The sequence below is a fragment of the Salegentibacter sp. 24 genome (genome assembly GCF_004362395.1).
In the GTDB taxonomy this organism is placed as follows: Bacteria; Bacteroidota; Bacteroidia; order Flavobacteriales; family Flavobacteriaceae; genus Salegentibacter.
This window is the reverse complement of sequence record NZ_SNWE01000007.1, coordinates 1-115,343: the sequence shown is the minus strand read 5'-3', so window position 1 is coordinate 115,343 and position 115,343 is coordinate 1. Positions and strand designations below refer to the sequence as shown.

The window sequence follows — 115,343 nt, the reverse complement described above, 5'->3', positions numbered from 1 at the left end:
ATAAGATCCATTTACACTCCCCAGGCACTCAATCAGCCTTCTTATATTGCAAGGAAGTTGTATCGATATTACAGATTTGAGGAACCTCCAATAGCATCATCAATTATAGAAAATTATCTCAAAGACCTAACTTTTAAGGAAATCATTCAAACAGCTAAAAGATATTTAAAACCAGAATACATGCACGAAGTAAAAATGGAATAATGTTTTTTAAAATTATCAATAATTAACCCATTGCAGCAGAACTACAATGGGTTAATATTACAAGTTTACTTTATAATCCTAAAGATTAATTACGGTAGGATCTTGACCTGGAGGGCTTAATTTTACTGTACTAAGATCCATTTCATCATACACATCATAGACAGGCCCCCCTGCACCAATCTGAACTTGACAGTTCTCTGCAGTTCCCTCGCATCCCTGCTCTGGTATTGGCTGCCAATTGTCATTCCCGAGATAAATAAAATCAGAAGTTTGTACTTCTGGCATCGGCTCTGAATTAACGTTTGCAAAAGTCAATCCTATAGCAAAAATAATTGCCATCATGGGTAAAATCATTTTTAATTGTTTCATGATATTAAAATTTAAAGATTAATAAAAAGTTCCCGTTTTTTAATTCAGGTGCCGGTGCACCCTACAATTGTTGCAACAAAATTTCATCTTCGTGATTAAATGCTTTAGTAAAAAAGCTTGATAAACCTTTATTGATTATCAATGGTGTAAAGATGTAGATTAAAACATAACAGAAGTGGAGGTATCCTTATCAAATCGGAAGAAGATGATTAAATAGCGTGATTTTCACCACGTTCCCGATAAGCCTTGGGTGTCATCTTCACCTCGCTTTTGAAATACCTTGAAAACTTGGGATAGGTTTTAAAGCCCATTTTTAAGGCTATAGCCTTTAAAGAAAGATCTGTATTATCGATTAAGATTTTGCAGTGTTTGATTCGCTGTTTCTTATGATACTGTGTGGGAGTGAGTCCATATACTTTTTTAAAGCCGGTCTTTATTTTATGCTCATTAGTACCATAAATAAGTGCCAGTTCATAATTTTTACGTGAGGGTTCATTGAGATGTTGCAAGATATCCGCTTCAATTTTTAGGAAAAGTTCCTGATCCCATATAGAGATCGTTTGAACTGAATCATTCATCCTCAGATTATAAAATTCATCTTTTTGGGTATCAAGCATGGAAGCGTAGATGGTAAACCTGGTATCAATGTTATGGGATATTTTGATAATTTCTGTGCTCAACTTAAGCACTAAACCATCATGAAATTCGAAGGCTAAGACAAGGCTTAAAAAACGTTCTTCATTGCTTATCAAATCCTGGATTTTATTTCTCCATTCGTCCTGAGAATCCATAGCTAGTAAGGATTCAAATAATTCGCCCTCTAGATGCTCCAGGTGTTTTATTGCTTGAAAAACATCACCTTGAAATTTATAATCCAAAATTTTTAGCTGTTCATCCAGGATAAACATAGCGGTACTAATGATCACTACCTCATTATGGCGGTTTATCCAAAGGAACTGATCCCTGTTCTGGTTTATTCTTTGAATATTTAAGTTAGCTATTGCTATTATACTTTCCAGCTCATCCCGAAACTCCGTTCTTTTAAATTGAACTTTAAAATTCCCCTTTGCTGTTTCATATAACATATTGAAAACACTTTGCAATAGTGCCCCTGTAATCTCCCGTCCCATAATTTTAAATTTTAAGAATTACTTCATTGGATGTAGGGTTTTAAAAATTGAAGAGCCTCGAATTTATGTTTAAATATCTTAGCTGAAATTTTTATTTTGTAAGTCTTTATGAAATATTCGGTAAGGTAGTAATCAAGAGGCTTTTTAGTGTAGAATGCAATCGCACTGACGAGCAATACCCCTTCTGTTGCGAATTTTTCCAATGCTTGGAGGTTTGTATCATTTACACCCGAGGTATCGCAAAAAACCGGATATTCCTTATTTTGTTGAAAAACCAGTCTGTTTTTTATAACTTCACTAGCTATGTCCTGGTTTAGGCCAAGGTTATCCCCGTATTCTACAAATAGAATACCATCCTCTATCCACATATTTACGTATTCGCCTTCCATCTTTCTCCACAAGATTATCAGAAACTAAATTTCAATGCATAAAAGTATAGTTAGTTGTAATTAGTTATTGAAAATCAGGATACTCATTTTGAAACCTAAATTCTCAAAAAATTGATGCCCATCGGATTTTTAAATTCCAAACCTTTAAAAATCTTCTCCTACAATTAATAATGATAAAGTAACAAAAAAATATTTAACTTTCAGATTAAACATTTGACTATGAGTGTCATATCGCAAAAAAAAAGACACCACAGGCAAATGTTGAACTTTAAAGGCAAATCATTTTCTATGTAAATAGTGTGATATTTTAGAAATTTTCTTCTCCCTCAGGAATCCCATTAGATTTTAAATGCTCCTTATTATCCCGCAGGAGTTTTTGCCCCAATAGATTAATTATATCATTTCGGAATTCTATGAAATTATTCATTCTTATGAGGTGCCTTTATGGGATATTCGAATTCTTTGGATAGGCAAACCTATTCCTAAAAAAGCTTTTACTTTCTCCAGAAAATATAAAGATATTATGGTAAGAAAACCGACTATTGAGGCAGCATAGTGGGGATCTCTTCAATAATTTCATCAACCCAGTAGCGATACATTAACCCGCTAGGATGAAGGCCGTCATCCGCAACAAGATCCGGATCTCTTTCGGCTTCCCGGGAAATTGGAGTGATATTATAAAAATCTACATTAAAATCCTTGGCAACCTCTCTAAAAACCGCATTAAATTCATCGATCTCCTCCCCTATAGTTTCTGCATTTCCCTCGCCAAACGGGGTTGCTCCATAATCGGGAATACTTAATGCAAAAACTCCTTTTTCCCGGAGTTTTGAATGATTAAGTGCCAGTTTAAATATCTCCCGTAATTCCTCTTCATATTCTTCGATGCTTTTCCCCTGGTATTGATTATTTACACCTATAAGGATTGACACCAGGTCAAATTCCCGGGTATAATTCAATTCTGATCGCATCGCGCTTAACAGGTTACCGGTTGTCCACCCGGTCTTTGCGATAATTTTAGGTGGCGCAACCTTATACCCTCTTTCATTAAGCTCCTCTACCAACTGCACTGGCCAGCGTTCACTAGCCGGAACACTTTCTCCAATGGTGTAAGAATCACCAAGGGCCAGATAACTATAATCCTTTCCTGATGGATTGTCTGTTTGAGTTACTTCATTTTGAGTTACGGAATTCGAAGTACTACACCCGATAATTAAAAACGCAAAAAGTACGAAGTAGAGATTTTTCATAGAAGTTTGTTTAGCCTCAAATTATATTTCTAGCAATTTAAAGTTTTTAAATAAGCCGAAATAAATTTTAAGCTATTCCTTAACAAAAAAAGCCACCAGGTGGCAGCTTTTATAATTATTATTGTCAACTTTTTAATCTAAAAAGCCTTGTTTTTTCATCCATTCATCATTAAAGATCTTACCCACATAACGACTTCCATGATCATGGAATAAAACAACAACTACATCATCCTTGGTAAAATGTTCTTTTAACTGGAGTAATCCTTTCGCTGCAGCTCCTGCTGAATTACCCAGGAAGAAACCTTCCTCTTCTGCCAACTTGCGGGTGTAAATGGCAGCATCTTTATCCGTTACCTTGGTAAATCCATCTATCACACTAAAATCAACATTTTTTGGAAGAATATCTTCCCCAATTCCTTCCGTAATGTACGGGTAGATCTCCTTCTCATCGAATTCTCCGGTTTCATGGTATTTTTTAAAAACTGAACCATAAGTATCAATTCCCCAAACCTTTATATTGGGGTTCTTCTCCTTCAAATATTTGCCAACCCCGGAAATTGTCCCACCGGTACCAACACCTACAACAAAATGCGTTACTTTTCCATCGGTTTGTTCCCAAATTTCAGGGCCTGTACTTTCGTAATGAGCTTTGGTATTTGCCAGGTTATCATACTGGTTCACATACCAGGAATTTGGCGTTTCCTCGGCCATTCGTTTAGAGGTTGAATAATAAGACTTCGGATCATCGGGAGCAACATCGGTTGGGCAAACGACCACCTGGCAGCCTACTGCCTTTAAAATATCTATCTTTTCCTTACTCTGCTTATCAGACAGCACGCAAACCATTTTGTAACCTTTTACAATTGCCGCAAGCGCCAGGCCCATCCCGGTATTCCCGGAAGTTCCTTCAATAATTGTTCCTCCTGGTTTTAATTTTCCGCTAGCTTCAGCCTCTTCCACCATCTTCACTGCCATACGGTCCTTTACCGAGTTTCCCGGATTAAAAGTCTCGTATTTAGCCAAGACTAATGCCTCAATTTCTTTAGTAATTTTATTCATTTTCACCATTGGCGTATTGCCAATAGTCCCCAATATATTTTCTACGTAATCCATAGTTTTATTTTTCAGGTTGCAAAGGTAGAAAATTGAATCTATTTCAACGGAAATACCAAATACTCCCTGGATTATATATTTTATTCAAACTTAATTGCCCGGGATGGAGAAATTTTTGAAATAATCACGGAAGGGATTATCAGCATCAACATACATAACAACAAGGTACCCAGGTTGACCGCTAAAATGTAGTCCCAACTTAAATAAACGGGTACTTCGGTCACATAATAGGTTTTCGGATTTAGCGGAATAAGTTTAAAATATTTTTGAGCAAGTAAAATTCCGAGTCCTATTAAGTTCCCCCAAAAGAGTCCTTTGATAATCAGGTACGCGGCATTATACAAAAAGATTTTCCTAATGGTCCAGTCATTGCTTCCCAAAGCTTTTAAAATCCCGATCATTTGGGTGCGTTCCAGGATTAAAACCAATAAAGCGGTAATCATATTTATCCCGGCCACCAAAATCATTATTCCAATGATAAGCGCGATATTAAAATCAAAAAGCGCCAGCCACTCAAATATGGAATAGTATTTTTTAGTTATGGTCTGGGTGTCTAAAAACGAACCGGTGTTTTCGTATACCTCCTGCCCTTTTTCATCTATTTCATCAAAATCATTAAGAAAAACTTCAAAATTACCGACTTCATTATCTTCCCAGCGGTTAAGCCGTTGGATATGCCTAATATCTGTTAACACATAGAGTTTATCAAACTCCATAAACCCGGAATCATAAATTCCTGTAATCTCAAAAGCACGGGTTAGGGGCCGCTCACTGCCCTCTCTTAGAAAATAAGTAGGCATCTTATCCCCTACCTTTAATTTTAGCCTTCTGGATAGATAATCCGAAATTAATACTTCATCGTTTAACTGCTGGTCAACATTGGGTAACCTGCCTTTAACTAAAAAATCTTTAAAATAACTCCAGTTATAATCGGTGCCAACACCTTTTACCACCACTCCTTCAAAATCGGTCTCGGTTCTGATTATTCCAAATTTCGTGGCCACGGCCTGCACATGGGAAATACCTTCAACCGAATTGAATTCTGGATAAAATTCCTGGTTCTTATCTACAGGTACCAGGCTAACCTGGGAGCTGTTATTATCGTAATTGGAAATATTAATATGCCCATTAAATGCAGCGAGTTTTTCCCTGATTTTTTCCTGCAAACCAAGGCCGGTGGCAAATGAAACCAGCATCATAATTACGCCAATAGCAATTGCTACGATCGCTATTTTTATAATAGGTGCAGAAATACTACTTTTATGGCTTTTACCACCAATAAGACGCTTAACAACAAAAAACTCGAAATTCAAATTATCACGATGCTTAAAAGGTTATTCAAAAGTACATTTTTATTCGCTTTTATAAGTATTCTTTCCTGCGGAAACCAAAATAAGAAAGAACAAACTTCCAAAGAAATGGCTCTAAATCAGGCCAAGGAGACAAGCCCTGAAGCAATTGTTTTAGCTGCAAATCGCACACAGTCCTACTTAGGTCTTCTCGAAAATAAAAAAATAGGCCTGGTAGGTAACCAGACCTCCATTATGAAAAATGGAAAAGGCGAATATACCCACGTTGTAGACTCTTTATTGGCCCTTGATGTAAATTTGGTAAAAGTATTTGCTCCGGAACACGGATTTCGTGGTACCACCGATGCAGGGGAAGTGGTGGAAGATGGCAAAGACCCACAAACAGGTTTACCGGTAATCTCGCTCTACGGTGATAATAAAAAACCCAATGCATCACAACTGGAAGATCTTGATATTTTGATTTTCGATTTACAGGATGTAGGTACCAGGTTCTACACCTATATTTCTTCGCTGCATTATGTTATGGAAGCCTGTGCCGAAAACGATGTCCAGCTAATTGTATTTGACCGTCCCAACCCCAATGGGCATTATATAGACGGACCAATCCTGGAAACCGAATATAAAAGTTTTGTAGGAATGCACCCGATCCCTACGGTGCACGGATTAACCATGGGAGAATATGCAAAAATGATCAATGGAGAAAAATGGTTGAAAAATGGAATTCAATGCGATTTAAAAGTTATTGAAATGGAAAACTATGAGCATTCCAGGCCTTATGAGCTTCCCGTAAAACCATCTCCAAATTTACCCAACGCCCAGGCTATTAATTTATACCCAAGCCTGTGCTTTTTTGAAGGCACCAATGTAAATGCCGGACGCGGAACCGATAAGCAATTTCAGGTTTTTGGTTCGCCGTTTTTAGATAAAAGCCATTTCAATTTCACGTACACTCCACAGTCAAAACCTGGAGCAAAATATCCAAAACATTTAGGAAAGCAGTGTTATGGACGAGATCTTAGCGAGTTTCCGCATCTAAGCCAGATAAATTTAGAATGGTTGATCGAAGCTTATAAAAATACCGAAAATCAGGATGAATTCTTCAACGACTTTTTCACAAAATTAGCCGGAACTAAAGCATTACAATCCCAGATAGAGAAAGGTTTATCAGCCCAGGAAATCAGAAAAACCTGGCAAGATGGACTTGCTGACTTTGATAAGAAAAGACAGCAATACCTGCTTTACTAAATTATAGACCGAAAAGTTCGTCTTTCCTTTTCATATAAACTTCTGCAGCTGAGGAAGCCAGAACCTGGGCTTCCCATTTTTCCGTCTCAGCTGGTTCCCCATGCTCAAAGGCAAGGCAGTATTTCAGGAAATTATAAACATCCTTGTTAAGTTCCTCTACTCCTTCCTTCTCTATATCCTTAAGGCCTCGCTCCAGTTTCCCATATCTTTCATCATACAGTGCCGAAGTCAATTCCAGTAATTCAATCTTTTGCGACATAAGCTTATAGTTGGATTGCTCCTTATCCAAAAGGTCTTCGGAGTAACCGATATAAGCATCAGCAACACGTATAAATTCAGGCCTGATTTCCTTTTTTAAAAACAAACTAAAATCAAGGTATTTTTGGGCGAGTCTCATCGCAGTTACGTAGTTCTGATTTTGAAAATACTGAAGGTTTTCTCTTTGTAAAAATTCAGTATTCAAATTATAAGTATCCAGTAGGTCTTTGACATTATTTTTATCGCGATAACCTTTCTGCTCATTGATTACATGTCCCTGGCTATCCACGATAAACACATAGGGAATTGCCCTAACCCCATATTTATTCCTTAAAGCAATTTCATTGTCAAAATTCAATCTTAATAGTATAAAATTATCTAAAACCTTTTTTATTTCAGGATCCGAAAAAGCTTCCATTTCCATCTTTTTACAAGGTCCGCACCAGGAAGCATAAAAATCAATAAAGATGAGTTAATTGGTGGCGATAGAAAGCTTTTGTGCATCCTCGAAAGAAGTAAGCCAGGTGCCATTTTGGGCAGCTGCTGAAGAAATACAAAAAACTAACAAAAGAATCGTAGTGATCTTTCTCATAAAACAAGTTATTGGAGAAGCAATTTAAAAAAAATAAAGAAAACAGTAATTTTTATTAGTTCTTCATCCTGCGTTTCATCTCCTCTACTATATTATATGCAGCAGGGCAGATAGCGGTGTTCTTTATGGTTAGGTTAGAGATTTTATGAAAATCCTTTCTGTCGGTGTGGGGAAATTCCCGACAGGCCTTTGGACGAACATCATAAATTAAACAATAATTGTCTGCAGCCAGAAAGGTACAGGGCACTTGTTGAAGCACATAATCGTTGTCTTCATCAATCCTCAAATATTGCTCGATGAACTGCTGTGGTTTTTGCTTCAAATGCTTACTTATTCGCTCTATATCCTTATTGGTGAAAAGCGGCCCAGTTGTTTTACAGCAATTTGCACAGTCCAAACAATTGGTTCGGGAAAATTCCTCCTGGTGCATTTCCTGCATCTGCCGGTCCAGGTCCTTAGGCGCCTTTTTTCTAAGCTTTGAAAAAAACTTTTTATTCTCCTTATGCTTATCTTTGGCCTTTTCAGGGAGATTTTTTAGAATTTCTTCCATTGGACAAAGATATAAAACCAACCTACACCGCATCGATGAATAAGCAAACTTCCGCAAAAGACATTTTTGGAAAAGCGATTTCAGCTTACTATCACCAGGATGACAGTACCGATATCCAGGTACATTCCCCCGATTTTGATGATGATATAATTCCGGTAACCTATTTATTCCGAGATTATGAAGAAATGCCTCCACTGGAGCAAAAAGCATTGCAACTGTGTTCCGGTCGTGTTTTAGATGTAGGATGCGGGGCGGGAAGCCATGCGCTCTATCTTCAGAAAGAGCGAAAGCTGGATGTGATGGCTATTGATTCTTCCCCAGGTGCTGTAGAAATTGCTGGTCTTCGTGGAATTAGCAAGGTTAAAAACATTGATTTTTTCAACTTAAAAGATGAAAAATTCGACACTATTTTAATGCTAATGAATGGGAGTGGCATTATCGGAAAGCTCAAAAACCTGGATCAATTCTTTAAAAAAACAAGGGAACTGCTAAATCCCGGGGGAAAGATTTTATTGGACTCTTCGGATTTAAGTTATTTATTTGATCGGGAAGAGGACGGGGGTATATGGATAGACTCTGAAGCGCCATATTACGGGGAATTGGAATTCAAGGTTAGTTATAAAGGTGAAAGTTCAGCTTATTTTGACTGGCTTTATATAGATTTCCAAACGCTTAAATTTGCCGCGGAAACCAATAATTTCAGCTGTGAGCGCTTAAAAGAAGGTACGCATTTCGATTATTTAGCTGAATTACAGCCTACAAACCAATAAATTTCTATTTTTACAAAAAATCATTTTTAAATGTTCAATTATAAATACGCGCTGCTCCTATTTTTTATTTCTGTTTTTAGTATTTCGTGTACTTCAGAAAATGATGAAAATGAAGATGGAGAACCAGGAATAGATAAAACTGCCAATTTACAGGGATTGGGAGATTCAGCTTCCCACCTTTTAAGTGATGCTGAATTTACTTCGATGCATATAGAGATCGTGTATGTAAACGGATATGCCCCTAGCCAGGCAGCCCTTACAAATTTCAAGGAGTTTTTAATGGAACGCACATTTAAACCCGATGGTATTAAAATTAGTTTAAGAGCCGTTCCATCTTCGGGTAAGGCGCCATTTTCCATAGATGAGATCGTAGACATTGAGGAAGAGACCCGGACCATTTATAATGCTGGAGACGAAATAGCTGTCTATATTTATGTAGCTGATGGAAAAAGCGAGAAGGATGAAGAGAATAAATTCACCCTGGGCTCAGCATTTAGAAATACTTCCATGGTAATTTTTGGGGAAACCATAGAGAACTTTGCGGCCAGAGCCAATGCCCCGGCTGAAAGTGATATTGAAGCGGCGGTTTATAACCATGAATTTGGGCATTTATTCGGTTTGGTTGATATCGGCACAGAGCCACAATCTGACCATAAAGATGAAGATAATGAAGGCCATTGTATCGTAGATAATTGCCTGATGCAATCTTCCATTGAATTTGGATCGGGAATTATAGATGAAATTGATGGAGGCCGCATCCCGCAATTAGGAGAACAGTGCATACGTGACCTGCAAGCCGCCGGAGGGCGCTAGTTTACAATTACTCCGTAGAAAAAATAAAACATCTGCCGTATTCATCGTTTTAGCCGGCCTGTTACGAGCTTCAAACAGTTCGAAAAATGACAGTTAAAATTTTTAAAGTCAGAAGCTTACTCCAGGTACTTTTTCACTTTAATTGGCAACATCGCTTATAAACTTAATTCTGTATAGGCGAAGCTCCTCATCGTCGTAATCCCCGTCAAACTCTTTGATAGCTTCGTCAATTTTATCGGTATCAGCTTCCAGGAAGTATTCGTGAATTTCTTCCTGCTGGTCCTCATCTAAAATATCATCAATCCAGTAATTTATATTCAATTTGGTACCACTGTAAACAATGGCCTCCATTTCTTTTATAAATTCCTTCATCTCCATTCCCTTAGCGGAAGCAATATCATCCAATGGCAGTTTTCGATCTACATTTTGGATGATATATAATTTTAAAGCAGAATTGGCTCCGGTGGACTTAACCACCAGGTCATCGGGACGAACAATTTCATTTTCATCAACATAGCGCTTAATTAAATCCACAAATTCTTTTCCGAACTTTTTGGCCTTGTTCTCACCAACGCCATAAATGTTGGTAAGCTCTTCTATGCTAACCGGGTATTTAATTGCCATATCTTCCAGTGAAGGATCCTGAAACACCACAAATGGGGGAACCTCATTTTTGACAGCAACTTTTTTCCGAAGATCTTTTAACATTTTCACAAGGGCTATATCCATGCCCCCTCCTGCTGATTTGCTGGGTGTAGGAACGGCCTCCGTAGTGCTATCAAAAATATGATCATCGGTCATCATAAATGGCTGGGGGTTTTTTAGAAAATCCTCCCCTTTGGCGGTAAGTTTTATAACGCCATAGGTTTCAATATCTTTCTTCAAATAGCCAGCGACCAATGCCTGCCGAATTAATGCCATCCAGTATTTACCGTCCTTATGCTTTCCTTTTCCAAAGAGTGGATGGGCATCCGTTTTATGAGATAAAATCACTGCGTTGGATTTACCTATAAGTGTTTTGACCACCTCTTTTGACTTATACAATTCCTTGGTTTCCTTAATGGTCTTTATGAGTAATTCTACATCTTTTCCGGCTTCATGCTGTTTTTTAGGATGCCTTACATTATCATCCATGGAAGCCCCTTCCCCGGTTTCCCCGTCAAATTCTTCCCCGAAGTAGTGAAGAATAAATTTCCGGCGTGAAATTGATGTCTCTGCATAAGCCACAACTTCCTGTAAAAGGGCATGGCCAATTTCCTGTTCGGCCACCGGCTTGCCGCTCATAAATTTTTCGAGCTTCTCTATATCTTTATAAGAATAAAAGGCAAGACAATGTCCTTCCCCTCCATCCCTTCCGGCACGGCCGGTTTCCTGGTAATAACTCTCTATACTTTTAGGTATATCATGGTGAATAACAAACCGAACATCAGGTTTGTCTATTCCCATACCAAAGGCAATGGTGGCCACCACTACATCAATTTCTTCCATAAGAAACTGATCCTGGTGCCTGCTTCTGGTCTTTGCATCAAGACCTGCATGATAAGGAACGGCATTAATACCGTTTACCTGAAGGGTTTGCGCGAGTTCCTCTACTTTTTTTCTGCTTAAACAATAAATGATTCCGGATTTACCATCATTCTGTTTTATAAAACGAATAATATCCGCATCTACATTTTTGGTTTTTGGACGTACCTCGTAATATAAATTGGGACGGTTAAAACTCGCTTTAAATGTATTTGCATCGGGAATTCCCAGGTTTTTCAATATATCTTCCTGCACCTTTGGAGTGGCCGTGGCCGTAAGGGCTATAATGGGAATATTATCCCCTATTCGCTGAATAATACTCCTTAAGTTCCTGTATTCCGGTCTAAAGTCATGACCCCATTCACTGATACAGTGGGCCTCGTCTATAGCCAGGAAAGATATCTTTTGCTGCTTTAAAAACTCTACGTGATCTTCCTTGGTAAGTGATTCAGGCGCTACATACAGCAACTTGGTGACCCCGTTGGCAATGTCTTCTTTTACCTGTCTTACTTCGGTTTTGTTCAATGAGGAATTGAGCACATGCGCCACGCCGTGCTGCTCTGAAATACTACGTATAGCATCTACCTGGTTTTTCATAAGGGCGATAAGGGGCGATACCACAATTGCCGTTCCTTCTTCGATCAACGCAGGGAGTTGGTAACATAGGGATTTCCCTCCTCCGGTAGGCATTACCACAAAGGAATTATTCTTATTCACAATGCTGGTAATCACCTCTTCCTGAAGCCCTTTGAACTGGCTGAACCCAAAGTACTTCTTTAGCTGTTGGTGTAAATCAATTTCCGTCAAACTCATTCAATTGTGTTACAATTTTACATACATTTGCATAACTAAAGATACATATTTCTTTAAACTCACAATCCTTAATTTTATCTAAATTTGAAACTGAAGGAAAAAATTCTTACGGCAGCAAAAGAAACCATTTCCATTGAAGCCAAAGCAATTGCAAACCTGGAAAATTATATCGATAGTGAGTTTGCTGAAGCCGTAGAGAATATATACCGGGCTAAAGGTAGGGTAATTGTAACCGGCATAGGGAAAAGCGCGGTGATTGCCACAAAAATAGTAGCTACCCTTAATTCTACCGGGACTCCCGCAATTTTTATGCACGCTGCAGATGCGATTCACGGCGACCTTGGCACCATTCAAAAAGACGATGTAGTAATTTGTATTTCCAAAAGTGGAAACAGTCCGGAAATTAAAGTCCTGGTTCCGTATATCAAGGATTTCAAAAACCTACTTATAGGAATTACCGCCGATAAGGAATCTTTTCTGGGAAGGGAATCTGATTATGTTTTAAACTCTTTTGTCGAAAAAGAGGCCTGCCCTAATAATCTTGCGCCTACCACAAGTACGACCGCACAGATGGTCATTGGCGATGCCCTGGCTATTTGCCTGTTAAAACTCAAAGGATTTTCCAGAAAAGATTTTGCTAAATACCACCCCGGTGGTTCCCTTGGCAAAAAGCTGTACCTGCGAGTTAGTGATATTACTGCTCAAAATATGAAACCCCAGGTAAGCCCGGAAACTTCCGTTACCGATGCGATCATCGAGATTTCAGAGAAAATGCTGGGAGTAACCGCAGTTATTGAAAACGATAAGATTGTAGGTATAATCACCGATGGCGATATTAGGCGCATGCTTAAAAACAATACTGAATTCAAGAATCTAACCGCACGGGATATTATGAGCCCAGCACCCAAAACCATAGACCAGGAATCCCTGGCCGTAGATGCTTTAGAAATGCTGGAAGAAAATAAAATATCCCAATTACTGGCCCTGGAAAACCAAACCTATGCAGGTGTCGTACATATCCATAACTTAATCCGAGAAGGAATTTTATAATGAAGCAAATTGGCACCCCAGAACCTGAGATGTCCTTTCTGGACCATTTAGAAGATTTAAGATGGCACCTAATCCGTTCCGTTGTAGCAATTATAGTTGCTGGCTCCATAGCCTTTTTCCTAAAGGGCTTTATTTTTGACGTTTTACTTTTTGGACCTAGTAGGGGTGATTTCTTTTCCTATGACATCTTGTGTAGAATTTCTACCTCCCTGGGTATGGATGCGGGATTTTGTTTTGAGGAGATGCCCTTTAGAATTCAGAGTAGAACGATGGGGGGACAATTCTCTGCCCATGTCTGGACCTCTATAACCGCTGGTTTTATTATCGCATTCCCTTATGTGATTTACCAGTTTTGGCTATTTGTGGCTCCTGCCATGCACGATAACGAAAGAAAACATGCTAAAGGATTTATCTTTGTAACCTCCCTGCTCTTTTTTATAGGAGTAGTTTTTGGATATTATGTAATAACACCATTATCTATTAATTTCCTGGGAAAATACCAGGTTAGTGAAGCTGTTTTTAACGATTTTGACCTTAGCAGTTATATCGGCCTGGTTAGAGCCTCGGTGATTGCCAGTGGACTTATTTTTGAATTGCCCATCGTCATCTATTTTCTTACCAGGGTTGGTGTAGTAACACCACAATTCCTTAGAAAATACAGAAAATATGCGCTAGTTATAGTGCTAATTATTTCAGCAGTAATTACGCCACCGGATATTGTTAGCCAGATAATAGTGGCTATACCAGTACTGATTCTCTATGAGGTAAGTATTCTTATCTCACGTGTGATCTACAAACAAGAACAGAAAAAATTAAATAAAAAATAGCTATGATTAATAAAGTTGACGAATTCAATGCTTACCGTCAGCAGATGAACGATAAGATCCTGGGTGAGAACAACAAAGTGCTCAAAAGGATATTTAATTTAGACACCAATGCTTTTTCTGAGGGTGCCGTAGATAAAAAAACAAAAGAATTGCTGGGCCTTGTAGCCTCGCTGGTTTTGCGTTGTGATGACTGTGTAAAATACCACCTGGAATCCAGTTATAAGGAAGGTTTAAGCCGGGAACAGGTGATGGAAACCCTTAGTATCGGCACCTTAATCGGCGGCACTATTGTTATCCCTCATCTTCGAAGAGCCCACGAATACTGGGAGGCTTTGGAAGATGCTAAGGAATAACAGGCTGGCATAAAAAATGTAACTTAGCTCCAAAATGCTTTTTGAATGAAATTACGCGCCGAGAATTTAGTTAAAGCCTACAAGAGGAAAGAAGTTGTAAAAGGAATCTCCTTGGAAGTTAACCAGGGAGAGATCGTTGGATTACTGGGGCCAAACGGCGCCGGGAAGACCACTTCTTTTTATATGATCGTGGGACTTATTAAGCCAAATTCCGGGAAGATTATTTTGGATAAGACCAATATTACCAAATACCCCATGTATAAACGGGCGCAGTACGGTATTGGCTATCTTGCTCAGGAAGCTTCTGTGTTCAGAAAGCTCAGTATTGAAGATAATATTATGAGCGTGCTGGAACTTACCGAACTTTCTAAAAAAGAACGATATGATAAAATGGAAACCCTTATTGAAGAGTTTGGTTTAAATCATATTCGCAAAAACCGCGGTGACCTTTTAAGTGGTGGGGAGCGGCGCCGTACGGAAATTGCCCGTGCCTTGGCCACCGATCCTAATTTTATACTTCTAGATGAACCCTTTGCAGGGGTGGACCCTGTTGCCGTAGAGGATATTCAGCGTATTGTAGCCCAGTTAAAGGACAAAAATATAGGTATACTTATTACCGACCACAATGTTCAGGAAACCCTGGCTATAACCGATAGAACCTACCTGATGTTTGAAGGAAGTATCCTAAAACACGGTCAACCCGAAGAACTTGCAGAAGACCAAATGGTAAGAAAGGTTTACCTGGGGCAGAACTTTGAGCTGAGAAAAAAGAAACTCTTTAAATAACAAGTAGGATCTGTATTAAATTCTAAACCTCATAAACTTTAAACTATGAGGTTTATTTTTATGATAAGCTCTCCTCTTTCTTGGGAAAAATTACCGATAAAATCACATAACTGATTATGATCAGAGGTACGGCAACGAACTGAAATACCAGTATCAGTACCAGACACAAAAGCAAAAACAAATACCTAAGCTTATTATCGGCAAAACCCCAGTTTGAAAATTTCAGGGCAAAAAGTTTGATTTCCGCATTCAACAGGTAACAGCTCAATAAGGTGATCGCGATTAAAAACCATTCATTTAAAATAAACCCGGTTAAAAAACTATCAGGTTGATAGGTCAGTATAAGTGGAAAACTCAGAATTAAAAGTGCATTGGCCGGAGTAGGTACTCCAATAAACGAATCGGTTTGACGATCGTCCACATTGAATTTAGCCAATCTATAAGCAGAGGCCAGACAAATGAGCAAGCCAGTTAAAGCCAGCGTATTGAAATTCCACTCCCACCATCCGGAGTTAACTACCCAGCCGGTATTCCCCACCCCTGAGCTTCCAGGCAGCGCATTATCCAGCAACTGGAACATCACAATGCCCGGGACAACGCCACTGGTCACAACATCAGCCAGGGAGTCAAGTTGCAAACCAATATCACTGGAAACATTTAGACTTCTGGCAGCAAGGCCATCAAAAAAATCAAAGAAAATTCCACCGGCAACAAAAATTGCAGCCATAATAAGATTGCCCTGTACCGCGAAAATCACTGCGATGATGCCACAGAGTAAATTTAAAAGCGTTATTAAATTCGGAATATGTCTTTGTATGCTCATAGGTTGGTTTTCTGAAATACTAAACTAATCAATTGCGGCCTGTTTCCACAAGTTTTTTTACTTTCCCGGTAGAGAATTACAAAAGCTTTAACTTCAAAGTAACGGCTAAAATCACATTAGAAAATAATAGTTTGCTATTTTTGAATAGAATTACCTGGTATGAAAAATCTACTTTACGCTATTTCAAGCGGACTTTTACTGGCATTGGCCTGGCCGACATATGGCTTCCCCTTACTTTTATTTTTTGCCTTTGTTCCCCTACTATATGTAGAATTCAAGGTCAGAAACTCAAAAAAGAAGTATATAAAATGGAAGATATTAGGCCTGGCTTATCTCAGTTTTTTTCTCTGGAATCTCACCACCACCTACTGGCTCTATTTTTCTACCCCTTTTGGTGGCGCCTTTGCGATCCTGGTGAACTCCTTACTTATGGCACTGGTTTTTTTACTCTATCATATAGTAGCAAAACGAACAGGTTTTAGTGCAGCTTCAGCTTTTCTGATAAGCATCTGGATGGTTTTTGAAAAAATGCATCTGGCCTGGGAATTTTCCTGGCCCTGGTTAAACCTTGGAAATGCTTTTTCAGAATTCCAGAACTGGGTACAGTGGTATGAATATACAGGCACCTTCGGGGGCACACTTTGGATCTGGCTTGCAAATATCGCCTGCTTTAAAGCGGTGCTACTTTATAAGGAATTCCAAGACAAAACTTTTATTTACCGCGGAATCTTCAAAATGGGATTACTGATCTTAATTCCGATAGGGGTTTCATACCTCATACTAAACCAAGTAAACGAAGAAGGAGAAACCCTGGAAGTAGTTATACTACAGCCAAATATTAATCCTTACACTGAAAAATACAACACCACCGATACCCGAATAGGGGAATTACTTCTGGAATTGAGTGAAGAAAAGGTCAGTAAGGACACTAAACTTATTGTAGCACCAGAAACGGTTTTTGCCGATGGCACCGTACTGCCAAATTTCGAACGCTCTGAAGCAGCATTTTTTGCCAGGCAGATCATAAACCGCTACCCCCAGGTCAATTTTCTCAGCGGAATTTCTTTTTTCGAAAGATTCGGTGATCCTGATAAAGTCAGGGCTCAAAGCAATCAGTTAGGTCCCAATGACTGGTATGATGATTATAATTCAGCCTTTTTAATGACTGCCGATAGTGAGCCGCAGCTTTATCATAAATCTAAACTCGTGGTAGGGGTAGAAAACTTCCCATACCAGGAAATCCTAAAACCCATCTTAGGCGATGTTATGATCGACCTTGGCGGGACTGTGGCCATGAAAACCACCCAGGAAGATCGTGAAGTCTTTTTATTAAACAACAGATGGGCCACCGCGCCAATAATTTGCTATGAGTCCGTTTATGGAGCCTATGTAACCGGGTATGTGAAAAACGGTGCTGATTTTCTGAGTATCATTACCAATGATGCCTGGTGGGGAAATACCCAGGGCCACAAACAGCACCTTAGCTATGCAAAGCTGCGTGCTATAGAAACCCGTCGTGATGTGGTGCGAAGTGCCAATACGGGTATTTCAGCCTTTATAAATCAAAAGGGGGAAGTTACTAAAAGCCTTGGATATGAGAAGCGGGGCAGTATAAAGTCGGATATTCATCTCAATACAGAGAAAACTTTTTACGTAAAATACGGGGATTACCTGGCAAGAATAGCCCAATTCCTGGCGTTGTTCATTTTTTTGTTTGCCATTGTTAAATATAAAAGAAACAGGCCTTCTTAGATAAAAAACCCTTACGTTACAATTACGGAAACACTGGAACTTACTGAATTATTGTCCCCGGAAGAAAATAACAGTACTTAAGGTTTTCAGGATAATATTTAAATCCAGGAAGATGCCACGATGTTTAATATAATAAAGATCGTACTGGAGTTTCACCAGGCTATCGGTGTGACAATTCCCATAATCCGCTTTTACCTGGGCCCATCCGGTTAACCCGGGTTTTATCACATGCCGCGTTTCATAAAAGGGAATTACTTCCGACAATTCCTTGACAAAGACAGGTCTTTCTGGCCTCGGTCCTATCAGGCTCATTTCCCCTTTTAATACATTATAAAATTGCGGAATTTCATCAAGACGGGATCTTCTTAAAAACTTTCCGAAACTGGTTGTCCGCAAATCATTTTTATCTGCATATTGAGGGCCATTTGGTTCGGCATCTTTCACCATCGTCCTCAACTTTGAAATCCTGAAGACTTTACCGAATTTCCCAATTCTTTCCTGGCGATAAAAAAGCGATCCCCGGTTTCCAATAAGATTAGCCAATAAAATTATAGGAAGGATGAAGACAAAAAAGGTGAGTCCGATCAGAGCTATAATGATATCAAAGATCCTGAAGAAAAACTGGTAGAATTTATTCTGATTGCTTCGGCTAAATGGAAAATACCTGTAAAAGTCCTTATCCACGTGCTGTACAGGGATTCTCTGGGTGACCTCCTCGTATACCTGGGTATAATCTTTAATGGGAAAACCTTCTTTAAGCAGATAACTCAGTTGATTATACAGCGATAACATTAAACCTTTTTTATATCCGCTGGCCACAACGATTTCGTTGATATGATGTTTCTTAATGGCTTCCCTTAGATCCTTAATTTCAAAGCGTATCAGTTTATCTTCATCAATTTCTGAAGGGATTCGGTCTTCGGTTTTTATATATCCCACCACTACATAATTGGGATCAGATTTTTGAAGGTCTGAACTTATGAGGTTGATATCAAAAGAATTTCCAACCACTAAAACACGTTTATAAAATCGCGGGGAAGAAATTAAAGTGATATACACCAGGCGCCATAACAGCAGCGGAATCAAAATAGCGAGAAAGAAGAATAGAATTTGCACCCGATTTTCAGGAAGGCTGGGGGTTAATAGCGGGGTAAGCATATAGAATAAAACCGTAGCTCCTGAACTTAATATCGAATTTTGTAAAATGCTATCAAAATTGGATGCTTTTTGAAGATCATAGAGTTCAAAAATACTGGCAAAAAGATTAAAATACAACAGTAAAACCAGCGTCCAGTACCAGTTTTGAGAATCGATCCTGAAATAATCAAATTCAAAGATAATACCTATCAGGCTAAGAGAGATTAATATACACACCGAGTCAAACAAGCGCAACAACACCTTGCGCTCAGAGATTTCAAAATGTACAAGTGGCCGTTGGGACATAGCTTACCTACTTATGGGCTAAAGATAGAATTTTTTTGATTTCTGCACCTTTTAATAGGGGAAAATGAAGATAAGCTTTAAGTAGAAAAGTATTAGGAGAGCAAAACTTCTTTCCAATCCTCCTTTACGACTTTCCAATCAAATTTTTCTGCCTGTAACCGGCCATTTTGACTAAGGTTTTTAGCGAAGTCAGGCTTCTCAAGCAAGTTTTCTATAGCGATTAGCATCGCGGATTTATCATCGGGTGGCACCAATAACCCAGTTTTTTCGTGCTCAATCAAATATGGAATACCGCCTACCCTTGTAGATACAATAGGTAAACCCAGTGCCATTGCTTCGATTAAACTTACAGGAGTGTTATCAATATTGGTCGTATTGAGAAAAATATCGTAATCTTTAGAAAGTTTGATCCATTCTGATTTGCTTAGTTTTCCGGTGAAATTAACCGGCAACTTATTTTGCTGAGTATACTTCAAACATTCTTCAAAAGATCTATCCTTTTCGGGACCAACCATACAAAGCTCCGCTTCTGGATATTTCTTTAACAAAGCTTCAAAGACCTTTAAAGCTAACATGGGATTATAAATTGCTGCAAAAGCGCGTACCCAAAGCAGCTTGGGTTTCAAAATCTTTCGGACTTTAAATGGGTAATCCTTTAGAAAAATAGCATTCGGAATATATTTAAGATTATTGTAGCCTGTTTTATGAAAAACCTCAAAAAGATATGCTGAGGGCGCAATATTCAATTTTGAATTCTTAAATATGGAAGCTGATAAATGAGGGCTCCTTTTTAATCGCTGGGGAAGATCTCCGCCGTGAAGCAGGAGCATATAATCTAAATCCAGTTTTTCACAAAGTTCTGCCGAAAGCAAAGCGTACCAGAAATTTCGGGTGCTGTAAGTATCAATAAGCACTAACTCTGTCCAGGACTTATTGTTAATTATACTTGTCAGCATTTCAAACAACCTCAACCATTGATTTCTCTTTGCAGAGGCTGTTTTGACCTGGAAACCTTCTTTTCTAAACAAGGGAGTTAATCGGTCTATAGTGGTGGGAGAACCTCCTCGTGATTCCAACTCATTGCCAATATAAAGCAGGTTTTTCATGAGTTAAGAACCCTGTTCCACTGAGATTTCACGTTCTCCCAGGAAAAAGCCGCTACTTTTTCCCGGGCATTCCCGGTAAGAGAAATGGCTTTTTCTGGATTCTTTATCAGATCATCAATTTCAGCGGCCATCGTTTTGGCATTATTAACCGGAACCAATACCCCATCGGAATTATTATTAATTAGCACCGGCATGCCCCCCACGTCTGTAGAAACAACGGCCAGTCCCAGGCTCATTGCTTCGATTACGCTAATAGGTGTATTATCAATATTAGTGGTATTGATAAAAAAATCATAGTTTTTGGAAAGTCTAGCCCAGTCTTTTTTCTTTAATTTTCCGGTAAATTTTAAATTCAGCTGATGCTTTTTAGCAAATTTTTTGCAGGTTTTCATAGTTCCATCCTTATCAGGACCCACCATACAAAGCTCGGCATCAGGATAATCTTTTTTCAGCATCAATAATACTTCCAGAGCCATTACCGGATTATAACGTTTCTGAAATCGTCTCACCCAAAGTAATTTAGGCTTAAAATTCTCCCGTTTTTTAAACGGATAATTCTCCATCTGAATCGCATTAGGAATAATCCGAGTATTATAAAATCCTTCGGCCTGGAAAATATCATATAAAAATTCAGAAGGCGCAATATTTATTTTTGCTTTTCCAAAAAGACTTTTACTATATTTTATGTTCGCACGTAGACGTTCGGGGAGATTTCCACCATGAAGAATGGGTATATAATCTACTTTATAGGCCTGGCAGGTTTTAGCTACGAGGTAGGCATAGTAAAAATTCATCGCACCATAAGTATCGATAAGAACAATATCCGTGGTTTTATGATATCGAACAATAAGGCCGAGCATTTCGATTAAGCGCAGCGCTTTATTGCTTCTGGTAGAAGCTGTCTTTACCTTATAACCTTCCTTGCGCAACATTTTACTAAAGAAAGAGATGTAGGTAGCCGTAAAGCTATTAATCTGTAAGTCGTTTCCTATGTACAGGATGCTTTTTGTCATCTACTATATATAATAAGGCCAGCCCATAAACAAAACCCGGCAGGGCAATTCGCATCGCCGAATGATTAATGGTTAAAAACCAAAATGCTAAGAACGCCAAAAAATAATAATTGTTCTTAAACTTTGTCCAGAAAATTATAGGAACTAAGATAAGAATTAGAATGGCAACCAATCCTAAAAGTCCATGTTCTGAGAGCAATCGGCTAATTTCATTGTGAGTGGCTATGGATACATCCAGGTTTTCTTCCCGATATTCATAACCTTTCCCTACACCGATTCCCGTAACCGGATTATTAATGAATGCATGCAATTCTGTCTCAACCAGCTCCACCCTGCCGGTTGTGATATCATCTTTCAATTGCCCTGCCGCATCCCTATTGGTGTATCGATTACTTAAAAGGCCTTTGGTTTGGGCCAAGGAAAATAACCAAAGCAATAAGGTTGCTACTGATAGGAGAAAAAGCTTAAAATTCAGTTGGACTTGTTCCCTGGCGCCTCTTTTATAATATAAAATAATAATAAATGCTACAATACAGAGAATAGCGGTAAAGACTCCCCCCCGGGAAAAGGTAATCAGGGCACGGTAGCCCATCATTCCCAGAAGAACCAGGTCGAGAATATTAATAAGTTTATGTTTAATTGTAAATAGCCTCATAGCCAGTAAAACCGCGCCCAAACCAAACACAGTTGATATTTGATTTGGCCCATAGCCACCGGTGGCGGCGTAATTCGCCTGTAGATTTATTCCAACATCCATCATGCTCGGGGTATACAGGTAGAGATAGAACATCTGTGCAAGAAGCGGCATCAACAACATTATGATCACCCTTTGGAAATCCTCTGTATTTATTTTTTTATAATAACAGTAAAGTGCAGAAACTCCCAAAGCAACCGGACCACTGAGATTAAACGCAACCGCCTCCCTGAAATCGGTTTTAAAACCTATATTCATGGCCCCTATAACAATACCCGGGATAAGTATAAGCAAGAATATCCAATACGGAATAGTACGGGAAGAGGTGCCTTTAAAAAACATGCCCATCAACAAGAAAACAATCACCATATATTTCCCGGTTTCATAAAAAATCATGCCGTCGGTTTGCCTAAAAAAAACTTCGGCTCCTGCTATATAAGCCGCGGCCATTAAGGCTTCATTATTCCGATTTTCTTTAATAATTATTAGAAAAGTAAAATAAGCTAAAACCCCTAACAAAATAAACTGTGAAGCTGGACGATAAAGGTAGATAGCCACAGCCATCCCCAAATGTATGAGGAGCAACTCAATATAATTGTATTTGTATCTACTTTTAACTGCCATTAAATCTCAATCAGTTTTCTATAAAAATTACATAGCACGGGCATTAAGGATTCTTTGGAATAAGCCTCTTTAATTTTTTCGTGTAATTTCTGGGCATCTTTTTTTCTCCTAATTGGGTTATAAAAATAATACTCAATTGCCTCGGCCAGCACTTCAGGACTTGAAGGTGGAATAAGTAGCGCTGCATCATCAAGCACCTCTCTACATTGCCCCACTTCGGTACAAATCACTGGAATTCCCACCATTCCATATTCCAATAGAGCCAGAGGTAGCCCTTCTGAGCGTGAACTCAGAACCCCAAGATCAACCTGTCCTAACAAACCAAAGACATTCGAGATACTTCCATAGTAAAAAATTTTCTTGTCTGAATTACTTATCTTTTCCCTGACTTCTTGAGCGTAGGCAGTACCAGGATCTATACCAATCAAATGTAAACTGATTTTCTCCATCTTTATCATTTCAAAAGCAGCAAGTAAGTTTAAATGATCCTTCTGTAGTCTTAGATTGGCAACACAAACAATTTTAAAATCAGTAAGCTCGCCTTTGAGTTGTACTCCAGAATCCATCACTTTTGATGGTTCTATAAAGTTATTCAGTTGTACTACAGTCGCGCAATTTAATTCTTTTTGTGCCCACGTCTTCAAACCATCATTCACCACAATTATTCCGTTAAAATTTTTAGAAAGCGGTCGTAGAAATTTAATATCGCGCTTATTGAGTAATTCTGATTCTCCATAGTGATCATGCCAAACCAGTTTTATTTCCAAACCTGACATTTTCAATAATACTCCCCAAAACCAGGATGTCCCATGAGCGTGTACTATATTTATTTGTTCCTTTTTAATAAATGTTCTTATCCTCCATAAAGCCTGCAGGTCGAAACTGTGTTTTTTGTTTAAAAAAAGGTAGCCAACCTGCTCATTCATTTCTTCCTTCAACATTCCTTCAAAGCGCGTACAACATAGATAGGAAGCGCTTATTTCGTCAATTAAAGCATTGGCAAGGTTCACTGCCATCCTTTCCGCACCACCTGGTCTTAAACTATCTATTAATTGGAGTATTTTCACTTTTTAATATTAGTGGTTTAACCGTTACTCTGATTTTTTTCAGGGTTTAAGTTTTCTTCGAAACCAACAGTTTCTTAATTTCTGCCTCAAATCTCTCTAAAGTATATTGCTGACTGATTTCCTGTCCCGCTCTTGACATTTCCCTTAAATTCTCGGAATGTTTCAGAATTTTGACTACTGCTGACAAATCAATTTCTTCACGGGATGTATCTTCAGGTGACTGAGAAAAACCTGTTCTCGCTCTATCTTCAGGTATTCCTCTCGCATCATTCTGAAACCATTTAAACTGCCCGTTATCCTGCAATTTATAGAGAAGTCTATTACTTAGCAAAATTCCTCTTTTTGCAGGAATAATTAGACTAGGTCCTTCTACCGGGATAGGGGGGGCGTTCAACATCCATGGCACACAGCTCACAGCCGAAGCTATGGGTATACAACCATACCACATTCCCTCTGCTATCGTTTTTGGCCATCCCTCGCTTTTTGAAAGCAAAATAACAAAATGCGCTTTTTTGTAGGCCTCTTTTAATTCTTCCAGGCTTTTCCGACCCTTTAATTCTATGACATTTTGAAAATTTTTCCTCTGAATATATTCATGGATTGAGTCTTTTAAAATTCCATCCCCATAGATTTCTAATTCAGATTTCAATCCTCTATTTTTAAGGGTTTCAATAAGTTTAATAGCCTTAAAAATTCCTTTTCCTTTCACAAGATTTCCCGTGAATATAAACTTATAAGGTGGTTTGAAATTCTTCACAGTGGATTCTCTTTCTTTTTCTGAAAAGCTCGCCGTAAAAAAAGGTAATATATTAGTTGATTGATTTGTCCAGTTACCATACACCAATACTTTAATATTTCTGCTTAAAAAAGTATTGCTTAATATTTTTCGTTGAAGTTTATAAGTCCAGGGCTGTTTAGCTTTTGGATCCCAGTTTCCTGCGTATTTTACGGTTTTAGGTTTTTTTGGAAAAAAAATCTGCGAAATTGCGGCTAGTAAACCAATATTTCCTGGGCACCTTAAGTGTAAATGATCAGCCCGTCGCATTGCCCCCACAATTTTAAAAAAAATAAAAGGAATTTTAATGACAGCATCCAAAACCGCAGGAAAATTCAGTAGATGGAAAGACGGAATCTTGATAAAAACAATATTAGAATGCTTGTAAGGTTCATCTGATGAATGTTTCTTCTTCGCCATCTGGAGGGCTGGTGCTATTATTTCCACCTCCTTTACATTTTTGAACCACAAATTCATCTCTCTCACATAAGGACTATAGGCATATAACCTATCTGCAAGTTGTTTGTGTATCACGTGGGTAAATACTGCGAATCGCATTACTGAGTTTTTTTTTGCATTAGAAGACTTAAATGCATACAATCAAACATGTGCTTATCTGATTTTAGAGAGTTCTCCCAATCACCCCTGTGCCAGGCTTTAGCCTTTTCCATTCTCTTAGCCTCTGAAATCGGTATAAAACCGATAAATGCGCTCCATTTTGCCTTTCCAAGCACTCCCCGGCGCTCCTTTATATCAAATGCTTCTTCAAACTTATAATAGGTTTTCTTTGAAAAAGGCCACTCCCAGGCTTTATCACTTTGAAAGGGGCGATAAATACCTCTAATGAATTTTATAGGCAAACTGGATTGCAATGGATCATGACTTACAATAATTCCGTCCTGGTTAAGTTTTTCATTAAGTTTAGCGATGATTTCATCGACATTCTTAAAATGATGCAGTACCCCATAGGCATAGATCACATCAAAATCTTTTTCCTTGAAGTCTTCTGAAAGAAAGTCCATTACCTCTGCCCTAGCCCCCGGCAGCTTTTCCAGTCGTCGACTCAAGTTGCTTATACCTTTTGGACTTAGATCTATCCCCAGGTATTCTTTGGAATTTTGGGCCAGGTAAAAACTCAGTGAATTTCCGGCATAACATCCCAGGTCGAGTACTTTTTTTTGTGAAAGGTCTCCGAACCAGCTTTTGTGTAAATCATAAATATCCCGCTCTACTCCTATGTCTTTTTTAATCCGGTTCAAAACACCATTTCTAAAAAAAGACCACAGCCGGGTAGCAGCATTTTTTTGCTTGGTATCATAAAATTCTTTCTGCCTATCGTTTAGGAGTTTACGTTCAGACTTCATGTTTAGGCTTATTTAGCAGCAGGCTCCACCATCCGGCTATCCTGCCAAGGCTTTCGTCGAATGCTTCTTTTCGATTTTGGGTTGTAATCACATTTCCCAGTCGCACTAAAGTTAATAAAAATGCCGTGCCATGCCACTTCAACCTGGCCTTTAAATAGGGAGTGGGATATTTAACACGCCACACATACCAGCCGTTCCTGATTACCATTTTCCCGTACTTAAATTTATCCGGCCTACCTGATTGTTCGTGATGATGCTTTACCCGGGCGGCGGTGTTAACATATAACTGTCCCAGTCGAGATGCCCTTAAACAAAAGTCCATATCCTCATATAGTCCGTAGCCCTGGAAGTATTCGGAAAAACCAAACTTATCAAAGATATTCTTTCGGTAAGAAGCCACCCCTCCCATAAAGTACTCCACCGGATAGGTCTCTCCTGAAGGAGGTAAGAAGCCGATTGATAAGCCATTGGAAAATTCCGGCATTATTCCCGGAGGACGGTCACTTAAGAAACCAAGTTTCTTTCGAAGAAGATTCCGGCTGCCCAGATTTCTAATATAGCCATCCATTTTAAATTCATCGAAGTAAGGTGCTGCATCATTTTTGTTCCAGTGGACTTCATTGCTTATATATCCACCCACCCCGATGGCATCGGGATAAACTACATAAGTATCAATAAGTTTTTCGAAATATTCTGATTCCAGGATGATATCATCATCAAGAAAACAAACAAAATTAGAATATGAATTCACTTTTTTTATGCCGAAATTGCGTTGTTTTGTTAGTCCCCTTTCGCTTTCTTTCACCTTAAAATACTCCAGGTTGGAAAAAGAAGAATCCCTAAGTATTTTTTGGGTATCTTCGTCTTTGGAACCGTCAATGATAAGAATTTGATTTGGATAAAGGCTTTGCTCAACCACTGAATCCAATAGCTGAATCAAAGGTCTAGGACGCTGATAAGTACAAACAATTAAGGTGAATTTCATGAAGTGGATTTCCTTTTATATTACGAACGGAATTTTAACTTCTTTCTTTGTTCCTGTTCAATATCCAGAACTTCCTTTTCTTTGAAATTAAGCGCCTCGTTTACCGCCCATAAATTTCGGTTAAGTTTCCGCAAACCTTCTGGCTCTAAAGAAGCAGCATGATCTGTTCCACGCCAGGTTCTGTCCAGGGTAAAATGCCTCTCGATTACAGAGGCACCTAAGGTATATGCCGCCACATCTACAGCTATCCCCAGGTGGTGTCCAGAAAAACCTACTTCTTTAATGCTCTCCTGGTACTTTTCTCTTAGTTTATTTATTTCTAATAGACATACATCCTGAAAGGGAACAGGATATCCGGAAGTACAATTATATAGTATTAAATCCCTATTTCTTTTCTTCTCTTTAAATAAATCAACAATCTTTCCTATTTCATCACTAGTAGTCATCCCAGTTGAAATATGAATTTCCCCAGGGTAATTATCACAAAGCCAGGATAACATTACCTGATTATTATTACAAGCCGAAGGAATTTTAATGAACTTTGGATTTAAACCGGAAATTTCCTTAGCCGAAGTAAGGTCCCACACCGAAGTTGAATAGGTGATTTTTAATTCTTCACAATATTCCTTAAGCTGCTGATGTTGTGCTACAGAAAATTCCAAAAACTCCCTGTGCTCTCCATAGGAAGATCCATAGGAATTGACAGGATTAGGATGTGGCTTCACATACTGTTCTTGGCTTAATAATTCCTTATTATTTCTTTTCTGAAATTTTACAGCATCTACATTGCAAAATATTTTTGCTGTTTTAATCATATCCCGGGCTATATTCATATCTCCTTTATGATTACAGCCAATCTCCGCTATTACGTAGGGTTCTTTATACTTATTCAAATCTTTTGTTATATTTAATAATAAAGTTGCAGGCTTCACGAATAGCCCCCGATCCAGAATCTGACGAAAGATTCAAGTCGGCTATTTCTTTTATCTCGGCCATAGCATTTTTAGGAGCAATGGCCCATCCAACGGCACTCATACAGGCCATATCATTTATATCATCTCCAATATATGCTATTTGTGAGAATGATATTTTTTTATCTAAAATAATTTTATGCAAAAAAGCATATTTATCCTTTACACCAAGATAAGTTTCACCAATTTTCAATTTCTCCATCCTTTTTGATACCAGGGCTGAATCCTCTGAAGTCATTACCGCTACCTCGACATCCTGCTGCCTTAATATTTCCAAACCCATACCATCCCGCATATCAAAAACTTTAGCCAATTCACCACTTTCTGAAAAAAGAACTCTCCCGTCAGTAAAAACCCCGTCTACGTCCAAAAATAAATGCGTTATTTTTGCAGCTGATCTTAAGCTTTGTAAATTTCGAAATATTAATTTTTCTGCAATGCTCCAATCGGTTTCCGAATCTATTTCAGTATATGAATATTCCGGCATTTCTATAAAACCAATCTTACCACTTATTCGAGTTTTACTACTTTTTAGCGCTTGTTTTTTACTCATATAGAGCGCCCCGTTTTCTACCAAATTACCTTTAAAATCCTGTCTGCGTGGTCTTTGTTCTGGTTTATAATTAATGGGACTCCCGTTTTCATCCCAATAAAATCTGTAGGCTCGCACGACGCTAAGCACGGTATCTCTCCCTTTATCAATTTGATTTAAAGCCTCGTTAATATGAATTCGAGATGTAAATGGGGATGTTGCCTGTAGTAAACAGAATATTTCGAAATTATAATCTATTTTCTCACAAAATTCAAAAATTGCTTGTTCTGTAGAAGCCTCATCAGTTGCACTTTCTATAGAGCGATTCATCACTTCTACTTTGGAAGACCAGGAAAATTGTATCTCAATAAAGTTGAAAATATCTTCATCATCGGTATAGACATAAATTCTATCAAGGTTCGAAAAAATGGCTTCAGTTAATACCCAACAAAACAAAGGTCTCCCTAATAACTTTTTTTTATTCTTTCCCCTTATTCCCTTTGAATTTTTTCTGAGTGGAATAAATCCTATTTTTTTCATTTTCTATAGTTTAGGAGTTCTAATTTAAGAGGTTCGCTCAACACCATGGATACCTTTCAAAGTATTTACATAGCCATATTGGAAATTAAGCCATAAACCATTCTAAATTAACAATCATTTTTAAATTCCCTATTTTTAAATATTTGATCTAACTCAGCATTTAAAGCCCCAGCATTAATGATGTTCATATTGGCAAAAGGCCATTGTTTCAAATCCCTACGGTTTTTAGCCTGGGTTTTTATACTTTCAACATACTGTCTTCCTAAATGATCGTTTTGGAAATACTCATACAGGTTTTTCTCCATATTGGGGTTTTGATAAACTTGCACCCAGTTAATTGATTTAAAAAGTCGGTAACGTTTATTCGGGTTACCAGCTTTCATGAGACGTTTTATAAAAAATTGATCGATCTTGGAGCGCAAGCCCCAACTGACAAATTTAAATAGATCCGGTGCACTCTGAGGCACCCAGGGGGCTTGATTAGTGGGAACTCTGTAAAATCTCCTCAATTCTTTATTTACAGAAAACAGCTTATTTACAAAGCGATAATTTAAACGAATATTAGGATGCAAGCTACTTGTCCTTTTCAACATTTGCAACGACATCGCCGGAGAATACGCATTAAACTTAGTATTGGCAACAAGAAGTTGTTTGGAGAGACGCATTCGGGTATAAGTATACCAGGAGAAAAGTTCATCGTATAATTCAGTATAGGCTAAATTATGCGCTTCAATCCTACCAAAGATCTCTTCTAGATCAGCGGTAAGCTCTTTCCTTACCTGTTCATGATCAAAATCCAAATCAAACTTTGCTAGGTTTTTCTCGTGAAAGAAAATTAGATAAGTCTTTAGCTTTTTCTGCTTCCATTTCTCGAACTTAGAAGGAGAGGAAGCTTCAAAATTATAATCCTCATTTTTAAGATAATACTTTATGAAATTATTTTGTCGAAAATCTCTTGAAGAAAACTTGGCAATTTTTCTTGCAGGCAGGGCTTCACAGAGCTCACCTAATAACAAAGGTTCTTTTTCCCGGTTATTTACATTTTCGGTAATTTCCAGCCAGGAGCAGAGTTCCAGCCCCTCGCTTTGCCATGTATATTCTCTTAGTAATTCTGAAGAAGGGAAATATAATTCAGGTTGGTAGCAGGCCTTAAATTTTGCCGGTTTTAACTTCGCCAATCTAGCCGCAATCTTTGATTCATAATTCTCACGACTGCCAAAAGTATAACAGGTAATATCTTTCCCCTCCGGAATTGAGCCCAGAGCTACCCTACTATCTATTCCTCCACTAAGGGCTATATTTACTTTTTCAGAATCATTCAAGCAATACAGGACTTCCTTTTTATAAGCCTTCCAGTAATCTTTCGCCAGATCGTGATCCTGATCGGATTTACTTAAATTTTCATACAATCGGTTATCAAATTCGACGCAGATCAAATTTCCCTCGAAATCATATCTTCGGCATTCTCCTGGTAATAATCGCTTACAATTTTTTAAAATACTACGGGAGCCCTGATTGGAAAAATCGGGTCCCAAACTGCGTTGCAAAACTCCCGTGGGATCAATCTTAGCACAGGAGATTATTCCTGTTAAAATAATAGAATTTGAAAAAAAGAAATCATTATCGTCCATGAGATAATATAGAGGGTAAAGTCCAATCAGATCTGTGCAGAGGCTTATTGTTTCTTCTTGTTCTGCAATCATTACGGCTGAAAAAGAACCAGTAATATTTTCAGGCAGGGGCCATCCTCCGGAAATAGCCTTTAATACGCCTATTTTCTGAGATGTCAGCTCTGAGACATCCTTGTCTAAATCTTTCAAATACCCATCATTAAAAAGATACATTTGATCAATATTCTTCGGAGCAATTTTGTTTTCTGAAATAAGTGATAACTTCCCCAATTGATAAAGGTGGCACCCCCTGGGTAGATTCAGCATGTCTAGATTCTGCCTATTTGTAACTAAGAATTTCATCATTCAACCAGAAGTTATCATATCTTTTTCAGATCTTTCTTTTTGTAATTTTTCAGCCCAGGCCTCGCTAGCTCTCCAACCTTTTTTCATCCTTTTTAAATAATTAAAAGGATTCTTTATTTCCTGTTGAGAGTAAAATCGCAGAAGCAGCTCATTTTTATAGCCTTTCTGTTGTTCCTCAGTATAATATTTCTTTGCATAGATCATTAAGGTAGGAGAAGGTTTTGCCTTATCATCCTCCCAGGGAGGAACACTTAATTCTCGGAATCCACCGCGGGGTGCTTTTAAATGCAGTATCTCTATATCTGGATGGTAAATCACATCACAGCCAGCATTTCGTAACTGCATCCCGTAATCCTGATCCTCTCCGAATCCATATTCAAAAATTTCATTGAAGCTAATTTTTTTACAATATCTTGCGTTTACTATACTGGTTCCTGAACCAAAACTACCCCACTGTTTAATTTTATGGAAAACGGTTTTTTCACTTTCTTGCTTACAATTTATATTGAGACAATCTGCGCCAAGCCTTTCTAATTCATCCAGGCTCTTTTGTAATAAACCTGCTTCAAATCTTATATCATCGTCGGCGAAAAATACCCAGTTGGCATTCACTTCTTTTAAGGCTAGATTCCGAGCATGGCAGGCTCCGGTTTTATGGGTAAAATGATGTACAATCTCAAAGGGCCAGTTTTGTTCCCTTAGTTCCGGGAGTTCGCTTTGGGTTACTGGATCAGGGTTCTGTTCAACCACGATTACTTTTTTTGGAAACAAGATCTGAACTTTCAAATCTTCCAGCATTTGAAGAAGATATTCTCTACGCCCTAGAGTTGGGATAATAACATCTATGGAATTAACAGGGTTTCCCGCTATTTTTGATTGCAATTCTATTTGGCTTAGGTTTATCTTCTTTTTAAAGTATTTTTCCTGAAAAAAGCTCATAATCAAGACTTCTATAGGAAATGACTTCTCATATTTTATAAAGCACCAAAAAAGCAACCAGAGGCGGACGCTTTTATAATGTGCCTTCACAAAGAAAAAAAGTTTTCGGTTTCCGGCCTTGGCTTTCACTTTCGTTTCGATAACTCTTTTCTCCAATTCCTGTTTTATCAATTTAGGACTAGAATAACAAAAAAGTCCGTTTTGCTGTCCCAATTTTGCAATGGAATTGAGTAAAAACCCAAAATCTCTAATCTGTCCAAACATTTCCTTAAACGGCAGTAAAACATTCCCTACTATACCTCCTACATCTGAGCTCATCCTCCAGGTTGGGTATTGCACTTCACGATTTATATTTACAAATGGAAGCTGATCGATATAGCCAATTTTTTCAGAGAGATAGTCAGATTTAATTCCATAGGAGGCCATAATTAGATCGTGATGAAAAACCTCACTCCAATTATCCTGATTCAAATCATTTTCAAATTCCTCTGCACACCAAGCGATAATTTCCTTCGGATAATCTTCAGCTAATTTCCAGAAAACCCGGCATAAATCAGTCTCCTCAAATTTCAGCTCTTCCCGATTATAACTAACACGGACAAGTATCTTAGCATGTTGATGGAGGATTAGTATCATGGAAGTATTTCGGATTTAAACAAATGTAAATAAATTTGACATCTGTCAGTAGAATGTGGTCTTTAGTTTTTTGTTTGGAAATTGGTTGATTGGAAAATAGCAACCTCTTTACCAATTCAATTCTTGCACATCCGTATTCTCTGAGGGGGATCGTTAGGTTTTTAATAGTTGTAAGTAGAAACTAAAAAACCAACATTACGAAAGGAACAACTAAAGCAATCTATCGAAATCATATTTTATTTCCTTTCAACAATCCATTCAACATAATACCGATTACTTTACCCTAAAAAAGTTCGCAATGAAGAATAAGAATCAAAAGAAGTCTTCCCGATTTAAAAACTCCCACTGCTTCATGCCTCTTTTCAGTTCCCTATCAAGCACCTCTTCAAAGTTTGCGGCTTCAATCCCATAACCTTTAGGCTTTTTTGTTTCCAGGTCTTCAAATGTCAGTTTATGACCTTCAGGCAAATCTTTATTTACTGAAAGGGATTTTTCAAAGATGCTTTTTAGACTACTAAAAAAGGAATTATTCGATTTATCTTCAGGGTGATTTAGAGAGCTTTCAATATTTCTTACGGCCTTTACCAAACTTTTTATCTCATTAATTTCCAAGGAAGAAGTAGCATCTGGCCCGAAGCTTCGGCGGTCAAAAACCGCGTGAAATTCCAAGATTTCAGCCCCCATTGCAGTTGCTGCGATGCAGGTCTCAAGGCGTGCTGAATGATCGGAATAGCCTACCGATACCTTGTAGCGATCCGTAAGCTGCTTAATCACATTTAATCCATAGTCTTCCGGCTTTGTAGGATAGGCTGTGGTACATTGTAGAATTGAAAACCCCACTTCTCGTTTTTTTAGAAACTCCACCGTTCTATCAATTTCCTCAAATGAACTCATCCCGGAAGAAAGGATCACCGGTTTCCCAGTCTTTGCTATTTTTTCCAGCAATAGAAAGTTATTGACCTCTCCTGAACCTATTTTATAACGCTTCACTCCCACTTTTTCTAAAAGGTCAACAGCTGCATTGCTAAAAGGAGAGGCCAGAAACTCCACCTCTTTTTCGTCACACCTTTGCTTAAGAAGCTTCCACTGATCCAAACTGAATTCCATACGCTTCCAGTAATCAAAACGGGTTTTGTCCTGCTGGCTAAATTTCACCCGAAAATTTTCAAATTTACTGCTTTCCGCTTCTGCTATATGCACCTGAAACTTTACGGCATCTACTCCTGTTTCAACCAGAGCATCGATATAGGATAACGCTAAACCTAAACTTCCTTCATGGGCCTGCCCGACCTCAGCTATTATATACATACCCTACTATTATTTCATTTTACCCAATCCGTTCTTTAAACACGGTTAATTAGATCATCATATTTGCTTTTCTACTCCTACTAAAATTGCCTTTATCTCGAAAACTACCAAAAAAAATTTAACCTGAATTTTTGCCTAATAACTGAATACAAAAAACAATGCTTTTTAGGTTTGTTTTTATTTCGAATGAATAATTATGGTTCCGATAATTATAAAGAATCTCCTTTAACACCAGATCATTCACTTCTTTCATTGAACAGTAGGGTTGCGTCTGCTTTCCTAATATCTTTTTTAATTTATATTTAAGTGAGGAGTAATAAGAATCTTCTACGAATTCTACTTTTACTATTTCCCCTGCTGAATGCGAAGGTAACTCTTCTCTTAAAAAATGCTCTACATGTGCGAGAATGTTGAAGATTTTAAAAGTTTTACCTGGATTACTTAACGCCTTTACCAGCGCAGGATCTAATACCTGTCCCATCCCATCTTGACCAATAGGTTGCAAAATTCCACGCTCTCTGTTACGCTGATAATGCCGCTGGTTTACCCGCATTATATTCTCTACTCTTGGATTTCCTGTTAGTAATTTATCTTTTGAACTAGAAAATGTTCGGTGCCAATTGTGATAGAAGATTTTCGCTTTATTCATTTCCCTCTTATAACCTGCGTTCTCGAGGCGAGCAAACAGATCTTCGTCCTCTGCACCATAAAAATGGAAAAACTCATCCAGCCCGTTTACTTTCCGTAGTGACTTTGTAGAGGCAAGTACCATCCCATTAACCTTTCCAAATCTTGAAGGTTCCAATTCCTCAAAATCCTTTATTCCAACATTTTTAGATTGCGCCTGACTTAAATATCCTAAGCGGAATAAGAAAAATTTTTCACCTACTTCTAAACTCTGAAGGTATGAAATAGTATTAGGATGAAAAATAAGGTCTGTATCAGCGATAAAGGTAAATGGTGTATCTACATGATTTATTCCATAATTTAAAGCCTTACTCTTGTTCCATAATAATTGAGAAACTTCTAAATTAAAAAAAATGGTAAACTCGTATTTTTGAACAATCATTTTTAGATCATTTACAAGATCTTTGCGACTACCATAATCAACGAAAATTACCTTAAAATTTTTGGAGTTTTGAGATGCCAGGGAATCTAAAGAATCTTTTATTCGTTTAATATCACGATTCCTATTTGCGTAAATAATACTTATCATCTGACGGCTCAATTATTTTCAATGATTTCTTTAAAATATCTTTTTAATTTAAGTTTATAGAAATTATACCTATAAAGTAATCCATAAATGTAAACTTTTGTAGGAAGATGGTAATTTCTCTCCTTTAAATATGCAATAAGCTCCTGATCCAATGGAGACTTTCCATTTTTGCCCAATAATTCCCCTATATATTTATACTTTATTTCCTGATATTTTTTTAAGTCAAATACCTGATTGTAAAATTTTAGATTATCTCCAATTTCAAGAGTCAATTGAGTTCTAAGGCATTTATAGCAATAGGAACAATTAAGATATGGCTTATCTATCCACGGATTTGTACAAACATCCAGAAATGGATATGTGGAAGGATTTTGGCTAACCAATTGACTTCTTTCTACTCTGGAAAGTTGTGCAACGGATGAATAAAAACTGGTGGATTCGGTGCTTAGCATATTGAGATTAAAAATATCTGAATCACTGGTATCTATTAGATTCAGCTTGAAATGATCAAATCTATAAGCAGAAGCATAATAATAATTTCTAAACAATTTTTGAAGATGAAGAACACAAGAAATACTTCTTAGGCTATGAGATTTCTGAAAATTAACCTGAAGAATTTCACTTAAGTTGGAATCCACGGTTATAACTTTTTTATTCTCACCCATTGCAAATTCACGAACTGCATGTAAGCGTTCCTTGTAAACTTTTCTAGCCCTCTCCCCTCCCATATCACCATGGGATCCCACGTTGAAAAAGGTGAAATATCCTATTGAAAATCTTCCATTTTCCTTAATATGATCATAATATGTAGCAAAAGAATCTATACCACAGGAGAGTCCGGTCCCTGCAATATTACCAGTATTTAGATTTTGGCCGTTTAATTCTTTTGGAAGAATTTCAATTCTGGTTAAAGCCGGATTAGCAAGGCAAAGAGCTGGAATTAAATAGTGAGTTAAATTATAATATAATTTTTCAGATACCTGACTTTCCAGTCTAATATCATACCCATTTTTTAAACCCAAAAACAATAACCCTACCAGGAAAGCATCTAAATTCTCCGTTACTAGATAATTCTGGAACTCCACCGGGAATTTATACCACAAGATTTCCTTTTCTTCAAAAATATTTATCTCTGAAGAAATTATTACAAATTCAGCTTCAATAAATAATTTCGGCTTATTAATGACTATCATTCTAATTTTTTAATTCCTCTTCTATAATTGAATATTGCTCAAGAACACGATTTCTTATAATTTTTCTTTCAAGCTCTGGTCTTATATTTTTAAGATTATACTCAATACCTTGCCTTATTTTATGATGATTATTCACAGCTTTTAAAATCCATTTTCTTATTTCTTTCGGATCTTCAGGATTTTCAATAAGAAAACCTCCCTTAGCATGTTCCACAATTTCTGCAGTGGCACCTCCGGGATTAGACTGAATGGGGAAAGCCCCCATTACAATTGCCTCTAAAAGAGTGTTGGGCATACCGTCTGAAATACTGTTCCCGATATAAATTATAGATTGCCCCATTAAATGTAAAACCTCTTCTTGAGACACCAATCCTAATTGAGAAAGATTAGGCCATAAATTCATTTCTTTATTATTTAAGTAGTCACTAACTGCGTTGTTATCTCCGAAAATAATGATTGAGTAATTAGCCAACTCATCTTTAATTGAATACACTGCCTCTAAAATCCTATTACATCGCCCAAGCTTACCCTGGTAACCTTTAATGAGAATTGTTTTTCGCAGATTCAATGGTTTCATTAGAGTCTCCAAGTTATGAAGATCATATCCTCCTCCTCCGGGGAAAGCTCCTAAGAACTTACCCTTAAAACCATGATTGCGCGCCACAATATAGTCTCGGTTGCAATCAGCAAACATATAGTCGAATTCAGGCAGAGTGTTTTTAATGTCTTTCAAATCCTTTTCATTCTGCTGTCTAAAAAAAAGATCATTCCCCCAGGCAGAAAACACCCATTTTATTTCGGGATACTTTTTCATCACAGATAAGATCGGGTAAGCACCAGATTGAAGTACAAAGCTCTGAACAATATCGGGATTTATTTGCTTAATTTTTTCCTCTACGACACCTGTTAAATCTCTTTGATTAAATCTGTTTATTGCTCCGTATAAGCCCGGCAGGTTCTTTTTTATCCAGTATCGACCGGGATAATTGATGTGATTTTTCCAACCGATAATTTGATCTATAAAATCTATCTTCTCCACATAAGTATTAGAATCAAAAACATCAATCCAATAAACCTCGTGGCCGGAATCTTTTAACTGCTCTGTCCAGTTAAAAAAATGAGGTGCAAATATAGAGATCATTAGAATTTTCATTATTGACTACCTAAAGTTTGAATTACATTTTTCAAATGTTCCTCGGATAAATAGTATTTAATTTCAGAATAATCAACATTAAAATTTCCGGAAATTTCCTCCCATTTCAGAAATAATTGAGAAAGAAGGTTAATTATTCTTTCCTCATCATCTATTTCAGACCACCAGGGATATTCCTCACCTAATAGTCTGCGAGCTTCACTCTTTCTGGGACCTAATAATAAAATTGGCTTATTTGAACTAATACAATGGGGAAACTTACCCGGTAAAAACGGACTAATATCAGATTTTGCTTCAAGAATTATATTTACTGCCGTATGCTGCTGCATATGATATACAAGATCGAAGCTTACATATTCATTACTCACAAAGATATTTTCACTTTTGCTTTCTTTTTCCAAACGTTGATTATTTCCACCCAAAAACAATAGCCTGGAAGACTTCATGGCCCTGGGATTAAGCCTTAGGAATTTTTTAAAGGCATTCACTAAAATCTTAGGATTTCTTGCTCCCAGAAGATTTCCTGCATGTAATATATTAAATTCCCTGGGATTAAAATACACAGGAAAATTCACATCCACCATTTCTTTTTCTACGAGCTGATGAGGAATAATCACTCCTGTTCTCAGAAAGCTAGAATAAAATTGTACCATCCATTCTTTAAGTAACTGACTTGGAAAAGCGGAAAAAGCGGCTTTTTCTGAGATATCCCTTATAAATGCTTCCTTTTTAGGAGCTCCCGGTTCCGTCCAGGTATAGGGCTTAGGGTAATGGTGCATAGGGTATGGATCATGCATATAGGCCATCCACTTAGAGTGCCATTCCGGTATTTTCAAAAGGGCATGATGTGGCCTGAAACTTCCCCCCTTGCTCAATGTCAAAACCAGATCCGGTTCCATATCCACATTTTTCAAAGCGGCAACAATACTATTGCGATCATTAAAAACAGTAAATGAAAAACCGAAAGTTTTCTCCAAAGGTTTATGAAGGAACAATTTAAATTTATACCGCAAAAAACGCTCAAACCTGCTTAAAAAAAACAGAATGCTTTTTCTATCCTCTTTTATGGCTACACAGGGTATTCCTTCCAATTGAATATCTCTTCGGGTGTAGTGATAAACGACTACCTCAAATCCAGCTTTTTTTAAATTTTTAATTAAAGCTACCCGCCCCTTAGTACCACTACTATCTTCTACGTCTATCGACTCTGCAACAACAAGGATATTTTTTATCTGAGGAGGTTTCAATTAAATTGGGCTTTGGGGGTAAAGCTATCACTTCTCCCTTCAATTTCCAATAGTTAGAATTATCGAAAATCAATTACTATTAAGCTTAAAAGTAAAGTGCAACTTAAGCACTCATAGGATTAAATATAATTATTACCTTCGTTTATACTGAACCTTTTTTGATGAAAATCGATCTTATTGCCGGAGCCAGGCCAAATTTTGTTAAGATAGCTGCCATTATTCACGCTATCGAAAAATCAGAACATCCTATTAAATATCGTTTAATCCATACCGGCCAGCATTATGACGAGTCTCTAAGTGGTAATTTCTTTAGAGATCTTAGTATACCAAAACCTGATATTAATTTGGAAGTTGGGAGTGGTTCTCAAGCTGCTCAAACCGGCGCAATAATGATTGCTTATGAAAAAATCCTTATAAATGAAAAACCCGGGCTTTGCCTAGTGGTGGGAGATGTTAATTCCAGCATGGCTTGTGCCATCACAGCGAAAAAAATGCAAGTAAAAGTGGCTCATGTCGAAGCCGGATTACGTTCTTTTGACTGGAATATGCCAGAAGAAATAAACCGTATTTTAATTGATAGTATAAGTGATTATTGTTTTACCACTACATTAGAAGCGAAGCAATTACTTTTGAACACAGGTAAAGAGGAAGACAATACATTCTTTGTAGGCAACACTATGATAGATACCTTATTGAATTTTAGAAATAAATTTCGCAGGCCTTCAATTTGGGAAAAATTGAAACTCACAGAAGGGAATTACATTATTTTAACCCTTCACCGACCCGGTAATGTTGATGAGATCAAAAACTTGGAAATTACAATTAAAACTATTCTTGACCATTCCAGAAACCTCCCTGTAATTTTTCCTGTTCATCCCCGAACAGCAAACATATTAAAATTAAGCACCTGCCAAAATGAGAATCTCTATATTGTTGAGCCTTTAAGTTATTTGGAATTTAATTATATGGTAGAACGAGCAAAAGCAGTAATTACTGATTCCGGTGGTATTACCGAAGAAACTACGGTTCTTGGAGTACCTTGTCTATCCGTAAGGAATAGCACGGAAAGACCGGAAACTATCAATGAGGGCACCAATGAGTTGCTTGGAACTGATCCTTTAACTATTGCTCCAACCTTAGAAAAGTTGTTTAATGGTAAGTGGAAAAAAGGAAAAATTCCTGAATCTTGGGACGGTAAAACCGGAGGAAGAATAATTAAAATATTAAATCGTCTTTCTTTTTGCTTTTAATTTGAGTATAGGTCTTAGAAATGGATAAATCAAATAACCTGTTTTGTACTTTATTTTCTCCCATAAATCAGCTTTACTTTTGTCTAATATTAATTTTATTATTCTGTAAGATTTTAAATCAAAACCTAACCGCAAAAAAAAATTTTTTATCTCCGAATTAATCAAATTTTTAGAAGCTAGATTACTTATTATGAGTATAGTGGCATTAATTTTTGAATTTACACGAACCGGATTATTATTGTGAAATTCCCCTGTATTTGAATTAGGATGTTTTCGATTATAGTATAGCACCTTATCCAGAGAAACACCAATATAACCTTTTGCTAAAATTCGACTGTAACACTCCCATTCCTCAGCATACATCAGTTTCTCATTAAATCGCTCCTTTTCAAAACATTCTTTTTTCCACATTACACAACACGAGGCGAAAGGAATTTTCCCAGTAATCATTTTATGGAGATCCGACAGCTGAAATAATAAAGGACTAATCTTTTTTACGGGATTAAATTTCTTATCAAAATGCGGAGTGACAAAAGGCATTTTATTATACCTGCAAAAATTCCATTCGTTATTCTGCAACACTTCGAGACAAATACTAAGATTCTCTGGATGAACAATATCATCATCATCAAAAAAGATTAAATATCTTCCCCGCGCAAAATCAAGACCATGGTTTCGAGATCCTGATAACCCTTTATTGTAATTAAACGGTCTCTTCAAGTAAATAAAACGGCTATCCTGGACTGCCAAATTTTCTATCAGCTCTTTTGTTTTGTCCGTGCACCCATCATCTATCACCAAACATTCCCAATCCTTAAAACTCTGATTTCTAATAGAGATTAGAGTTTCTCTGATATAATGAAAACGATTAAAGGTTGCCATTATAATAGAGACTTTTGGTCCAATTTTAATCTGGGATTTCATCATTTTAATTCTCTTATAAAAATTTTCTCAAGAATCGTCTGTAATATTTATAAGCTAAGAAACGCAATTTATATGCAGGGTTTTTTAAAAGAAGTGGGGAAGGATTAATTGGATTGGCTTCTCCCAATTCTATCATCTTATTTATTCTGTGGGTATGCTTCTCGTCTTTTCCATAGAATCGAGAATACCATGCGTGATAAAGAAAAACCTTGTTATTATGATTCATTAAAGCAGTTGTCTCATCATGGTAGGGATTATTTGCCTTTAAATAATAAATTTTTTTGTTCTTCCTTAATAACCAAAAGAAAAAACAATAATATTCTTCAAACAGGCTATTCCTTCTATAGTTTTTATATTTGAGATTTTCAAGATTCCAGGAAAACTCATTATTTCGAATAAATTGATTTTGCAAAATCTCATTTTGATCAAAAATTTTATAAATATCTTTTAAGTTAAGAATACTACAAAATGTATTAATAGAATGAGGACTAAAATTCCTCCATTTTATTTCACCTCCATCACGCATTCCACAGGCAGTATAATTATTTACACTCATAAAATGAATAAGTGCAAATAGATTCTCTGCCGAAGAGACAACAGCATCCTCATCAACCATTATCAACCATGTAAGGTTTTTGGTCCTTAATTTTTTAAGAATAAATAATAAACTTTTTAAACCATAAAATCGATTGCGGCCATCTATAACGTATCTAATGACTTCGGGTGGAAAACTATGGGATGTTTTTCTATAAAGCTCCCAGTTGTTAACTGTAGTGACTATTGCTATCTCCCCCTGTAACTTCAATTTCTTTATTTATTTGGTAGTGTATTATCTTTTAAAAAACTAGATGGTTCATCGTTTTCACCTTTGTGAATGAATACAATATTGTGATAAAAATGAATGGAAATAATATTCTTATCAAAATAAGTTGGCTTATATCCTGGTTGGATAAATTCGGAATAATTTAATCCATGAACTAATTTTTTAAAGTAATTGATAGCAGTATTACTATCCGTTAAATCTCTACTATTCCCGCCATACCAGGGCCAATAGGAGCATTGTAAATCTTCTACAACATATATTCCTTCGGTTTTTAGAATGGGGAATAAAAACTGGAAAGTTTTAATAATATCCGAATTCATATGACTACCATCATCAATAATAATATCTATATTTCCTATGTTTTCGGTCAATTGTTTTAAAAAGGTTGTATCAGTTTGATCACCTTTAAAAATCTTTATGCGGTCCTCCTGAAGAGAAGATTTATCATAGATGTCCAAGGCATAAATCTGGCCCTTTCTAAAATAATCTTTCCACATCCTTAAAGAAGCACCTCCCCTATGAGACTTTTTATAACCTCCTACCCCTATTTCGAGAAGGTTAATTTTTTCCTTTCTGAAACTCTTGAAATGTTTATGATAATGAGGAGTATAAAAATGGGTGCCCCATTTATCACATTGATGAATTTTTGCCAAACGACTAAGGTCCTTTTTATAAATAAAGCCCTTAAAACTAAAGTATTGCTTTCTGAAACTCGAATGCATGTATTCAGGTATTAAATTTTTCAGGACTTTTTTTAAAATCATATAAGTTATTATTAATATAAGCTTCTGAGAAACCTTACAGGGCTTAAAACAAAACGCCCGATTTTGTAATCCATTTTTTTCTGAACTCTCTTCCTTGCTGCTTCCTCCTTTTTTAATTCATTTATCAAGTAAGTTATAGTTTCAGAAAATCTGTCTTTATATAGATCTGAATGCTTTTCAAGAATACAATTCAACAAATCATACCTATTCTGATTTGCAATACTAGTTTTGGATTTTTTTTTCATTCGATAATGAAAAAGCACTTCAGGAATTACAATTGTATTACCCCCATCCTTATGCAATCTTATAAAGAATTCCCAGTCTTCCCATCCATCTTTCATTGATTCATCGTACCCACCAACTTTTCTCCAATCTTTTTTTAAAAACATAGAATTACTTAAAGCCGAGTTCCGATATAAGAAATTTTTGAGTTCCCCTCCAGCCGGCTTATGAATTTGGTAATTAGTACTATCAATAAACCATTTTGCGTAACATGTGACCAGACGGACATTATCCCCTGTCTGGAAGGCCCTCAATGCCTTTTTGCAAAAACCTGGCTCAAAAAAGTCATCACTATCCAGAACCAAAATATAATCACCAGAACTTTCTTTAATACCGGCATTTCGCGCTGCGCTAACGCCGAGATTGGTTTGAGTAATTATTTTATTTATTTTACTGCGTAAGCTTTGTAGAACTAGCTTGGTTTTTTCATCTGATCCATCATCTACTATAATAATTTCTAAATTTTCCAGTTTTTGAGAATAGGCTGATTCTACCGCTGTTTCTATATACTTTGAATCGTTATAACAAGGAATGACTATACTAACAGAAGGAAGAGAAGATTTCATTTAATATTCTTTATAATCTAACCCAATTTGGTGGAATTAAATCAAGCGTTTCTTTTTCTTTTTTATTATTCGCAAACCATCTTTTTGGTGCAATCACAGTTTTAGAAATATTGATATTTAAATAAGCAGCCCACCAACTAAATGAGCTATTAGCTATAATATTGATTTGACAATTACTCATTAATAACATATCGATCCAACCGTTTTTCCCTCTATTAAAATTCACAAAAGTTTTATGGAAAGGTAAATTTTTAAATTCTTTCTTCACCCACTCAATGTCATCAGAAAAAAAGAACAAATTCAAATCACTATGTTTTTTACTGAGGAGATCAAGAGCCTTTAAATAATAATTTTTATCACATAGACCATGATATTCTCTAGTAACAGAATCCTCAGCGTAATCTCCCCTTCTTACATGAATAGAGACCGAATTACTCTTTTTTAATATTTTACCCATAATTTCCTTATTTCTGTCATCCAAATTTTCAATAGGAAATTTAAAGATATCTTTTAATAAGATATCATAATCCTTGAAATACTTATAGCTTTGAAAATAACCAATTAAATATATTGGTGGCTCTCGCTGAAGTAGGTTTTTATCCCAGTAAAATTTACCTTCTCTATAAGTTTCAGGATAGTTAAGGTTTAATTTTTTTCGTAATTTATCTAAAAAGGATAATTGCAAAAACCTAGAAATATCCTCTGGCTGTGCTTCAGAATACTCCAAATTAAAGATATCCAATTCAAATTCTCTAACAGTATGATTGCTGAACATATTAGTAGACTTATAAAATTCTTTATCCAGGAGAAGTTTAGAGTTTGTTTTATAGCTTAAAACTTGAGCAACGGCAAACTGGAACATTTGATTTCCCAAACCACCACTTAATTTTATAATAATATTTTGCTTCTTTGTACTTATCTGCCCAGGTGTTTTAAATGATTTTATTTTATTAGGCATCCTTAAATTTTCGTTTAAATTGTTTAATCTTTTTTTCGATTTTGAATTTTAAGAAACTCTTAAACGAAATAAGGGGGTAAATTTTTCTGGCCCTTTCCTCTGAAAAACAATATGGTTCTAAATTTATTTGGTCTTCTGAATATGTGATTTTCTGTAAGTCGTTTACTTTCTGAGAGATAATAACTTCTTCCCATTCAAACCCTTGAAAGAAATAATTCTTAAAATTATTAATCGTTTCGTAGTATTTAAGTTCGCAGGATATATTAAAGAATTTTTGAATTGCATTAAAATCTTGTAATCCACTCTCTTTTTTAGTCATCCAATAAATTACTCCCATATTCTCAAATAAAAATAATTGGTGCTCAGGAAAATTATATAAGTAGTCATAATACACTGTGGGAAACTCTAAATATCCTTTGCGACCTACCCTTTGTACCTCTTTCAGAAATTCATCTGCATCAGGAACATGCTCAAGAACATGTGAACAAATAACATAATCGAATTCTTTATCCTCGAATGGAAATTTTCCTCCATCATAATATACTATTTCCTTATTAGTATTCAATAAACCAACATTTCCCGATTGTGCAATTCTTTCTCTTTCATCCTCATAATTTAATTCCAGAAATATATCTGAGCGAGGATGAGGTGTGGCACCAGGTCCAACTTCTAAAACTCGATCGGTTGGATTAATGGACTTTATTCTATCTGAAAAAAACATATTATTTTCGCTTATTAATCAATGAAATTTTAATCAACTAAGGCATTATAAACTTCTTGCCAGGTTTTATTTATTTTTTTTTGAGCAAAATTCATATCAACATACTTCACAGCTGCCTGGGACATCCGATCTAGAAGTTGATCATTTTGAATTAAGGTTTTTATATAATTCATCATTATCCTTGTATCACCTTCAGGTGCTAAGAAACCGGTCTCCCCATTCTTAATTGTATATTTCACTCCTCCTGAATCAAAAGCGATAACTGGCAAACCACTTGCCTGTGCTTCAGCTGTGACCAAACCCTGGGCTTCTTTAGCATTACGAGGACCTGCAACCGAGGTCATTAAAAAAATATCATGGCTCTTTAAAAGATCCCGTACTTCCGACCGTGACTTCTCTCCTATCATTGTCACATAATTTTCCAGATCATACTTTTTTATTAATTGCGAAAGAAAATTAAATTCGGGTCCATCACCTACTATTGTATATGTAAAATTATAGCCACTATCACGTAATATTTTTGCTGTTTCAATTCCATAGACCTGGCCTTTTAACTTATCCAATCTACCCACCGTTATGATTTTAAATATGTCGGTTCTCTTTTTTTGATCCGATACTATGAAAAATTCTGTATCAACACCCACTGGTATTACCTTTATTTTTTCCTGTGGCGCATTATATTTTAAAAGTAAGGTCTTTAAGTAGGGAGTATTTACTGTTAATATGTCTGCGTTTAAAAATAGGTTATTGTAATAATTTAATTCGTGTATTTTATTGTTAATTGGAAAGTGGAGGTCATGACCATGAAACGAAACAATTAGTCTGGATTTTAAAACTCCAGTTTTCTTAAGTATATCGAGTGGTTTTGCATTGGTACCATATTGCACATGAATTATATCATAATCCGTAAGCTTTTTATAAAAATGAAATTTATAAATGTTAATCAATTCAAACTTACGGTGCTCCTTTAAAAAATTAAGTAAGGGACGTAGCCGATGTACATTTCGTATAATTAAAATCAAGCTTTTAATGATTCTAAAAAATTTACTGGAAGGAATTTTATAATTTGAAATTATAAGTTTATTCTCGAGCTGTAGTTCTTCTATAAGGTCTTTATGTCGGCTATTTTTAAGATAGTTTGTATCCTTCAAAAGTATCTTTACATCATAACCACAAGTTATTGCGGTGCCAATTTGATTTACCAGGAAGGTTTCATAACTTCCGGGAAAAGTCCATAATTTAAAAAGTATGGATCTTTTCATTTTTTAAACGAAGTTAATTCATACTTCTTCAAACCTAACTTTTCCAATACTATATAAAAGTTTCTAATATATTTACGATCAAAATTAATTCTACCCTTAAGAAAATCTTTCTCCTTCTCAATCTGATCTGGAGCTATATCCTTTAATTTCTTATAAAGGTTATTTTTAGCTCTTGCAACATAAGGATTTCGCTTTTGTTTAGAACCCTCCAAAACATGGTTTGCGATAAGCTTCCAACTTGAAATAAAACTATCGATTTTTTCTTTAGTTGAGATCTCGCTGAGCTTATCATTATTATCATACCTATAAAAAACCTCGGCTGTTTCTGTATAAATAATGTTAGACGAGTTCAAGATAATACGAGTCATAAACTCCCCATCATCGTTATTGCTTAAGTCTTCATTCCATTCACCTGCTTTTATTATCAATCGCATTGGAATAAGATAGTTATGAATAGGAAGATATTCATCGTGCAATCCAAAAATACTTAATAAGTTCTCACTATCTTTGAAATTTCGAAAGCTATGGTAGTCTTTTTTAAATCTTTTATAGAGATCATTACTATTTTTAAACCAACCCCATTTACAGATAAATAGGGATAGGCCTCCTGGTTTATAAAATTTTACTTGCTCTTCCAGCTTGGTTCTTCCTAAAAGGTCATCTGAATCTAAAAACTGAATTAATTCTCCTTTAGCTTTTGAAAGACCAAAATTTCTGCAAGAACTCGCTCCTTTTTGTTTTGTTTCAGGTCTGCAAAAAAACTTAATCCTCTCATCCTTTTTTAAATAAAATTCTATCAATTCTTGGGTGTAGTCTAAAGACCCGTCATCTACCACAATACACTCCCAATTCTTATAAGTTTGAAGAACTACAGATTCTAATGTTTCACTCAGGAAATCATGGCGATTATAAGAAGGTATGATTATAGAAACTAATTCTTTCATCTTATTTTATGATGTTTCTTTTAAGACGTTTATATGTTTCAAAACTTATCTTCTTCTTTAATATCGCAATAACTCCATACAAAAGAAGCTCAGCTGATAATTTTAAGTTGTATAATAATACTTCTGGGATTAAAAAAAACAGAATTCTAAATGAATTAGAATCATGATGATTTTTGATACCCTGAGAAAACAGTTCTATTAATTCAGCATAAAGATAATTAATTAAAACTCTATCTTTTAAACTCAAACTTCTTTGAAAGTTTTTGAGAATCACACTAGTTTGTGAGGACTTAAAGGATGGTATATAATCTTTATTCTTTTCTGTTTTAGTATCAGCGTGTTGCCTGTATAGAAACAAGCCGTAAGGTATGAGGTCGTATTCATTTCTTTTTAAAGAATAAAATATTCGACTAAAAAATTCAGCCTCCTGTCCTCTACTTAGACTCTCATCAAATAACTTCGTTCCAACCAAATAAGATCTTCGAAACATTACCGAATTGGTAATTATCTGTGAATGCCATAAAAGATAATTGTGAAATATTCTTTCATCTTGGATAATTTTCATTCGCCCCGTCTTTTTTAGAAATTCATTTGTGAAAATCCCGGAACAAATAACCAGTTTTTTTAGTTTTTCAAATTTCTTTACCTTTTTCTGAAGGAATTCCGGTAGCATCACATCATCATCATCAAACCAATTTACAAATTCCCCTTTACTCAATTCAAAACCATAATTTCTACAGGCATTTGCTCCTTTTGGTATGTCTTTAGGTCTTTTATGAAATTCAATCCGGCCGTCCCTCTCGCTATAAAATTTCAATAGTTCCTCTGTATAATCGTTAGAACCGTCATCTACTATGAGACATTCCCAGTTTGAATAGCTTTGTGTAATCACAGATCCTATGGTATCACCGATAAGGTGAGCCCGATTATAGGTGGGGATTATGATTGAAACCAAAGGCTCCATTAAAAATGATTTTTGCACAATTTAAGAATCTTTCTTAAAGGATGAAGTTTTAAATAAATGATTTAAACTTTAAGAGTTTTTTCTATCAAATCATCAAGTACCTTTATATGCCTATTCAAAGAAAAATTTACTGAGATATTATCTTTTCCGTTTTTGCCCATTTTTTTTGCCAGGCTATTATTCTCAAGAAGTTCCTGCATTTTTTTACTCATTCCAACTACATCATGTTCTTCAACTAATAAGCCGGTTTTTCCATCGATTATTACATCCGTTATGCCCGCATGTTTTGTTGAAATAACAGGCAAACCCGCAGCTGAAGCTTCAAGGATTGCTAACGGAGTCCCTTCACTATCCCCGTCTTCAGCTGTTATACTATGTTGTACCATTGCCAAAGAATACTTTAAATATTCTATATATTGGTCTTTAGAGATAACACCAGGCATAGAAATATTTTCATCCAGCCCGTAGTAATGTATGAGGTTCTTACAGGTATTCCATAATTCCCCATCCCCTGCTAGTACCATCCTGGCTTCTGGAAATTTCTTTTTAATTCTAATAAATGAAAGAATAAGGTAATATGGGGCTTTTTTATCTGTGAACCTCCCAATAGCTATGAATTGCTGTTTTTTAACAGTTGGTTTAACTTCTAAAAAGTCTTCACGTGGACCATAAACATTAAAAACAAGTTTAGATTCCGGGCAGCCCATTTTAAGCAGGTCCCGGTACATTTGGTTCGAAACTACTACTACATAACTTGCGTAATCAAACAGTTTATAATAACTCTCATTTGCCTTAATCAATTCTTTCCTTGAGGCATCGAAGCCGTGAAAATGAACAATTATTGGAATTTGTAATTCTTTACAAATAGGAAGAAGAGCTTCTCCGGTAGTTCCATATTCGGCAAAAACCAGGTCTATATTGTTTTTCCTGAACGAAGTAATTACCGCTTGCTCTGCTAATGAAAAACGGTTCAGCCTGAAATGGCCTTTAAAAATATCGAGAATTCGTTTACTACGTGAATTAATTACCACTCCGCCCTCTAATTCTGTAGGTACTTCTCCATTGTAATAATAAAAAATGTTTCCATTTAACCTTTCCTTGTGGGCCTGGATAAAAGTTTCGGAATAGGCATTTCTGGAAGGAGAGATAAGGGCTATATTCATTTATAAAATTATTTTTTGGCTACACCTTTGATTCCCGTAATCATTTGTCCTTCTTTAAACTGCACTTGTTTTGGTCTATCCAGTTTAATTAAATACTTAATAACGGGTTTTAAAAGACAGGAAAGAAATTTGCGCTTGCTCGCAGACAGGGGACTTCTGCGAACCCATAAACCCAGCATTTGGGCAATGGAAGCATGCCATCCACCTGTGGCCTTAAGCTCTACTTCTTTAAACCCACTATTCTTAAAATGCCTTTTCAAAGCAAAAGGTGTGTATCTATATTCATCATTTGGAACTTCATGCAAGTTCCAAAGAAAAGGTACGGTAAAAAAGAAAATGCCCCCTGGTTTTAATATTCGATGTATTTCTTTTAATACAATTTCAGGCTCCGGGCAATGTTCTAAAACCTCTGTTCCAAAAGCACAGTCAAAACTTTCACTTTTAAAGGGCATAGATATCCCGTCCCAGGTGAAATCAGGTTGGATATTAGCATCATAGTCACGTGCTGTTTCAATATCAAGACCGGTGTAGGTTACAACTTTAGAGTGATTTAATATGTATTCTTTATACGGCATCTTTCCGCAACCTATATCTAAAACTGAACCTTGAAATAACGGTAAAGCTTTTTTTAAAGCGTTAAAAATAGAAGTTCTTATATAATAAATATCAAGATTTGATTTTTCAAGCTGTATGTTTATAAAATCACTTTTCATTTAATTTTGTTCTGGATTCTTTTGATTAAATGACTTAGTCTGCTTTCATTGCATTGTTTTAGCTCATTTTTGTGATAACTAATAATAGCTGAAATCGTAGTTATATATTGAAAATCAAATTCTTTGTTTAAATTCTCAAATAACTCAATTCTACTTGTATGGTAATTAATTAAACTTAACGAATTTGTTACACCTCCCTCATTTTTTCGGTAAACACTCATCGGCTCGTTAATGAAATAAAGCAAACCGTTGGAAGCAATTAATGCAAATAAGGCCATATCACCACTAACAATGCTGGTGAACCATTTGGGTATCAATAGGTTTTCTCTCTTAAATAAAAATGAACTGGTATGAAATAAAGATAACTTTGAAAGAGTGTCTTCTATGGTGAAAACACACTTTGTATAATCCCTCCAAAGTTTTTCTTCAATTTTATTTATTTCATCTTTTATGTAAGTACTATGAAAACAACCTTCATAACCCTCATTCTCCTCCAAAAAATCAACCTGTTTTTGAAGTTTTAAAGGATCTGTCCAGTAGTCGTCACCTTCACATAAAGCGATGTATTTCCCTCTTGCTGTAAAAAGATTATAAATAAAATTAAATCGCCCTGTGGGGGCGCCGTTTATTTTAATATTATTCTCTCTGTGATGGAGAAAGAATCTAATTTTCTCAGGGTATTTTCTGGCATATTCCAAGCAAATTTCTCTTGTACCATCAGTACTTTCATCATCCCCTAATAAAATCTCAAAGGGAAAATTGGTTTTTTGCATTAAGATTCCATCCAGACATTCTTTGATGTAATTTACGTGTTGATAGGTAACAATAGACACGGACACCAACGGTTTTTCAACGGAAGAATTTTTAAATGAATTTACCTCCTTTTTTTGGTAAGCCTTTAAAAAGTCTTGGATGGTCATTAATTTTGCTTTAACAATTTTGCAGGTATTCCCACATAAGTCTTTTGACTATCACAATCTTTGTTCACGAAAGCCATTGCCCCTATGATAACATTATCCCCTATTTGTATACCATGTTGAATTACAGCATTTGTACCTATGAAACATTTTTTTCCAATTTTGGCTCCACCTATTTGGTTCATCTCATCATCTAAGTTATTTGTCATAACACGAGGGCTGAAATAACAGTCATCTCCAATCTGAACACCTCTAGCTAAAATAGATTCATATCTGAGTGTAACCCTATCCCCAATATTACAATACCCAGAACTTGAAACTTTTGAATCGATATAACAATCTGCTCCAATTATGGTATCTTCTCTAAGCTCAACATAACTTTTTATAACAGTGTTTTTACCGATTTTTACTCCTCTCTTCAATAAACAATAATTTTCAATTACTACATTTTCTCCTATTTCCACATCATCTTCAATTATGCAGAATAATCCAATTTTAACGTTTGGTCCTAATTTTGCACTGGATGACACTAAACTATTCTTCATCTTTTATATTTCTTAATGTAGCTGGTACTCCTTTGTTAATATTTCTTTTTTCCTTTTTAACTGGTCTTGCTGGCACACCAATCAAAGTAGAATTTTCCTTTTCAAAATTTTTATTCACCATTGCTCCTGCCCCTACTATGGTTCCTTTTTTTATAACTGTTTTTGAGGAAATTATAGCCCCACTTCCTATAAAGGACCTTTCTTCTATTTTCGAATTACCAGCAACACAAACGTTATTAGATAAATGTACTCTTTCAGAAATTATTACACCATGTCCAATTTTAGCTCCTGGAGCAATAACCGTTTGATCACCAATTCTTGTATCCTCATTTAAGGAACCTCGGGCTATTGCACTATTAGCACCAATAATACAATTTTCACCTATAGTAACACCTCCCAATTGTGGTTGATTTACTCTATTACCTTGGCCTTCAAAAACCCAAGCAATTCCACGAACGCCAATGGAGCAATTTGATTCTATTATGGTATTTTTACCGATTTTACAGTTATCATTAATAACAGTGTTGCTTTTTATTATAGAATTATCACCAATCTCACTTATTCCTATTACAACGAAGGAATCAATTTGAACATTTTTACCAATAATTGCTTCATTGTGGATTTTTGAAGATGAACATACTTCTCCACTAGAAACCTCCTTAAAATACTCATTTAGAATTTTATAAAAAACAACTTGGGGCGATTCATTTATTTTTAAAATGACATTACCATTAAAAGGTTTATTAATAAAATCTGTTAGAATAATAGAATCTGAAAAATTGGGGATATCATTTGAAGCTTGTAAAAAATAAAATCCATTTTTTACAGGGTTATATATAGAGGCAACAATATAATTTTCCTTGGCATCGCCAATAACCTGGAACGGAATACCATGTTTATTTAAAAAAATTTTAATATCAACAAAAGAAATTTTCACTAGATTTAATTTTAAGAAACTTCATTTACTAATAAACAAACTGTTTTTAGAATACTCTCATCCAAATTACTATAATTTGGCAAACAGAGTACCTTTGTTGCAATTTTATCAGAAACAGACTTTTTCTCAGAATCGAGATACGCTAATTGATTCAAACTAGGATAAAAATATCGTCTGGGAAATATTTGATTTGCTTCCAGTTTCTTCTTCACTTTTAAAAGCATTTCCTCATCCTCAAATAGTACCGGGTAGTAGCTGTAATTCCAGGAAGTACCTTCCCTTATTTTAACTGTTTTAAACTCCGGCAAATTTTCTCGATAAAACTTAATAACCCTCTTTCTCTCGCTAACAATCTCATCTATATAAGGTAAAACTGCTAGTCCCATAGCTGCCTGGAATTCACTCATTTTAGCATTTATACCCAAACCTTCAAAATCTTCCTGGCCTTTATGTCCAAAATTATGATGGTAATATAACTTATAGTGCAAATCGGGGTCTTTAGTAATCAACGCCCCTCCTTCTCCGGTATGAAAGATCTTGGTGGCGTGAAAACTGCAGATGCTTACGTCACCATAATTAAAGATAGAAGTTCCTTTATGTTTTACCCCAAAACAATGGGCAGCATCATAGATCACTTTTAGGTTATGCTTTTTAGCTATGGCATCAATGGTTTCCACATTACAAGGGTTGCCATACACATGGGTTGCAAGAATAGCCGAAGTCTTGGAGGTGATCGCAGCCTCAATTTTGGTTTCGTCTATAGTCAAATATTCGGGGTGAATATCTACAAAAACCGGAGTGCAATTTTCCCAAACAATACTCGAGGTTGTGGCTACATAGGAAAATGAAGTTGTAATGATCTCACCGCTTAGTCCCAGGGCTTTAATAGCTACTTGTAGAGCAATGGTACCATTGGTAGTAGCAATAAGGTTGGGGACTGCTAAATGATCTTTTAATTTTTCTTCCAACTCTCTTACCAAAACGCCACGGTTGGTAACCCAACCAGTATCCCAGGCACGGTCTAATATTGCCTGATATTCAGCTTTAGGTGGTAAAAAAGTTTTGGTTACTGGGATCATTTATTGTTTTTTTGGGGTATTGCGAAACAAATTGTTTCTTCAGCATGAATGGAAAAATGATCAATAAATATTTTATAATTCAAGTCTAAATTCATTATCCAAGTTGGGACAGTTGCAAAATCATCCAGGCTGTGATAAATGGCTATAGCCAATTTAGGTTTAAATCTCTTAATTGTATTTATAGCCCCTTCTAAAGCCAATTTCTCTGCCCCTTCAATATCCATTTTAATATAATCGACTTTTTTAATAGCATTTTGCTTCACAAAATTATCTATTGATTCTGTAGTACAATCACCAGCTTGTTCTAAAAATGATTCAGAGGAAACTTTACTCCCTGGGCCATTATCAAAAAAGAAAATGGAATCACCCGCCCGGTCAGTAACAGGGTGTGGTATTAATTGGATGCGCCTATTTAATCGAGGATTTAGTAAAATATTTTTATTGAAAATTTCAATATTACCAGGTATAAATTCAAAGGAGTAAACTTTTCCCTCATCACCTACTTTATCAGCAAAATAAAGAGCAGTATCACCCCAACAGGCCCCAAGATCAAAGACCACATCTCCCTCTTCTGCACCCACAACAGTTTTAGCTTTTTTTTTATAAGCATATTGCTCAAGGATAAAATCTACGGCAATTCCTTTTTCAGTAAAAAAGAATTCAATATCATACCCAATATCTTTCAAATCACTCTTTTTTAATAAAAAGTGAAGAAATTGCGGATCTAAAGTAATATTCCAGTCAATTAGGCTTTTCGCTTTCTCAATTGCCTTCCAGTACTCAGCATTATTCCTGGGCAACTTAACCTTCCTGAAACCAAGAACTCTAAATGCAATTAACTTCACATAAAGAGATTTGTCTTTTTTGGAAAGTGACTTCCATGTTTTCTCAAAGTGAGGCAAATATTGTTTCACAAAATCATCAAAAATCTGTTTCTGGGAATCAGGTAAAGGTATAATTGAAGCTTTCAATAAATTTTTGATCCCTTTTTTGCTTAGCAATTCTCTTCTACCCTCCTTTTTATTCAATGGTAATGAATTGCTACCGAATCTAAATTCATCATAATTATCGATGCCGTAATTATTGATTATAGCTTTTCTTGCTTCATTATAAAGAGCTGATTTAAAATTTTTCATTAAACTGTCTTGTTAACTAATTTTAAAGAAAACAATTTATTCCCCATTACCTAATATAGTATTGACATTAGTTTCTACCATTTTAGCATCCAAAAGAAAGGGCGTCCAAATTTGTTTATCATGAACTATTTGCAAGGTAAGAGCTTTATGGATTTTGTAATATGTATTATACCCGTACCCTTCCGAAGCTGTAAAAGTTACATTATAAACTCCCTTTGAAAGACAAATTTTCCTGATTACTAACGAAACAGAGGTTTCTGTCCCTTTTTCAATTTCTGAAAGTAATTGTCCTTCAGGAATAATTTCGGCAACAGGTCTTTGCTCCTTATCATAAATAGCTAAAGTAATGAATGGAATATTGGCTAAAGACTTATTTCTAATCAAAAATTTTAAAACTAAATCACTAGCCCAGGGAATTTGGTATATACTATCTGCTTTAGCAAAATCTTTAATAGATGCACTTATTAAATCCAAAGAATGATCAGTAAATACTAAATCTGAATCCTCATTGGTTAAAAACGAATTGTAATAAAGGTCAATTCCCTGGGAGACATTCTGGGAATGAAATTTAGGTTTACCCTTTTCTAATAAGATAATTTGTGTACAGATCCTGGAAACCATTGGCATACTATGAGAAACAAATACAATAGCCGTACGGGGTAAAATTGTATCAATAGTTTTAAAACACTTTAGAACAAAACCAAGATCTCCAACGGCCAAAACCTCATCAATGATGAGCACATCCGGCTCCATTTGAGCGGCAATGGCAAAGCCCAGGCGGACCTTCATCCCGCTGCTGTAATTTTGTACCGGCATATCAATAAATTCCCGTATCTCGGCAAAGTCTATTATCTCGTCCAGCTTTTCGTTGATCTCCTTGCGGCTAAAGCCCAAGATGGCACCATTATTATAGATGTTTTCCCTACCGGTAAGAATTCCATTAAATCCTGCTCCCAATTCGATAAGTGCACCAACCCTACCTTTTATAGTTACTTTCCCGGCATCCGGGTTAATGAGACCGTTAAGAATTTTGAGCAAAGTAGATTTCCCGGCCCCGTTATGCCCAATAAGTCCCAGGCATTCTCCGCGGCGTAGTTCAAAAGAAACATCTTTTACCGCCCAGAATTCCTTTACGCGCAATTGACGTTCTTCTTTGTTACCGCGAAAATTAGTAAAAAGATCCTTCACTCCATACCAGAGACTGGTCTTAAGATCTTTACAGAACTTCTTGGAAAGCCATTCTACCTTTACTAAAACCTCCTTTTCTTCCATATTACGCACTTCGTTCAACAATAATAGGAATAGAAATTCGGTAAGCCATTAAAGCAAGGAGAAAAAGAGGTGCCGTTGCCGCTAAAACCACAAAATAATAGCTAAGATATTCAGGACATGCACCAGTAATAAGATCCCTGCTGGTAAGTATTATTGGGGTAAAGGGATTAAATTCCATCACGGTTTTCATCAAGCCTTCTTCTGGCACTGCATAAACTACCGGGGTAATATACATTAGAAAACTGAAGCTCATAGAAACAGTTTTTCCTACATCCTTATAAAGCATACTAAGAGGGGTAAGAAAAAGACCTATCATAATCCCAAATAAAAGGGCAAAGCAAATAACCACAGGCAGCAAAAGCAGGCTCCAATGAAATCCCAACCCAAATATAAAAACGAAAGCAATTAACAACAGGATCTTAATTGAAGAATTAAATAATAATTTATAAACCCCTGAAATAATAAGTGCTTCTTTTGGGAAATTAATTTTACTTAAGAGCCCACGGGCTGAATTCGTACTTTGCGTAGGAGAATTTATAGCTTCCCTTATAATAGACCAAAGCAATGTTCCTGAAAAAGCATATACTGGATAAGGTATTCCGGTATCAGTTACCTGAATGGTTCCCGAAGCATTTAAAAAAATCCAAACTGCAGCAGTGGCTAGCGGTGTAATAAAAGCCCAGATTATCCCCAGATAAGATTGACGGTATTGTGCTTTAATATCCCTTTCTGCCAATTGCCGTGCTAAAAATCGCGAGCTATAAATATCCCTTATGCTCTCTTTTAGAAGTTTACCGGGGCTAAGCGTATTTTCTTTTTGATAAATTTGGGTTTGCATAGATATGATTCAAACATATTATAATAAAACTTATTGTGGATATAATCCAGGATAATTTAAAAAATTCATACTGTTCTTAATTTAAATCATCACATAAGATACCGGTGCCAAAGGTATCCAAAAGTTATTGTTCAGATCTTTAAGGCTTAAGAATGGCACTCATGAACTATACGCTTATTTTAATTGGGTTCCCCCTGGTTCTATGTGCGAAAAATACACAATATAATTCTAACCCTAAAGCGATCTCAACTAGCATTAAAAGGATTTATAAGTTTTTGTATGAGGTAATCTCTATTTAATTATTTTTAGCACTTATGGAGAAAGTAAAAAATTTTATTAATTCAAGTTTTTTGAGAGTTTACCCAAAATTACCTCACCAAGTACAACGATTTATTTGTTTGGGGTTAAAGCATTATTACAAACCATCTTCAAATATTAAAAAGTTAAGGTTCCAGGGGGAATTCACAGTTAGGCTTCCTAAAAACAATCATTTTAAAATGATCAATTATGGTGGAATGATAGAGCACGAAACTTTTTGGGAAGGTGCTTTTGAAACTTTTGAAAATGACCTTGGGTGGTTATGGATTGAATTATGTGAAATTTCTGAGATTATCCTAGATATAGGAGCAAATACCGGGATTTACACCCTGGCAGCAAAAGCAGTTAATCCGAAAACCAGGATCTATGCATTTGAACCATCCATCCATACTTATAACAAGTTATGCAAGAATGTTCGATTGAATAGGTTTGACATAGAATGCGAGAAAGATGCTATTTCAAACCATTCTGCTGAGAAAGTATTTTATGACCTTCCCAATTCCAGTGATAACGCATCCTTGTCGCCTGAAAAAATGAAAAACTGGAATGGTTACAGGGGTGAAATCTTGGAATATAAGGTTGGAGCAACTAGCATAAGCGATTATATTAAACATAAAAATATCCCTAAAATTGATCTGGTAAAAATTGATATTGAAATGCATGAACCGGAAGCAATTGAAGGTTTGGGCGAATATTTGTATAAATACAAACCGATTATAATTCTTGAAGTATTGAGCGATGAAATTGCAGAAAAATTGAATAAACTTTTCGAACTTAATGATTACGAATTATTCCATTTGAAAAAAGGAAAAAAAGCAGAAAAATTAGAACATTTCAAAATGTGCAAGGAATATCTTGATAATTGGGAATGGAACTTTATAATATTTCATAAGAAAAACAAAGAGAAGGTTAAAAAACATACCTCCCTGTATACCAACCTGATTTCTAGTTAGTATTTAGTAACAGAATTAAGAAAAATTTTAATTAACAATTATTTAAAGTGTTATTGCAGACCTTAATTATTTTATGGTCTATGCAGTAAGATCAATTTATTCTCTAAATTCAAATATATTTAATTGAAAATCATTGTTGTCCGGTAAAACCGGAATTTAATTATTTATCAACTTAAGTTGTTGATATTGAGATGCTGTATCTCTATTTTTCAAAAGTAAGCCCCCATTGTCTCTGGGAATAGAGAATTTTGGTATTTTATCTTTTTCTGTTTAATCACTTCCCGCCAACTTCCCTCTGGATCTTCTAAAAAGCCATACAGGTTGTTGATGTAATTCATTAACTGCTGCCTTATAATGGACACCAGATTGGAAAAGGCCCATTTCTTTTTTACTTTTCCTTTCACCAAGGTGATCAGAAGATTAGCTAACATAGCCGTCCAGATCTGTATTTCAATAGCATTTTCATTATCGCCTAGAAAATATTTTAGCGGAAAATTCTGTTTTAGCTGCTTGAATAGCAGCTCGATCTGCCATCGTTTTTTATAGATTAAGGCTATCTTTTCAGCTTCTAGCTCCATATTATTGGTGATGAATTCAAACAACCTGTTGTTTTCGCTGTCCCAATATGCTATACGCCTGGAATGATGTTTCAGCTGCTTTTTCTCACCATAATATAAAATGATCTCCTCATCCTTCAATACTCCTGAATCAGCATCTTCCGGGATATCAAATTCCTTTCCTGGCTGGTAAGTTGCATTCTCCTTTAATCGAGTCACGTACCATATCTGGCTTTGGGTAAGGGCTTCATATTGAGCATAGTCAACATAGCCTTTATCAAAAGTAATGATAGAACCTTTGACCAGGTTGAAAACTTCTTTCAGGAACATATGGTCGTGTCGTACGGCTTCACTGTATCGGACAAGGCAGGGAACATTCTCGCTAGCCTTGATAATGGTGTGGGCTTTTATTCCACCCTTCTTTTTGCCTTCCTTGGGATTGCGCCCCACGCCCTTAAGGATGTCCTTAAACAGGGAAATGGTGGTGGAATCCATAATATAAAGACGTTTTAGGTCAGCATCGTTTAACCGGCTGTCCGCTAAACTTTCTGCATGTTTTTGGTAAACACTTTTGTAGATATCCCCAAAAACCGTACTGCTCCGGGGTTTATTGGCCTCAGCAAAAGTACTTCGCCTAACCAGGTAGGACAGGCCTAAATGGTCCAACTTATGCGCATTTGCAAGAAGTCCCAATATCGTTTCTCGTATTGATTGATAGCCTTCTAAGGACACGAAAAGCATTACAACCAGGTGATTATAGGTCGTAAACTTCTTTACATACCGCTCTGCACTATGCTCCCGAGCTATCTTCCGTACCTCACTTTTGTCAATGAACTTTATTAATTGATTAAATATAGACTGTCCGTTAAAATTCTTACTTTTACCCATGTCTAGCTTTTTTGTGTCGTAACTCAAAAGTAGACATACCGGGTTAGTGTTCAAAAAACTAGCCCGGTTTATTTTTTTTACCGGACACTAGTGATTGAAAATCCATATTATAAACTATAAGGAGATTTTACCGTATTGCCCGGTGTATTAATATATAATCTAAACCCAGAATCTGTTAGTATTCTTAGGGGAAGGATTAAAGAGTTTTACTTTAATTGGTCTAATATGTTCTTTTTGGGAAGTTCGTGAAAATAATCAGCCACGATTTCAAAATTCTAGGTTTCATACGTTATAAACAGTATTATTTTCATCTTACTAGAAGGTTTTTACTAAAGCCCTTTTTGTCAAGTACAGATAGGTCTTAATTACCTTAAAAGGTTGCCGGTAAAAAAGATCACCAGCCTCAATAAAAGATTTTATTAGCTTTCCTTCCCTAAAATAACTTCCCATTAAACCGTATTTATGTTTTACAAGACTTTTCTTAACAATACCTATTTTATTTGAAAATTGACAATCGTCATAAACATATTGAACAATACCTAAATTCACCTTAGCTATATCACTGGAAACCCTTTTCATCTTTTCTGATACCCCAATTTCTTTTCTGTATACACCGGTAATCTCATCTATATATCCCACCTTATCTCCATTACGAGTTAGCCATAGGTAAACAGGCCAATCTCCATAAGGAAAATTCTTTATCCAATTAGGGATCTCAACTTCATTCTGTTTGTTACGATAAAATGCAGTCACAGAAGGAATAAAATTACCAAAGATAAGTTCATCAAAATTGCGTGAATTATTTGAATGATCCCAGGTCTTATCTTTAAATTCGCCGGTTGGATACAAGTTCCTGATCCCAGTATATACGATGGAAAAATCGGGTCTAGACTCGAGAAAATCGTATTGTTTTTGCAATTTGAGGGGCTCTATCCAATAGTCATCACCATCGCATACCGCAATATATTTCCCGTCACACGCCTTAATAGTCCTTATAAAATTATTGATAAGCCCCAGGCGTCTATTCGAAGGAAGCAATTTGATTTTTTCAGGATATTTTTCTGCATAAGTTTCACAGATTTGTCGTGTAGCATCACTGCTTAAATCTTCTCCTATCACCAATTGATATTTGAAGTTTGTTTCTTGATTAAGAATACTCTCCAATGTATTGGCAATAAAATCTTCCTGGTTATAGGTTAGAATAAAAACACTTACTGCGAAATTTTTCATAAAAAACTTAAAACTTCTTTTATATTGTATCAATAATTCTCCCCTCTTCGGTTAAAAATAACCTGGCCGATTAAAATATTTCTTAAAGTAATAATTTTAAATAAATTCGGTTGTATTTCCTGGCACAAATAAAAAGATATATTTGTAACTAACTAATACTATTTTTCCTTTGAAAAAACTTTCAATTCTTATACCTGCATACAATGAGGAAAAAACAATCCTTCCAGTTCTAAAGGTATTAAAAGATCTTAAACTGGAATTTTCGATAGAAAAAGAACTCATCATTGTAAATGATTATTCCATCGATAGTACTCAGAAGATCATAGAAGAATTTATGAAATTAAATCCTGAACTGCCAGTTCACCTGCACAACCAGAAATTTAATCAGGGAAAAGGGGCTGCTCTTCATAAAGCAATTAACCTGGCCGCAGGGGATTTTATCATTATACAGGATGCCGACCTGGAATATGACCCAAAAGAATACAATCAGTTGCTAAGACCAATTATAGAAGGGAATGCTGATGTTGTTTACGGGTCACGTTTTATGGGGGGAAATCCACACCGAATTCTTTTTTTTTGGCACTCCCTGGGAAATAAATTTCTCACTTTTTTGAGTAATGCCTTTACCAATTTAAATCTTACAGATATGGAAACCTGTTACAAGGTGTTTAGAGCAGATATTCTGAAAGGTTTGGATTTGAAAGAAAAAAGGTTTGGATTTGAGCCGGAAGTAACAGCCAAAGTCAGTCGCGTTCCAAAAATCAGAATTTACGAAGTAGGCATCTCTTATTACGGCCGCACCTATGAGGAAGGAAAAAAGATAAATTGGAAGGACGGATGCCGTGCACTATGGTGTGTATTTAAGTACAATACGATTTCCAGGTAATATGAAAAACTATTCAATTGGTTTATTAAAATTGTTTTTGGGAATTATTTTTTTGGGAATTCTTATCTATAATTTCCATATAGCTAATTCCCTTAAGTACGAATCCGAGGGAGATGCAGCAAACTTCATTGAATTAGGCTTAAGCTTAGCACAAACTCAGAAATACGGACATATAAAAGGTTTAGAAGAAGGAGTAATCACCGCATTTAAAAATAAAAATATTCAGGAAAACCAAATTGAATTTGCCAATCATAGCACCTGGAGACCGCCGGTTTGGCCCATTTTAATTGCCGGGGTTTTTCTCCTTTTTGGTTACAACCTCACTTATGTCCTGATTTTTAAATTCTTATTACAACTTTTAGGTATTTTTATTTTCTACAAAACCTTAAAGCTTCTCAAGGTCAAAAAAGTATTAGTTTTAATCGGAATTTTCTTATATGCAGTAAATCCTGCCTGGCAGCTCTATTCCCGGGTATTTTTGTCAGAACCTATAACTTTATTTTTTCTTACACTCTGGCTCTATCTCCTAATCGCCTATGTAAAACAAAAAAAAGCTTTTTTTATTCAGGCAATTGTTGCGGGGATATTAATCCTTTCACATCCATATTATATCTTTCTACCTTTTACAGTATGGCTTATACTTGTGATTAATAATCAAATCCGGTTAAATCGTTTTGTGATTAGTTCCGTTATTTGTGCTGCAGTAGTCTCAACCTGGGTCATTAGAAATTTTATAGTACTCGATACGAATCAGATGATAATCACAACATCTTCTGGTGCAGTTATGGCAAAGGGATGGAATCACAAAGTGCCGAATGAACATACAAATACAAAAGGTGATCTTGCAGATGAGGAATTGGTGCTGTTGGATTTTGAATATAACAGAAACGAATTTGACGGTGAGGTAGGAAGTATGCAGTTATATCAAGACGCAAGCCTGAACTTTATAAGAAGTAACCCCGATTTAATTATACCCATCGTTTGGAAAAAAATTAAAAGCGCTTTCAATCCCTTTCCGGAAACTTCCAGGCCCGGTTTTTTGGAAACAGGTCGGGTTATCTACCAGGTTTTATCTTTTCTCAGTTTAATTATTATTTTACTGTTTTACAAAAATAAATTACAATGGTCTCTTGGTGTAGCTTTAGTTATTTCTACTATGGCTATTACGGTTCTAACATATTCTGGTTTACGGTTTAGAATGCCCCAAACCACTCTTGAGTTATTATTTTTTATTTTAGTGCTTCAGCAGGTTTTTAATAGTAAATTAAATTCTGAGTTTAAATACTTCTCTTAGATTATTCAAATATCTTTACAAGATATGCTCATGGAAGATTTATCTGGAAAACCAAAATAACTAATGAGAATTAAGAATGCAATAATTATACTGGGCCCGGGAAAAAGCGGCTCCACCCTTCTTAATCACATATTTTCATTACATCCAGATTTGTTCTGGATATCTACTTATGTAAATAAATTCCCTGAACACCCGGAATTATCTATATTAAATAATATTCATCGAATTCCTATGCTAGAGAAGAATAGCAGAAACAAAGATAATTTCCCACGTCCGGCCGAAGCTTTTTTTTTCTGGACCTATCATATCACAACCTTCTGGAGCGATAAACCGATATCTTCAGAGGAAGGTGCCAGACTCAATAAGGCGCTTAGTAAGATCAGAAAATTTCAATCCGGAAATCGTCTCCTTTTAAAATAACGGGGCCAACTCGCCCCAAGTTGGTTGAGAGTATCTTTGAAGACCCGCATATCATCTGGCTGGCTCGTGATCCCAAGGCAATAATAGCCTCCTATTACGCCAACAAATGGCTTTACAAAAACAGGCTGGAGGTTTTCTCTTCTAAATCTAATTTAGAACTGATAAAAGAGTATGCTGAAAGCTATAACAAAATGCAATTACATAAAGAAAAGTTTCGTGATTTTAAATTTCTTGAAGTTGATTACGAAGGTCTAACGAATAACCCAACAACATTTTTTGAAAAAATCTGTGAATTCACGGATTTACCCTACCCCTCATCTTTTCATTCCCTTATAACTGGCTGGGATATCCAGCCCGGCAATAACCTGAAATATCAAAATCTTTTTACCCCTTCGGAAATCCTTTACATGGATGAAATTTTACAGGAGAATAGATAATTAATTCTGTTCTCGTTCAAAGCTATCCGCCTAAAGATTGCTGCGGTTAAGGGATCTAATTTAACTAAAACAGCACAAATGTATTACCGCTTAGATCTATTACAGGCTAATCACTTTTCCCTATATTTGATACCTAACTAACTGCTGATTTGAAATCCAGAAAAAAAATCCTAATTCTGCTTCCTGACGGGGTTGGCCTGCGCAATTTCGCCTTCACATCTTTCGTGGAAGTCGGCAAAAAAATGGGCTGGGAAGTGATCTTCTGGAATCATACCCCTTTTGATCTTGAAAGCCTAGGCTATCAGCAAATAAAAATACAAGGAAATGCGAGGGCAAAAACCGATCTACTGAAAAGAGCGAAAATCGAATCCGAACTCGATCATTTTACCGCAAAATTTGATGATCCAGTTTATCAACGCTACAAGTTCCCGTATTCTGCCATGGGGATGAAAACCGGATTAAAGCATAAGATAGTCAGGTTTCTGGTAAAAATCCATAAAGGAGAAAAAAGTTTAAAACGCCTTCGGCAAAAAATGAAAAATTCTGAGAGGAAGGGTGCATATTATAAAAATTGTAAAACCGTTCTGGAAAAAGAAAAACCCGATCTGGTATTCTGTACCAACCAGCGACCAGTAAACGCTCTTGCGCCTTTAACGGCGGCACAGGACCTAAATATTCCTACTGCAAATTTTATTTTCTCCTGGGATAATCTACCAAAAGCAACCATGGTGGTGGAAGCCGATCATTATCTTGTATGGAGTGAGTTTATGAAAAAGGAACTGCTTAATTATTATCCTCATATTAAGCCTCAACAGATATATATTTCCGGGAGTCCTCAATTCGAGCCACATTACGATCTTAGCCTTAGAAAAAGCCAGGAAGAATTTTTTAAAGAACATGGGCTTAACCTTTCAATAAAATATATTTGTTTCAGCGGCGATGACATCACCACCTCTCCAGATGATCCACAATACCTTAATGACCTCGCTGAAGCAGTAGCTAAACTAAATGTAAAAGGAAATAAGCTAGGCATCATCTTCCGCCGCTGCCCGGTGGATTTTTCCAACAGATATGAAAAAGTATTAGAAAAATATAAAGAGCTAATAGTTCCTATTGTACCAAAATGGGAAAAAATCGGAAAGCAGTGGAATACTGTTTTACCAACAAAAGAAGATCTAAGCTTACAAATAAACACGATTTTGCACTCACAATTGGTAGTTAATGTTGGTTCGTCAATGGTTTTTGATTTTGCTATATTCGGAAAGCCCTGTTTATATCTTAATTATGAGGTCACTGATAAAACTCAGGCTGACTGGTCACCCCAAAAGGTCTATAATTTCGTGCATTTCAGGTCGATGCCAACTGGAGAAGAAGTTCTATGGTTAAATTCCCGAGAAGAAATCGCGGAAAAACTTGAAATAGGGCTGGACTTAAAAGAAGAATATGCAGAGAAGGCGATGAAGTGGTTTAATACAATAAACAAGGAACCGGCTGATAAAGCTTCGGAAAGAACATGGAAATATATTAATCGAATTAATATTGAATAACTTAACCTCAGATTGCCACGTCCTTCTTTGTCGGTCTCGCTATCAGAGTTCAAACAAATAGTTTATGCACTTAGCCTTCCTAACTCCTGAATACCCGCACCCCCGCTCCACCCCTTCCGGCGGACTTGGCACAAGTATCAAGAACCTGGCGGAGCAATTGGTGAAAAAAGATATTCTCATTACTGTTTTTGTATTCGGACAGGAAAAAGATCGGGTCTTTGGAGAGGACGGGATAAGCTTTCATTTTATCAAACAGCTGAAGTATGATTTCTTTGGCTGGTATAGATACCGGAAATACTTAGAGTGCTATATTAACAAAGTAAGCCTAGAAGAGCAGATCGATGCCCTGGAAGCCCCGGACTGGACTGGAATTACTGCTTTTATGAAGTTGAAGTGTCTGTTGGTGATAAGAATGAACGGCACCGACTCCTATTTTTGTCGGCTCGAAGGTCGGCCCCAGAAGAGGAAGAACTTCTGGTTTGAGAAACTGGCTTTAAAAGGTGCTGATCATCTGCTTTCGGTAAGTAAGTTTACCGGTGATAAAACCCGGGAGATCTTTAGTTTGAAAAAGGACATCAAAGTGATTCCCAACTCGGTAGATGTAGAGGCCTTTAAACCCACTGGAGAAGCGCCAATACCCGATACTATTCTATATTTTGGAAGCATAATCAGGAAAAAAGGAGTACTAGAACTAGCGAAGATCTTTAACCTGATAGACAAGCAAAAACCCAATGCACGCCTAATTATGGCCGGTAGGGATGTTTTGGATATAAAAACAGGAAAATCTTCCCGTGCATTGTTTGAGGAAATCCTGAATGATAAAAGCCGGGGAAAAGTTACCTGGACCGGAAGCCTGCCTTATAAAGAAGTAAAGTCACAAATCTCCAAAGCGGCTGTGATCGTTCTACCCAGTTTCGCTGAAGCACTCCCAATGACCTGGTTAGAAGCTATGGCTATGGAAAAAGCCTTGGTAACTTCTGATATTGGCTGGGTGAAAGAGGTGATGCAGGAGGGGGAGACGGGGTTCAACGTAGATCCTAAAGACCACGCTACTTATGCAAAAAAGGTTTTGGAACTTCTTGGAAATAATGAACTGGCAGAAAAAATGGGGAAAGCGGCGAGAAAAAGAGTGGTTGAGAGGTTTTCTACAGAGGTTGTTGTGGAGGAGAATATGCAATTTTATGAAACGGTGATTCGTTAATTCGGGATCCGTTAATTTGTTAATTGGGGATTGGAAATGTTTGTTGTTTGGGTTTGGGGTTGTAGATTTCGGGTTGTCAGTTCCGGGTTATCGGTTTTGGCATTTATTGTTTGAAGGTCAATCCCCAGATTTCCAGATGCACAATTAATGGTTTTTGACTACAAGTTTTGATTCTGTTGCATATTGTACCAATCATAGGTATTCCTAATTCCTTCTTCCAGTGCTATCTCTGACTGCCAACCTTTGTTTTTCAGCTTTTCGACACTGAGTAATTTTTGGGGAGTGCCATCTGGTTTGGAATGGTCCCAGATAATTTTTCCCTGGTGACCGATGATTTGTTGGATCAAAACTGCCAGTTCATCTATTGGAAGGTCTTTTCCGGTTCCCACATTATAAATCGTTTCTTCCAGCTTATGCTCCAGAGTAAACAAAACCGCCGAGGCCAGATCATCTACATGCATAAATTCCCTCATTGGGCTTCCCGTTCCCCAAAGTTTTACTGAAGCGTGATCCCGGTTTTTTGCTTCATGGAATTTCCTTAACATTGCGGGTAGCACATGCGAGGTTTGCAGATCGAAATTATCTCCCGGGCCATATAAATTTGTCGGCATTAGGCATACAAAATCTTTTTGATATTGACGCCGCAAAGCTTCGCAGGCTTTAATCCCGGTGATCTTTGCCAGGGAATACCATTGGTTAGTAGGTTCCAATTCGCCAGACAATAGGTATTCCTCTTTAATGGGTTGAGGAGAATATTTGGGATAGATACAAGAACTTCCGAGAAAAATAAACTTTTTTACACCATAGCTGTGGGCCGCATCAATAACATTATTTTGTATTTGCAGATTATGCATAAGGAACTCATACGGAAATTCATTGTTGGCCCAAATGCCTCCTACCCTTGCCGCAGCCAGGATTACCACATCCGGACTTTCCTCTTTAAAAAATCGGTTTACGGCGATCCTGTCCTTGAGGTCAAGTTCCCCGGAGGTTTTCCCTAAAAGATTGCTATATCCAGCTCCTGATAATTTTCTCAATATAGCCGAACCTGCCATTCCTTTATGCCCGGCGATATATATCTTATTATTCCTTTTCATTTAATCGGTGTAATCTGTTTAAATCCCTGAAATCTGGATCCTATTCATAATAATTTAAAGTGGGAAAGCCTCCCTTTTTCAGGTGTTGTTCCTTCTGCATCAGCATCAAATCGCTTTCCATCATTTCTTTTATCAATTCGGTTAAATCATATTCCGGTTTCCAGCCTAACTTTTTATGAGCTTTTGACGCATCACCTACAAGTAAATCAACTTCGGTAGGCCTGAAGTATCGTGGGTCAATATTAAGAATTTCCTTTCCTTTTTCAAGCTGAAAACGCTCATCCTTACAGTATTTTACCAGGGCCTTCTCCTCTATTCCTCCCCCCCTGAACTCCAGTTCTATTCCCACTTCTGAAAAAGCCATTTTAACGAAATCCCTTACTTTGGTAGTGGTACCGGTCGCAATAACCCAGTCTTCAGCTTCTTCGGCCTGCAAGATCATCCACATCATTTTCACATAGTCTTTTGCATGCCCCCAATCCCTTTGCGCATCCAGGTTTCCCAGGTAAAATTTATCCTGTAAGCCTAAAGCGATTCGCGCAGCTGCTCTTGTTATCTTCCGACTTACAAAAGTCTCTCCCCTCAAAGGGGATTCATGATTAAAAAGGATGCCATTACAGGCAAACATCCCGTATGCCTCCCGGTAATTAACTGTAATCCAGTAAGCATAGAGCTTTGCAACACCGTAGGGACTGCGGGGGTAAAAGGGAGTTGTCTCCGATTGCGGACTTTCCTGAACCTTCCCAAACAATTCAGATGTCGAAGCCTGGTAAATCCTGACCTTTTGTTCCAGTCCTAGCAATCTCACCGCATCGAGAATCCGGAGAGCGCCGAGTCCGTCGGTATTTCCCGTGTATTCCGGAATTTCAAATGAAACCTGCACATGACTCATTGCAGCCAGGTTATAGATCTCGTTCGGCTGGATTTCCTTGATGAGTCGAATAAGATTCGTACTATCGCTCATATCTCCGTAATGAAGAATAAAGTTTCTATTTGTCTCATGAGGATCCTGGTAGAGGTGGTCGATCCTGGAAGTATTAAACTGTGAAGATCTGCGTTTAATTCCATGCACTTCATATCCCTTTTGCAGAAGAAATTCACTTAAATAAGCTCCATCCTGTCCGGTAATACCTGTAATTAATGCTTTTTTCATCTTTTCATTTATTCCCCCGGACTAACCCGGTAAATACTTGTCCAAGTTAAAAGAATTTTTTTATCCTAGTTACCGGCTTGCATTTTTCAATTCAGAAAGGGACTTTTTTGGTGATAGAGGAATTCAAATAATGATTTTTGAGTTTAAGTTTCTAGTCAAGTTCTTTAAATGGATCTCTGTATATAATCAATTGACTTCGGGTTAAAGTTTTGTTTATAATTCGAGGTAGCTTGGTTTCAGTTTTTAGTGCCCACTTCTTAAAATTATTTTTCTGACTTCCCCATTTAAAAAATCTGCTAAAACGTTCAAGGGTGCCAACCGGTATAATTTCCACTTCTTTAAAAAACTTTTTGCCTGCATTTTCAAAATGAGTGGAACTAAAACTTCTGTCGGGGTGCGGATCGTTTTTTTTCCACTGGGCAAAGTCGGTTTTGTAAAATTTTGAAGGTCTGCCTTTAACCGGGATATACCATCGAAGTTCATCCAGTAACTTCGAATTTACCGCTGGTTCAAAAAATCGGGCTTCCCCGTCTTCTTTTAAGAGTCGGGCAGTTTCTTTTAAAAACTGTTCTTCAACTGGCAATTCCAAATGATGCAAAAATGCTTTTCCCACAACAAAATCAAATTTCTTTGAATCCAGCTTATTTAGTAAAAAATCCCCGCTTACAAAGCGAATAGGGAACTCAAATTTATAGGCCTCATTTAAAGCTTCTACAATTTTTCCGCTGGAATTTGCTATATCATTGGCATAAACCTCAGCTCCCAAAGCTGCCATTACCGCTGCATTTACACAATCACCGCAACCCATTTCCAAAACTTTTTTCCCTTTTATTCTATTCTTAAAATCTCTCTGGTAGAGTGCGAACCAGCTGGTTTCGGTAGTAGTAGCCGAAGCAAGGAATTCATCAAGGTTATTAATCCAATGAAGAATATTCTTTATGTTATAATTAGCATAAAGTTTCTCATAATGAAATTTATTTTTATCCTGGTTAAGATTTGATTCACCCATATGTATGTAATGAAAGATAAAAATTTAAGAATTGAATATTTATAAAACTTTGACTCATTGTCCTAATTTTAAGCAAAAGGACAACTCTCAAGTAAACCTTTCTGGATTTTTTCTAATTCTTTAATTTCAGGTAAAAGTGGTTTATCCTGCATTAACTGAAGCAGTTGTTCTGCAGTCATGCTATCCTTGATAAAGTCAACTTTATAAACAGGTAGTCTTAAGGATTCAAAATAATCAACATACTTTATTCCATTTCCAAAAATCTTATCTGAAAACTCAACCCAAAGTGCCGGAATTTTATAAGCGTGAGCAATAATCAGTCCGTGGAGGGAAGAAGAAATTATGTTTTCACAACTTAAAATTTCCCTGGTAATCTCTTCCACATCATTGGTTAGAAGATCGATTACTTTAATATCAGGATCCTCTTGAAAAAGCTTCACCGCTAGTTTATAATCGTGATAATGGGGAATAACTCCGATCTTACATTTTTTCTTAACCTCAGGATTATAATATTTAGGAAGTAAAAGCGCCGGATCACCATAAACCTCGGGACATTTATAGCCCAACTCCAATAAAAAGTCTCTGGTTTGTGGCCCTCGTACCGCCCTAAAATCGGCCTGAGCAATCTCCTGCTCGTGGTCTATTATACCGCTCCCCCAAACAATACTATGCGTAGTTGCATGGTGCAAAATACTGCCCACCGCAAGGAAATTGGTTTTATTCCTTTTATACCAGGGCTGTTTTTTAGGCTGAACAAATTTCACTGGCTTACCACTAATTTTTTCTACCAAATATTTAGATAGTAAATCCCCATAATTTTCCTTTTTCCTAAAAATAAATTTGATCTCACTCCAATAGAATAAAGGAATTTCTTTCTCCCGATAAGAATTGCGTTTTGACTTCTTCAATAGATATACTTTGGGATTATAACGGCAAAGCCTGAAAAACTCAAATATATTGAAATTATACACAAAATTCTTATTAAAAATCCCGCAAAGCCGATCCAAACATTTTTTATACTTTTAAGCCACTTATCAAAAACCAATACATGCCCCAAAGAAAAATATGCGTTGTCGTTACTGCCCGCCCGTCCTACAGTCGGATCAAAACGGCTTTAAAAGCAATACAGCTACATCCCGAACTGGAACTACAACTGGTAATTGCTGGATCGGCCCTACTGGACCGGTATGGAAACGCGGTAGATTTTATTGAAAAAGACGGATTTGACATTGCGGCAAAGGTTTTTATGGTACTGGAAGGAGAAAATCCTACCACCATGGCCAAAACCACTGGTCTGGGTGTAATGGAGCTTACCAATGTTTTTTATAATCTAAAACCAGATGCCGTGGTAACCATAGCAGACCGGTTTGAAACCATTGCTACTTCTATCGCTGCGGCGTATCAAAACATTCCCTTAGTTCATATTCAGGGAGGTGAGGTCACGGGTAGCATTGATGAGAAAGTAAGACACGCCAACACCAAACTTGCCGACCTTCACCTGGTTGCTTCAGAAGATGCCAAACAACGGGTAATAAAATTAGGGGAACATCCTGACAAGGTGATCAACACCGGATGCCCTTCTATAGACCTGGCAAAAGAAATTTCAGAATATCCATTTCTGGATTTTGATCCCATAGAAAAATACGGGGGGGTGGGTTCTAATCTCAACTGGAAAGAAGGTTATATTGTAGTGATGCAACATCCGGTTACTACAGAATATCAAATGGCAAAAGCACATATTACCGAAACCCTAAAAGCGATTAAAAGTTTAGATTTCCCTGCATTCTGGTTTTGGCCAAATGTAGACGCCGGATCTGATGGGACATCCAATGGGATACGAACCTTCAGGGAGCTAGAAAAACCTGAAAACATACATTTTTTTAAAAATTTGGAACCAAACGATTTTCTCAAACTTTTAAAAAATTCTAAAGCTTTAGTGGGTAATTCAAGTGCCGGTTTAAGGGAGTGCGCTTATTTGGGAGTGCCGGTGGTCAACATTGGGAATCGGCAATTTCGCCGCAATCGGGCTACCAATGTAACCGATGTGAATTATAATTTAAATGAAATTTTAGAAGCAACCGAAAACGCAATACGAACCGATCATTTTGAATCTTCAGAGATTTACGGAAATGGAAATTCAGGGAAAAGAATTGCTGAAATTTTAGCCACTTCTGAATTAACATTTAGCAAAACGATTACCTATTAAAAAACTGCTTCAGTATGAAAATTTTAGGCCTGATCCCTGCCCGGGGTGGTAGCAAAGGTATTCCCGGTAAGAACATTAAACTTCTGGGAGGTAAACCGCTATTGCAATACACTTTTGAAGCGGCGAAAAATTCAAAACTTTTAAATAAAGTTATCCTGAGCTCAGATAATGAAGAAATCATTCAAATTGCAAAGCAGCTTGAGCTTGAGGTTCCTTTTAAGCGCCCGGCTCATCTGAGCGAAGATTCCAGTTCCAGTCTGGAGGTTGTAAAACACGCAGTGAACCACTATCTGAGCCGCGGAATTCAATTTGATGCAGTATGTTTGCTGCAGCCAACTACCCCATTTCGAAAACCCGGGCTTATAGATGAATGTATTTTAAAATTTCAGGACAATAATTTCGATTCGCTGGTCACCGTTAGGGAGGTGCCTGAAGATTATAACCCGCATTGGGTTTTTGAAGAAAGAAATGGGAGCTTAGAAATTGCTACCGGGGAACAAGAAATTATTACTCGAAGACAGGATTTACCAAAAGCCTATCACAGGGACGGAGCCATATATATTACTAAAACCGAAGTGGTGTTAAATGAAAATTCCCTCTACGGAGAGAAAATAGGTTTTGTAAACACCTCTAATTCTCCTTATGTAAATATTGATGTCCCAGAAGATTGGAGAAAAGCAGAAAAAATATTCAAAAGATTATAAATCGAGAGAACTAAAAACGGGGGCTAAGGTTTATCTTAAATTCGCTTAGATCCTAAGCCATTATGAATATAGAAGAAATGTATAGCCAAAATTAGAAGAAGGATGTGCGGAATCGCAGGAATAATTTCAGCAAAGGCTAATAAAGAACAACTGCAGCAAATGCTGAAACTTCAGCATCATCGTGGGCCGGATCATACCGGGAATTATTTTGATCCCGGTTATTGTGCACTTGGACATAACCGTCTTTCTATTATTGACCTCTCTGCGAAAGCCAATCAGCCCTTTAAAGATAATTCAGGGCGTTATCACCTGACCTTTAATGGGGAAATCTATAATTACAAGGAGTTAAAACAGGAATTAAAAACCCATTATAATTTTAAAACGGGATCTGATACAGAAGTTTTATTGGCAGCCTTTATAGTATGGGGGAAATCCTGCCTTACTAAGCTTAATGGTATGTTTGCATTCGGTATTTGGGATAATAGAGAGAAAAAACTTTTTGCTGCAAGGGATAGGTTTGGGGTAAAACCTTTTTTTTATTCCAGAAAAAACCAGGATTTCTATTTCAGTAGTGAAATTAAAGCTATAAGAAGCCTTTTAAAGTTGGATCAACCTAATGAACAGGTATGGGCTAATTATTTTTCTTACGGGTCTTACGGAATGCCTTCAGAAACATTCTACGATGAAATATTTCAACTCCCGGGGGGGCACTATTTAGAATATCAGGCTGGAAAGTTAAAGATCAGTAAATGGTACGATTTTGAAAAAAACCTCTCCAATCATTCTGAGGTCCTATCATTTGAAGAAGCAAAAGAAGCATATACTAAAATCTTAAGCGATAGCATTTCACTGCGGTTTAGAGCAGATGTTCCTATTGGTTTTAATATTAGTGGCGGAGTGGATAGCTCGCTTTTATTGGCTTTGATAAACCGACTTCACGAAAACAAAAATATCAGAGCCTATACGTTTTATACCGGCGATGAAAATTATGACGAGTTGCCCTGGGTCCAAAAAATGATCGAAACTACTCAAAATCCGCTAACCAAAGTAAAAATTGAACCAGGGGATGTAGTGGAAAAGGCTCAGTTCCTAAGTGACATCCAGGACGAACCTTACGCCGGTCTTCCCACATTGGCTTATGCTGCCTTATTTGAAACCGCTCAAAAAGACGCCGTAAAAGTATTACTGGACGGGCAGGGAATGGACGAACAATGGGCTGGTTATGATTATTATCAAAATCCCAAAAATGCTAAAAGCATCCAGGGAACAGGTGAAAAAAGTCCGTTTCGGCCAAAGGTATTAAGGAATGAATTTAGAGATTTAGCTAAAAAGCCTGTCTATCCTGCACCATTTGATAAGGATCTAAAAAATTTACAGTACCGAGATCTATTTTATACAAAAATACCACGCGCACTTAGGTTCAACGACCGGATATCTATGGCCTATAGCACAGAATTACGGGAACCTTTCCTGGATTACAGAATGGTGGAATTTGCCTTTTCCCAACCAAAATCCTATAAAATTCATAAGGGGATTCAGAAATATTTGATCCGTGAAATACTTAAAGAATTAGTTCCTAAGGATTTAAGTTATGCCCCAAAGCGGCCCCTGCAAACCCCACAACGGGAATGGCTAGGTAATCAATTAAAGGCTTTTACAGAAGAAAATTTTGAGAAACTCCGATATTCCAGGGCTTCACACTGGTTTGATTTTGAAGAAATGCACAGAGAATGGAAAAATTACAAAACCGGAGACAACCAAAGCAGTTTTCATATCTGGCAGTGGGTCAATGCTGGTCTTCTAATGGGTAATTAGTCCCGAACCGTTCTGGCGAAGTCTTGAACAGGCTGAGCAAAACATCCTATTTTTGAATTACCCAAACGGCTCAGATCTGAGCTTTAACCAATGAAAAACCTATTCAAAATTCCGCATCGCCTTTTTCCACCAGCGTTTGAATTTTCGGGTGGGATCAGATTTTTCTACGTAGCCTTTGGAATAGCGGTTGTATCCATAGCCGTAACCATAACCGTAACCATATCCATAGCCGTATCCATAGCCATATTTGGCTCGGTGTACAAAGTGGTTTAAGACAAAACTGATGTTTTTAATTTCCCCTTTGTTGTATTTCTCATTAATAGATTCCAACATCCCACGCTTGGTATAATCCTGGCGTATCAGGTAGATTGTCGCATCGGCATGTTTCACCAGGTTCAAGGCATCGGCTACCATTCCTATTGGAGGTGTATCCAGAATGATATAATCGTATTTCTGTTTTAATTCCTCCATCAGCTTATCCATCTGCTCGTTGATCAGTAATTCTGAAGGATTTGGAGGTACCGGACCGGCTGTGATTACATCCAGGTGCGGAATTTTACTCTGCTGAATAATTTCTTCACTGCTGGCCTGGTCAATCAGGTAATTTACGACTCCTATTTCATTGTTTAACTGGAAATCATCGAAGATCTTCGGTTTTCTTAAATCGACTCCTACCAACACGGTTTTTCGTGCACTTAAGGCAAACACAGTGGCCAGGTTCATCGCACAGAAGGTTTTTCCTTCCCCTGAAACTGAGGAAGTAATCAATAATGTTTTAGACCCGGTTACCCCCTGTTTTTTATACATAAACTGAAGACTGGAGCGCAAGCCTCTAAAGCCTTCAGAAATTGAGGATTTTGGGTTATTGAAAACCACCAGGTTGGAATCCGTTTTACTTTTTCCAATCATTCCAAGAATAGGAATTGGTGACAAACGCGTTACTTCCTGGGCATTGTGGATATTGGTATTTAGAAAAACCAGTAAGAACACAAAAGTTAAGGGAATCACGCCCCCAACCAGCACGGCCATAACATAATTAAGCTGGGTATTAGGACCAATTTGTCCGCCACCGGTATCCTTGGCAGAATCGATCACCATAACATCGCTTACATTGGCCGCTTTTATAAGCCCAGCCTCACTCCTTTTCTCAAGGAACATATTGTAAGATTTCTCATTGAGACTATAGCGCCGCTGAATCTTAAGCAAATCCTGTTCTTCCTGAGGAAGTTTACTTATTTCAGTTTCAAGTTGTGCGATCTGTCGGTTTATATTCCTTTGCTCATCCTGTAACAGGCCTCTGGACGAACTGATGTTTTCCAGCAAGATAGATTTAACCGAATTGATTTGTCGGTCTATATCGTCAAAAACCGGGGAGTCTTCTTTTAGGGAATATTGATAATTACTCCTTTCTTCCGCAAGGGCAATAATACGGGAAACACCGCTGGCGATACTCCCTTCTGAAATTCCCGCCACAGATGGCGCTGGAACATTCGAGTAGTCGGTACGGGTTTGCAAGTAATTTCTTAGGGTTTCGTAATAGGATAGCTGCCTTCTTATCTCCTCTTCCCGAAGGTCCAGGGTGGAGAGCTTATTGGAAAGCTGGGAACTTTCCGCAGAAATATCCATGATCGCATTTTCATTTCTAAACTCGTTCAACTCTGCTTCCACGAGTTTTAATGCCTCGGATTGTACCGCCAGACTGGAATCTATAAACCGAATAGTTTTAGTTGCAAAAAGGTTTTTTCGTGCAAGCATATTGTCACTCAGCACTTCTACCGTTCCGTTCAGGTAATCCACCAGGCGATCTTTATTCCCCCCGGTCTGGCTTAACCGTAACACTGATGAACCCTGGGATTCCGGGCTAACATTTACCCCCCGGTACCTCCCTACGGCCGAATCAAAATTCATAAAACTCACATAGAACGGAGTTCCCGCCTGCAAAGGCTGTTCTACCCTAAGGATAGTTCCGTTGAAGAAAGGTAGCCTAACCTGTTCTCCTGATTTATAATTTTTACTGAATTCTTTAGGATCGACCTCCCGGTAGGTTTTTTCTTTAGTACCATAATCCTGAAGACTTAGACTTGCCGGTACATTGGCTTCCAAATTATAGGTAGCTGAATCTACAAAGGTAATGACCATCGTTACATTCAAGGCCTGGGGCTTAGCCGTATCGGCAACCACTTTAAAAGGCGCTTTACCGTAGGCGTCTATTCGCTGGTATTCCCCGTCTTTTAGATACTGCGTATAAAACTGAAGTTTTTCTACTACCTCCTCATTATGGGATCGTGATCTTAAGATCGTCATCGCGGTATTCACTTTATCAGAAGTACCGCCCCAATTAAAGGTTAAACTGGTATTACTGGTAAAAAAAGGATTTTGATCGTCTTTTATGGAGATAGAATTCCCCAGGCTGTATACCGGCAATTTTCTTACATTATTGTAGTAAGCCACCGCCAGGCTTATCCCTACCGAAAGTAAAATCAACTTCCAGTAACTTATTACTTTTAGAACAAAACCTTTAAAATCGAAGGTTGAGCCTACATCTGATATGTGATCGTCTTCATGCGCCATTTAAATCCTTGTAAATAATAAGATGGAAGTTGTAAGAAACGATAAAATGGTTACCCCCGTTCTAAAGACCTCAAGTCCCGTGGTTCCCAGCCCCAATGCCTTTTGAGGCAGAGCATTTACCAAAATCAGGTCGTTGGGCTGTATATAATAATATTCACTTTGTATCGCTTCAATATCGGTTAAGTCTATGCTATGAACCTCCTCGCCGTATGGATACTGCCGAATAATCTTTACATTTTCCATATCCCCGTATTCAGTGATTCCTCCTGCATTGGCGACGGCTTCCATAATCGTTACTTTTTCTTTATAAATCACCTGGCTGCCGGTTCCTATTTCTCCCAGGGTGGTATATCTTATTCCTGCGAGTTTTACCGTTACAAAAAGATTAGCTTCTTCTTTAAAATAATTCTCCAAAAGCAAAGCTTCTATTTTTTCCCTTATTTCCTTCTCCGTATACCCCAAAACGTTGACCTCACCTAAGGTGGGTACCCGGATATTACCATGGTCATCTACGGTAAACCCATCGAAATAAACGGCCTCTTCAGTAGTCGCATTGGGATTGGCTTCTCCAACCGGGTTGAACATTCCAACCAATTCCTGGTCCAAAGCTTTTACCCGAATACTTAAAAGGTCGCCGGTTTGAATTCGATACGGCTTTTTAAGTTGTTCAATTTGAATAATACTATCCACTTCCTCGTCAAAATCCTGCAGATAAGTCGTTTTTTTGGTAGAAATACAGGAGGAGAAACTTAAAACTCCCGCCAGTAAGATTATAATGAAATAATATCTCTTCAGCATATTTTGCTATTGATTCGGGACATCAGGATGAATAAAACCGACAAGCACACTATATGCGAATTTGTCTTCATCTTAATTTAGATAGTTTTAACAAATATAGTTTTTGTAGGCTAATAATAAAATTAAGTCGCAATTTTCCTTTTATTTTGCACAAAACTCAAGTCTGTGAATTATTTAAGTGTAGAAAATATTGCCAAAGCCTATGGCGAACATATATTATTTAAGGATATTTCCTTTGGAATTAATGAAGGCCAGAAAGTAGGATTTATTGCCAAAAATGGAACCGGAAAAACTTCCCTTCTAAATATCCTGGCAGGTTTCGATTCGCCAGATGCCGGTAAGGTGGTCTATAGAAAGGATATCACTACGGCTTTTCTCCCCCAGGAACCCAATTTGGATCCCAATTTAACGGTGGAAGAAACCATATTTTCATCAGATAACGAAATTCTGAATATTATAAACCGCTATGAAAAGGCCCTTAAAAATCCCGATGATGCTGATGCTTATCAGAAGGCTTTTGAAGAAATGGATGCTGCGCAGGCCTGGGATTTTGAAACCCAATACAAGCAAATCCTTTTTAAACTTAAATTAGAAGATCTTTCGAAAGAAGTAAAATATCTTTCCGGGGGTCAGAAAAAGCGACTTGCCCTTACGGTCATGCTCTTGCAGAAGCCAAATTTCATTATTATGGATGAGCCAACCAACCACCTGGACCTGGATATGATCGAGTGGCTGGAGGAATATTTCAAGAAGGAAAACTTTACCATATTTATGGTAACTCACGACAGGTATTTCCTGGAACGGGTTTGTAATGAAATCGTGGAACTTGATCATGGACAGCTTTATACCTACAAAGGAAATTACGGCTATTACCTGGATAAAAAAGATGCCCGCATGGCCCAGGAAGCCACCAATACCGAAAAGGCTAAGCAGCTCTACAAAAAAGAGCTGGATTGGATGCGCCGCCAGCCAAAAGCACGTACCACAAAATCCAAGTCCAGGATAGATGATTTCCAGGATATTAAAGACAGGGCCCATAAACGCCGACAGGATCACGAAATCCAGCTGGAACTCAATATGGAACGGATGGGCAGCAAAATCGTGGAACTGCACAATATTGGAAAGTCATTTGAGGATAACGAATTGCTAAAAAATTTCAGTTATAATTTTAAGCGTGGCGAACGTATTGGAATAATTGGTAAAAACGGGACCGGGAAATCCACTTTCCTAAATATTCTTACTGGAGCGATAAAACCCGATGCCGGAAAAGTCGTAATTGGGGAAACTATTAAATTCGGTTACTATACCCAGGCAGGGATTAATATTAAACCCGGACAGAAAGTTATCGAGGTCATTCGGGAGTTTGGTGAATATATTCCCCTGAAGAAAGGCAGGCAAATATCAGCGCAGCAGCTTTTAGAGCGATTTTTATTCGATCGTAAAAAACAATATGATTTTGTTGAAAAACTAAGTGGTGGTGAGCGAAAACGACTTTACCTGTGTACGGTTCTGATTCAAAACCCCAACTTCCTGATCCTTGATGAACCTACCAACGATCTCGATATCGTTACGTTAAACGTACTGGAAGGCTTTCTGCTGGACTTTCCCGGATGTTTGGTAGTAGTTTCCCACGACAGGTATTTTATGGATAAGATCGTAGATCACCTGTTCGTGTTTCAGGGAAATGCCCAGGTTCAGGATTTCCCTGGTAATTACAGCGATTACCGGGAATACGAGGAAAGTTCCTCCGCTGAACCTAAAGAGGAGACCCAAGGCACCGATCAGAAAGACACTAAAAAAGATTGGAAAAAGACCAGTTCTGGAAGTAAATTGAGTTATAACGAACAAAAGGAACACGGAAAACTGGAAAAAGAGATCGCCAAACTCGAGAAGAAAAAAGAGGAAATTCAAAAGAAATTCCTCCAAGACCTCAGCGGAGATCAAGTTGCCGAAAATTCAGTGGAACTTAAGAAAATAGAGGATCAAATAGAAGCAAAAACCGAACGCTGGTTTGAACTGGGAGCTAAGGCAGAGTAGATCTTTATGATAGTTAAAAAGTGCAGTACGCCTGGTTAAAGTGCTTTTCTTTTTTAGAAATGATTAAGGAACCCTAGAAAACATAAACCTAACTGAGAACTGAGATTTGCAACTAAAATCCTACATCAAATTCCTTTTTAAATCCCAGAATCAGCACGGGTTGCACTCTCCTTTCGTTTATGAGTTAGTAACGAATTGTTTTTATGATAAAAGAAAATATCCGGAGTATAAACTTCTGGATGATTACCGAAACGACCTTCTGAAGAATCATAATACGATTAAGGTCACCGATTTTGGTGCCGGGAGCAGGGTATTTACTTCTAACGATCGTAGAATTTCCGCGATTGCAAGAAATGTGGGAATTCCGAAAAAAAGGGCCAGGTTCTTATTTCGCCTGGTCAATTATTTAAAGTGTAAAAACATGCTGGAACTTGGGACTTCCCTGGGGATAGGTGCTGCTTCGCTTGGCGCAAACAAAGAAAGCATCCTGGTAAGTATTGAAGGTTGTCCGCAAACAGCCAATGTTGCGAGAGAACAATTACGTAAATTCGATTTTAATAATGTAGAGCTTAAAGTTGGGGAGTTTGAAGAAATTCTGACAAAATTTATTATATCAGATAAAAACAAAAAAGAGGTTTCTGGTCCTTGGACCGATAGCAATCAGCAATCAACTTACTCAAAAAATCCAGGCACTTTTGACCTTATATATTTCGACGGGCATCATACCAAAGAAGCGACCTTAAAGTATTTTTATCAGTTATTACCCACAGCTCACAACGATTCGGTTTTTGTATTTGACGATATTCACTGGTCCCCGGGGATGGAAGCTGCCTGGGAGGAAATTAAATCGCATCCCGAGGTAAGAGTGACCATAGATACTTTTTTCCTGGGACTCGTGTTTTTTAGAAAACAGCAGGCAAAACAGCATTTTAAAATCCGATTGTAACAAACAAGGTAAAGAAGCGTCCTATAAGCACAAAATTATTTCTGCATGAGCAAAGTCATTGAAATCAGGCAAATTACCAGGGATTTCCCTTTGGGAAATGAAACAGTAAAAGTTTTAAAAGGTATCGATCTCGATATTGACAGAGGCGAATATGTAGCTTTTATGGGACCTTCCGGTTCCGGAAAATCTACGCTGATGAACTTACTCGGTTGTCTTGACACCCCCACATCAGGCCATTATATTCTAAATGGAAAAGATGTGAGCCAGATGAAGGATGATGAACTCGCTGAAATCAGGAATAAGGAAATCGGATTTGTCTTCCAAACCTTTAACCTGCTTCCCAGGACTACGGCCTTAGAAAATGTTGCTTTACCCATGATCTATGCCGGTTACAATAAAACCGATCGAATTAAACGTGCAGAAGAAGTTTTGACCAACGTTGGACTTGGAGACCGGATGGACCATAAACCCAACCAGCTCTCAGGGGGACAGCGACAACGGGTTGCTGTGGGAAGGGCCCTGGTGAACAAACCTTCCATTATTCTTGCCGATGAACCTACCGGAAACCTGGATTCAAAAACTTCATTGGAAATCATGAATCTTTTTGATGAAATCCATGCCGCAGGAAATACCGTGATTTTGGTTACCCACGAAGAAGAAGTTGCAGAACACGCCCACCGGGTTATTCGCCTTCGGGACGGAATGGTGGAAAGTGATGAGCGAAAAGAAATCTTAAGCCAGTAGTTTTAAACCTTTTTTACAAATTTGGTTAAAATTACAATTTGCTGGCCGTCAACTTTTCCTTCAATTTGTTCGGGATTATCATGTACTAAAGATATACGGCGCACCGGCGTTCCACGTTTGGCGGTAAGACTACTGCCCTTAACATTTAAGTCTTTGGTAAGTACTACCGTATCCCCAGATTCAATAATCGCCCCATTACAATCTTTATGTTGAACTTCCACACTCCTATTCTCCTCAGAAATCATCTGTGATTTAGCAAAGGCTCTGAGCTCATCTTCCATATACATCATATCAAGCAAATCTTGGGGCCAGCCTTCAGATTTAAGCCTAGTCAGCATTTGATAGGCAGTAAGCTGAACAGCGGGAACTGTGCTCCACATACTATCATTTAGACAACGCCAGTGATTGGGAATTACCTTTTCCGGTTCCTCCAATTGCTCCTTACAAACCGAACAGATAATAAAACTTGCTTCAGATGCTTCCCCAGGAAAATCCTGAAATTCATATAGGCTAAGGTTTTCTGTGTTACCACATAACTCACAAGTAGCATCGCTTCTTTCTAATAATTCCTGTTCCAGGCTCATGATCACGTTAAATTAGTTGCGAATATACATTTTCCTCCACATTAAGAAACTAATAAAACTTGGGCAATTAAAATAGGCTCAGGAAAATTTATACTTCTATGTTTGTAGAATCAAATAATTATTCTACATTTGTAGAGGTTAATCTAAACTTTTAGAGAAATGAATCTGTCAAAATCTGAAGAACAATTAATGCAAGTTCTATGGCGAAAGGAAAAAGCTTTTATGAAAAACCTTATAGAAGCTTATCCAGATCCTAAGCCTGCGCAAACAACCATTGCTACTCTTTTAAAAAGAATGCAGGATAAAAATTTTGTTGATTACAAGCAACATGGACGCTCCAGGGAATATTTTCCATTGATAGAAAAGAAGGATTATTTTACTAAGCAGTTTAATGGCATCCTTAAAAATTTTTTCAATGATTCCGCTTCCCAGTTCGCATCATTTTTTACAAAAGAAACGAATCTAAGCAAGGAAGAATTGGAAGAATTAAAGAAATTGATAGATAAAGAAATAAAAACCAAGTAGCTATGGAGTGGTACATTTTAAAATCTATAGCGGTCATGGCGGTGCTGCTTCTTTTTTACAAGCTTCTTCTTGAAAAGGTACATATGCATTGGTTTAAACGCTTTTATTTACTCTTTGCATTGGTAGCCTCAGTTGGGATCCCTCTGATTACCATTACCACGTATGTTGAACCAGTTTCCAGAAATTTTGATCCGCTACAATTTCAATTTTCCGAAGAAATTAGCGCGGCAGAAGATAGATCTTTTGAAGACTACTTTCCTACGATTTTGTGGACCATCTATATATTAGGAGTGATATTATTCAGTATAAAATTCTTTAAAAACCTTAAAAAATTATGGTTAAAGATTAAAATAAATCAGAAGATAAAAAAGGGAAACTTTACCAGGATCCTGTTACAAGAGAAAATTGATCCTCATACTTTTCTTAATTATATTTTTTTAAACAAAAAGAAATATGAGAATAAGCAAATCCCTAGAGAGGTAATCTTACATGAAGAATCGCATGCTAAACAAAAACATAGTTTAGATATTCTATTCGTGGAATTTATACAGATTATCTTTTGGATGAATCCGGTAATCATCCTCTTAAAAGATGCCATTAAACTCAATCATGAATTTCTGGCAGACTTTGAAGTCCTTAGAAAAGGAATTCAAACAGCTGAATATCAATATACATTATTATCATTTTCATCGGGACATTTACATAATGAACTTGTAAATCCCATAAATTATTCATCCATCAAAAAACGATTTACAGTTATGAAAACACAAACTTCAAAATCAACCATTTGGGCCAGGAGTCTATTAATTCTGCCACTTCTTTCATTTTTATTCTTTAGTTTCAGCAATAAAGAGATCGTGGAAAGAGATACCAGTATACTAACAACAGTAGCTCCAAAATCCAATACGCTAATGCTTAAAGTAAATGAGAATGGTAAGGTTTTCTTTCAAAAAGATCAAATTCAGATTTCTGAATTACAAAATCTCATAAAGAAGAGAGCCTATTCATCCTATCATATTGAAGTTCATGAAAATTCATCCCCTTCAAATGTAAAAAACCTTATTCAATTTATGGCTGACAATAAACTGGATGGCAATGTATCCAACTATTCTACCACTAAAAAATACCAGGAGAAAGTTACTCCTGAAATGGTAGAAGAATATAACAAGCTAGTAAAAGAGTTAAATGAAACCGGAATAATAAAGCAAAAAGATCTAAATCGAATCCAGAAAATCTTTAGGGCGATGACCCAGGAACAGAAGAAAAATGCGGCACAGCCAAAATATATAATTGTTCCCGAATTAATTGAGGAATACAACAGGATGGCAAAATATTATAATTCTATGCCTGAAAACGCCACTTTTATCAAAGTGAAAGATTACAATAGAATGAAGTATATTTATGATTTACTCCCGGAGAAACAAAGGAGAAATGTAGAAAAATTTCCAATAGCATCTCCACCCCCACCTCCGGCCCCGGCCCCTGCAGCTCCACCTGCTCCACCTGCTCCACCAACATTTGAGAAATTACTGGAAGATAATGCAACCTTTTATTATCAGGGACAATCAATTGAACCGCAAAAAGCCAGGGAACTGGTAGAAGAGCAAAAAAAGGTAGATGTGGAAATCACCTATGATAATCAGGAAAGGCCCATCGTAAAATTAACCGATAAAAAGGAGCTATAACATTTGAAGTTAAAAATACCTAAACCTCTTCGGCTTTACCCTAGAGGTTTAGGTATTATTATTTGAAATCAGTCTTGTAGTTTATTTTCAATAAAAGTATTTACCCTTGTTTCTAATATTGGGAGGGTAACCACACCCTGCTCTAATATAACTTCATGAAAATCACGAATATTAAAATCGCTGCCTAAGGCTTCTTCTGCCTTTTTTCTCAGTTCCCGTATTTTAAGTTCCCCAATTTTATAGGAAACTGCCTGTCCTGGCCAGGAGATGTACCGGTCTACCTCGGTATTGATATTATGCATAGAAAGGGCAGTGTTTTTCTTAAAATAGTCTACTGCTTCTTCCCTGGTCCAGCCCATTGCATGAATGCCGGTGTCGATTACCAGGCGGCAAGCGCGCCATTGCTCGTAGGTGAGTTTACCAAATAGCTCATAAGGGGTGGTATAAATGCCCATATCCTCCGCTAGAAATTCAGAATATAAGCCCCAGCCTTCCCCATAAGCTGATAAATACATATTCCTGCGGAATTCAGGAATGGTGTCTCCTAATTCGGCATTCAAGGCATTTTGTAAATGATGCCCGGGCACTGCTTCATGGGCGGTTAAAGATGGTAACACATATAAGGGTCGATTGGATAGGTTATAGGTGTTCACCCAGTAGTAGCCCGGCTGGGTGTCGTTTGAGGCCCCTATATAGCGTCCCGTAGTATACTTTGGCGCAATGGCATCAGGTACTTTTGCCACTCCGTAAGGTTTTCTTGGCAAGGTTTTAAAATAAGCCGGGAGCTTGGCGTCAATTCGCTTGGCGATATCCCGGGCTTCTTTTAATAGCTCTTCCCCGGTTTTCGCATAAAACTGATCATCAGTTCTTAAGAAATGAATAAAATCCTCAAAACTCCCTTCAAATTCCAGCCCTGCAATAATCTCTTTCATTTCTGAATTGATTCGCGCCACTTCCTTTAGTCCTATCTGGTGTATTTCTTCTGCACTCAGGTCCAGGGTGGTGTAATAATCTAAGCGGTTTTGATAATATAGGCGACCATTCGGGATTTCAGAAACGCCTATACTAGTCCGGGTATTTGGTAAGTACTCGGTTTCAAAAAATTCTTTAATTCTTTTAAACTGCGGAATGACATTGTTGGCAATCGCTTGCTTTGCAGCGGTTAAAACGGAATCCTTTTGTTTTTGCGAAAGGGTATTTGGAAGATCTTCAAAAGGTTCATAAAAATAACTCTCTTTGGGGTCTTCCATGATTTGATCGTTATAAGTGGATTCGTAACCTTCAAAGATAACTCGTGGCTGTGTAATTCCTTTTTTCAAACCCTTCCGCATTAAAGCAAAGTGCTGATCTACATATGCAGGGATCGCATTGAGTTTATCTAAATAGGCTTTAACCTGCTTATAATTATTTAAATCGCGCACCTGGTAAGCCAGGCTTAAATGAAATCCGGAATCGGAAAGTAGTGGGTTTAAATAAGCTTCATATGTATAAAAATCTATAGTTTCCTGCAGCTTAAATTTTAACATTTCAAGCGAAATCTGTTGCGTTTCATTTAAAGAATCGACCCTGATCTCTTCGAGTTCTTCCAGGCGCTTTTTTGCAAACCGGGCTTCCTTTTTATAGTATTCCTGGGTATAAAGTCCCAAGGGAAACTTCTTTTGATCATAGGCTTTATATTCTTCAATCCTATTGATGATCGAATCAAGGTTTTGCGAATCCTCCTGTGCGGATAAACTGAAAATAAATAAAAAACTTAAGGCCTGTGCAAGTAATTGTTTCATTGAGAAAATTGAATTTTCATTAAAGATAAGGTTTCTAAAGAAATGGGATTTTGGGAGCTGGAATTGCTACAAAAACATGAATATTTGTCTATTGCTTTAATCCTAGTTACTGACTTTATATTCCCGGCCTCTCTGGCCCTAGGGCTTTTTGAATCCGGTTTTAAAGGGGTTTAAAGCGATTGATTCAGTTATGTGCTTCGCAATAAGCAAATATGGACTTCATTCAACTTTAAATAATAAGATCAAAAATTTATAGCTTCCAGGTTCATATAGTCTAATTCCCTAAAATACGGGATCCAAGCTGCGATAATAATTCCTTTGCATCCCCACGTGTTTTCTCGGTTTCTATGGCTTTAATTTCGCCGTTCTCTTCTACCAGTTTATAACTAAAAGCAAACTCGGCATCCGCCCGGGCAATGGGGCTCAGCGTTCCGAAACGTAGGTCATTAAAATAAATATCCCCGTCCTTTTTTGAAATGGTATACCATCCCTGGGAGATATCGATGAGCCGCTTTACATTCCGCCTATCCTTCCAGTCCCCCAGCAAATGATGATTTTTAGGATGGGAGACAAAATCAATAGGCTGGGTATCAAAGATTGAATAATTACCAATTAAGTAAGCATCATCTACCTCCACATTTGCCGACCATAAGATGGAATTTAGCGGGCTTGGTTTTGTCTCTATCTTTTTATAAGCGATCTTCTGCCTATCCAGGGCCTCTGTAAATTTATTAAAGGTGTAGAGTTTTAAAGCAGGGGTAATGATCAGTAGATAAACGCTGCTAATGATTAGTCCCAAATTGTTAAGCTTTCGTCTTTTTTCGCTACCTCTTTTCTGGCGCATAGCCAGGATCAAAAACACCAGAAACGGTATGGTATATAGGGGATCTATTACAAATATATTCTTGTAGGCCAGGCGGGTCTCCAGGGGCCAGAATAACTGGGTGCCCCAGGTGGTATGTGAATCCAGCAATGAATGGGTGAAAAAGCCCCAGAACATCAACCATGACCAGTTCTTCCAGGTAGTGGCGGACTTTCTTTCAATTTTAGAAATCAGCCAGCCAAAGACCGGTGCAAAAAGAATGGAAAACATTATGGAATGTGTAAAGCCACGATGGATCTCTATAGTGGTAATCGTATCTGTAAAAGCGCTGGCAAAAGTATCCAGGTCAGGAATTGTTCCTGCTATAGCCCCGTAAAGCATTGCTTTGTTTCCAACTTTTTTACCAAGAACCGCCTCTCCTACTGCCGCCCCCAGTACTATTTGAGTTAATGAATCCATGTGTTATTTTACCTGTGATTTCAATTTTTAAAAGACTTTAGCCGGAAGTAAATCGGGATACACACCTCACTAATCATCAACAATTTCCATTTTTCGAAGAAGAAAAGATGCATTCATATTCTGGCATATCCCGTCTTTAAACCTGTAGTCAAAATGCAGTTCGTCATTTATAATTTCCGCATCGAAATAATGGTTTTTAACCTGGCTTAATTCTGAAGTGATCTCGCATAAACTCAAATCGTGGGTAGCGATAATTCCAGTTGAATTCGTATTAACCAGTTTTCTGATAAATTTCTTGGAGCCAATAGCTTTATCACTACTGTTGGTGCCTTTTAAAATTTCATCAAGAATGATAAAATACCGGTCGGTTTTAATCTGGTCAACAATAAATTTCAGGCGTTTTAACTCGGAAAAGAAATAGGATTCGTCGTCACTGAGCGAATCACTGGTGCGCATACTGGTAATGAGTTTAATTGGCGAATAGCTGCAGGCCTGGGCACAAACGGGTAGGCCAATATTACTCATTAATATTTGCAGGGAAACCGTTCTTAAAAACGTGCTCTTCCCGGCCATATTTGCCCCGGTAATAATAAAAAATTCTTCATCACCAATGGCAAAATCATTAGCAACCCTCTTTTTGGGGTCTAATAGCGGATGGGCTAAATTCGTTGCGGAAATTCCCTTTTTGTCTTTGATGATTTTTGGAAAAACATAGATCGGATGATTGAACACAAAATTACCCATCGAGTTATAGGCATCGGTGAATTCAATAACCTCAAACCAGTTTTCTACATGTTGCCGATAGTTTGAAATCCATTTTTCCAGTTTATAGCTTTGTTGAAGGTCCCAGAGCAAAAAGCCGTTACCGAAAATACCAAAGAGCATATTGTTGCGCTGGTCAAGGGCATCAATGGCCTTGGAAAACTCTCTAAAAATTTCAGAGGCCTTTTTCTTTTCTGCGTTAATAAGGGACTGGTTCTTTTTTAGGATTTCCGAAGAAAAATCTTCCCGCTCCAGAAGTCCCAGTAATAAATGATATTGATGAAAAGTATCCTGGACCTTACTTACACTGCCCGAAAGCAGATTGATCCTTTTCAGGAAAATCCCGGTAAAAAGTAAGCCGGCCAAAAACCAAAGCAAGAGATGGATTCCCTTCAAATAATCAAAGGCATAGCCCGCGATAACAAATACCGAAATCACAGAAAATACACTGGGTAACCATTTGATGTAACCCGGAACAAAATTTTTATAGCCTTTAAACCAGCTCACCACGGTTTTTGAAGGGGTTTCGGTTTTTACCAGTTTGGCAAGGGCAGTAAATTCCTGTCTCCACTGGGGTTTTTCCGCTAGTTCCTTTACGGTTTCCTGTTTCCTGGTAATACCTTCAATGCTATTTTCGGTAAAAATTCCCGCGAGTTTCTTCGTGCCTTCGTAGAGCGCAGTCCGGTTGGCATATTGAAAAAAGGAACCCCGGCCAAACAAGTCTATATCCTGGCTGTAGGGGTGCAACGGGTCCTCAAATTCAGTTCCTTCCGGCAGGTCCTGGAAGTTCCTGGTTTTCAGAATATCGATCTCCAGTTCATTGAGGCGAATTATTTCCTTTTGCTTATCACTCTTATCTTTAAGATCGCTGTGCCTGGAAACCAGAAAGAGAAAAAGGGCAATCCCACCGATAATTACCGGTACGATCACATTGATATTTCCGAAGAAATAATAAATCGTAAAACAAATCGCCAGGAAAATCAGCAACCTGATTAAACTGGAAGCCATTAATTTTTTGGAGATTTTGGCCAGTTCCTGCTTGTGTATTTCTTTTTGCCTGGTATAAAATTCGATTGGGTTATTCATCTAAATCTTTGAGTTCTTTTTGTAATTTTTTTGTTAATCCAGCCTTTATGAGATTGTAGGAATCATCTATTAATTCATAAATGAAATCAGGTTTCAGACGCCCATCCAGGATCACGGTATTCCAGTGCTGCTTATTCATATGAAACCCGGGTAAAATATTGCTTTCAAATTCCTCCCGAAGCTCCAGGGCACGGTCGGGCTGGCACTTTAAATTTAGCCTAAGGGGCACCGAATCCAGGCTTGCCAGTGCAAAGATCTTGCCCATAAGTTTAAAAACCAGCGCATCGGGGCCAAAGGGCAAACTCTCGGTCACGCCTTTTTTGCTGATGCAATAATTTCTAAGGGTTTCAATGTCCATTTTAAGTATTGTTTTTTCCCAGAAAACGAAAGCTCTTTTTGCGCCCTTCTAATTCTCTATTTTAGCCTGTTTTTTATCCTCCAGGGTAAGCGCGGTATAATCCAGTCTCCAGCCGATAGTTTCTACAATTTTTTCCATAAGCAAGATGGTATCCAGGGCCTCTTTTCGCGCCTGGTCCAAAAGACCGCTTTGTGGGATTTTCTCTACGATATAGTTTTTCGCATCGCGGTTGATATCAGTAAGATCTGAGGTCGTGAAAGGATTCGCCCAACCTTCACGCTTATCATAATATTTAAAGTCGGTTTCTACAGTAAGCAATTCGGGTTGGGGGAAATTGGTGAGTACAATCGTTTTTTTCTCGTTATCGCTGTTCATCCTAATTTTACTAAGATCAAAACCAACGTGAGCTTTGGCATTCACCAGGACGATGGCTTTTTTCTTCCCAAGCAGCAAACTAAGGTACTTTTCCTTTAGATTCTCGTAATGATAGATCTCCGAAAAATCTCCCTCCACGGTGATAAACTTACAAACGCTCTTTATTTTATCCATAATCACCAGCGATTGCTCGTTGGCCTTGAGCTTTGATTTTTCTCTGTTAAACCTTGCAAAAACGAAATATGCCACGACCGCTCCCACGGCCAAACCGATAAATAAAAATTCCATATTAATTTCCTATTTCTCCCAAATGAGTGAATTTAAAGCCTTTTTCGTACTTGAGTCCATAACCCAAAATACGATCAAAAGCCGCGTGCGAAAACAAAATTACACCTATTAATTGAAATACCTCATTGTGAAAGTAAAATCCCAATAACCACAACACTACAGCAAGGCCTTTATGATGAAAAAGATTATAAATAAGGGCACCGATTTTATTTCCCAAAAGGTAACCCTGCATTCCAAAATCCGGGGTGAAAAATAAAACTAAAAACCACCACCAGGCAAAGTCCAGTTGGGTAAATACAAAGACGCCAAGCACTAACATGGCAAGTTCTTCAAGTTTAAGTGTTGTGTTCATAGGCCTGGCAGATTAATCCCAACCTGGGTATTTGACATAAATGGTTTGTGTTGGCATTTGCATTGTCACGATGCTTAGATGTCTTCCTCGATTCTATAAAGAACAGGTTTGGAGGGGCTGGCATCGTTTTCAAAAGAAGCGAATTGCAGATTTAAGAGGTAATGCCCATCCTCTATGGCATTTGGAACATAAATAAGTTCTGTAATGCTAGCTTCAAAACGCGTGCTTTTCGGATAATTCCAGAAGGCTTTATGGGCTAATAATTTTCCACCGTCCTTTTCTTTATCCACCGATGGCAGGTCGATTAGTAAATGCCTGATCCCGGATTTTCTAAGATAAGCGGCAGCTGCCTCGCTAAGATATGGCCAGTTGGTATGGGAGTATTTCCTGGTTTGCTTTTCCCTAAAATTGGGAAGGGTCCGTATAATTAGGACTTCGGTGTCCTTATCCTGAAATTTCTGCTTTAATATCGCTTCTGAAATCACCTGGTCTTCCCCAATTGCTTCAGGGGTAACCGAGATCAGTTCAGAAAAGAAAAAAAAGGTTTTTAACTGCTGGTTGATGCTGTAAAATTCCCTGGAAATATGTCCAACGCATTCGGTATGTGTCCCGTGTGCGTGTGGATTAAATTGGATGGTATTAAAATTTACCGATCCCCCTTCTGAAACCTTTCCTATAAAATCGCCGTCTTTCACCGGGCTTATTGATGGGGCACCTAAGTACCAGGCCACAGGGTTTTTAGCATCGCCGCGCATTCCAATGGAAATATCCAGCGGTTTTGAAAAATCTGTTTTATAGGTTTTACCCCTGAGTTCTATACTTGCTTTCACAAGTTAAATGTATTAAAAAAGTTTTGTAGCCAAAGCCGTAAACCTGAATTATAGAAAGGAAGTAAAGCAGAAATAATATCAATCCCCTTAGAAGAACTAGCAGAAATATCAGAGCCTTAAGAAACCAAAAGAGTTCCCTGTTAAAAACTAGGCCTGCGCATCCAGGAAAAATAGATCAGCTGCAATCCCATCACTTAAAAATTTTCCCTTGGCGGTGATATGCCAGATACCACCTGTTTCTATTAATAAATCTTTCTGCTGTAATGGCGCTGCCTGTTTGATAAAATGATCCCTATAAAGGTCCCCGAATTTTTCAGCTACCTCATCTGTAACTACCCCGAATTTAGTTCGTAGCCGGGTCATCACATACTCGTTGTATTTGTCCGAAAGCGATAATTCTTCTCTTTCCTGGGGGAGTTCATTTTTCTCCAGGGCTTTTAAGTATAATGGATTATTGGAAATATTCCATTTCCTGGAATTTCCATCATAGGAATGTGCGGCAGGGCCAATGCCCAAATAAGTTTTCCCTAGCCAATAGGCGGTATTGTTTTGTGAAAAATAGCTCGGTTTGCCAAAATTCGAGAACTCGTAATGCTCAAAGCCATTTTTGACCAGGGTTTCCACTAAAATTTCAAAATGAAGTTTGGCAGCTTCATCGTCTACCGGTTTAATTTTTCCTTTCTCAATAAATTTCTGAAGCGCTGTATTGGGTTCCACTGTAAGGGCATAACTGGAAATATGGGGAACACCCAGTTCCAGAGAGATTTCCAGGTTCCTTTTCCATCGCTCCAAACTCATGTCTGGGATTCCGTAGATCAGGTCTATCGAGATATTATCAAAATATTGTTTTGCCAGTTGGATGCTTTTTAAAGCTTCTGTGGCATTATGAGCACGATTCATCAGTTGCAAATCCTCCTGGTAAAAAGATTGGACTCCAATGCTCAGCCGGTTGATTTTCGAATGGGCAAGCATTTTAATTTTTTCTTCCGTTAAATCATCCGGATTGGCCTCCAGGGTGATTTCGGGGTTTTCTGCAATGGTATAATGCTGGTAAATCGTATCAAAAATTTGCTGTAGTTCCTCTGTTTCCAGTAAGCTGGGGGTACCGCCACCAAAATAGATCGTTTGAATCCCAGGTGTTTCCAGTTCATCCTTGCGAAGAACTAATTCCCTGCATAGCATCTCAACGAGTTGACCCTTCTTTTTTAAGGAGGTTGAAAAATGAAAATCACAGTAATGGCATGCCTGCTTACAAAATGGAATGTGGATGTAGATACCAGACATTAGGTTGGTTTGTGAATTATTTGGATTTACCTGAAATTATTTAATCTTCTTGGGGTTTTGCTTTACAAATGCAGCCCAGCCCGTATAATTTTTACTTACTTCAGTATTACCCGAATTGTAAAAATGACAGACCGCCGCCGCGAGCCCATCGGTTGAGTCGAGATTTTTAGGCAGGGATTTCAACCCAAGCAAACTTTGTAGCATTTTTGCTACCTGTTCCTTACTGGCATTTCCATTCCCGGTAATGGCCATTTTTATTTTCTTGGGCAAATATTCCGTAATAGGTACCTGCCTGGAAAGCCCGGCTGCCATGGCAACACCCTGCGCCCTTCCAAGCTTTAGCATAGATTGCACATTTTTCCCAAAAAAGGGGGCTTCAATTGCAATCTCGTCGGGATGATAGGTATCTATTAATTCTATGGTCCGTTCAAAAATCAATTTCAGTTTCACGTAAGGGTCACTGTATTTACTCAGTTGTAATTCGTTCAACTGCATAAATTTCATTTGTTTTTGCTCCACTTTGATGAGTCCGAAACCCATAATCGTGGTACCGGGATCAATTCCTAAAATAATTCTTTCGCTCTTCAAAATAGCTGTTTCGGTTTTAAGCTTGCATAATTTAAGCTGGTCTGGCAAAGCTAAGCAATTTCATTTCCATAGCTGCCAGCCGGGATTTTAAATAAGCAAAATGCAGAAGTACTTTTTCTACTATACCTCCCCTGCTTTTGCCCCAAATTAACTTACTTTACAGGAACTATTAGAAACAAAAAGCCGAATATGATTATTTTAATTATCATCTGTATTTGTTATTCGGTCTTAATGCTGATGCTGATTTATGGCTGGAAAAAGATTCCTGAATTTCATGGGAAAAATTCTCCTGCGGCAATCGGTTTTTCCATAGTTGTTCCATTTCGAAATGAAGCTGAAAACCTTCCGGTTCTGCTAAATTCCCTGGGGAAAATCAATTACCCGAGATCAAAGTTTGAAATTTTACTCATCGATGATGAATCTGAAGATGCTTCGGTAGCAATCATCCGAGAATTCCAGCGAAATAATCCGGAATTCCGGGTTAGACTTTTAGAAAACCAGCGGATTTCCAATGCTCCGAAAAAAGATGCCATTAGCACTGCAATTCACATCTCTGAGTTTGATTATATGCTTACCACGGATGCCGATTGCCTTATGCCGGAAAACTGGTTAAGCATATATAATGATTTTATCCTGGAAACCGGAAATAAACTTATTGCCGGCCCGGTGGCTTTAATTCCCGAAAGTTTAAAAACAAAACAGCGATATCGGTTTGGAAATTTTGAAGCCCTGGATATCTTAAGCCTTCAGGCCTCCAGCGCAGGTGCCTTCGGCCTTGGAAAAGCTTTTATTTGTAATGGCGCTAATTTATGCTATGAAAAAGAATCCTTTTTAAAACTTGGCGGGTTCACGGGCAATGATAATATCGCCAGTGGGGATGATGTTTTCCTGCTTCAAAAATTTCAGAAGGAAAAATATAAAACTGGTTATCTAAAAAGCAGGGAAGCTATTGTTTTAACCCAGCCTCAAAATAATTTGGGCGATTTAGTTGCCCAACGGGTAAGATGGGCCTCTAAAGCACCCGCATATCAAAGCCTGCTGGCTAAATTCACTGGGGTAAGCGTACTTTTGATGAATTCCAGCCTGGTAATCGCAGTAATTTTGGTGTTCCTTCAAGTCTTGCCTTACAAGGCTGTTTTGATTATTTTCCTGGTGAAATTCAACCTGGATTTTATCCTGGTCTATAGTTCTGCCAAATTTTTTCATCTAAAACCAGTATTGCGGAGTTTCTTTTGGAGCAGTATCTTTTATCCTTTTCTTAGCACTTATATAGCCGTGAAATCCCTATTTTCGAATTTTTACTGGAAAGGAAGACAATTCAAAAGATAAAAATGCATTACTATATTTTAAGTTATATCACCGGAGAAAATTACCTGGAGGACCGGGTAAAATTCAGACAGGAACATTTAAACCATGCTGCAGAATATTTCAATGAAGGCTATCTCACCCTTGGTGGCGCTATAGATTCCGCCAATGAAGCAGTCCTGGTTTTTAAAGCGGATAGTGATAAAATCGTTAGAGCTTTTGCGCAGAACGATCCTTATGTGGAAAACGGGCTCATAAAAGCCTGGACGGTAAAAAAATGGAACGTGGTAATCGGTAATTAGAAAGAGATGTCAAAAAGACCTTCGCCTGTTATATAGTTCTGCAATAAAGAGCAGCACATTATTCGGCCTTAATAACAATGGGCATTTTAAAAATACTGGAAACCGGTACCCCACGCTTACTGGCCGGATAGATTTTTGGAAGGGAATTTATAGACTGGTCTAACCACATTCTTAATTCCGGAAGTTGTTTGTTTAGGGTAGAATCAATTTGTACTGAATCGATTTCAGGATTTCCTGCACTGGTAATCTCAAGATAGAGATAAAGCGTATCATCTATAGACTCCGTTACCACGGGTTGTTGTTTAGATAGATACGCGTAAATGTTTTCTGCGACTTCTCTCTCAAAGCAATCCCTGGCAGCCAGAAGTTCTGTTTGATCCTGGCAATCTTTAAAAGCAGGATACTGATCTACTTCTTTCCAATTTAACGATCGGGATTCCAGCTCCAGCACCTCTTCTGAAGAAATTTTCTTGGTCTCAAAATTACAGGAGAAAACTACTAAAACAGCAATGACAAGTAAAGCTTTTTTCATTGGCAAACGCGCTTGGACTTTAAGCAAAAGTAAACAAAATTAAGAGAAATCTTTGTGAAAATCAACTGCTAATCTTTAATTCCATACCCCTCAGAAGACTTCTCTTCCAACTAGTCTTGACGTAAAGTCAAGAACTTTGTGAAGTAATCGACTTCCCTTATAGCTTTAGGGATGCCTTCCCCAAGCTTATCCTACCCTTTAATTTTTTTTCAACCAATTTTTATTACGCACTTTGTTCCCTTGGAGTTAAATCCCACACCAATAAGGATGACTTGGGACCCGAATATGGTGGGCATCCATAATAAAAAGGCTTTTTAGTTGAGCAACCCGAAACTTTAATTTCTTTCTTTACTATGCTTTGTAAAGCATAGCATATTGAAGTTATCCCATAAAGGAATCCCGGCAACCACCCATGAACCTGGAAATCATTTCCGTATTCTTTGGAAATACTATAAAATTTATGCTTATTCTTGGGATCCCAAAAAAAACTATTCCAAGATTAATGCATTATCATAGGACAGCAATGTTCAGAGGAGAAATTATTGAAGGTTTAAAAGAAATTGATCGAACTAATGATACAGCTTATAAGCATTGGAAATAGGAAGCTTTAGTAATAACATACCGGAAAAATCATGAAAGTTAGTACCTTAAGTTTATTGTTCTTTATGCTTCTGTCAAATCTTCTCTTTTCGCAGGAGTATGTTGAAATAAATTATAAGGGCCGTGAAGGAGTGATCCTATACCGGAGTTATTTCTCTGATAAATATCTACAAACTCATCAGGTATTTAATTTAAAGATTTCTGAAGTATATCAATTTGAAAAAAAGCTAGACGAACTGGGAATACCTTATAAATCTTATGTTAGGAAATATGAAGGGATTGTAAAAGATGATCAAAAACTTATTTCAGTCAAAATGCTTAAAAACAACACTTTGCATCAGTATGATAATCCTAATTGGAAAGAAGATAAAACGGTTTATATCCATAGTTGCGGGATAAGAGGAATTATTTATAATATGTTGACAGATAAAATTATCTATAATAAAAATTATGAGTGTGAATAAGAACCTGAGTTTCTTTCATAAAGTCTACCTTCAATTGCCCCTGTTACTAATGCTTTCTATTTAGAAAGATAGAAGTCAAAATTAATTTCCAGCAAGATGTATTTTTTGCTTAAGATCGCTAATCCTGGTCTTTGCACGGTATACCATGCCGTCATTTCCAATACTTTCATATTTATCAAAATAGGCCTGGTAATAATTTATCACGGTTTTATCGTCGGCCATATAATTATCTGCTGCTACTGCACGTTCATATAAAGCTCTTTCGTTATCAGGATTTTCTTGGAGGGCTTTTATGAAATATTCCAGTGCATCTTTATGATTTTCCTGCATTTTATAGGTAAGGCCCAGGCTTAAATATTCAGCATCTACAGGTTGTTTTTTAATGAGAATTGCCATTAATAAATGAGTTTCAGAATTCTCCAGGTCTCCGGTTAAAGCATATAATTTTCCCAGCGTATAATGTGTGGACGAATTTCGATCTTCCAATTCCAGGGCATTTTTAAAATGATCAATGGCTTTTCTATAATCTCCCACCTGGTAATATGCGAACCCGAGTTTGGAATAGATAAACTCAGAATTTTCCCCGAGTTCGATCAAGCTTTCATAGGGTGGAATGGCTTTTTTATAAAGTTTTAAAGAAGAATAAGTCTGGGCCAGAATGCTAAGCAAAGAAGGGTTGTTGGGGTTTACCTCCAGGCCAGTTTTACTAAAATGCTCTGCCATGGTGTACTGGTGGTGCTTTAATTTATTTTTTGCAAGCTTATAAAGCGCTCCCTGGTGGGTCTTATCTAAAGCTATGGTCTGCATAAAATAATGCATCGCCAAGCTATCCTTTAATTTCTCCTTGATTAAAGCCTGCTGAAATTTAAAATTGGCATTTTCCGGATAGGTTTTGGTCAGGACCTTAAAAAGGCTATCTGCTTTTTCCCATTTACCGGTATCCACCAATAACCGGCCATAATCCAAAGCGGTTAGAACACGATTAGGACTTCCGCTTAAAACTTTTTTATAGTACTCCAATGCCATCTCAGCTTGCCTATTGGCGGCATGGCTTTTTGCCAGTTGGAGATAGACTTTCTCGGTTTTAGTCTCCAATTCCTGGAGTTTATCTATGGCCTTGGCATACTCTCCAACGGCATACAAACTATCCGAAACCTTCAAAGCCGAAGTTTGAGCTCCGGCCTTGAAGGCTAACAATAATATAATAATAAAACATATTCTATTCACCTACCTGAAAGATTATAGGTAGGGAATACATAACACTAACAGCTTTTCCTTCCTGTTTTCCTGGCTGCATTTTAGGAAGCTCAGAAATCACCCTGATAGCTTCGGCTTCAAGTTTAGGATGGGGAGCGCGGGCTTTCACATCTACAACATTTCCGGTTTCATCTATTCTAAATTGGGTGATGACGCGATTTGTACCTTTCAGATTTAATTCTTTTCCCAGACCGGTATTGAAGTTCCTATTCACAAATTCTGTGATTTTAGAAGACATACAATTTTTTCGCTGTTCATTCGAAGTTAAACCTTGGCACTCCTTAAAGAAAGGTACCTCCTCTATTACTGCAAATGGAACACCGTCACCATCATATTCAATTTCTTCAGCATATATATCGGCATCTTTTTCCTTTCCACCATTGGGTAAATTGATATACATATCGTACTTGTCACTTACATGTAATTTTATATAACCTTCAGGCACTTCTTCCGCTACACTATGTACAGCATAATTTATGGTATTACCACTAATTGTTGCCCAGCTCACATAACCAGGATTATTGCTAAGGAATTCTTCGTATTTCCGGTGTATTTTCTTTTTATCCTCTGTCATTCCTTCTTCAAGATTAAGGGTATAGCTATACTGAGACAAGGGATCATCTTTGGTAGCATTTATGGAGGAATTTTCGTATGAACATGAAACGTAAGTCAGCATCATAAAAAGTAAGGGCAGTACAAATAAATACTTGAATTTCGCGATTGTTTTAGATCTTGATTTTTGTAACATAATAATTCGTTTTTTGATTAATGAATGATTAAAAAATTGATTGATGAATGATATATTCTTTGTATTAAACGCGCTGTTGAGCAACTGCTCGTAATAACTGCGCTTGGTCGTGGTTCTTACCACATTTGCATCGGCGATGAACTCGTGCAAAGTCGCAATCCTGCTTTGGTAGATGTAGACCAAAGGGTTAAACCAGAAGATGATCTTTAGGACTTCAAAAAATATTAGGTCCAGGCTATGTTTTTGCTTTACATGAACCAGTTCGTGAGAGAGGATCTGTTGTCTTTCCGCCTTCGATAACCTATCACCCAAAAAGATGGTTTTAAAAAAAGTACAGGCAATGTGGGAATTTGGAACTTCGATTATTCGTAGCTGCTTGTCCTCTTCAATAGTTCGGAAATGAAATAAATTTTTTAGGTTTTGGTATTTTTTCAGTAATAAAATCAAACTCAAAATGACTCCCGAAATATAGCTTACCAGGTACCAGTTAATTTGCAGCCCTTGATCCTGGGCTATATTTACCGCCGGTAATTGCTGGATATTTTCAGGCTGACTACCAAGATAAACTTCAGGGAGCCAAACCTGGGAGAGACCGGAGAGAGATGTTGCCGGAACCAGGGCCGATAAACTTTCAAATTTTAGTAAAGGCAGTAAAAGGGCTACCACTGGGGTTATTAATAAATACCACCGGTTGGTCGTGAAAAATGTCTCTTTTTTTAGCAGTAGTTCATACATCAGCAAAAAACCAAGTTGAAACAATACCACCTGAAGTATATACTGTAACATTATTTTTCTTTTTTATTGATTTCCTTTAAAATAGCTTCCAGGTCTTTTGTGTCCATATCGTTCTTTTTCATAAAAAAGGAAACCATACTTTTGAAGGAGCCGTTAAAATAATTGTTCATCAGTTTATTGATGCTCTGATTGCTGTATGTTTCCCGAGCCAGGAGTGGAAAATACACATAGCCCTTCCCCTTTTTTTTATGGTCCACAAAGCCCTTATCCTCCAGGATGCGAACAATGGTAGAAACCGTGTTGTAAGCCGGTTTTGGCTCTGGCATTTCTTCAATTATGGAAGCGACATTGGCCTTCTCCAATTTCCAGAGAATTTGCATAATCTCTTCTTCCGCTTTGGTTAGTTGTTTCATTATAAATGATCTTTTATCATTTCCTCTTTACGGAAATCTTAAATTATTAAGCTCGGTTTCTGACAGGCTTTATATGGCTTAACTGTTTTCCCCGGGTAATAATCTTGGTTGAAGTAACTTCAGGAATTTAAACCGGATCCTGTTAATACTTACGAGAATAATTTTACACTGCTAATATAAACTAACTTTTTAGTTTAACCTAATGTTTTAGTTACAAATAATATTAAAACTTTCTAAAATAAGGATAAGTTCTCTTCTAAGCTCTTTAAAATGATTAACTTTTAATCTATGATTTCAAAAAAGGAACTTTCAGATCTAGGTAAAAAAGCATATCGCCGGTCCATAGAAGATGTAATTGACAAACTTCAAACCAGTGCCGAAAAAGGCCTGGACGAGCATAATATAGAGCAGCGCCAGCAGGAATTCGGGAAAAACCAACTCGAGGAAAAAGCTGGAAAAAGTATCTTAAGTATGCTCCTGGGCCAGTTAAATAATCCCGTGGTCTACCTCCTGGCCGCAGCAGCCGGGGTAGCTTTTATATTCGGTGATATCCCAGAGGCCATTGTAATTATAGTGGTCCTGTTGGTTAATACCATCATTGGCTTTTGGATGGAATACCAGGCAAAAAAATCTATGGAGGCCATTAAAAAACTGGATAAAACAGAGATTACCGTCTTAAGGTCTGGGGAAGAGATGGAAATTGACGCTATAGAACTTGTTCCAGGGGATATCTTGAAGATAGATGCTGGGGATTTGATCCCTGCAGATGCCCGTCTTATTGAGGCCAATGAGCTTAAAATTGACGAAGCCGCTTTAACCGGGGAGTCTGTACCCGTGGATAAATCTACGGAAACCCTTGATTCGGAAAAACAAGTCGCGGATCGTAAAAACACTATATACAAGGGCACCGCCGTTACCGGGGGAACAGGAAAAGCAGTAGTCTTTGCTACGGCTATGTATACCGAAGTGGGTAATATTTCGGCTATGGTCCAGGAACAAAAGGAAGAGGAAACTCCCCTTACCCAAAAGCTCAATAAGCTGACTAAAAAGCTAATTTGGGTAATTCTGGCTATTTCCGTCGCCTTCTTTATATTCGGCTATCTGACAGATAAAGATCTATATCAGCTTGTTCAGACCTCAATTGCCTGGGCCATAGCTGCAATACCAGAAGGCTTACCCATTGTCGCCAGCATTGCCCTGGCTCGTGGGATGTATAGGTTGTCCAAAAAAAATGTACTGGTAAAAAAATTAAGTGCGGTAGAAACTCTTGGCGAGACCACCGTAATCTTTACAGACAAAACTGGAACCCTGACCGAAAATAAACTAAGTGTCAAAAATTTCTCATTTCCCCAAAGCGATGACCTCCATGTGAAATGGGAGAATTACCAGCCTGAAATAGAAGACCAGGAGAACCAGAATTTCCAGGAATTATTTAATATTTCAGTGCTTGCAAATGATGCATCCTTAGAGGAGGACAACACAGGCAATGGAGACCCACTCGAGATTGCCCTATTGCAATTCTGCAGCAAGTTGGACCAGCAGCTTTATAAACAAAACAAGGAAAAAAAGCGAATTCTTCACAAGCCGTTTGATTCGGAAACAATGACGATGGGTGTGGCCTCTAAAACCGAAGGCGGAGAAATTTATATCGCCGCTAAAGGCTCCACCGATGCAATCCTGGAAAGAAGTACGCAAATTCTTGAAGGAGGAGAAATAAAAGAATTAAATGAACAAAATCGAAAGCAATGGCAAGAGAAAAATGATGAACTTTCAGAGGATGGGCTGCGGGTACTGGCATTTGGTTATAGAAAAACAGAGCATAAGCCGGATAATGAAGACAGCTTTTTGGAGCAATTATGTTTTGCCGGTTTAATTGGTTTTATAGATCCCCCACGGGAGGACATCACCCCTTCCATCGAAGCCTGCAGGAAAGCAGGAATTAAAGTTTTAATGGTCACCGGGGACCACCCGGGGACTGCCAAAAACGTTGGACAAACCGTTCATCTCTTTTCTAAAGAAGAAGACAATAAAAATGTCGTTGTACATGGGAAAGATTTAAATGAGGAACAATTGAATTATGAAGCTATAAAGGATTCCTTTGTTTTCTCCCGGGTGGCGCCCAGGCAGAAATTGCAGTTGATAGAAGCTTATCGCAAAAATGGGGAAATTGTCGCTATGACCGGGGACGGTGTCAATGATGCGCCCGCGCTTAAGAAAGCTGATATTGGGATTGCCATGGGACAAAGAGGAACGCAGGTGGCCCAGGAAGTGGCTGACGTGGTATTGAAAGACGATTCTTTTGAATCTATTGTAAAAGCCATAGAACAGGGACGAATAATCTTTGGAAATATACGACGATTTGTGGTTTATCAGCTTTCTTACCACCTCAGCGAAATCCTCATTATAGCCATTATGAGTTTTACCCTGTTCACCCTGCCTATTTTACCCTTACAACTTCTTTTGCTCAATCTCCTGTCTGATGTATTTCCAGCTCTGGCCCTTGGCGTCGGGGAGGGAGATAAAAATGTGCTTGAGCAACCACCAAAGGATCCAAAAGAACCTGTGCTTCTGAGAAAAAACTGGCTGCAAATTATATCCTATGGTATCATTATTACCGCTAGTGTAAGCGGTGCGTATTTGTACTCTTATTTTGTTTTGGAGCAGTCGGAAAGCATCAATAATAACATCGCATTTTTCAGTCTTGCCTTTACCCAATTTCTGCATGTATTCAATTTACGCGAGGGGAAAGAAAATATGTTCAATAATCAGGTGACCAGGAATAAATTTATATGGATGGCGCTAATTTTATGTTTTGCAATAGTTTTTATTGCTTATTTTGTGCCGGTATTCGCTGATGTATTTTCTTTTGAAAGGCTTAATTTGACAAGCTGGGTATTAATTGTTATAAGTAGTATTACCCCCTTGATAATCATTCAGCTAATCAAGGAGTTTAAAAAAGATTTTTAAATTGAAAAGTAAATATGGATATCCTTTTTGTTTCCCTGGCCGCAGTGTTAATGATCCTCGGGATCCTGGGGAGTTTTTTACCGGTATTACCCGGGGTACCCCTTAGTTGGGTGGGACTGCTGCTGCTCTATTTAGCCCCGTCGGTACCGATAAATTACTGGGTTTTGGGGATCAGTTTTATTATCGCCGCTATAATTTATGCCTTGCAACTTGTTATCCCGGCCATGGGAACAAAAAAATACGGGGGTAGCAAATCTGGAATGTGGGGTGCCACCATTGGGCTGGTTATTGGTATTTTTGTACCGATTCCTTTCGGAATAGTCATCGGTGCTTTTGCCGGTGCTTTTGTTGGAGAAATAATCAATAAATCAGATTCTAAATCGGCACTCCGGGCAGCCTACGGATCCTTTATTGGTTTACTTGCCTCTACCTTTATGGAATTCGTGGTAGCCGTGGGATTCCTGCTTTTCTTTAGCTATAAAGCCTGGGAATTTCGGGAGTTGCTTTTTTAAAATAGCGACTGTCTAAGAATGATTTTAGCCGGTATCGGATAATTGAGATTAACCGAATTGGGGCGTAAAACGCTTTCTTCTTAAACAGTCGCTACCAGCACCTTAATGCGCTACTAAAACAGCTTTTCGCTTTTTGAGCTGCTGTTGAAGTTCGAAGACGGTTTTTTTGATGGCTAATTCAAAACTTTCTTCTGTTGAACAGGCAAAAATCCTTGGACCGGGCGCACTTAGCTCGATCTCGCAGATCTTCGATTTTCCTGTAGGGTCATTTTCTTCTTTAAAATAGACTTCTGCTTTTATAAGCCAGTCATACTTGTTTGCTAGTTTATCTAAGTTTTTTGATACAATTTGAGATAAGGCTTCACTTCCTTTTGTTTTTATAAACTGGATGTTGATGAGCATAGTAGTAGGTTTTATTGTTTAGTCAAAGTTAGTTTTAAGCTAGGCTGAAAAATATGATGAGCATCACCTTGGAGCAGATTAGGATCTTTTTTTTAGTGTACCTCCTGCAACTTCTCGGTATCTTTTATGTGCTCGGTTACCTTAAATAGGGCTAACCTGTTCAACCTGAATGCTTTTACAAAACTGGCGATCTCATCTTCCAAATGCTGGTGTTCCAATCTAAAAATCCTGGAATCTTCAATTTTTTCAAGTATCATTTTTCCTATTTGTTCCCTGTGCTTATCAGTTTTCTGCAACAGGTCCTGGCTACGCTCTCTTAGCCGCAGAAGGTCATTTTTCATCTTCAAGGCCACTTTGTAATTCTCTTCCTTATCTATCCAAATAAAGTAGCTGTCTAAAAGTTTATACAGAAAAGCGAGATCGTCCTTAAAAAATTGCAGGTCTGAATTCCAGTGTTTTGTAAGTGCATAGAGCTGTTCTAAATTGGCCTGGGCAATAAAATCACCTTTAGGCCTGTTCCTTATACTTTCCATAATCAATAGTTTTATGAGCTACTGAAATTAAGCTAAAACCAACTAAAAAAATATGATTTTGGTCAGTATCTAAAAAGATTAATTTGCTAATTTTAAGCGTTTTAACAGTTGGGATATTCCCAGGGAACCCAGCCCAAAAACAGCGATTACCAAAAAATGACTGGTAGAAAGGGGAACAAGGGACAAAGCCCTGGCCATTACCGGAATATGATAAACAAGCACCATAATTAACAATGAGAATATTGACGCTGCCCAAACCCAGGGATTGGTGGTCACCTCATTTTTCCAAAAGGATATCTTGCGTCTTGGCAGGTTAAAGACATTAAGCAGCTGCCCCAGGATAAGGGTATAAAAGGCAATGTTATTTACCAAAACTGCACTTAGCCCCATTATAAAATGGGTGTAAGCCACTACCCCTATCACCGCTGTGGTAATACTAAGACCATACAATACCGTTGCCAACCAAAGCCTTTTAGTGAGAATAGGCTCCTGAGGATCCCGGGGAGGGTCTTTCATAATATTTGGATCCCCTTTTCCTACTCCAAGGGCCAGGGCCGGGAAAATGTCGGTTACAAGGTTTAAAAAAAGTATTTGTAGCGGAAGCAAAGGCAGGGGTAGATTACTCAATGCGGCCAGGGCCACTGAAATTATCTCTGCCAGGTTACAGGAAAGTAAAAAAATCACGAATTGCCTGATGTTCTCAAAAATATTACGCCCCTGTCTTATGGCAAGTTCTGTAGAGGTGAATTTATCGTCCATTAAAATAACATCGGCGACTTCTTTAGCAGCCTCGGTCCCGCGAATTCCCATCGCAATGCCAATATCTGCTTTTTTAAGGGCCGGGGCATCGTTTACACCATCGCCCAGCATTCCGACAATAGCTTTGTTTTTCTGATAAAATTCTACCAAATCCAGCTTCTGGCCCGGGACCATTCTTGCAAATATCCGCGCCTGCATTAAGGTTTTTTGTCCCTCCGGGGTTAAACTTCCTATCTGCTCAAGATCCGCTCCGTGCACTACTATTTCCTGGGGTGCATCTGGAGCAATTAAGCCGATTTCCTCCCCGATCTTCCTGGCCGTATCGGGATGGTCCCCGGTAACCATCACCACGGTTATTCCGGCGTTTTTATAGGTCTCAATAGCCTTTTTAATATCTTTTCGTGGCGGATCTAAAAATCCCAGGAACCCAACAAAGGTGAGATGCTCCATTAAACGTTCATATTCCGGTTCTTCTTTGCTTTCCCGGTATGCGAAAGCCAAAACGCGCATTCCTTCTGCTGCGATTAGCTTTGCCTGTTGCTGCCATTGCTTTTTATCCAGAAAATCTTCAGCCCCTTCTTTGGTAAGAATGAAATCACAGGAATCCAGCAGCGTTTCAAGGGCCCCTTTCACTGCTATGAGATATTGCCCCTTATAATGGTGCAAAGTGGCCATTTTCTTGGTTTCCGCATCAAAAGGAACTTCGAGTATTTTTGGATACTCTTCCTGAAGTTCTTGGTAATCAGATCCCAGTCCTGCAGCAAATTCAATAAAGGCGATCTCTACAGCATCTCCCGAGAATTCGCCATTTTTTAATTTTGAATTATTACATAAACTACCAATATGTATCAACTTTTCAAAACCGGGATCCTGCTTGAAATTTTCGGCTTCAGAAGCAGCAAATGCTGCTGTGCTCAATACCAAATGATGAACGCTCATTTTGTTTTCGGTGAGCGTCCCGGTTTTGTCGGTGCAAATGATTCCGGTTTCCCCCAGGGTTTGAACCGCTTCTAATTTTTTGATCACCACATTTCTTTTGGAAAGCCTAAGCATTCCCCTGGCAAGCGCTATGGTGGCCACAATGGGCAAACCTTCCGGAATAGCTGCTACCGCCAAAGCGATCCCGGTCTTAATCATGATCATTAAATCCTTGCCTTGAAAATAGCCGGTGACCACTATGAGCATAGCCAAAATCAAAGTGAGCCAGATTAGCCATCTGCTCAAACTTTTCAACTTCTTTTCTAAAGGGGTGCTTTCTTTTTTAGCCCCACTGGTAAGCTGGCTAATTCGGCCAATTTCTGTATCCCCGCCTGTGGCAATTACTATTGCTTTGGCTTTCCCCCTGGCCGCTATAGTGCCTTTATAAAGCATATTTTTTCGGTTGGCCAACGAAACCTTAACAGGCAGAGTCTCCGGGTTTTTTTCCACCTGATTGCTCTCCCCGGTAAGAATCGCTTCTTTTACCGCAAAACTTTCCGTTTTCAGCATCCGGCAATCCGCTGGAATAACATCGCCACTTTCCAAAACCACGATGTCCCCGGGCACCAAGCCGGTCGCTTTTATATGCTCCAGTTTTCCCTCACGCAACACATTGGCCTTTGTTTCCACCATGCGCTGCAAAGCCTCTACCGAACGGATTGCCTGCCATTCCATAAAAAAACCTATAAGCGCCGTTATGAGAATCACTATTAAAACGGCCGTGCCCTCCAACCATTCCTCAAAAAAATATGCCAGGGCCATCGCGGCAGCAAGGATATAGATTATCGGATCAAGGAATTGTTCTAAAAAAATAAGCCCGATATTTTTAGACTTCGCCTCTTTTAAACGGTTGGGACCATGTTCTTTTAATCCTGAAGCGACCTCAGAGCGCTTTAATCCCTTATCGGGATCAACCTTGAATTCTGAAAGGATGTGTTCAGCAGAACTTGCATGCGGATCTTTTAACATTGCTTGTTTTTTACCGCCCGGCCTCTGCTTGATTAATATTTTCTATCCCTTTTAAAAGCGCATCGGGGTTAAAGGAAATACTGCTGATTTTTTCATGGACTAAAAATGAAGCGAATTCAGGAAAATCGCTGGGTGCCTGACCGCAGAGCCCTATTTTCTTACCTGCCTTAAGGGCCTTTTGTATTGCGCTTGCCATCATTTGTTTTGCAGCGGCATTATTCTCATCAAATACCTCCGCCATTAATTCTGAATCCCGATCGACTCCCAGGCATAGTTGGGTAAGATCGTTAGAGCCAATAGAAAAACCATCAAAATAATCAGCGAACTGCTCCAGGAGAATAACATTGGAGGGAATTTCAACCATCATATAAATTTCCAGGGAATTCCTTCCGCGCTCCAGGCCAAATTCTTTCATTAAACCAATTACATTCCGGGCTTCATTTAGGGTTCTGCAAAAAGGGATCATCACTTTTAGATTCTCAAGACCCATTTCTTCCCTAACCCTTTTAATGGCTTTGCATTCCAGCTCAAAGGCTTCTTTATAATTAGGATGGTAATACCGGGCAGCGCCCCTAAAACCAAGCATAGGATTTTCTTCTAAAGGTTCAAATTGGCGACCTCCAATTAAGTTTGCATATTCATTGCTCTTAAAATCGCTGAGCCTAACAATTACCTCCTTGGGATAGAAAGCAGCGGCCATCACGGCAATTCCCCGGGATAACTCTTCAATAAAAAAATCCCGTTTATCTTTATACTGCCAGGTGAGTTCTTCAATGATCTTTTTAGCGGCTGTTTCTTTAACCTCTTCATACCTTACCAGGGCCATTGGGTGGATTTTCACTTTATGGGTTATGATGAATTCCATTCGCAACAGGCCAACCCCGTGATTAGGATAAAAAGAAAGCTGGAAAGCCCTGTCCGGGTCTGACAGGATAAATTTAGCTTCGGTTTCTGGGAGGGAAATTTTCCCGAAATCTATTTCTTTGATATCAAATTCCAGTGCCCCCTTATAGACAAACCCGGTTTTACCTTCACAGGAAACCGTAATCATCTCGCCATCTTTAATCTTTTGGGTAGCATCGCTTGTTCCCACAATGGCAGGCACTCCAAGTTCGCGGGCTACGATAGCCGCGTGGCTTGTCCTGCCGCCTCTTTCGGTAACCACGGCAACCGCCAGTTTCAGGATTGGGTCCCAATCCGGACTGGTAGTACTGGTAATTAGAATTTCACCGGGATTTAGCTTATGCCCTTCCTCGGGTGATTTTAAAAACCGGGCTTTTCCGGTTGCGATGCTGGAGCCAATAGCGCTTCCCTGGGTTAAAATTTCGCCTTTTTCTTTGAGGTGATATTCTACATAATATCGCTTCTCCTGGTCCTGATGTACAGTTTCGGGCCGGGCCTGGGTAATGTAAAGTTCATGGCTCAATCCGTCCTTTGCCCACTCCACATCCATCGGGCGTTTGTAATGCTTTTCGATGAGTAAAATCCACCGGGAAAGTTTAATGATTTCCTCATCTCCCAGCACAAAACTATCCTGTTTCTCCAGCGGAGTTTCAATGTTTACAGTGGAAGAATGCCCGTTGGATTCAGCATAGACCATGGAAAGTTCTTTATGGCCAAGTTTTTTCTGAATAACAGGATTTTGAGCTTTATCAATCATTGGTTTAAAAACATCAAATTCATCAGGGTTGACCAGCCCCTGTACAATATTTTCACCCAGTCCCCAAACCCCGGAAATATGGATTATATTTTTAAAACCTGATTCGGGTTCCAGGCTAAAACCTATCCCGGAGCAACTAATATCTGATCGTACCATTTTTTGCACTCCTACGGACAGTGCGATCTGGTGGTGGGAAAAGCCCTTGTCCTCCCGGTATTTAATGGCCCTGTTGGTATACAGGGAAGCAAAACAATTTTTGACTGCGCTAAGCAGGGCCTTAGTACCTTTTATATTTAAGAAAGTATCGTGCTGGCCGGCAAAACTCGCACTTGGTAAATCCTCGGCAGTGGCACTGCTTCTTACCGCAACGGGTATATCCTTATCATTTCCCAGCTCCTGGTATGCCGCAGTAATCGCCTGGGTAAAATCATCAGAAAGTGTTCCTGATAGAATTAATTCCCTGGCCTGGGCACCAATACTTGTAAGGTTTTCAAAATTATCCCGGTTAAGTTTCTTTAACAGATCCTTTATTTTTTCCTCGATATCATTGGATTTTATAAAGGTCCAGAATGCCTGAGAAGTAGTTGCGAAACCATCAGGCACCAATACTCCTTCTGAAGACAATTCGTTATACATCTCGCCCAGGGAAGCGTTTTTTCCACCCACCTCTGCGAGGTCTTTCATAGAGAGTTCCCTAAATTTTTTTATGTATTTCATATGCTTATTTTTTAGTACAATACGAGCTCATAGCCCATATTCAGTAGAAAGATTCCTAAAAGGAATAACAGCACATAGATGAGCTGTACAAATTTGAGGTTGAGCAGGGTCAGTTTTCGGGTGGTAGATTGAGGAAAGACAAAAAGACCAAGCCCTATAAAGAGAGAGAACCAGCCAAGGGCGGTAATGATAAATTCCCAGCTCAACTCCCAGATATTGTGAAAAAGAATATTGAGTAAACCTATAATTATAGCTGCAAATGCAGCCAGGATTAGGAATTTCTGATCCCTTAAATCTTGAAAGATCTGTTGGATTCTCCTGGGATTAAAACTCAGGACAAAAAAGAATATAAGGAGATACCATCCCCAAAATTTAGCCAGAAATAAGGAAGTATCCATCTTTTACAGGAATTGATTATCCTCTCAAATTTAGGCTGTATAGAAGGATTTTAATATGATAAATATCAGTTAGCCACCTAATAATTTCAGAAAGTGGGCCCCGATTGTTAGACTTTTGTGAAAAAATTAGACGGCTGAAAAAACAAGACTTAAAAGCATTAATTTTATGAATGTATGAAAGAGCACTACTGGATATTAGCTGGAATTGGCTTAACCACCCTTATCATGGCCTGGTTACCTTCAGTTTCGAAACGCATTAAAATCAGTGGCCCTGTCATATTACTTCTCATCGGCTTTTTAATATTTGCACTGGGTTTACCCATTGGCTGGCCGGATCCATTATGGCCGGATAAATCCCTGATGTATTTTTCTGAAATGATTGTGATTATTTCCCTGATGGGTGCCGGCTTAAAAATAGGAGAAACCTACAGTTTAAAAGCCTGGAAAAGACCATTGCTGTTGGTGTTTATAACCATGCCACTTTGTATGCTTGCAGCCTATTTTATGGGGAAGGATTTTCTTTATTTAAGTGTTCCGTCCTCCTTATTACTGGCAGCAGTTCTAGCCCCTACAGATCCTGTTATGGCTTCTGAAACCCAACTCAAGGATCCTCAAAGAGAAAAACAATATAAGGGGAAAATAAGATTTTCACTTACCGGTGAGGCCGGATTGAATGACGGGCTTGCCTTTCCCTTCACCTTTATGGCGGTTTTGGTTGCCCAGGCTGGGAGCTGGGCTGCTTTTGATTTTTCCGACTGGGTACTTGACAAGTTCTTTTTAAAAATTATCATAGGAACGATAGCGGGTTTTGCGATGGGTCACGGGATTGGCTTTTTGCTGGATAAAATTCACAAGCTGGCCGGTATTAAAACTTTTGATGGATTTCTTGCCTTATCGCTTACCCTTTTTAGTTACGGTGCTACAGAGCTCTTGCATGGTTATGGTTTCCTGGCGGTATTCTTTGCCGGCTTAAGCCTGCGCCATTTTGAAAAAGTCAGCGGAGATTACAAAACCCAAATGCACGATTTTATTCACGAGATAGAACGCCTGCTGCTGGTGGTTTGGATTATTCTTTTTGGGGGGTCTATTATGAATGGAATGCTGAGTCTTACCGACTGGCGAGGCATCTTTTTCGCTTTTGTATTTGTACTGGTTATAAGACCCCTGGCGGGAATTATAGGGATGATAGGCATAAAGGACAGTTTTGATAATAAGCTTGCAATCAGTTTCCTGGGAATCCGGGGAATTGGTTCGATCTTTTATCTATCCTGGGCTTTTGTTCAGTTCGACGGGTTTGAGCATAAGAATGAACTTTACTCGATAACCGCTTATATTATTCTAATTTCAATTGTAATTCATGGGCTTACTGCCCCTTCCATTATTGATTATTTTAAGCGAAAAACAGAACAAAACAAAAATGAATCAGGAGACCAGCCCAAGGAATAATTCAAGTAGATAAGGGGTAATAAGCGCAGTAATGATTCCGTTGACACACATAGCCAGTCCGCTGTAAACCCCTGCCAGCTTGCTCTCTTCAAAAGCCCGGGCCGTACCAATGCCGTGTGCCGCTGTTCCTAAGGCCGTACCAATGGCAATTTTGCTTTTGATCCCTAATTTTTTCAAAATAAAAGGTCCGAAGGCATTGCCGAATATTCCCACGGCAATTACAATTCCCGCGGTAATTTCAGGTATCCCACCGGTAAGTTTTGTGATTTCAATGGCAATGGGTGTAGTGACCGATTTTGCGGCTAGCGATTCAATGATAAACCCGGGGACCTTTAAAAGGAACAGAAATATAATCACCGTTAAAATTCCGGTTATTCCTCCAAGGGTTACCGAAAGCAAGAACACTTTTAAATGCTGTTTTACTTCCTCATATTTTTCATAAAAGAAAACACCCAGTGCCACTACCGATGGACCCAGGAAAAAACTGATGTATCGTCCTCCCCGGTTATAATGTTCATAATCGATATTAAAAATGAGTAGAAAGCCGATGATAAACACAATAGCTACCAGAACCGGAGTTAGCAGGGCATAATTGAATTTTTTTCGTAGTTCACGAGCACCGGCAAAAGCGATGATACTTATAAAAACGCCAAATACCGGTAATTGAAAAAATTCCTGCATTACTTCCCTGATTTTTCAATTATTATAGCTGAGATATAAAGGGTGATCACGGTACTGGCAATCACTGCTACTGAAATTGGCAACCAGTATTCAGCAATGATCTCAAAATAGACCATTAAACCCACTCCATAGGGAATAAAGAACAACACCAGGTATTTTATAAGCTTATCCGAGGCTGGCTTTACATCCTGAAGTTTCACTATTTTAAGTCTTAAAGCCAGGAAAATAAAAAACATCCCAAGGATATTGCCAGCGATTGGAATTTCAAAAAAATAGGTGGTTACCTCTCCTAAAAGTAAAAACCCAAAAATATAAGCCAGAGCTTTAAGCATAGTATTTTTAAAAAGTTATTCGTACATATCCTTAAGATCGGCCCGGTGCAGTTCAAGGAAGAAATCAGCGATCATATCGGTAGTTTTTTCAAAGAAAACCCTCCCTTTTTCAACAGTGGCAGCCTTTGGGTTTCCAACTCCGGTATCCGGGGTAACCTGTGTCCACTCTCGCTGGGCACTGGCCCAGCCTTCTTTTAGGGCATTCATTTTAAAAGTTTTGGCACGCCCCTCTCCCGCCTGGTCAAGGGGTAAGACTAACTCGGGCCGCAGGTGCATGACTGCGGCGGTTTCCAGTTCCCCTGCGTGATCTCCAGGTTCCTCAAAATAAGGCTTGGCACTAGTAGATTGCCACCAGTTTACAGAGCAGGCAAAGATCTCCGGGAATTCCAGGCTGAGTTCCCTGATCATTTGTTTAAAATTATTTCCGCCGTGGGCATTTAAAATCACGAGCTTGTTGATGTTATGCTTGTCCAAAACCTGCGCGACATCCCTTAAAATTGCGTATTGTGTGCTTGGGTTAAGGTTCATACAGAGTTTTACGTCCATTTGCCCGGTATTTACTCCAAAAGGAATGGTGGGCAGCACCACTGCTTTCGCCTTCTTATCCCAGGCTTTTCCTGCTGCCCTTATCGCAACTTCCTGGGCAAGAATATTATCGGTAGCATAAGGCAGGTGATAATTATGTGCCTCGGTAGCTCCCCAGGGCAGAATTGCGGTACTAAAATTTTCATCTTTAACGTGCTTCCAGTTAGTTTCGGCCAAAACGTAGGGCCTTATCTTTTTTTCCATAAAACTAAATTTCATTTAAAATTAGCAATTCTGTATCTTCTAAGAGGATTTAACAGGCAGAAATTAAATCCTACCTTTGATTAAAATTAAATACCATGCTGGATTTTATAATTGTTGGTGGGGCCCAGGCCGGACTTTCAATGGCGTATTACCTCAACAAGCTGGGGAAGCAATATATTGTTGTGGATAAAGAATCGGAAATCGGGGCCTCATGGCTAAACCGCTGGGATTCCTTAAAACTCTTTACGCCTTCCGAATTCAACAATTTACCGGGAATGGATTTCCCGGCCGAACAAGGATATTATCCAACCAAAAAAGATGTTGCTGCTTATTTTAAAGATTATGTGACCGAATTCAATATCGATATTAGATTAAACACCCTGGTGGAACAGGTTAGCAAGGAAGAGGATCACTTTGTTCTTAAGCATCCCAATGGGGAATTAAAGACCCAAAATGTAATAATTGCTACAGGGCCGTTCCATATTCCTTATACCCCATCCTTTTCCAAGAAGATCTCGGAAGAAGTTTTCCAGATTCACAGCAACTATTACAAAAATCCTGGGCAATTAAAGCAAGGCCCGGCAATGGTTGTAGGTGCGGGAGATTCTGGTTTTCAAATCCTGGATGAAATCTCCCAAACCAAAAGGACTACCTATTTTTCTGGAGCTACGGATGTTCGGGTCCTACCACAGGAAATCCTGGGAAAAACATTGTGGTGGTGGTTTACCAAAATTGGCTTCCTGAGTTTTAGCCGAAAAACCTGGCTCGGCAAAAAACTAAGCCAGTCGAAACAACCCATCATCGGAACCGATGTAAAAGGAATTTTAAAACGGAATAATGTAATTCCCGTTGGAAAAACCAAAAATGCCAAGGGTGAAATTATAGTTACCGAAAATCGCAAAATTGAGGATATAAAAAATATTGTCTGGGCAACGGGCTACAGACCCAATTTTAGTTGGATAGATGGACTGGAACTTACTAAGGATGGCTACCCGAAGCATCAACGTGGGATCAGTAATATTGAGGGACTTTATTTTATTGGACTTCCCTGGCTGCATACACGTGGCTCAGCCACTTTAGGCGGGATTAAAAATGATGCAAAGTATCTAACGAATTACATTCAAACGGAAGAAAACAACTTCGCTTAAATTGTAAAAACATACGAAACAGGTTTTTAATAAGCATCCGGAAATAGTTAGTATAAAAATGTTCAAAGCATTTCAAAAGAATGGAGAAAATCAAGCTTTGTTCGTTTTCGGTAACGGAAAGCCTCAAGATATGCTAAGGCTTAAAATGGGAATATAAAGTGGAAAACACTACAGGAACTAAACCCACAAAAAAGGAGAAAAGAATAGATATATTTGATGTGCACCTGGGATTTGCAATTTTCGGAATATTCGTTGTCAACATTGTAATAATGAATTCAACATTCCTTGATCAGTATGAAATCGCTAATCTATGGAGAAAGTGGTTTAAGAAAATGCGTAACCACTAAAAAAACTACACTTTACTACGAATTCAATAGTACAAAATTTTTCTTAATATTTTAGATATTCGTCAATATCTAAGTAAATTAAACAAGGATTTATAAAAGCGGATAACATTATCTTGAAGTTTAGAATAATACTCTTGTTTTATAGGGCCTCTAGTCATTGGTTTACCACCAAAGATTTAATTGAAGGCTCACCTCATTACTATAGGAAACGCCTTACACTCAGTTAGTGCTTTTATCGCTTTCAAGATAGGTTACCAATAATAAAAGAGCTAAAGCTAAAGGAATAATAAGTAATATTTATTATTAATAAAAAATCTATAGTAATAAAGAATAGAAGCGTTGAGTGAAAATATGATTTTTCAATCTAATTTTGTATATCTTTAATATATCACTAAAAAAACCAATTATGTCTGATAATCAAGAGGTTTTAAAAGCTATTGCCGAACTTAAAGCTGAAATAAATTCTAACTTTAGAAGTGTTAATAAGAGATTAGATGGCATTGAAAATGAACTTAGAAAAATTGACACAGTATTAAGTTACTCCGATCAGTACGACAATATCCCCGCATAACTCTTTTCTTTTTTTGGCTTATAATTTTTCCTATTTCTATTTTTAGTTAAAGTCTGATAGCTCCTCTTTATCTTCAACCTCTTTCACCCCTTTTACCTGCTACACAAACCATGTGGGCTTCGAAACTTATTGCGATTTGTTTAGGAACTTTATCCAGATAGCGTTGCCTAGTATGTAATTTCTGTTCGCCGGATCTAGACTTAAAATTCAAGCTAGCTTACTATTGAACCCATAATGATGGGATTGTTAGGTTTATGAAACTTTAAAAGACGTTCTAATTGTTGAATTTCAGTTCATATCTGGAAAGCTTGAGTCAGATAATTATACTACTTAGGGCCTGCTGATTTTATCAGTTGTTAAATCGTATACCATTCATAATATTCTTCTATTTCAGCAGTAATTTTATAAAACCGGTACGAGATTGTT

General features: G+C 37.8%; 110 protein-coding genes (1 of these 110 running past the window's edge). 35 read left to right on the top strand and 75 right to left on the bottom strand.

Going from position 1 to position 115,343, the window contains the following annotated elements; all coding sequences use genetic code 11:
• Window positions 1-204, top strand: partial view of a M16 family metallopeptidase gene (locus tag DET49_RS06835; RefSeq protein WP_133547358.1) — the 3' portion only. The gene continues 2,646 nt to the left of window position 1, outside the view; only the last 204 of its 2,850 coding nucleotides appear in the window; its start codon lies beyond the left edge, outside the window; its stop codon occupies window positions 202-204.
• A 78-nt stretch (window positions 205-282) separates the two neighbouring features.
• On the opposite strand, the gene DET49_RS06830 is transcribed toward DET49_RS06835, so the two are convergent.
• The 6 genes from DET49_RS06830 to DET49_RS06805 all read right to left on the bottom strand — a co-directional run bounded on the left by DET49_RS06830 (window position 283) and on the right by DET49_RS06805 (window position 5,768).
• Window positions 283-573 (bottom strand): DUF6520 family protein, encoded by a 291-nt coding sequence (locus DET49_RS06830; protein ID WP_133547357.1) that lies wholly within the window; start codon window positions 571-573, stop codon window positions 283-285.
• A 209-nt stretch (window positions 574-782) separates the two neighbouring features.
• Window positions 783-1,703: a helix-turn-helix domain-containing protein gene (locus DET49_RS06825; RefSeq protein ID WP_133547356.1), complete on the bottom strand. Its 921-nt coding sequence runs from the start codon at window positions 1,701-1,703 to the stop codon at window positions 783-785.
• 23 nt (window positions 1,704-1,726) lie between these two features.
• Window positions 1,727-2,092 (bottom strand): STAS/SEC14 domain-containing protein, encoded by a 366-nt coding sequence (locus DET49_RS06820; protein ID WP_133547355.1) that lies wholly within the window; start codon window positions 2,090-2,092, stop codon window positions 1,727-1,729.
• Window positions 2,093-2,631: 539 nt separating this feature from the next.
• Window positions 2,632-3,342, bottom strand: a complete 711-nt coding sequence (locus tag DET49_RS06815; RefSeq protein WP_133547354.1) for an SGNH/GDSL hydrolase family protein — start codon at window positions 3,340-3,342, stop codon at window positions 2,632-2,634.
• Between the two features lie 132 nt (window positions 3,343-3,474).
• Window positions 3,475-4,455 carry a PLP-dependent cysteine synthase family protein gene (locus DET49_RS06810; protein ID WP_133547353.1) on the bottom strand — a complete coding sequence of 327 codons (981 nt, stop codon included), beginning with the start codon at window positions 4,453-4,455 and terminating at the stop codon, window positions 3,475-3,477.
• An 80-nt stretch (window positions 4,456-4,535) separates the two neighbouring features.
• The gene (locus DET49_RS06805) at window positions 4,536-5,768 is read right to left on the bottom strand and encodes an ABC transporter permease (RefSeq protein ID WP_133547352.1); all 1,233 of its coding nucleotides are present in this window, start codon (window positions 5,766-5,768) and stop codon (window positions 4,536-4,538) included.
• Between the two features lie 9 nt (window positions 5,769-5,777).
• On the opposite strand from DET49_RS06805, the gene DET49_RS06800 reads away from it, so the two are divergent.
• The gene (locus DET49_RS06800; RefSeq protein ID WP_133547351.1) at window positions 5,778-7,010 is read left to right on the top strand and encodes an exo-beta-N-acetylmuramidase NamZ domain-containing protein; all 1,233 of its coding nucleotides are present in this window, start codon (window positions 5,778-5,780) and stop codon (window positions 7,008-7,010) included.
• A gap of 1 nt (window position 7,011) precedes the next feature.
• Here DET49_RS06800 and DET49_RS06795 read toward each other — a convergent pair whose 3' ends face one another.
• Both DET49_RS06795 and DET49_RS06790 read right to left on the bottom strand, forming a co-directional pair.
• Window positions 7,012-7,731 (bottom strand): thioredoxin family protein, encoded by a 720-nt coding sequence (locus tag DET49_RS06795; RefSeq protein ID WP_262707972.1) that lies wholly within the window; start codon window positions 7,729-7,731, stop codon window positions 7,012-7,014.
• A 184-nt stretch (window positions 7,732-7,915) separates the two neighbouring features.
• On the bottom strand, window positions 7,916-8,410 hold the full coding sequence (locus DET49_RS06790) for a YkgJ family cysteine cluster protein (protein WP_133547349.1): 495 nt from the start codon (window positions 8,408-8,410) through the stop codon (window positions 7,916-7,918).
• Between the two features lie 35 nt (window positions 8,411-8,445).
• Here DET49_RS06790 and DET49_RS06785 point away from each other — a divergent pair, with 35 nt between their 5' ends.
• Window positions 8,446-9,180, top strand: a complete 735-nt coding sequence (locus DET49_RS06785; RefSeq protein WP_133547415.1) for a class I SAM-dependent methyltransferase — start codon at window positions 8,446-8,448, stop codon at window positions 9,178-9,180.
• Between the two features lie 30 nt (window positions 9,181-9,210).
• Window positions 9,211-9,993: a hypothetical protein gene (locus DET49_RS06780; RefSeq protein ID WP_133547348.1), complete on the top strand. Its 783-nt coding sequence runs from the start codon at window positions 9,211-9,213 to the stop codon at window positions 9,991-9,993.
• A gap of 138 nt (window positions 9,994-10,131) precedes the next feature.
• Here the strand turns inward: DET49_RS06780 and recQ are convergent, their stop codons facing one another.
• Complete coding sequence (gene recQ, locus DET49_RS06775; RefSeq protein ID WP_133547347.1) at window positions 10,132-12,330, bottom strand: DNA helicase RecQ; 2,199 nt, start codon at window positions 12,328-12,330, stop codon at window positions 10,132-10,134.
• Between the two features lie 84 nt (window positions 12,331-12,414).
• Here recQ and DET49_RS06770 point away from each other — a divergent pair, with 84 nt between their 5' ends.
• Genes DET49_RS06770 through lptB form a run of 4 tightly spaced genes read left to right on the top strand, consistent with a single transcriptional unit; the run spans window position 12,415 to window position 15,346 of the window.
• Window positions 12,415-13,380 (top strand): SIS domain-containing protein, encoded by a 966-nt coding sequence (locus DET49_RS06770; RefSeq protein WP_133547346.1) that lies wholly within the window; start codon window positions 12,415-12,417, stop codon window positions 13,378-13,380.
• The gene (gene tatC / locus DET49_RS06765) at window positions 13,380-14,207 is read left to right on the top strand and encodes a twin-arginine translocase subunit TatC (RefSeq protein ID WP_133547345.1); all 828 of its coding nucleotides are present in this window, start codon (window positions 13,380-13,382) and stop codon (window positions 14,205-14,207) included. The genes DET49_RS06770 and tatC overlap by 1 nt, the downstream gene beginning before the upstream one ends.
• A 2-nt stretch (window positions 14,208-14,209) precedes the next feature.
• Window positions 14,210-14,560 (top strand): carboxymuconolactone decarboxylase family protein, encoded by a 351-nt coding sequence (locus tag DET49_RS06760; protein WP_133547344.1) that lies wholly within the window; start codon window positions 14,210-14,212, stop codon window positions 14,558-14,560.
• A gap of 45 nt (window positions 14,561-14,605) precedes the next feature.
• Window positions 14,606-15,346 (top strand): LPS export ABC transporter ATP-binding protein, encoded by a 741-nt coding sequence (gene lptB / locus DET49_RS06755; protein WP_133547343.1) that lies wholly within the window; start codon window positions 14,606-14,608, stop codon window positions 15,344-15,346.
• Between the two features lie 58 nt (window positions 15,347-15,404).
• On the opposite strand, the gene DET49_RS06750 is transcribed toward lptB, so the two are convergent.
• The gene (locus DET49_RS06750) at window positions 15,405-16,169 is read right to left on the bottom strand and encodes a CDP-alcohol phosphatidyltransferase family protein (RefSeq protein WP_133547342.1); all 765 of its coding nucleotides are present in this window, start codon (window positions 16,167-16,169) and stop codon (window positions 15,405-15,407) included.
• 159 nt (window positions 16,170-16,328) lie between these two features.
• Here DET49_RS06750 and lnt point away from each other — a divergent pair, with 159 nt between their 5' ends.
• A complete protein-coding gene (gene lnt / locus DET49_RS06745) occupies window positions 16,329-17,921 on the top strand; it encodes an apolipoprotein N-acyltransferase (protein ID WP_133547341.1) in 1,593 nt (530 codons plus the stop codon).
• A 48-nt stretch (window positions 17,922-17,969) separates the two neighbouring features.
• Here lnt and DET49_RS06740 read toward each other — a convergent pair whose 3' ends face one another.
• From DET49_RS06740 to DET49_RS06660, 17 genes are all read right to left on the bottom strand, one after another.
• Window positions 17,970-19,364 (bottom strand): exopolysaccharide biosynthesis polyprenyl glycosylphosphotransferase, encoded by a 1,395-nt coding sequence (locus tag DET49_RS06740; RefSeq protein WP_133547340.1) that lies wholly within the window; start codon window positions 19,362-19,364, stop codon window positions 17,970-17,972.
• Between the two features lie 92 nt (window positions 19,365-19,456).
• Window positions 19,457-20,470: a glycosyltransferase family 4 protein gene (locus tag DET49_RS06735; RefSeq protein ID WP_133547339.1), complete on the bottom strand. Its 1,014-nt coding sequence runs from the start codon at window positions 20,468-20,470 to the stop codon at window positions 19,457-19,459.
• A complete protein-coding gene (locus tag DET49_RS06730; protein WP_133547338.1) occupies window positions 20,467-21,483 on the bottom strand; it encodes a glycosyltransferase family 4 protein in 1,017 nt (338 codons plus the stop codon). Before DET49_RS06730 ends, DET49_RS06735 begins: the two co-directional genes overlap by 4 nt.
• Entirely contained in the window at window positions 21,440-22,801 is a 1,362-nt protein-coding gene (locus tag DET49_RS06725; RefSeq protein WP_133547337.1) for an O-antigen ligase family protein, read from the bottom strand. The genes DET49_RS06730 and DET49_RS06725 overlap by 44 nt, the downstream gene beginning before the upstream one ends.
• Window positions 22,801-23,868, bottom strand: coding sequence for a glycosyltransferase (locus tag DET49_RS06720; RefSeq protein ID WP_133547336.1), 1,068 nt, complete (start codon window positions 23,866-23,868; stop codon window positions 22,801-22,803). Before DET49_RS06720 ends, DET49_RS06725 begins: the two co-directional genes overlap by 1 nt.
• A 46-nt stretch (window positions 23,869-23,914) precedes the next feature.
• Window positions 23,915-25,201, bottom strand: coding sequence for a glycosyltransferase (locus tag DET49_RS06715; protein ID WP_133547335.1), 1,287 nt, complete (start codon window positions 25,199-25,201; stop codon window positions 23,915-23,917).
• Window positions 25,201-26,007, bottom strand: coding sequence for a class I SAM-dependent methyltransferase (locus DET49_RS06710; protein WP_133547334.1), 807 nt, complete (start codon window positions 26,005-26,007; stop codon window positions 25,201-25,203). Before DET49_RS06710 ends, DET49_RS06715 begins: the two co-directional genes overlap by 1 nt.
• Entirely contained in the window at window positions 25,997-26,992 is a 996-nt protein-coding gene (locus tag DET49_RS06705; RefSeq protein ID WP_133547333.1) for a glycosyltransferase family 2 protein, read from the bottom strand. Before DET49_RS06705 ends, DET49_RS06710 begins: the two co-directional genes overlap by 11 nt.
• Window positions 26,993-27,012: 20 nt before the next feature.
• Window positions 27,013-27,885 (bottom strand): N-acetylneuraminate synthase family protein, encoded by an 873-nt coding sequence (locus tag DET49_RS06700; RefSeq protein WP_133547332.1) that lies wholly within the window; start codon window positions 27,883-27,885, stop codon window positions 27,013-27,015.
• A complete protein-coding gene (locus tag DET49_RS06695) occupies window positions 27,878-29,035 on the bottom strand; it encodes an acylneuraminate cytidylyltransferase (RefSeq protein WP_133547331.1) in 1,158 nt (385 codons plus the stop codon). The genes DET49_RS06700 and DET49_RS06695 overlap by 8 nt, the downstream gene beginning before the upstream one ends.
• Window positions 29,036-29,142: 107 nt before the next feature.
• Window positions 29,143-31,011: a hypothetical protein gene (locus DET49_RS06690; RefSeq protein ID WP_133547330.1), complete on the bottom strand. Its 1,869-nt coding sequence runs from the start codon at window positions 31,009-31,011 to the stop codon at window positions 29,143-29,145.
• Entirely contained in the window at window positions 31,012-32,586 is a 1,575-nt protein-coding gene (locus DET49_RS06685) for a glycosyltransferase family 2 protein (RefSeq protein ID WP_133547329.1), read from the bottom strand.
• Window positions 32,587-32,898: 312 nt separating this feature from the next.
• Window positions 32,899-33,894, bottom strand: coding sequence for an N-acetylneuraminate synthase family protein (locus DET49_RS06680; RefSeq protein WP_133547328.1), 996 nt, complete (start codon window positions 33,892-33,894; stop codon window positions 32,899-32,901).
• 118 nt (window positions 33,895-34,012) lie between these two features.
• The gene (locus DET49_RS06675) at window positions 34,013-35,110 is read right to left on the bottom strand and encodes a glycosyltransferase family 2 protein (protein WP_133547327.1); all 1,098 of its coding nucleotides are present in this window, start codon (window positions 35,108-35,110) and stop codon (window positions 34,013-34,015) included.
• A gap of 8 nt (window positions 35,111-35,118) precedes the next feature.
• Entirely contained in the window at window positions 35,119-36,303 is a 1,185-nt protein-coding gene (locus DET49_RS06670) for a hypothetical protein (RefSeq protein ID WP_133547326.1), read from the bottom strand.
• A 1-nt stretch (window position 36,304) separates the two neighbouring features.
• The gene (locus DET49_RS06665; protein ID WP_243729556.1) at window positions 36,305-37,456 is read right to left on the bottom strand and encodes a glycosyltransferase; all 1,152 of its coding nucleotides are present in this window, start codon (window positions 37,454-37,456) and stop codon (window positions 36,305-36,307) included.
• Window positions 37,456-38,703 (bottom strand): UDP-glycosyltransferase, encoded by a 1,248-nt coding sequence (locus DET49_RS06660; protein ID WP_243729555.1) that lies wholly within the window; start codon window positions 38,701-38,703, stop codon window positions 37,456-37,458. Before DET49_RS06660 ends, DET49_RS06665 begins: the two co-directional genes overlap by 1 nt.
• A gap of 161 nt (window positions 38,704-38,864) precedes the next feature.
• On the opposite strand from DET49_RS06660, the gene wecB reads away from it, so the two are divergent.
• Window positions 38,865-39,953 carry a non-hydrolyzing UDP-N-acetylglucosamine 2-epimerase gene (wecB, locus tag DET49_RS06655; RefSeq protein ID WP_133547324.1) on the top strand — a complete coding sequence of 363 codons (1,089 nt, stop codon included), beginning with the start codon at window positions 38,865-38,867 and terminating at the stop codon, window positions 39,951-39,953.
• Here wecB and DET49_RS06650 read toward each other — a convergent pair.
• The 18 genes from DET49_RS06650 to DET49_RS06565 form a co-directional block, all read right to left on the bottom strand.
• Window positions 39,927-40,880 carry a glycosyltransferase family 2 protein gene (locus DET49_RS06650; RefSeq protein ID WP_243729553.1) on the bottom strand — a complete coding sequence of 318 codons (954 nt, stop codon included), beginning with the start codon at window positions 40,878-40,880 and terminating at the stop codon, window positions 39,927-39,929. The genes wecB and DET49_RS06650 overlap by 27 nt on opposite strands.
• Before the next feature lie 10 nt (window positions 40,881-40,890).
• On the bottom strand, window positions 40,891-41,682 hold the full coding sequence (locus tag DET49_RS06645) for a hypothetical protein (protein WP_133547323.1): 792 nt from the start codon (window positions 41,680-41,682) through the stop codon (window positions 40,891-40,893).
• A gap of 5 nt (window positions 41,683-41,687) precedes the next feature.
• The gene (locus tag DET49_RS06640) at window positions 41,688-42,464 is read right to left on the bottom strand and encodes a class I SAM-dependent methyltransferase (RefSeq protein WP_133547322.1); all 777 of its coding nucleotides are present in this window, start codon (window positions 42,462-42,464) and stop codon (window positions 41,688-41,690) included.
• Between the two features lie 11 nt (window positions 42,465-42,475).
• Complete coding sequence (locus DET49_RS06635; RefSeq protein ID WP_133547321.1) at window positions 42,476-43,312, bottom strand: glycosyltransferase family 2 protein; 837 nt, start codon at window positions 43,310-43,312, stop codon at window positions 42,476-42,478.
• 10 nt (window positions 43,313-43,322) lie between these two features.
• Window positions 43,323-44,270 (bottom strand): alpha-1,2-fucosyltransferase, encoded by a 948-nt coding sequence (locus DET49_RS06630; protein WP_133547320.1) that lies wholly within the window; start codon window positions 44,268-44,270, stop codon window positions 43,323-43,325.
• On the bottom strand, window positions 44,263-44,991 hold the full coding sequence (locus DET49_RS06625; protein WP_133547319.1) for a class I SAM-dependent methyltransferase: 729 nt from the start codon (window positions 44,989-44,991) through the stop codon (window positions 44,263-44,265). Before DET49_RS06625 ends, DET49_RS06630 begins: the two co-directional genes overlap by 8 nt.
• Before the next feature lie 29 nt (window positions 44,992-45,020).
• Window positions 45,021-46,253: a glycosyltransferase gene (locus DET49_RS06620; RefSeq protein ID WP_133547318.1), complete on the bottom strand. Its 1,233-nt coding sequence runs from the start codon at window positions 46,251-46,253 to the stop codon at window positions 45,021-45,023.
• Window positions 46,250-47,197 (bottom strand): glycosyltransferase family 2 protein, encoded by a 948-nt coding sequence (locus DET49_RS06615; RefSeq protein ID WP_133547317.1) that lies wholly within the window; start codon window positions 47,195-47,197, stop codon window positions 46,250-46,252. The genes DET49_RS06620 and DET49_RS06615 overlap by 4 nt, the downstream gene beginning before the upstream one ends.
• 1 nt (window position 47,198) lies before the next feature.
• Window positions 47,199-48,179, bottom strand: a complete 981-nt coding sequence (locus DET49_RS06610) for a glycosyltransferase family 2 protein (RefSeq protein WP_133547316.1) — start codon at window positions 48,177-48,179, stop codon at window positions 47,199-47,201.
• Window positions 48,180-48,223: 44 nt separating this feature from the next.
• On the bottom strand, window positions 48,224-49,324 hold the full coding sequence (locus DET49_RS06605; protein WP_133547315.1) for a glycosyltransferase: 1,101 nt from the start codon (window positions 49,322-49,324) through the stop codon (window positions 48,224-48,226).
• Between the two features lie 8 nt (window positions 49,325-49,332).
• Window positions 49,333-50,037, bottom strand: coding sequence for a class I SAM-dependent methyltransferase (locus DET49_RS06600; RefSeq protein WP_133547314.1), 705 nt, complete (start codon window positions 50,035-50,037; stop codon window positions 49,333-49,335).
• A complete protein-coding gene (locus DET49_RS06595) occupies window positions 50,034-50,957 on the bottom strand; it encodes a glycosyltransferase family 2 protein (protein ID WP_133547313.1) in 924 nt (307 codons plus the stop codon). The genes DET49_RS06600 and DET49_RS06595 overlap by 4 nt, the downstream gene beginning before the upstream one ends.
• Window positions 50,957-51,499: a DapH/DapD/GlmU-related protein gene (locus DET49_RS06590; protein WP_133547312.1), complete on the bottom strand. Its 543-nt coding sequence runs from the start codon at window positions 51,497-51,499 to the stop codon at window positions 50,957-50,959. The genes DET49_RS06595 and DET49_RS06590 overlap by 1 nt, the downstream gene beginning before the upstream one ends.
• Window positions 51,489-52,436: a DapH/DapD/GlmU-related protein gene (locus DET49_RS06585; protein ID WP_133547311.1), complete on the bottom strand. Its 948-nt coding sequence runs from the start codon at window positions 52,434-52,436 to the stop codon at window positions 51,489-51,491. Before DET49_RS06585 ends, DET49_RS06590 begins: the two co-directional genes overlap by 11 nt.
• 11 nt (window positions 52,437-52,447) lie before the next feature.
• Complete coding sequence (locus DET49_RS06580) at window positions 52,448-53,515, bottom strand: DegT/DnrJ/EryC1/StrS family aminotransferase (protein WP_133547310.1); 1,068 nt, start codon at window positions 53,513-53,515, stop codon at window positions 52,448-52,450.
• On the bottom strand, window positions 53,512-54,201 hold the full coding sequence (locus DET49_RS18445) for an FkbM family methyltransferase (RefSeq protein WP_166636555.1): 690 nt from the start codon (window positions 54,199-54,201) through the stop codon (window positions 53,512-53,514). Before DET49_RS18445 ends, DET49_RS06580 begins: the two co-directional genes overlap by 4 nt.
• Before the next feature lie 486 nt (window positions 54,202-54,687).
• Window positions 54,688-55,923 (bottom strand): ABC transporter ATP-binding protein, encoded by a 1,236-nt coding sequence (locus DET49_RS06570; protein WP_133547308.1) that lies wholly within the window; start codon window positions 55,921-55,923, stop codon window positions 54,688-54,690.
• A gap of 1 nt (window position 55,924) precedes the next feature.
• Entirely contained in the window at window positions 55,925-56,761 is an 837-nt protein-coding gene (locus tag DET49_RS06565; RefSeq protein ID WP_133547307.1) for an ABC transporter permease, read from the bottom strand.
• A gap of 515 nt (window positions 56,762-57,276) precedes the next feature.
• Between DET49_RS06565 and DET49_RS06560 the strand changes: the two genes are divergently transcribed.
• A complete protein-coding gene (locus tag DET49_RS06560) occupies window positions 57,277-58,032 on the top strand; it encodes an FkbM family methyltransferase (protein WP_166636554.1) in 756 nt (251 codons plus the stop codon).
• Between the two features lie 209 nt (window positions 58,033-58,241).
• Here the strand turns inward: DET49_RS06560 and DET49_RS06555 are convergent, their stop codons facing one another.
• Both DET49_RS06555 and DET49_RS06550 read right to left on the bottom strand, forming a co-directional pair.
• The gene (locus DET49_RS06555; protein ID WP_133547305.1) at window positions 58,242-59,477 is read right to left on the bottom strand and encodes an IS4 family transposase; all 1,236 of its coding nucleotides are present in this window, start codon (window positions 59,475-59,477) and stop codon (window positions 58,242-58,244) included.
• 315 nt (window positions 59,478-59,792) lie between these two features.
• Window positions 59,793-60,707, bottom strand: a complete 915-nt coding sequence (locus DET49_RS06550; RefSeq protein ID WP_133547304.1) for a glycosyltransferase — start codon at window positions 60,705-60,707, stop codon at window positions 59,793-59,795.
• 169 nt (window positions 60,708-60,876) lie between these two features.
• Between DET49_RS06550 and DET49_RS06545 the strand changes: the two genes are divergently transcribed.
• The 6 genes from DET49_RS06545 (at window position 60,877) to DET49_RS06520 (ending at window position 66,492) form a co-directional block, all read left to right on the top strand.
• Window positions 60,877-61,593, top strand: coding sequence for a glycosyltransferase family 2 protein (locus tag DET49_RS06545; RefSeq protein WP_133547303.1), 717 nt, complete (start codon window positions 60,877-60,879; stop codon window positions 61,591-61,593).
• Between the two features lies 1 nt (window position 61,594).
• The gene (locus DET49_RS06540) at window positions 61,595-62,887 is read left to right on the top strand and encodes a glycosyltransferase family 39 protein (protein WP_133547302.1); all 1,293 of its coding nucleotides are present in this window, start codon (window positions 61,595-61,597) and stop codon (window positions 62,885-62,887) included.
• Window positions 62,888-62,950: 63 nt separating this feature from the next.
• Complete coding sequence (locus DET49_RS06535; RefSeq protein ID WP_133547301.1) at window positions 62,951-63,307, top strand: hypothetical protein; 357 nt, start codon at window positions 62,951-62,953, stop codon at window positions 63,305-63,307.
• A 20-nt stretch (window positions 63,308-63,327) separates the two neighbouring features.
• Window positions 63,328-63,744: a sulfotransferase family protein gene (locus tag DET49_RS06530; RefSeq protein WP_166636553.1), complete on the top strand. Its 417-nt coding sequence runs from the start codon at window positions 63,328-63,330 to the stop codon at window positions 63,742-63,744.
• Window positions 63,745-63,893: 149 nt separating this feature from the next.
• Entirely contained in the window at window positions 63,894-65,291 is a 1,398-nt protein-coding gene (locus tag DET49_RS06525) for a UDP-glycosyltransferase (protein ID WP_133547299.1), read from the top strand.
• A gap of 64 nt (window positions 65,292-65,355) precedes the next feature.
• Entirely contained in the window at window positions 65,356-66,492 is a 1,137-nt protein-coding gene (locus tag DET49_RS06520; protein ID WP_133547298.1) for a glycosyltransferase family 4 protein, read from the top strand.
• Between the two features lie 158 nt (window positions 66,493-66,650).
• On the opposite strand, the gene DET49_RS06515 is transcribed toward DET49_RS06520, so the two are convergent.
• From DET49_RS06515 to DET49_RS06500, 4 genes are all read right to left on the bottom strand, one after another.
• Complete coding sequence (locus DET49_RS06515) at window positions 66,651-67,589, bottom strand: GDP-L-fucose synthase family protein (RefSeq protein WP_133547297.1); 939 nt, start codon at window positions 67,587-67,589, stop codon at window positions 66,651-66,653.
• A 40-nt stretch (window positions 67,590-67,629) separates the two neighbouring features.
• Entirely contained in the window at window positions 67,630-68,742 is a 1,113-nt protein-coding gene (gmd, locus tag DET49_RS06510; RefSeq protein ID WP_133547296.1) for a GDP-mannose 4,6-dehydratase, read from the bottom strand.
• Window positions 68,743-68,893: 151 nt separating this feature from the next.
• The gene (locus DET49_RS06505) at window positions 68,894-69,751 is read right to left on the bottom strand and encodes a class I SAM-dependent methyltransferase (protein ID WP_133547295.1); all 858 of its coding nucleotides are present in this window, start codon (window positions 69,749-69,751) and stop codon (window positions 68,894-68,896) included.
• A 68-nt stretch (window positions 69,752-69,819) separates the two neighbouring features.
• A complete protein-coding gene (locus tag DET49_RS06500) occupies window positions 69,820-70,659 on the bottom strand; it encodes a polysaccharide pyruvyl transferase family protein (RefSeq protein WP_166636552.1) in 840 nt (279 codons plus the stop codon).
• A 140-nt stretch (window positions 70,660-70,799) separates the two neighbouring features.
• On the opposite strand from DET49_RS06500, the gene neuC reads away from it, so the two are divergent.
• From neuC to asnB, 3 genes are all read left to right on the top strand, one after another.
• Entirely contained in the window at window positions 70,800-71,957 is a 1,158-nt protein-coding gene (gene neuC / locus DET49_RS06495; protein WP_133547294.1) for a UDP-N-acetylglucosamine 2-epimerase, read from the top strand.
• A 14-nt stretch (window positions 71,958-71,971) separates the two neighbouring features.
• Window positions 71,972-72,661 (top strand): cytidylyltransferase domain-containing protein, encoded by a 690-nt coding sequence (locus DET49_RS06490; RefSeq protein WP_133547293.1) that lies wholly within the window; start codon window positions 71,972-71,974, stop codon window positions 72,659-72,661.
• A 102-nt stretch (window positions 72,662-72,763) separates the two neighbouring features.
• Entirely contained in the window at window positions 72,764-74,476 is a 1,713-nt protein-coding gene (gene asnB, locus DET49_RS06485; protein ID WP_133547292.1) for an asparagine synthase (glutamine-hydrolyzing), read from the top strand.
• 99 nt (window positions 74,477-74,575) lie between these two features.
• Here the strand turns inward: asnB and DET49_RS06480 are convergent, their stop codons facing one another.
• Together DET49_RS06480 and DET49_RS06475 are read right to left on the bottom strand one after the other, a co-directional pair.
• Window positions 74,576-77,047: a polysaccharide biosynthesis tyrosine autokinase gene (locus DET49_RS06480; RefSeq protein ID WP_133547291.1), complete on the bottom strand. Its 2,472-nt coding sequence runs from the start codon at window positions 77,045-77,047 to the stop codon at window positions 74,576-74,578.
• A complete protein-coding gene (locus DET49_RS06475) occupies window positions 77,048-77,845 on the bottom strand; it encodes a polysaccharide biosynthesis/export family protein (protein ID WP_133547290.1) in 798 nt (265 codons plus the stop codon). It lies immediately after the preceding gene.
• A gap of 165 nt (window positions 77,846-78,010) precedes the next feature.
• On the opposite strand from DET49_RS06475, the gene DET49_RS06470 reads away from it, so the two are divergent.
• The 3 genes from DET49_RS06470 to DET49_RS06460 all read left to right on the top strand — a co-directional run bounded on the left by DET49_RS06470 (window position 78,011) and on the right by DET49_RS06460 (window position 81,572).
• A complete protein-coding gene (locus DET49_RS06470) occupies window positions 78,011-79,882 on the top strand; it encodes an ABC-F family ATP-binding cassette domain-containing protein (RefSeq protein ID WP_133547289.1) in 1,872 nt (623 codons plus the stop codon).
• Window positions 79,883-79,988: 106 nt separating this feature from the next.
• Complete coding sequence (locus tag DET49_RS06465) at window positions 79,989-80,828, top strand: O-methyltransferase (protein WP_133547288.1); 840 nt, start codon at window positions 79,989-79,991, stop codon at window positions 80,826-80,828.
• Window positions 80,829-80,873: 45 nt separating this feature from the next.
• Window positions 80,874-81,572 carry an ABC transporter ATP-binding protein gene (locus tag DET49_RS06460; RefSeq protein WP_133547287.1) on the top strand — a complete coding sequence of 233 codons (699 nt, stop codon included), beginning with the start codon at window positions 80,874-80,876 and terminating at the stop codon, window positions 81,570-81,572.
• 2 nt (window positions 81,573-81,574) lie between these two features.
• On the opposite strand, the gene DET49_RS06455 is transcribed toward DET49_RS06460, so the two are convergent.
• Window positions 81,575-82,156 (bottom strand): PhnA domain-containing protein, encoded by a 582-nt coding sequence (locus tag DET49_RS06455; protein WP_133547286.1) that lies wholly within the window; start codon window positions 82,154-82,156, stop codon window positions 81,575-81,577.
• 159 nt (window positions 82,157-82,315) lie between these two features.
• Here DET49_RS06455 and DET49_RS06450 point away from each other — a divergent pair, with 159 nt between their 5' ends.
• Together DET49_RS06450 and DET49_RS06445 are read left to right on the top strand one after the other, a co-directional pair.
• Window positions 82,316-82,681: a BlaI/MecI/CopY family transcriptional regulator gene (locus DET49_RS06450; RefSeq protein WP_133547285.1), complete on the top strand. Its 366-nt coding sequence runs from the start codon at window positions 82,316-82,318 to the stop codon at window positions 82,679-82,681.
• 2 nt (window positions 82,682-82,683) lie between these two features.
• Entirely contained in the window at window positions 82,684-84,366 is a 1,683-nt protein-coding gene (locus DET49_RS06445; RefSeq protein ID WP_133547284.1) for a M56 family metallopeptidase, read from the top strand.
• 68 nt (window positions 84,367-84,434) lie between these two features.
• Here the strand turns inward: DET49_RS06445 and DET49_RS06440 are convergent, their stop codons facing one another.
• The 9 genes from DET49_RS06440 to ruvC form a co-directional block, all read right to left on the bottom strand.
• Window positions 84,435-86,147: a DUF885 domain-containing protein gene (locus tag DET49_RS06440; protein WP_133547283.1), complete on the bottom strand. Its 1,713-nt coding sequence runs from the start codon at window positions 86,145-86,147 to the stop codon at window positions 84,435-84,437.
• A gap of 274 nt (window positions 86,148-86,421) precedes the next feature.
• Window positions 86,422-87,429 (bottom strand): metal-dependent hydrolase, encoded by a 1,008-nt coding sequence (locus tag DET49_RS06435; RefSeq protein ID WP_133547282.1) that lies wholly within the window; start codon window positions 87,427-87,429, stop codon window positions 86,422-86,424.
• Window positions 87,430-87,498: 69 nt separating this feature from the next.
• Complete coding sequence (locus DET49_RS06430; protein ID WP_133547281.1) at window positions 87,499-89,277, bottom strand: MutS-related protein; 1,779 nt, start codon at window positions 89,275-89,277, stop codon at window positions 87,499-87,501.
• Window positions 89,270-89,635, bottom strand: coding sequence for an MmcQ/YjbR family DNA-binding protein (locus DET49_RS06425; RefSeq protein WP_133547280.1), 366 nt, complete (start codon window positions 89,633-89,635; stop codon window positions 89,270-89,272). Before DET49_RS06425 ends, DET49_RS06430 begins: the two co-directional genes overlap by 8 nt.
• 48 nt (window positions 89,636-89,683) lie before the next feature.
• Window positions 89,684-90,298: a DUF4230 domain-containing protein gene (locus tag DET49_RS06420; protein WP_133547279.1), complete on the bottom strand. Its 615-nt coding sequence runs from the start codon at window positions 90,296-90,298 to the stop codon at window positions 89,684-89,686.
• 1 nt (window position 90,299) lies between these two features.
• Window positions 90,300-90,650, bottom strand: a complete 351-nt coding sequence (locus DET49_RS06415; protein ID WP_133547278.1) for a DUF4260 domain-containing protein — start codon at window positions 90,648-90,650, stop codon at window positions 90,300-90,302.
• Window positions 90,651-90,724: 74 nt separating this feature from the next.
• The gene (locus DET49_RS06410; protein ID WP_133547277.1) at window positions 90,725-91,480 is read right to left on the bottom strand and encodes a cyclase family protein; all 756 of its coding nucleotides are present in this window, start codon (window positions 91,478-91,480) and stop codon (window positions 90,725-90,727) included.
• Window positions 91,481-91,627: 147 nt separating this feature from the next.
• The gene (gene hemW, locus DET49_RS06405; RefSeq protein ID WP_133547276.1) at window positions 91,628-92,764 is read right to left on the bottom strand and encodes a radical SAM family heme chaperone HemW; all 1,137 of its coding nucleotides are present in this window, start codon (window positions 92,762-92,764) and stop codon (window positions 91,628-91,630) included.
• A gap of 36 nt (window positions 92,765-92,800) precedes the next feature.
• The gene (ruvC, locus tag DET49_RS06400) at window positions 92,801-93,352 is read right to left on the bottom strand and encodes a crossover junction endodeoxyribonuclease RuvC (RefSeq protein ID WP_133547275.1); all 552 of its coding nucleotides are present in this window, start codon (window positions 93,350-93,352) and stop codon (window positions 92,801-92,803) included.
• 189 nt (window positions 93,353-93,541) lie between these two features.
• On the opposite strand from ruvC, the gene DET49_RS06395 reads away from it, so the two are divergent.
• Window positions 93,542-94,681 (top strand): glycosyltransferase family 2 protein, encoded by a 1,140-nt coding sequence (locus DET49_RS06395; RefSeq protein WP_133547274.1) that lies wholly within the window; start codon window positions 93,542-93,544, stop codon window positions 94,679-94,681.
• 2 nt (window positions 94,682-94,683) lie between these two features.
• A complete protein-coding gene (locus DET49_RS06390; protein WP_133547273.1) occupies window positions 94,684-94,959 on the top strand; it encodes a YciI-like protein in 276 nt (91 codons plus the stop codon).
• A 58-nt stretch (window positions 94,960-95,017) separates the two neighbouring features.
• On the opposite strand, the gene DET49_RS06385 is transcribed toward DET49_RS06390, so the two are convergent.
• Window positions 95,018-95,491, bottom strand: coding sequence for a hypothetical protein (locus tag DET49_RS06385; protein WP_133547272.1), 474 nt, complete (start codon window positions 95,489-95,491; stop codon window positions 95,018-95,020).
• 412 nt (window positions 95,492-95,903) lie between these two features.
• On the opposite strand from DET49_RS06385, the gene DET49_RS06380 reads away from it, so the two are divergent.
• Both DET49_RS06380 and DET49_RS06375 read left to right on the top strand, forming a co-directional pair.
• On the top strand, window positions 95,904-96,092 hold the full coding sequence (locus DET49_RS06380) for a hypothetical protein (protein WP_133547271.1): 189 nt from the start codon (window positions 95,904-95,906) through the stop codon (window positions 96,090-96,092).
• Window positions 96,093-96,123: 31 nt separating this feature from the next.
• Complete coding sequence (locus tag DET49_RS06375) at window positions 96,124-96,555, top strand: hypothetical protein (RefSeq protein WP_133547270.1); 432 nt, start codon at window positions 96,124-96,126, stop codon at window positions 96,553-96,555.
• Between the two features lie 81 nt (window positions 96,556-96,636).
• Here the strand turns inward: DET49_RS06375 and DET49_RS06370 are convergent, their stop codons facing one another.
• Genes DET49_RS06370 through DET49_RS06360 form a run of 3 tightly spaced genes read right to left on the bottom strand, consistent with a single transcriptional unit; the run spans window position 96,637 to window position 99,708 of the window.
• A complete protein-coding gene (locus DET49_RS06370; protein ID WP_243729551.1) occupies window positions 96,637-97,716 on the bottom strand; it encodes a tetratricopeptide repeat protein in 1,080 nt (359 codons plus the stop codon).
• A gap of 58 nt (window positions 97,717-97,774) precedes the next feature.
• A complete protein-coding gene (locus DET49_RS06365; RefSeq protein ID WP_133547268.1) occupies window positions 97,775-99,346 on the bottom strand; it encodes a M56 family metallopeptidase in 1,572 nt (523 codons plus the stop codon).
• Window positions 99,346-99,708 carry a BlaI/MecI/CopY family transcriptional regulator gene (locus DET49_RS06360; RefSeq protein ID WP_133547267.1) on the bottom strand — a complete coding sequence of 121 codons (363 nt, stop codon included), beginning with the start codon at window positions 99,706-99,708 and terminating at the stop codon, window positions 99,346-99,348. Before DET49_RS06360 ends, DET49_RS06365 begins: the two co-directional genes overlap by 1 nt.
• A 288-nt stretch (window positions 99,709-99,996) precedes the next feature.
• Here DET49_RS06360 and DET49_RS06355 point away from each other — a divergent pair, with 288 nt between their 5' ends.
• Window positions 99,997-102,675 (top strand): cation-translocating P-type ATPase, encoded by a 2,679-nt coding sequence (locus DET49_RS06355; RefSeq protein ID WP_133547266.1) that lies wholly within the window; start codon window positions 99,997-99,999, stop codon window positions 102,673-102,675.
• Between the two features lie 14 nt (window positions 102,676-102,689).
• Window positions 102,690-103,187 carry a DUF456 domain-containing protein gene (locus DET49_RS06350; protein WP_133547265.1) on the top strand — a complete coding sequence of 166 codons (498 nt, stop codon included), beginning with the start codon at window positions 102,690-102,692 and terminating at the stop codon, window positions 103,185-103,187.
• Window positions 103,188-103,289: 102 nt separating this feature from the next.
• Here DET49_RS06350 and DET49_RS06345 read toward each other — a convergent pair whose 3' ends face one another.
• From DET49_RS06345 to DET49_RS06325, 5 genes are all read right to left on the bottom strand, one after another.
• Window positions 103,290-103,589, bottom strand: coding sequence for an HPF/RaiA family ribosome-associated protein (locus DET49_RS06345; protein ID WP_133547264.1), 300 nt, complete (start codon window positions 103,587-103,589; stop codon window positions 103,290-103,292).
• A 92-nt stretch (window positions 103,590-103,681) separates the two neighbouring features.
• Window positions 103,682-104,122: a hypothetical protein gene (locus DET49_RS06340; RefSeq protein WP_133547263.1), complete on the bottom strand. Its 441-nt coding sequence runs from the start codon at window positions 104,120-104,122 to the stop codon at window positions 103,682-103,684.
• 78 nt (window positions 104,123-104,200) lie between these two features.
• On the bottom strand, window positions 104,201-106,828 hold the full coding sequence (locus DET49_RS06335; protein WP_133547262.1) for a cation-translocating P-type ATPase: 2,628 nt from the start codon (window positions 106,826-106,828) through the stop codon (window positions 104,201-104,203).
• Between the two features lie 10 nt (window positions 106,829-106,838).
• Entirely contained in the window at window positions 106,839-109,205 is a 2,367-nt protein-coding gene (ppsA, locus tag DET49_RS06330) for a phosphoenolpyruvate synthase (RefSeq protein WP_133547261.1), read from the bottom strand.
• A gap of 11 nt (window positions 109,206-109,216) precedes the next feature.
• Window positions 109,217-109,603 (bottom strand): hypothetical protein, encoded by a 387-nt coding sequence (locus DET49_RS06325; protein WP_133547260.1) that lies wholly within the window; start codon window positions 109,601-109,603, stop codon window positions 109,217-109,219.
• Between the two features lie 174 nt (window positions 109,604-109,777).
• Between DET49_RS06325 and DET49_RS06320 the strand changes: the two genes are divergently transcribed.
• A complete protein-coding gene (locus DET49_RS06320) occupies window positions 109,778-111,049 on the top strand; it encodes a cation:proton antiporter (protein WP_133547259.1) in 1,272 nt (423 codons plus the stop codon).
• Here DET49_RS06320 and DET49_RS06315 read toward each other — a convergent pair.
• From DET49_RS06315 to DET49_RS06305, 3 genes are read right to left on the bottom strand one after another with little or no spacing between them, the layout of a single operon-like run.
• Complete coding sequence (locus DET49_RS06315; RefSeq protein WP_133547258.1) at window positions 111,026-111,730, bottom strand: LrgB family protein; 705 nt, start codon at window positions 111,728-111,730, stop codon at window positions 111,026-111,028. The two genes, DET49_RS06320 and DET49_RS06315, sit on opposite strands and share 24 nt — an antisense overlap.
• Window positions 111,730-112,062 (bottom strand): CidA/LrgA family protein, encoded by a 333-nt coding sequence (locus tag DET49_RS06310; protein WP_133547257.1) that lies wholly within the window; start codon window positions 112,060-112,062, stop codon window positions 111,730-111,732. The genes DET49_RS06315 and DET49_RS06310 overlap by 1 nt, the downstream gene beginning before the upstream one ends.
• A gap of 15 nt (window positions 112,063-112,077) precedes the next feature.
• Window positions 112,078-112,851: a creatininase family protein gene (locus tag DET49_RS06305; RefSeq protein WP_243729550.1), complete on the bottom strand. Its 774-nt coding sequence runs from the start codon at window positions 112,849-112,851 to the stop codon at window positions 112,078-112,080.
• A 95-nt stretch (window positions 112,852-112,946) separates the two neighbouring features.
• Between DET49_RS06305 and DET49_RS06300 the strand changes: the two genes are divergently transcribed.
• From DET49_RS06300 to DET49_RS18440, 3 genes are all read left to right on the top strand, one after another.
• Window positions 112,947-113,999 (top strand): flavin-containing monooxygenase, encoded by a 1,053-nt coding sequence (locus tag DET49_RS06300; protein WP_133547256.1) that lies wholly within the window; start codon window positions 112,947-112,949, stop codon window positions 113,997-113,999.
• Between the two features lie 158 nt (window positions 114,000-114,157).
• Window positions 114,158-114,346 carry a hypothetical protein gene (locus tag DET49_RS06295; protein WP_133547255.1) on the top strand — a complete coding sequence of 63 codons (189 nt, stop codon included), beginning with the start codon at window positions 114,158-114,160 and terminating at the stop codon, window positions 114,344-114,346.
• 406 nt (window positions 114,347-114,752) lie between these two features.
• Window positions 114,753-114,917 carry a hypothetical protein gene (locus DET49_RS18440; RefSeq protein ID WP_166636551.1) on the top strand — a complete coding sequence of 55 codons (165 nt, stop codon included), beginning with the start codon at window positions 114,753-114,755 and terminating at the stop codon, window positions 114,915-114,917.
• Window positions 114,918-115,343: the final 426 nt, after the last annotated feature.

Coding starts and splice junctions, on each gene's coding strand:
- asnB (WP_133547292.1), top strand. CDS start 72,764: ATGTGCGGAATCGCAGGAATAATTTCAGCAAAGGCTAATAAAGAACAA.
- DET49_RS06625 (WP_133547319.1), bottom strand. CDS start 44,991: ATGTTTTTTTCAGATAGAATAAAGTCCATTAATCCAACCGATCGAGTT.
- DET49_RS06560 (WP_166636554.1), top strand. CDS start 57,277: ATGATAGAGCACGAAACTTTTTGGGAAGGTGCTTTTGAAACTTTTGAA.
- DET49_RS06570 (WP_133547308.1), bottom strand. CDS start 55,923: ATGGAAGAAAAGGAGGTTTTAGTAAAGGTAGAATGGCTTTCCAAGAAG.
- DET49_RS06380 (WP_133547271.1), top strand. CDS start 95,904: ATGAACCTGGAAATCATTTCCGTATTCTTTGGAAATACTATAAAATTT.
- DET49_RS18440 (WP_166636551.1), top strand. CDS start 114,753: ATGTCTGATAATCAAGAGGTTTTAAAAGCTATTGCCGAACTTAAAGCT.
- DET49_RS06440 (WP_133547283.1), bottom strand. CDS start 86,147: ATGAAACAATTACTTGCACAGGCCTTAAGTTTTTTATTTATTTTCAGT.
- DET49_RS06375 (WP_133547270.1), top strand. CDS start 96,124: ATGAAAGTTAGTACCTTAAGTTTATTGTTCTTTATGCTTCTGTCAAAT.
- DET49_RS06740 (WP_133547340.1), bottom strand. CDS start 19,364: ATGTCCCAACGGCCACTTGTACATTTTGAAATCTCTGAGCGCAAGGTG.
- DET49_RS06710 (WP_133547334.1), bottom strand. CDS start 26,007: ATGAAGTCTGAACGTAAACTCCTAAACGATAGGCAGAAAGAATTTTAT.
- DET49_RS06605 (WP_133547315.1), bottom strand. CDS start 49,324: ATGAATATAGCCCTTATCTCTCCTTCCAGAAATGCCTATTCCGAAACT.
- DET49_RS06665 (WP_243729556.1), bottom strand. CDS start 37,456: ATGAAAATTCTAATGATCTCTATATTTGCACCTCATTTTTTTAACTGG.
- DET49_RS06695 (WP_133547331.1), bottom strand. CDS start 29,035: ATGAAAAAAATAGGATTTATTCCACTCAGAAAAAATTCAAAGGGAATA.
- DET49_RS06395 (WP_133547274.1), top strand. CDS start 93,542: ATGATTATTTTAATTATCATCTGTATTTGTTATTCGGTCTTAATGCTG.
- DET49_RS06820 (WP_133547355.1), bottom strand. CDS start 2,092: ATGGAAGGCGAATACGTAAATATGTGGATAGAGGATGGTATTCTATTT.
- DET49_RS06555 (WP_133547305.1), bottom strand. CDS start 59,477: ATGGGTAAAAGTAAGAATTTTAACGGACAGTCTATATTTAATCAATTA.
- DET49_RS06595 (WP_133547313.1), bottom strand. CDS start 50,957: ATGACCATCCAAGACTTTTTAAAGGCTTACCAAAAAAAGGAGGTAAAT.
- DET49_RS06475 (WP_133547290.1), bottom strand. CDS start 77,845: ATGCTGAAGAGATATTATTTCATTATAATCTTACTGGCGGGAGTTTTA.
- DET49_RS06790 (WP_133547349.1), bottom strand. CDS start 8,410: ATGGAAGAAATTCTAAAAAATCTCCCTGAAAAGGCCAAAGATAAGCAT.
- DET49_RS06705 (WP_133547333.1), bottom strand. CDS start 26,992: ATGAAATTCACCTTAATTGTTTGTACTTATCAGCGTCCTAGACCTTTG.
- DET49_RS06505 (WP_133547295.1), bottom strand. CDS start 69,751: ATGGGTGAATCAAATCTTAACCAGGATAAAAATAAATTTCATTATGAG.
- DET49_RS06515 (WP_133547297.1), bottom strand. CDS start 67,589: ATGAAAAGGAATAATAAGATATATATCGCCGGGCATAAAGGAATGGCA.
- DET49_RS06650 (WP_243729553.1), bottom strand. CDS start 40,880: ATGATGAAATCCCAGATTAAAATTGGACCAAAAGTCTCTATTATAATG.
- DET49_RS06750 (WP_133547342.1), bottom strand. CDS start 16,169: ATGAGCATACAAAGACATATTCCGAATTTAATAACGCTTTTAAATTTA.
- DET49_RS06760 (WP_133547344.1), top strand. CDS start 14,210: ATGATTAATAAAGTTGACGAATTCAATGCTTACCGTCAGCAGATGAAC.
- DET49_RS06715 (WP_133547335.1), bottom strand. CDS start 25,201: ATGCGATTCGCAGTATTTACCCACGTGATACACAAACAACTTGCAGAT.
- DET49_RS06680 (WP_133547328.1), bottom strand. CDS start 33,894: ATGTATATAATAGCTGAGGTCGGGCAGGCCCATGAAGGAAGTTTAGGT.
- DET49_RS06320 (WP_133547259.1), top strand. CDS start 109,778: ATGAAAGAGCACTACTGGATATTAGCTGGAATTGGCTTAACCACCCTT.
- DET49_RS06480 (WP_133547291.1), bottom strand. CDS start 77,047: ATGGCGCATGAAGACGATCACATATCAGATGTAGGCTCAACCTTCGAT.
- DET49_RS06310 (WP_133547257.1), bottom strand. CDS start 112,062: ATGCTTAAAGCTCTGGCTTATATTTTTGGGTTTTTACTTTTAGGAGAG.
- gmd (WP_133547296.1), bottom strand. CDS start 68,742: ATGAAAAAAGCATTAATTACAGGTATTACCGGACAGGATGGAGCTTAT.
- DET49_RS06305 (WP_243729550.1), bottom strand. CDS start 112,851: ATGGAAAAAAAGATAAGGCCCTACGTTTTGGCCGAAACTAACTGGAAG.
- DET49_RS06340 (WP_133547263.1), bottom strand. CDS start 104,122: ATGGAAAGTATAAGGAACAGGCCTAAAGGTGATTTTATTGCCCAGGCC.
- DET49_RS06600 (WP_133547314.1), bottom strand. CDS start 50,037: ATGAAAAGTGATTTTATAAACATACAGCTTGAAAAATCAAATCTTGAT.
- hemW (WP_133547276.1), bottom strand. CDS start 92,764: ATGTCTGGTATCTACATCCACATTCCATTTTGTAAGCAGGCATGCCAT.
- DET49_RS06620 (WP_133547318.1), bottom strand. CDS start 46,253: ATGAAAAGATCCATACTTTTTAAATTATGGACTTTTCCCGGAAGTTAT.
- DET49_RS06350 (WP_133547265.1), top strand. CDS start 102,690: ATGGATATCCTTTTTGTTTCCCTGGCCGCAGTGTTAATGATCCTCGGG.
- DET49_RS06445 (WP_133547284.1), top strand. CDS start 82,684: ATGGAGTGGTACATTTTAAAATCTATAGCGGTCATGGCGGTGCTGCTT.
- DET49_RS06360 (WP_133547267.1), bottom strand. CDS start 99,708: ATGAAACAACTAACCAAAGCGGAAGAAGAGATTATGCAAATTCTCTGG.
- DET49_RS06385 (WP_133547272.1), bottom strand. CDS start 95,491: ATGAAAAAAGCTTTACTTGTCATTGCTGTTTTAGTAGTTTTCTCCTGT.
- wecB (WP_133547324.1), top strand. CDS start 38,865: ATGAAAATCGATCTTATTGCCGGAGCCAGGCCAAATTTTGTTAAGATA.
- DET49_RS06390 (WP_133547273.1), top strand. CDS start 94,684: ATGCATTACTATATTTTAAGTTATATCACCGGAGAAAATTACCTGGAG.
- DET49_RS06785 (WP_133547415.1), top strand. CDS start 8,446: ATGAATAAGCAAACTTCCGCAAAAGACATTTTTGGAAAAGCGATTTCA.
- DET49_RS06635 (WP_133547321.1), bottom strand. CDS start 43,312: ATGAAATCTTCTCTTCCTTCTGTTAGTATAGTCATTCCTTGTTATAAC.
- lptB (WP_133547343.1), top strand. CDS start 14,606: ATGAAATTACGCGCCGAGAATTTAGTTAAAGCCTACAAGAGGAAAGAA.
- DET49_RS06520 (WP_133547298.1), top strand. CDS start 65,356: ATGCACTTAGCCTTCCTAACTCCTGAATACCCGCACCCCCGCTCCACC.
- DET49_RS06690 (WP_133547330.1), bottom strand. CDS start 31,011: ATGATGAAATTCTTAGTTACAAATAGGCAGAATCTAGACATGCTGAAT.
- DET49_RS06810 (WP_133547353.1), bottom strand. CDS start 4,455: ATGGATTACGTAGAAAATATATTGGGGACTATTGGCAATACGCCAATG.
- DET49_RS06550 (WP_133547304.1), bottom strand. CDS start 60,707: ATGAAAAATTTCGCAGTAAGTGTTTTTATTCTAACCTATAACCAGGAA.
- DET49_RS06630 (WP_133547320.1), bottom strand. CDS start 44,270: ATGCCTAATAAAATAAAATCATTTAAAACACCTGGGCAGATAAGTACA.
- recQ (WP_133547347.1), bottom strand. CDS start 12,330: ATGAGTTTGACGGAAATTGATTTACACCAACAGCTAAAGAAGTACTTT.
- DET49_RS06420 (WP_133547279.1), bottom strand. CDS start 90,298: ATGGAATTTTTATTTATCGGTTTGGCCGTGGGAGCGGTCGTGGCATAT.
- DET49_RS06825 (WP_133547356.1), bottom strand. CDS start 1,703: ATGGGACGGGAGATTACAGGGGCACTATTGCAAAGTGTTTTCAATATG.
- DET49_RS06640 (WP_133547322.1), bottom strand. CDS start 42,464: ATGATTTTAAAAAAAGTCCTGAAAAATTTAATACCTGAATACATGCAT.
- DET49_RS06455 (WP_133547286.1), bottom strand. CDS start 82,156: ATGAGCCTGGAACAGGAATTATTAGAAAGAAGCGATGCTACTTGTGAG.
- DET49_RS06490 (WP_133547293.1), top strand. CDS start 71,972: ATGAAAATTTTAGGCCTGATCCCTGCCCGGGGTGGTAGCAAAGGTATT.
- DET49_RS06685 (WP_133547329.1), bottom strand. CDS start 32,586: ATGATACTAATCCTCCATCAACATGCTAAGATACTTGTCCGTGTTAGT.
- DET49_RS06460 (WP_133547287.1), top strand. CDS start 80,874: ATGAGCAAAGTCATTGAAATCAGGCAAATTACCAGGGATTTCCCTTTG.
- DET49_RS06675 (WP_133547327.1), bottom strand. CDS start 35,110: ATGATAAGTATTATTTACGCAAATAGGAATCGTGATATTAAACGAATA.
- DET49_RS06590 (WP_133547312.1), bottom strand. CDS start 51,499: ATGAAGAATAGTTTAGTGTCATCCAGTGCAAAATTAGGACCAAACGTT.
- DET49_RS06735 (WP_133547339.1), bottom strand. CDS start 20,470: ATGAAAAACCTGCTTTATATTGGCAATGAGTTGGAATCACGAGGAGGT.
- DET49_RS06540 (WP_133547302.1), top strand. CDS start 61,595: ATGAAAAACTATTCAATTGGTTTATTAAAATTGTTTTTGGGAATTATT.
- DET49_RS06535 (WP_133547301.1), top strand. CDS start 62,951: ATGAGAATTAAGAATGCAATAATTATACTGGGCCCGGGAAAAAGCGGC.
- neuC (WP_133547294.1), top strand. CDS start 70,800: ATGCCCCAAAGAAAAATATGCGTTGTCGTTACTGCCCGCCCGTCCTAC.
- DET49_RS06355 (WP_133547266.1), top strand. CDS start 99,997: ATGATTTCAAAAAAGGAACTTTCAGATCTAGGTAAAAAAGCATATCGC.
- DET49_RS06830 (WP_133547357.1), bottom strand. CDS start 573: ATGAAACAATTAAAAATGATTTTACCCATGATGGCAATTATTTTTGCT.
- DET49_RS06430 (WP_133547281.1), bottom strand. CDS start 89,277: ATGAATAACCCAATCGAATTTTATACCAGGCAAAAAGAAATACACAAG.
- DET49_RS06325 (WP_133547260.1), bottom strand. CDS start 109,603: ATGGATACTTCCTTATTTCTGGCTAAATTTTGGGGATGGTATCTCCTT.
- DET49_RS06565 (WP_133547307.1), bottom strand. CDS start 56,761: ATGCAAACCCAAATTTATCAAAAAGAAAATACGCTTAGCCCCGGTAAA.
- DET49_RS06450 (WP_133547285.1), top strand. CDS start 82,316: ATGAATCTGTCAAAATCTGAAGAACAATTAATGCAAGTTCTATGGCGA.
- DET49_RS06580 (WP_133547310.1), bottom strand. CDS start 53,515: ATGATCCCAGTAACCAAAACTTTTTTACCACCTAAAGCTGAATATCAG.
- DET49_RS06300 (WP_133547256.1), top strand. CDS start 112,947: ATGCTGGATTTTATAATTGTTGGTGGGGCCCAGGCCGGACTTTCAATG.
- lnt (WP_133547341.1), top strand. CDS start 16,329: ATGAAAAATCTACTTTACGCTATTTCAAGCGGACTTTTACTGGCATTG.
- DET49_RS06415 (WP_133547278.1), bottom strand. CDS start 90,650: ATGAACACAACACTTAAACTTGAAGAACTTGCCATGTTAGTGCTTGGC.
- DET49_RS06425 (WP_133547280.1), bottom strand. CDS start 89,635: ATGGACATTGAAACCCTTAGAAATTATTGCATCAGCAAAAAAGGCGTG.
- ppsA (WP_133547261.1), bottom strand. CDS start 109,205: ATGAAATACATAAAAAAATTTAGGGAACTCTCTATGAAAGACCTCGCA.
- DET49_RS06315 (WP_133547258.1), bottom strand. CDS start 111,730: ATGCAGGAATTTTTTCAATTACCGGTATTTGGCGTTTTTATAAGTATC.
- DET49_RS06345 (WP_133547264.1), bottom strand. CDS start 103,589: ATGCTCATCAACATCCAGTTTATAAAAACAAAAGGAAGTGAAGCCTTA.
- DET49_RS06800 (WP_133547351.1), top strand. CDS start 5,778: ATGCTTAAAAGGTTATTCAAAAGTACATTTTTATTCGCTTTTATAAGT.
- DET49_RS06335 (WP_133547262.1), bottom strand. CDS start 106,828: ATGTTAAAAGATCCGCATGCAAGTTCTGCTGAACACATCCTTTCAGAA.
- DET49_RS06780 (WP_133547348.1), top strand. CDS start 9,211: ATGTTCAATTATAAATACGCGCTGCTCCTATTTTTTATTTCTGTTTTT.
- DET49_RS06815 (WP_133547354.1), bottom strand. CDS start 3,342: ATGAAAAATCTCTACTTCGTACTTTTTGCGTTTTTAATTATCGGGTGT.
- DET49_RS06365 (WP_133547268.1), bottom strand. CDS start 99,346: ATGTTACAGTATATACTTCAGGTGGTATTGTTTCAACTTGGTTTTTTG.
- DET49_RS06435 (WP_133547282.1), bottom strand. CDS start 87,429: ATGGATTCATTAACTCAAATAGTACTGGGGGCGGCAGTAGGAGAGGCG.
- tatC (WP_133547345.1), top strand. CDS start 13,380: ATGAAGCAAATTGGCACCCCAGAACCTGAGATGTCCTTTCTGGACCAT.
- DET49_RS06615 (WP_133547317.1), bottom strand. CDS start 47,197: ATGAAAGAATTAGTTTCTATAATCATACCTTCTTATAATCGCCATGAT.
- DET49_RS06730 (WP_133547338.1), bottom strand. CDS start 21,483: ATGACAAAAAGCATCCTGTACATAGGAAACGACTTACAGATTAATAGC.
- DET49_RS06725 (WP_133547337.1), bottom strand. CDS start 22,801: ATGGCAGTTAAAAGTAGATACAAATACAATTATATTGAGTTGCTCCTC.
- DET49_RS06670 (WP_133547326.1), bottom strand. CDS start 36,303: ATGATAGTCATTAATAAGCCGAAATTATTTATTGAAGCTGAATTTGTA.